Genomic DNA, 115,343 nt, shown 5'->3' on the forward strand with positions numbered 1-115,343 from the left:
AAAGATCTAGACGGTATTTTAGATAGGATTTGCGGGCTGTTCGAAAGTGGTTGCCAGACAAACGAGAGAATCAAGGAATTGACGCTAAGTGTTGGGGTTGCTTTATACCCACAAGACGCCCAAGAATTACATGAGCTGACGAGATGTGCTGATAAAGCGATGTATGTCGCCAAGCATTCAGGAAAAAACCGATACGCTTATTATCACGACAACCCAGTATCAACCTTGATAGAAGAACTACCAACGAGCCTTGTTAGCTCAGCACCGGATTCATCTGAACTTGAAGATTGCTTTGAAGCGAAGATCGAAGGGAACAATGTTACGCTATTAAAAACGCGCCAACGCTAGCCATTCCTATAACGGAGCGGCGCTGCTAACCTGCAAGGTACATAAGCCAAAGACTCACTAACCCGATCATAATAATCCATATGACTTGACGTGTTCGGTTTGGGTTATTCCCTTTAGGTCGCCTCACCACGGTTTTAAAAGCGGCTTGCTTAGCTGACTGAATAAACGGCGCTTCTATCTCACGTTTTTTCACGCGGCGTTTAACTGCGCTGTTTGCAACCTCTGTAAAGCGCTGGCTTTGCTCCGTTGTAAAGTCGTTATCAAAACCTATCCGACCATGCCTTTCGCCATGTTTTTGCTGAACTGCCATAGCGGCCTCCTTGGCGATATACTCTCTATTGAGTATAGACATAATTTCATATTGTTACCTGTTCAAGATTTTCGAATAAGTCACTCAACGCTGTGCCATCTTCTTTTTAAATCAAATTACATAAACTACAGCTATTCAAGTTTATGAGGGTTTCAAAATGACGAATGTAAGAGCAGTAGATCATGTGATTACAGCACATGCCACCTCAGATGGTGATGGCGTCAAAATCCAACGACTCGCAGGTTTTAATAACGCACGTTTCTCTCCATTTTTAATGATTGATGAACTGAAGTCGGATGAAAGCAAAGACTATGTTGGCGGCTTTCCTCCACATCCTCACCGTGGGATAGAAACGCTCACTTACATGCTCCAAGGTCACTTCCAACACAAAGACCATATGGGGAATGTTGGAGAGCTACGCAGCGGTGGCGCTCAATGGATGGCCGCAGGCCGTGGTGTCATTCACAGCGAAATGCCAATGATGGAAGAAGGTGCACTGCATGGTTTTCAGATTTGGATAAACCAACCTGCGGCACACAAAATGCAGCCAGCGCAATATCACGACTTCCAAAATGAAAGCATCGCGGAACATCAAAGTGAACAAAGTGGTTTGTTGAGAGTGATTGCCGGAGGGTTTGAACTGCACAACCAAACAGACGATGGTTCAGAGGCTTTACGATCGCAGGGGCCATTACAGAAAACAGGTGTGCCGTTAAGCGTTGCGGATTGGCGCTCTCATTCTGGGCAAAAAGTTACGTTAGGGACTAATGTTAATCATAATGCCATGACTTACGTGTACCGAGGCAGTATTAAGATCGGCGACAAAGTGATCAACCAAGGTCAACTTGCCCTGCTTACCAAAGCTGACTTGCTGTCTTTGGGTAGCTTGGAAGATTCAGGGGTACTGATTTTTTCCGGTGAACCGATTAATGAACCTGTCGTGCACTATGGTCCGTTTGTCATGAACTCGATGGAAGAGATTGAACAGACAATTCAAGACTACAACAACGGTGTGTTTGAGACTTACTGATGTCTTGGCTATGAGCTTTGAGCTTTGAGCTTTGAAGATTGAAGATTGAAGATTGAAGATTGAAGAGATTTTGCAACGAACAACGATTTGGTCATCCATTTGATGACTACAAAAACAAGTGACACTATCCACTGCCGGTTACTATCACTTATTTAACCACGCTCCTAGAGCGTGGTTTTTTCTATTCAAGCAGAGACAAACGATGCCCTGATTGAACAAATTTAGACCTGATTACAAGTACTCACACAGGTAAGCCGTCGCTTCTTTTACCTGTAGGTCGAATGAAGAGTCACCCGCAACGTCAAAAGACTCACCAGATTGGTATGTCGTCCAATCATCATCGCCAACACGCTTTACAATCAAAGCACCTTTAACAACGGTCATCTTTTCTGGAGCTGCAGTACCAAACGTGTACTCACCAGCCGCCATGACACCAACACTCACATCAGCACCAGACTGGTTAAACGCTAACGACTTAACGCCACCTTCAAAGTATGTATTTTCTTTAATCATTGTACTTCCTTGTTATCTTCAAATTGCACTTATTGAGCTCACCGAGTAAGCCTATGCGTAAATTTAGGTGATAATTGTTTTAACCAATTCGAGACTTTCCTACAAGAAATAAATACGCATAGCTTAAGCATTTCTGGAATTCGCTTTCATTGATAACGTAAATACTGAGGAGCAAGGCTAAAAAACCACTAACGCAATCAAATCTATTAGAACATTCGATCCTGCTTCTAACTCTTATAACAATTTTTGCAAACTAAGATTTTAGTTAATAGAATCTAAGACAATATCAGTCGAAAAATGAAGAGATAATGGCAAAAAATCCGACTAAAAGCAGAGACCTATTTGCCAACTCGTTACTCTACGGCTTCCTATTAGCTGGCTTTATGGTTGCCCTCACCGCCGGCTATTTTGCTTACCAAGCCCACCAGCAATCGGTCAGCCCAAGCAACGTCTATGGCACATGGATAGAGATTGCGGCGCCACCTTACAACACCGACATCCTGACACTTTCAGAAAACGGTGTGATGATGAATCATCGTCTTATCACTACCTCATTCGATTTTGACGGGAAGATCGTCACGATCAACACTGGCTCTGGGACCACCGTTTACACCATCAGTGGTACTTACGATTCGCCTCGCTTAAAGCGATTAGAGCCAAGCGTACCATCTCAGCAATTTATTAAAGAAGGCTACGAAGATACTGCGACTGGTGATACCCATAGTGTCATGCAACAACGACGCGCTTCCTTAGCTGAGCAATTCAAAAGATAACCCTCTTATCCATACTGCCATAAGCATTCGTCTTCAAGTTTACCCGTCGATCGACCCCGCTCGCTCAACATACTTCACTTTGTGATTCAGCTTCAATCCACAGTATTTTCTTATAGTTTGTCGCACCTTTTCATAATTTCATGTCGTGAATTTTCACTTGTGAGATTTTCCTACTGAAGGATGTTTTATTTTATAAAACATGGACTCAGCCTCTCATTCATTAAGCAACAGAATTGTAACAAGATACAATTTTTTAGTTGTCCATCGAAAACGGATTTATTTTCAGTTATGAAATTAAAACTCTCTCGAATACTGACTGGGAAGCTCCTTCAAAACTGATTGGAGCCGTTTATGGGGCCATTGGGTTCTCGTAATCTTCAAGGAATGAGAGAAATAGTATGATTCGTATAAATACCTGTGCTGCAAGCATTGCTCTAGCGCTATCTGGTACAGCATTAGCTGCTCCAACAGCACCTAGCATCGACATGTACGGTTCCAACAACCTGCAATTTTCTAAAATTGAACTCGCGATGGAAACCACCTCTGGCTACAACCAGATGGTGAAATATCACGACCAAGCGAAGGTCGACGTTAAGTTCAACCAATGGAGCGGAACGTCAGGAAACACGTACAACATCTACTTTGATGGCGTTAAAGTGGCCACCGGCCCAATCACTGGCAGCCAAACCACAGCTTCATTCGAATATGGCCAAGGCGGCTTATTTGAGATGGAAATCGAAGCGTGTGATGAAACAGGTTGTAGCAAGAGCGCACCTGCTCAAATCACGATCGCTGATACCGATGGCTCACACTTAGCGCCACTTGCGATGAATGTGGATCCGAACAACAAGTCATACAACACAGATCCAAATACGGTAGTCGGTACTTACTTTGTAGAGTGGGGTATTTACGGCCGTGATTACACCGTTGATAACCTACCCGCTGACAACTTAACCCATATCCTTTATGGCTTCATCCCAATTTGTGGTCCGAACGAATCAGTTAAATCAGTAGGCGGTAACAGCTACAACGCAGTCATGACAGCTTGTCAGGGTGTTAACGATTACGAAGTGGTGATTCATGACCCTTGGGCGGCTTTCCAGAAAAGCTTCCCTCAAGCGGGACACGAATACAGCTCACCGATCAAGGGTAACTACGCAATGATGATGGCGCTCAAACAGCGTAATCCTGATTTGAAGATCATCCCATCGATTGGTGGCTGGACGCTGTCTGACCCGTTCTTTGATTTCACAACTAAAGCCAACCGTGACACCTTTGTAGCGTCTGTTAAGAAATTCCTTAACACATGGAAATTCTACGACGGTGTGGATATCGATTGGGAATTCCCTGGTGGTGGCGGTGCTGCTCCAGACCTTGGTGATCCTGTAAATGACGGCCCAGCTTACATTGCACTGATGGCAGAACTTCGCGTGATGCTAGATGAGCTAGAAGCGGAAAACGGTCGTACTTACGAGCTCACTTCTGCGATCGGTGTTGGTCACGATAAGATTGAAGACGTGAACTACGGCGATGCTATCCAATACATGGATTACATCTTCGCAATGACTTACGACTTCTACGGCGGTTGGAACAACGTGTTAGGTCACCAAACAGCACTAAACTGCGGTAACTTCATGCGTCCTGGTCAATGTGATGGCACAGGCCTTGATGAAAATGGCGAACAATACACAGGCCCAGCTTACACCACAGACAACGGCATCCAACTGTTGCTTGAGCAAGGTGTTCCAGCGAACAAGCTTGTGGTTGGTACAGCGATGTACGGTCGTGGTTGGGAAGGCGTATTACCATCATCACTCACCGATCCGAGCGACCCTATGACAGGCGTTGGTAACGGCAAACTGAAAGGCAGCTCTGCGCAAGGCGTATGGGAAGATGGCGTTATTGATTACAAAGGCATTAAAGCAAACATGCTTGGCGCGAATAACCAAGGCATCAACGGCTTCGAATATGGCTATGACGAAATGGCAGAAGCGCCTTACGTTTGGAACCGCACTTCAGGTCAGCTAATCACATTTGATGATGATCGCTCTGTAAAAGCAAAAGGCGCGTACGTTCGTAGCCTTGGCCTTGCGGGTCTATTCTCTTGGGAAATTGATGCAGATAACGGCGACATCCTGAATGCAATGCATGAAGGCCTAGCGGGCGGTACAACTGATCCTGTCAACCGCAAACCAACGGCAGCTGCAGGTACAGACCAATCGGTTGAAGGCCCAGCTTCTGTTTCTCTAGATGGCAGCGCTTCAAAAGACAGCGACGGTACAATCGCGAGCTACGCTTGGTCTCAAGTCGGCGGTACAGCAGTAACACTGGCGAACGCTAATGCTGCGGTTGCGAGCTTCGATGTTGTTGAAGTCGCTCAGCAAGAAACACTAACCTTCAGCCTAACGGTAACGGACAACGAAGGTGCTACTTCTACTGACACCGTTGTTGTAACAGTAAGCCCTAAAGATACAGGCCCAGTAAACACAGCACCAGTAGCAGTGGTTACGGCTCCGGCTGAAGTTAATGCGGGTGATGTAGTCGTGGTTGATGCTTCGGCTTCAAGCGATGCAGACCAAGACACATTGACCTTCACATGGGATGTACCTGCTGGTATTGATGCAACGGTTCAAGGTTCTTCAGTGAGCTTTGTCGCAGCGGAATACACGAAAGATACAACGCTGAACTTCTCTGTAACAGTCAGCGATGGCACAGAGACATCGGTAGCAGCTACTTCAGTGAAAGTTCTTAAGAAAACCACAGGCGGCGGTACGTGTACTAACGCTTGGGATTCAGGCGCGGTTTACACTGGTGGCGACCAAGTGACTCAAGGCGGTAAGGTTTGGGAAGCGAAATGGTGGACAACTGGTGAAGATCCAACAACGACAGGCCAATGGGGCGTGTGGAAAGAGATCGGCCCAGCAAGCTGTGCTAACTAAGGACAAGATTAGTTAAAGCTAACTAAGCAACTAAAAGCAAAGGCCAACCAGAACATATCTGGTTGGCCTTTTTAGTGTTTTTTCTCTCAACCCACGTTCTAGTTGTTTGAGTAGTTAAAGTTAACCAATTAAGTTATCAAAGCTCTCGAACACTTGTGGGCACTTCATTACTCGCCCGTGACCCTGTCCTTGAGTCGCAATCAAGGTAACGCGACCCATTTCATTAGCAGCACGCTGAGACACATCAAACTTAGTAAACTTGTCTTGCTCGTCATGAACAATGATCGTCTGAGACTCACGAAGCGCTAGCTTTCCATAGGGATCAACAGACTGAATTGGGTAGTTAAACTGCTCTTCCACTTCACCCACGACCGCCTCAAACAACTTCATTGAGTAACCAGAACGCGCAACGCTACCAAATAGGTTTTCTAGATAATCCAACACAGGTGCAATGAGCAACAAAGGTTTGTTTTCTAGTTTAACGTGCTTACACTCCAACGCAGAAGCGGTACCCATACTGTGACCGACCAAACCTGCCACTTCCCCCACCGAATCTAGAACAGCTTCCAAACCATTCACAAACGCTGGGATATGACCATGTACGCCATCACTGCCACCATGAGCAGGATGATCGTAAGCCAAGGCCGTAAAACCTTTCGCGGCGATGTGTTCCATTAAAGGAAAAAACTGACTCGCGGTGCCTGACCAACCGTGGGTAAGCACCCAAACTGGACCAGTACCCAAAGAATACGTTTTGATAACGCCATCACGACCTTTGATTTCACTCTTAATAAGCCCTTGAGGATCGGCATTTTTTTGCTCGGTACGCATCGGAGTGAGCAGCAGTTTACGTGCCGTTTTCTTTGCGTGGCTCGGCGCTAAAATGTAGTGCAGATTGGTTGTAGCGCCAATCAAGCTACGCTTGAAGCTGAATTTGTTCGATGTATTGAAATAGATTTTGTCACTCATGACCGTTCCTTGTATCGCCATCATTATTGGCGGATCGAGCCCGGCCCTAAAAATCGAACGACCGTGCTATTTGTTGATATAAAAAATGGCGCTACTGCGATTTATCATCGCTTACCACCACTTCTCTAAAATTTTGTTGTAAACCTTACTTCAGCAAGACTCACATGATTTGCGGGTTAACCTGCTGTATGTATTAAACCGCTTTCCAACTGGCTACCAAGCGCTCTACACCACTCCAAAAATGAGTGTGGCTCGCTTGTTGGCCCCGTAATGAGTAGAACAAGTTCGCACTTAAGTAGAGACCGTACAACTCGAAGGTTGCCTGTTTCGGGTCTAAATCGGCTCTGAATTGTTTGCTTTCAACCGCTTTTGCTACCTGAATCGTCAAGTAATCAATCCACACTGAAATGGTTTTCTGCAGTGCCTTCTGAATCACAGAGGTTTCGCTGCCTGCATCTTTCCAAGCATCAATAAACATGCAGCTGCCTTGGAACGAGTGGTTCCAGCCCAGCCAGTTATCGAGCAGTTGTTTCAGCTTGGCTTCAATATCACCGTCGCCCAACTCTCTCGCCGGAATGATGACTCTTTCAGTGAATATAGCGTTGGAATATTCGAGTACAGAGAGTTGCAGGTTCTCTTTAGAGTTGAAGTGCGCAAACAATCCACTCTTAGACATACCACACTGCTTGGCTAATTCGCCAATCGTCAAACTTTCAAGACCATTCTCACTCGCAAGTGCAAATGCATGGCTCAAAATATACTCTTTGGTTATCTTTCCTTTGCTCATTATTCACCAATAATAAATCTGATGCTTTATTTTTAGCACGTTCGTACTTTTTTTCAAGTTTTTTACTTAACCCTTGGTATTCATTTTGTATTATCAAAGAATTGTGGAAAAATGCGACAGTATTCAAAGGAAATTGAAATCGACTAACAAAGGAAAAAGAATGAACACACTTTGGGAACAGTTTGCGTTTTCGGCGTCAGTAACAGGCCCTATCTGTTTAATGCTGTTTCTCGGTGTGATGCTCAAGCGAATCGGCTTAATCAATGACAATTTCATTGATGTCGCATCTAAGGTCGTATTTCAAGTCACTCTACCCGCGATGCTATTTCTAAGCATTGTTCAATCGAATCACAACTTTTCAGCCAGTAGCGCGTTAGTGGCGTTTGGCGTCATCGCAAATTTTATCTTTTTCTTGTTCACGATTTTCTCAACCAAGTTGGTATTCAAAGGTTCGAAAGATCAAGGTGTGATTGTCCAAGGTGGATTCCGCGCTAATACCGCGATCATCGGCCTCGCCTATGTGGCTAATATCTATGGCAACCAAGGTGTGGCATTGGCGGCTATCTATGTCGCATCCCTAACCGTGCTGTATAACATTCAAGCTGTGATTGCACTGACACCCAAAGGCAAAGACACCGGCGCTAAAGCCATTAAAGTAATCGTCAAGTCCATCACCAAAAACCCGTTGATCATCGCTATTTTCTCAGCGGTCGTCTTCTATGCGCTTTCAATTCCTATTCCAAAAATGGTGGCTGACGCTGGGCAATACTTTGCCAATATGACATTACCTTTAGCCCTGCTCTGTACTGGCGGGTCGCTGGATATTAGCTCGCTCAAACAAGAAAAGTTGTCGACGTGGTTCGCCTCTAGCTACAAGTTAATTGCCTCACCGTTACTGATTACATTGGCTGCTGGGTACTTAGGGTTTGAAGGGCTCGACCTCGGGCTTATCTTTTTGATGAGCGCGGCACCAACGGCCGCGGCAAGCTATGTTATGGCTCGTGCAATGGGAGGAAATTCAACCTTGGCGGCTAACATCATCGCGCTCACGACCGTTGTTTCTCTTATCACTTGCACGCTAGGTATTTTTGCACTCACCGCAATGGGTTTAATATAGCTGCGACAGGCTTCAAAAAACCGACACAAGCCCTGAAATAAAGGTCATAAGCCTTGATTTAGGACTAACTGGTTGGGCAGAAAGGCTGCTAGATTTCGTAAAAATTTTACTAAGAGATCTGATATGTCTTCCGTTCAACATACGCCTTCACAACACATCGCCAGTATCGAGTTAGGCCGAGTGATTGCTATCTTGGCGATCATTGGTTTACACGGCCAAATGGCACTCACTTATTGGCAAATAGATGAAGTGCCTTGGATCGGTTATGTGCTCAACCAAACCGCTCGTTTTGCGGTACCTCTGTTCTTCCTGATTTCTGGCTATCTTATTCAGCCCAAGTTGGCTGCATCGCCTTGGACAACCTTCATCAACTACTCGAAACCACTGCTTAAAGTTTGGTTGGCATGGAGCATCATTTGCTTAGTGATGCCATTCAATCTCGCGAAGGTAGAAGAGTTTGGCTATCTAGGTGAACGTGAAGGCTATTGGGGCTTCTTAATGAGCACTCCTCTTAACTCATTCTTAGAGGGAGGTCTGGTGCATTTGTGGTTCATTCCAGCCCTTGTTTGCGCAGTGTTGATCATTGCTTTATTGGTTGAGTTGAAGCTCAACAAACTTCTATTACCGATAGCCATAGCGCTCTATGGCTATGGTGTTTTGGCAGGAAGCTACGCAACGCTAACCGGATTAGAAGCACCCTTCTTCACGCGTAATGGCCCGTTCTTTGGCACGTTAATGGTGACCTTAGGTTTCCTTATTCGTCAGAATCAATGGAAGGTGTCATCAACTAAAGCGTTGGGGTTATTAGCGTTAGGCATGTTGATTCACTTTGCTGAGGCGGCATGGCTCACCACGTTCGACGTCGGATTCAATATGAATGATTTCTTGTTTGGCACGGCGTTATGGGGGATGGGTGTGTTCATGTGGCTTTTGGCTAATCCAAACATGGGTAACTACGCTTGGGTTCGTGCCATTTCAAATCGCATGCTGGGTATCTACGTCAGCCATTTGCTGATCATTATCGTGTTGTTCAATGTCTGTGGAGTTTTCGGCATTACGGAATTGGCCAAAGACGTTACGGTATTTTTTGGCACCGTATTGTTGAGCTTCGGGTTGGTTGTTGGAATCGAGAAAACACCACTGCGACGCGTGCTACTTCGTTAGTTCTTTTACCTAAAACTGTTGGTTAGATCAGCTTTAAAGAGCCACCAAAAATAAAGGCAAGATAACGGATTATCTTGCCTTTATTTCATCATGTCAGTAACGAGACTGTGTCACTCGTTGAAGTGTTATCGGAACGCCATTGCGCCCTTACCAACACCTTCATAAGCGACGATTTGTAGTGATTGGTTCTCTGCTAGGCTCGGTTCAACTTGATCCGCAATATAGCCTGCCAGTAATTCCACCGTGGTATCCGTCGGCAAGATTTCTGTTTCACTCTTAGCAATCGCTAGCTCAAATTCGCCTTGAGGTGCGGTGTAGCGAAAGCCATAGTGGCTTTCATCATTAACGCTTTGCGCGTGTTCACTCAGATTAAGTGATGAAATTGAAACTTGGTCTTCTTTAGAGCCTAAATAGATGTCTTCCCAACGCTGAGCAAATGCTTGTTCGCGTTGCTCGTCACGCTGACCATCAACCAAGATTTCGACTGGAGAACGGTGGCCATGTGCGATGCGTTGGCAGTTGCCATCATGCTTTTTTAAACCATGGGTGTAGTGGTAAAACGCGCCATTAATGTTCTCATGACGTAGGGTGATCTCTAACCCTGTGACGTTACTTGGAAGGTTATCACGCAGAATATGATAAACATGAGCGGTCACACTCTCGATGGTGATCGCTTCTGCATCAATCAGGCAATATGCTTCATCAGGGCAATGTAGATGAAGACTCTTGTCACCACGCAACACATCAACCTTAGAGTAGCCCGCTTTGCTCGCTTGAAGAACAACTGCAGCGCTTTGCATTGGCAGCAGCAAACGGTGATCAACGTGCTCATCGACAAGCTGTTTGATCTGCTTTTTGACCTTACTAAAATCCAGCACCATGCTCATTTCATTAAGTTCACCAGACATGGTGACATCTAAAATCCAACTATCTCCTACGACCCCTCTGTGTTCACAGATGTATGAAGAATCGATAACGGTAAGGTCTCTTACAAATAGGTTCAAGTTGAACTCCTTAATACTTTAATGAGATACGGGAGGCTGAATAATGTCCAGCAGGCACTTCGTCTCATTGGTGTCTAGATAAAATAGGACGAGCAGGATGTTACGACAAGCTTAAAAAGTCCACCTTTTTAGACCCTCTTTTGAGAAAAGAACAAACTCTGCACAATTTCCGCTAAAACATAGACCAGCCCGATGCGAATAGCCATATCTTGGGTAAGGTTGCCGAGCGTTTCACGATACATTTTGCTTTAGCCAAAGGCGCGGTGACACCCCAGCAACATGCTGAAAAGCGCGTGAAAATCCCGAATAGCTGCTGTAACCCACTTCATCAGCGACCCAGTTGATGGGCTTATTTTGCAATAACAGGGATTGAGCCACTGAGACTCGCCACTTTTGCACATAGTCTCCGGGCGTCTCACCGACTTCTCGTTTGAACGCTTCAATAAACTGAGTTCGAGACATCGCGGCCAGTGACGCCATTTCGGCAAATAAACAATGCAAGGCTGCGACAAATGCCTGTGTTCCGTGTGAGCGCTAGACAAGCTCAACTCCCCCCCGCTCAATACATGAAGGTGGCCCTCTTTACCTTGTTGCGCGTTAAATGACGATACTCCACACAGGTTTCCAGAATAGAAAACGCCAGTGCGTATCGAGAAGTGTTCCATTAGTTGTGAAAGCAGATCCATGCATCCTCCGAACGATTCGCTTAGTTTTTAGTTCTTTTGTCCCTCTATAGACCGGACGAGTGGGCTAAATTATTTCAAACAAGATAACCAACACTGACAAGGAACTTGATATGTCACACATGAAATCGACCAGTCAAAAAATCACTCTAATGGCCGCGTTACTAGGCACCAGCTTTTCGTTAATGGCAGCAGACCTTGATATGAGTGTCGACAGCAATAACCTCGCAATTAAAGGCTATGATCCTGTCGCTTACTTTGCCAATGAAGGTCCAGTAAAAGGCACATCTGAGTTCACAGCGACCTATAACAATGCGATCTATAACTTTGCGAGCAGTGAAAACAGAGATGAATTTCGAGCCAATCCAGAAGCCTATGCCCCTCAATATGGCGGTTACTGCGCGTTTGGAGTAGCCATGGGTAAGAAGTTTGAAACCGACCCTCTCGCTTGGAAGGTGGAAGATGGAAAGTTGTATCTGAACTTAGACAAATCGGTTCAGAAACGCTGGCTGGAGAATACACAAGAGTTCATCCAAGACGCCAACAGCAACTGGACAACCATCAAAACCGTAGAAGCCTATAAGCTCTAGCCTACAGCGCTTATCCATTGCCCAAGAATAAAACGGAAGCGACCGAACGCTTCCGTTTTCATTGGGATTTTCCCCAAAGAGGCCAACCCAAAGCGATTGGCAACACCTACTAAGTCCATTTCTATTCTATACTCCTAGCAGATAAGCTTTTCTTTTTATGGAAGAATAATGACATTACCTAAGATTTTGGTACTCGGCCTGTGCGCCCTATCGACACTGACTTATGCCAACCCATGGCAGTTCGTCAAAAGTGAAGATGGCATCATGATTGATAAAAGGCCACACAGCGAAGGCTTGGTCGAAATACGAGCACAGATGCAAACGCCCACCACTTACTCCGGTTTTTTACTGTTATTGGAAGACAGTGAGAACGTGCCAAACTGGATAGATAATGTATCGCAAAGCCGTGTGTTGATGCAGATATCTGAAGATGAAAACATCGTCTATACCCAATTCAAAGCACCGTGGCCTGCCAGAGATCGAGACATGGTGACCTACTCAAAATACAGCATCGAGGGTGGGCAGTTTGTTTTGTCGATAAAGGATGCGTCGAACTATTTGGCGAAAGAGTCGGGGTACATTCGAATCTACGATGTGGACGCACTTTGGACACTGCAACCGCTGACTAATGGCAATACCTACATCACCTACACCGCGTATGCGAACGCAGGGGGCATCTTGCCAAATTGGTTGATGAACAAGTTATCGATAGGCAGTGCACTGAGCACGTTTAAGGGGCTAAAAGAACAGTTACCAAAGTACCAAGGCCAACAGCACCCTAACCTGCCAAATGAGTCTCGCTAACGATACAAGTCGATAAGTAAATGGAGGCATTAAGGTTAAAGATTAAGGTCTTCTAGCGAGGTCGCGAGCTAAGATAAGCGCCAAGCCAAATACTTGAAGAAACAGGGCGATGTTCTTATAGAAAGCCATTTTCTCATCAAGCCTTTGGATTAACTCAACCAAGGTCAGGTTATCCAAATAGTAATCATCGATTCGAGTTCGTTGCGCTTCTTGTGCACTGTTTATCAGCATCATCAGTTTCGGTAAGTGAGCCAAAGAGATACTTGGCACTTCGCTACTCACCCAACGCCTAAGTTGCCCACGCAGTGCTTCGTCGAGAACCGTGGTCGGCTGCACCGTTTCTAGTTTATCAAGGTGAATCAAAATCGCTTCACGCTTGCGCTCTAGGGTTTCAATCGTATTCCAAGCAAGCTGTATTGAGTACACATTACCGTATTTGCGATCGTTGTACTCCGCTTTCTCAGCTTCAATTTTATCGAGCACCAAGCTCGACATGACAATCGCCATGATGTTGAGTATCAAGCCTGTGAGGACAATCGCCCAAGCAGGAGGAAGACGCAACGCCATAATGCTCCCTAGAACATTTTATCAAAAGGTAGGTAAGCTAAGTTTAGGACAATCAAAGAGATCATGCAGATAAGCGTTAACACCATACCCACTTTTCGACCTTTGAAGTTCTTCGCTAAGATCCCTTTCGCATGAATCACACGCCCCAGAATAAACGCCACACCAATGACATGAATCAGCCACACACCGGCGCCATTCATCTCTAACAATCCCATCAAAATAACGGTGATTGGGATGTAATCCATAGCATTACTTTGTGCCGAACGTGCTATCTGTAACGACTCGACACCGCCATCAGCATGAGCAACAAGATTGATTCGCCTTTGCTTGATCACCTCTATTGCTAACCAAATCATTACGATCGTCAGCAAGGCTGCGTAAAGTGCTGTAACCATCATATTTCCCTATTATTTTGTGTTTACTCAGTGTTCTTTGTTATCTGTTCGACAACACCCGCCGAGATAAAATGAAAATCGCACCCGAGTACTTGTAAGAGATCTCTCACACCGAACGTAAGAGATCACAATCAAGCTTCGCAGAAAATTCCTAAAATACAAACCCAAGCCCTTGTTTTGTATGAATCCACGCATATTTCTTTCGATCAGTGGGTACATTTATTTCTTAGGGTGGATTGTGAGCAAAGCCTCTGCAGTGTTTAATACACATGTCGACAGGGAGTTGGCAGGAACAGGAAAAAGCCTAACGGATTAGGTATCTTCAGGATGAAGATTTGATGGCTTAGGATGAGTTATCAGCAAGGAAGTTATGCTCTAGGATAGAGTCGCTTATCAGGATGATGAGTTTGCAAGGACACCGCTAGGACGGCGATGAATTGGATAGGTTAAAGGATTTAGCCACGTCAAGGAACGATGCAGGGAGCACCAGTTACCTATTGAAAGATAAGTAACGCGCAGTAGCAGGATGGCTACGAAAAGAATAGACCCCGTTTGGTGAAAGCCAAACGGGGTTTCCTTTTTTGTAACGTCTGAAAGCTGTTCGCAGCTAACCGTTCAAAGTCACGTTACAAAATAATGTTCATCAAGAACATTGCACCTAACGCATTCAATACCGAAATCGCGATCATCACCGGGATGTAGCGACCTTCAGTACCAATTGGTCCCATAATACGGCCCATGTATTGCACCTGAGAGCCCATCAAGTAGATAGCTGGCGCCAAGATAGCTATATGGTTGCCGTTCAGAATACCTTGGTCAAACAGCGTGATAACCACGCCCACCGCGCCACCCATCGACATCCACGCACCGATCAATACCGCTGCCGCTTCGCCAGGTAAACCAAATACCGCCATAATTGGAGCAAATACACTGCCCATCAAATCCAGCGCACCCGTTATCTGCAATGCCTTGATGATCACAAACGCCATCAGAACATTCGGTACCGTAGAGGTAGTCGCAATAACCCAGCCTTTCTTAGCACCTTCAACGAAAATATCAGTAACCATTGGTTTCTTTGCTTTAACTTCGCTCATTATGCTACTTCCTCTTCCAGTTTTTGTTCTTTGTCTGATTTTGGTTTGTCTTCTTTGCCTTCAGTAATGTTGAGGTAAATACGGAACAGATTCGCGCCGACAAACTTAAAGATAAACATCACAGCGACAGCCAAACCAATTGACGATGTCACCGCTAAAGAGCCGTCCATCGCGGTTAGAGTGAACAGCACCGCACCTGAAGAGAAAAAGTTAACGATCGCCGCACCCGCCGTAAACTGGAACATGGTGAACACATCGGTTTCACGCTTAGTCAGATGTCCTTCGTCTTTCAGCTGACGTGTCATCGCTGCGCCAGCATCGGTACTTTGCAAAGAAGCGATCAGTGCCAAGCCTGAGTTACCCGGAATACCCATCAGAGGGCGAAGCAGAGGTGTCAGTAGTTTACGAGCCGCATCCAGTGCACCGTAGTGCTCAAGTACGTTGATCATACCCAGTGCAAACATCACGGTCGGAATAAGTGTCAAAGCAAAAATGAAACCGTCGCGAGCACCACTACCGCCTTTACCACGCAGTGACGTCGTTGCCGCTTGAATACCATCGGCCGTTTCACTCACATCGTAAGCGACCTTACCGAATGAACCGTTGAGCGTTGTAAAATCGAACACTCCATACCATTCATTGGACTGCATTAAGCCTGAAAAGAACACAATCGCGAACGCGAGTGCGATATAGCTGCCGATCGTGACTTTACGATCGGTTTTGGTTGGATTAGTCATAAGGACCTCTATACATCTCGCTTATATGGAACAGAACACGTATAGATAGTGCAAACTAATGTTCGAAAGGTTAATGACCAAAATCAAATAGCGTATCGGTTTAAATAAAAAAAACACCGCAACATATAAAACTGTGATTTAGATTTATAAGCAGAACCATACACTAAGTAAATTAGAATATTTAACATACAAAACTAAACAAATATTGCTTCAACAGCGCAACCAAAAACGCACACAATCACCACACAAGTCTGGCTTCTAGTGAGAAGTTTTTACCTAGTGCGATCTCTGATAATGCTGTAAGAGATCTCTTACATTGTTTTTCTGGTCAATTTTAATTCGATTATAATACAGAGACTTAAAAAGTGATTTTGCTTCCAGAACGCAACCGTTTTCCCTTAGTTGATTGAGTTTTGAGCCAAGCGCAAACAGTGAGCCATTTTATAAAGAATTTGAGCTTAATTCGAAATTTCAGCCCTCAGAGGTGCTATAGACTTCGCGCAGCCAATATAGAAGGAGAACGGTGATGACTATGGAAATGAGAACGCTTAAATATCAAGTAATGGGCAAAGGCATGTGGATCACTGCAACAGTATCTCGCGTAGTAGCGGACAAACTTGCGCTTGAATACCAATCCTATGGCTGGCCTGTTGAAGTATGTGCAGCAGAACAAACACTGACGTTTGATCTCAATGCTGCATAATGTTGGCAATTTCGAATAAGCTCTATCGGCACTGAGTCCGGTAGGGCTTTTTCTTTGGTCTTTGGTCTTTAGTCTTTAGTCTTTAGTCTTTAGTCTTTAGTCTTTAACTTAAGTGTGGAAGACAGTAATTTTGAGTATGTCAGACCGTATTTCGTTCACATCACAGTCTATTCCTTTCACTATAATCTATTGAATTATTAAGATATCTATCACACCCCACATGCTTATTTAGGTCTACGCTTTTACCCGTGTTAATAACTTATTAACTTCGGAGCGTAATCCATGTTAGGTATCCAGCTTTCTGCTGTTCTCTCTTTGTTACTCTTTTCTTCGGTAGCAGGTGCTGCCACTTCTCAGTTGGGAGAACCACTCAAGCTCACCAACTCATTCGCTGGCTACCTATCCCTGACCATTTTCGTTGTCGCCTACATCGTGGTGATGATGGAAGAGTACCTAAAGCTCCGAAAATCTAAGCCAGTGTTACTTGCAGCAGGACTGATCTGGATAATCATTGGTTTTATCTACCAAGAACACAACCTTGTTGAAGTCGCTAAGCAAGCACTCGAACACAACTTACTGGAATACGCTGAGCTGTTACTTTTCCTACTCGTCGCCATGACCTACATCAGCGCCATGGAAGAGAGAAGACTGTTTGATGCGCTGCAAGCGTGGATGGTGGGCAAAGGCTTTAATTTCCGCTCTCTGTTCTGGCTAACCGGTATTCTGGCCTTCTTTATCTCACCGATCGCCGACAACCTCACCACAGCTCTATTGATGTGCGCCGTGGTTCTGAAAGTCGCAGGCTCTAACCCTAAATTCGTTAACCTAGCCTGTGTGAATATCGTGATAGCCGCTAACGCTGGCGGCGCGTTCAGCCCATTCGGTGACATCACAACGTTGATGGTGTGGCAGGCTGGTTATGTGAGCTTCAGTGAATTCATTCCCTTATTTATTCCTTCAGTGATGAATTACCTCGTCCCTGCAATGATCATGTCTTACTTTGTTCCCACAACCCAACCCGACACGGTGCATCAGCACGTTGAGTTAAAACGCGGTGCAAGACGCATCGTGTTGTTGTTCATCATGACCATCGGCACTGCGGTTGCTTTCCATGCCGTACTCCACTTCCCTCCAGTAATGGGCATGATGATGGGGCTGGCGTATCTACAGTTCTTTGGTTATTTCTTGCGTAAGACCTTACCAAATTCACTGGCGAAGAAAAAAGCGGTGGCGATTGCCAACAATGATGAGGGGGCATTGAAGCGACTCGGTTCAGTCGTGCCCTTTGATGTATTCCGAAGAGTGTCCCATGCCGAATGGGACACTCTGCTGTTCTTCTACGGCGTGGTAATGTGTGTCGGTGGCTTGAGTCTACTGGGATACTTGGAGCTTGCCTCTGGCGTGATGTATAGCCAATGGGATCCAATTTGGGCCAACATCATGGTGGGGATCTTATCTGCGATTGTCGATAACATTCCGGTGATGTTTGCCGTGTTATCGATGGAACCTCAAATGTCGATGGGTAACTGGCTACTGATCACCTTAACCGCAGGCGTTGGCGGCAGCTTGTTATCTATTGGTAGTGCGGCAGGTGTGGCGTTAATGGGCGCGGCGCATGGCAAATACACCTTCTTTGGCCACTTGAAATGGATGCCAGTGATCATGATTGGCTATGCCGTCAGTATCGCTGCACACCTATGGCTTAATGGCGATCTTTTCTAATTCGGAGATCTTTTCTAGTTCGAACTGTCTTTCACAGGCTTATCTACAAGTGTCCAGACGTTACTCAATTGTATCGCTGGACATTGGTTGCAAGTTAGCATCTCGCCCTTCTGTTGAATGCGCATCACTAGTCTAGAGTCAGTTCGGCTGCTTCCAGAATTGAATTCAATGGTGATCAAGTCATCATCAACACGATAGGTTCGAGTCACGGAATTATCCGTTGTTTGATAAGTCACTTGCCCGGATTCAAAAAGTAGATAACTGTCATTATCTGCGTTCTCATACATACCTTTGAACAGAGCAAGCTGTGGAACCTCGAAAGGTCGGCTGGTATCAGTTAAACAACCTGTCAGCAATAATGCAGAGCTGCAGCCAGATATTAGTAAGGGGAATCTATTCATTTGGGCATCCTTGCCTAGAGAACATAGTCAAAGAATATGCAACCAAATCGATATTTCCCAGAAAGCGTTGATTTTAATGCAAAGTCATATTTTAAGAACCACTCGCCTTCACCATTAAGTAGTACGAGATATTCAGCCAGCATCTCGACAGGCTCATGGCTAAATCGCTTGCTAGTCTTGCTCTCTTCCCTCTATCACCAATAAGTGCTGTTTACGTTCTACGCCACCTGCATAACCCGTCAGTTTGCCGTTTTTACCAATCACACGGTGACACGGCACAATCACTGAAACCGGATTTTTGCCATTCGCCAAACCCACAGCACGAACGGCTTTCGGATTGCCTATCGCATCGGCCAGTTGTCCATAGCTCCAAGTCTCTCCATAAGGAATGGTCGTCAGCGCCTGCCAAACCGACTGCTGAAATGGCGTGCCCTTGGCTGCAATCGGCACAGAAAACTGAATAGCTTCGCCCGAGAAATAGCGATTAAGCTGCTCGATAGCCAATGCAAAGATCGGAAAGCTATCATCTTGAACACCCAACGGTTCCGGCTTGGTGGTATGTGTCTCGAACCAAAGGCCGAGCAAGCCTTCATCGTTCGCCTGTAACGTCACGGTTCCCAATGGGCTCTCATAGTAAGTAAAACGGTTGTCCATGATATCTCCTAGCTTAGTATTCCGATTAAGACTGATTCCAACAGTGGAACGTGGCGTAACTACCCCAAGGCGAAACACTCTCCGTGTTGATGGCGGGGCGATGCTCAATAAACTTCTTCACCACCAAGTCACCAACCAACAGATGATTAGGTTCGCTTAACCCGCGAAGCAGTGCATATTGAATAGTCCAAGGCCCAATCCCTTTTAGCTCAATCCATTTGGAAGGATGCTCAGCTTCATTGTCGACCATGTATTCGGCAAAACGCTTTAGGGTCTCTTTGCGGCTTCCCGGCATTCTCAAGAAGCTAACATCAGCGTCCGCTATCTGTTTTGGTGTTGGGAAGCTGGCTTTCTCATGTTCATCAGAAAGCTCTTTGACCAATAAGTTAAGCTGACCAATCGCCGCGGTTACCGAAACTTGCTGTCCTAGAATCGCTCTCACGCCTGCCTCCCAAGCACTCCACACGCCAGGAATACGGATACCACTCTTAGCCACCAAGTTAGGATCGATAGTCGTAAAGAACGTCTCAACCTTGGCAATATCGACATCAAGATCAAACATACGGCGGATATTCGCAATCAAGCTTCTTAATTGGCTTATATCATCCAACTCGAATTCAATATCCAAGCGGTTATCTTTGGCTAAAGTCGCCTTGAACCAACCCTTTGACCCGTTCACATTTACCGTGCGCTTATAATAATTTTCGCCAACGCCTTCTAAGCCCTCAATCATTCTTCGTCGATAAAACCTCAACAAGTGGTTCCAATCTAAGGGTCCATGAAAACCAAGCTGAATATGATTACTCTGAGTGTCACTTGGCTTCGCTCGCCTAATTTGGCTTGGCGAAAGCTGCAGCTCTTTTTGAAAGGCATCATTAAAACGGCGCGTACTATTGAAGCCACTAGCAAAGCCGACATCAGTAATGCTCATGCTACTGGTGTGCAGCAACTGCTTGGCAAACATCAATTGACTGTACAGACTATATTGCTTGGGTGACACGCCGATGTAATTGTCGAATAAGGTTCGTAAATAACGATCTGAAATACCTAACCGCGTTGCAAGGTCGACGATAGATCCTGAATTCAGAGCGCCATTATCAATCAACTGCATCGCACGTAAGAAAGTGGTTTCGACGCCCTTCCAAGCCGGCGAAAAAGGTGCGCTGTCTGGTCGACAACGTAAACAAGGACGATATCCCGCTTTCAATGCTTGAGCTTGATGGGAAAAATATTCGACGTTTTCTTCTTTGGGTGGTGTGGCTGGGCAAATCGGGCGACAAAAAATTCCTGTCGTTTTCACCGCTGTAAAAAACATCCCATCAAAGCGAGCATCTCGTGCATATCGAGCCAAATGGCACTGCTCACTGGTTAAGCTGCTGTTGTGATTGATCTTTTTCGACATGCCGTACTCTTCCCACTTACCATAGCGTTTGATCCGATACCTAAAAGTTTACCGTGAACCACCATTGTCGCTAGCCACTTTCGGAAGCGAAGGTCAGATAAATCACAAAAAAGGGTTTTAATTTTATTCAATTCGACTAAATTTAACCTAGAGAGGACATTCTTCTCACAACGTCAACGATCGGTACTTAGCACGCCAAGATGCAGAGACCTATCGAATATAAAAAGGAAAAGGCTATGGTTCTACACACATGTCGTATTGTTTTATCAAATCAACAGGTTCTCACCAGTCAATCAGTCGAGCAGTCTCTAAGCTTTCTTGAAGACAAAGCGGACAACGGGATTTCTATGATCGAGATTGACGCAACGGATGGCAATCAAATCCATTCGTACATGTCACACTCTCTTGAAGAGTCTATTGAGAATCTAATGAACCTATAGGGCTTTTAATAAAGGCTACACATACCAGGCTTAAACGATATTTATGGAATTAGAAACGATCTCTAGTTCCGAAAAGAAGTACATTTCTGGTTTAAAACAAAAATGGCTCCCAACTATACAATTAGTTGGGAGCCATTTTTTATTGAATCTAATCAGCAAAGCCACTGCTTACCGCGAATGCCGTTACTCAGGTGCTTGTTCAGCGGCTTGCTGCAATGTGTAAGCCGTCGATGGGTCAATCTCATTAACCAACTTCTCAACCTGCATGATCGCATCAACCGAGGTACTGCTTTTACGGTAGCTCAGATAAATTGGGAGATACCAGTCTTCAACCCCTTTCACCTTGTGCAGCTGACCCGAATCGATAAAAGGTTCGACTAGAGACACCGGAAGATACGCACTGCCGCCTTTCTCTAAAATGAAGTCGAGGGCGATACGGGCTGTAGAGGTACGTAGGTACGGTGCTGGCACTTTAGGGTGACGTTCTGCGTGTTCAGAACCAAAGCGCGTTCCCCAATCCACATAAACATACTTATGTTGAAATACAGATTCCAGATCATCTTGCTGCGTTGATACCAACACCAAAACCAAGTCAGCGACTTTTTTACAGTTCAGCTCTTCTGCTTTGATCTGATCGAACGCGAAAGCCATATCTAAGGTTCGTTCTAACAAATTACGGTTCAGTTGCTCGCGCCCCATCACCTCTGCCATAAAGCCGTAACCACCAAAAGAGTCGGTTACCACACTTAAACAGTTTTGCAGATACGCATCCCAAATATTCGGCGTGCCGCCCAGCGTTAACTGCAAGGCTTTACCACTCTCTAACGACAGCTCAAATTTGGCTTGTTGTAGGGTGGACACCATCACTTCGGCATAACCAATCAAACGTTCACCGGAAGATGTGAGTTTGATGTTATTGCGGTCACGAATGAAGAGCTGAGTATCAAAATAGCCTTCAAGCTGTTTGATCCGCGCACTCACCGCCGCTTGTGTTAAATACAAGTTTTCAGCTGCACGCCCAAAATGGCGCACCCTTGCAACCTCAAGAAAGGTTCTAAATACTTTCACATCCATCAAATACATCTCTGTAATAAATCTGCTAACTAGCCGATCTAGGATTGTTTATCGTAAAGGCAAAAACATTTTGTTTCCTATTTTAGCCTTTTAACAATATTTTCGCGTGAGCAATAAACACTAATTTCTATCTAACCACATTACTGAGGCTGATATGTCTGAGACCGAATTCCGACACGGAAAAAAACGTTTTTATGACACCATTAAATTCCCGAGAGGGTTCGCTAAGTCGGGTGATTTTACTCTTTCAGAAGAGGAAATCCTAACCTTGTTTGGTGACACTATGCTTGCACTTGAAACTGGTGAACTAGCACCAATCAATGCAGAAGAAAAACACTTCATTAAAGTGTTGTCTCACCCTCATAAGGCAAAGTCCAAGTTAGAGCGTGTTTGGTTGAAGTACATTCAACTGGCTCGTGGACGCCGTCGCTTTCACACCCTAAACGGCTGCAAACGCGGCGACGTATCTAGGGAAGAATACGAAAGTGAGTTAGTGTTAGAAGATTAGTAAAATCGCTCAAAGTGATACCTCATCACTTTGGGCTTTTTTTTGCCTTCAAACACACATCTTCTTTGTAATTGGTAAGTTTAGCCAACCTATCCATTTTTACCAATATTTATATACAATTCATAGCGATAGCGTGACTAAAACACAGCTCTCGTTCAATCTTATGGGTATTCATCCCACTGAGATTCATCGTTCTTCATCCTGCCCCTGTCTTTTATCACGATAGCGCTCCATTGCCATCATTATTTTTCTAGTTTCAACTATACGCTCAACGCTTGTTTATACTCGAAACACGTTAATGCACCAAAATTCGTCAATGGTTCGAGCGATGCCATTATTGCAATAATCGTATCAAGGCATAGAAACACACCAACCCTTTCAGGTGCTGAATTAGATCAACATTGCTGTATATGACAAACGTATTAATCTTGTTTAACGCCACCAAATATCCATACAATAATTGTGCAATTTTGAGAGTTCCAGTCACAGTTACGACGAAAAAAGCAAAAACTTGACCTAAAACAATAGCGGAACTGGATAACTTATTTTATAATGCGAATTAATGTTTCAGAACACTATAAAATTTTATTTCTAGGGGCAAAATCAATGAGACTTATTCCATTAAGCAACAAAGCTAAAGTAGGTAAATGGGCTGCTCGTCATATCGCAGATTCAATCAACAAGTTCGCTCCAACGGCTGAGCGTCCATTTGTACTAGGTCTTCCTACTGGTAGCACACCTCTAACTACTTACGCTGAGCTAATTGAACTTTACAAAGCTGGCGAAGTTAGCTTCAAGCACGTTGTAACATTCAACATGGATGAGTACGTTGGCATCGACCCTAACCACCCAGAGTCTTACCGCACATTCATGCACGAGAACTTCTTCAACCACGTTGATATCCAAGCAGAAAACATCAACCTGCTAGACGGCAAAGCTGAAGATATCGATGCTCACTGTGCAGCATACGAAGAGAAAATCCGTTCATACGGCAAAATCAACCTGTTCATGGGCGGCGTAGGCATCGACGGTCACATCGCATTCAACGAACCAGGTTCTTCTCTATCTTCACGCACTCGTATCAAAACGTTGACTGAAGACACTCGTATCGCGAACTCTCGTTTCTTCGATGGCGACATCAACCAAGTTCCTAAATACGCACTAACTATCGGTGTTGCGACTCTTCTAGATGCAGAAGAAGTGATGATCCTTTCTCTAGGCCACAACAAAGCTCAAGCGCTTCAAATGGCTATCGAAGGTTCTGTAAACCACATGTGGACTGTTACAGCTCTACAGATGCACCGTAAAGCTATCATCGTTGCTGATGAGCCAGCTCAACAAGAGCTAAAAGTTAAGACTCTACGCTACTTCCAAGAGCTAGAAGCTGAGAACATCCAAGACCTATAATCGATTGTCTTGAATAGAAAGCCGTTTTTAATAGAAAAGCGTCTTGAATAGAAAAAGCCACTGAGTGTGGCTTTTTTTGTATCTGCTACTTTTGTATTTGATAAGCGGGGGGAAAGTGTCGAGAGTTTTTGATAGACACAAAAACAACAAAGCGATTTCTCCAACGAGAGAAACCGCCATCATTTTAAGCTTTGGATTGAAACGAACGAACAGCTACAAGATATGTAGGATGTGAAACAAGATAAGCAGGACTGCAAACTAGAACTAAGAACTCAGTGCGTTATCTCGGCATAAGGTCGTGATAATGTCAGTGATAGCCAAAACGATCGTCGACTTCACTTTCTGATTGTGTCGACCCAAGAACATTTGAAGCATTGGGCCCGACATGGTTTCCACCATCTCCGAGTCATATTCGATAGGCATTATGCGTTGAATCGCCTGCACCTTGTTGAGCTCAAATATCACGTCGACTTCTGTGAAGCTGGTGTCTTCACCTTGTATTTTCGCCCACTCTTTCAAGGTAACGAAAATCTCTAAATCATCGTAGAGCTCTTTACTGATCACACCAAGCCCTAATAGCAGCTTAGCGCGGATCATAATCTCGCCTAACGGCCCGCCACTGTTGAGAAGTGGTTCAACAACAAATTTAATTGCCGTGTCGTCTTTCTTGAAAATGTTTTTTAATACGGCATCTACCGTGTCGTCCAATGCATCGTAAGCCGCCATTAGACAGGCGCTAGCGCTCTCAGCTTCAGATAGGGCTTCGAGTAATTCAGTTTCGTGGCTAGTTTGTATTGGCATAACGGCTCGACAATAAGAAAGTGCCACTGGTGTGGCACTTTGATGGTTTATCATTTCAATGCTAGATAAGCTTCTTCCGCTAGTTTAACAACTTCTGAGTCACTATTCAGCTCAGAATAATGCGCTAATGTCTCAGCAAACCCTTTTTCTGCGAACATTGCTTGAAGTTCAACCGCTTGTGGGTCGTCTTCATTCTTGTAATGGAACGCAGCTGCGATTGCTTTTACTAAGTGAACATTCGGTAGGCCGTACTCTAATGTGCCATTCAGAGGCTTAACTAGGCGGTCTTGTGGGCTCAGTTTACGAATTGGCTGACGACCAACACGGTCTACTTCATCACGTAGGAACGGGTTAGCAAAACGACCAAGAATCTTTTGGATGTAGGCAGCGTGAGCTTCTGGATCAAAGCCGTAACGCTTAATTAGAACCGCACCACTCTCTTCCATCGTTGCTGTTACTTCAGCTCGGATTACGTCATCTTCGATAGAGTCTTTGATTGTCTCATGACCCGCAAGTACACCAAGGTATGCCGTTACCAAGTGACCCGTATTTAGCGTGAACAGTTTACGCTCAACGAAAGCCATTAGGTTGTCAGTGCATTCCATACCTGGGATGTTTGGAATCTCACCCTTAAATTGTGTTTGATCTACGATCCACTCGCTGAACGTTTCAACGGTTACGGCTAGAGGATCTGTTTCGCCCGCTTCTGCCGGTGGAACAATACGGTCGACCGCTGAATCTACAAAGCCAATGTGCTCTTCAGTAAAGGCTTTCATTTCATCAGAAAGGTGCTCTAACACTGCTGCTTTTAATTGGCTAGTACCGCGAACCATATTCTCTGCCGCAATAATGTTCATTGGTGCCGTGTTGTTTGCTGCTGCACGCTTTTCAATGCCTTGAGCGATAGATTTAGAGATGATTTTAAGAACAGTAGGGCCAACGGCTGTCGTCACAAGATCAGACTCAGCGATGCAATCTACTACAGCGCTTGTCGCTGAGTTTACTGCTGTCACGTTCTTAACCACTTCTACAACACACTCTTCGCCAACAATCTTAACTGGGTATTCTTGGCGTTCAATTAACGCATTTACAACCGTTTCATTTACGTCAGCAAACGTAACCTTCATACCTGCATCAGAAAGAAGCTTACCAATGAAACCACGACCGATATTACCTGCACCAAAATGTAACGCTTTCATAATTTTGACCTTATAAATATTTGAATCTAGATAGCTAACGGCTCAACAACATGCCTTGACGACGTGCCCTAGGCATTAAGCAGTAAGCTATTCAGACTGAATCTTGTAAGAAAGATTAAGACCGAAATGAGGCCAGTAGGGGGATACTGGCCTCCTTCACTCAGGAGCTTGACTAGAGCTTTTTAGTTTCCGTTGAGAATACGTAGAACATCAGCAGGGTTTGTTGTGTTCTGTAAGCATTCCACAGCTTCTTCATCATCGAGTGAATTGGTAATAGCCATCAGCACCATGTTGTGCTCATCGCCTTGTGCGGCAATACCGATAACCATCTTCGCGATATCATCTTCATCTTCGCCCCACTGAATACCTTCAGGGTACTGACAGAAAACAATGCCGGTTTTTTGTACATATTGTTTCGCTTCGATTGTGCCGTGTGGTACAGCGATAGACTCACCTAGGTAAGTAGACACAAGCTCTTCACGAGCAAACATGCCATCTACATATTCTGGTGATACGTTGCCAAGTTTTACTAATTGTTCGCCAGCAAACTTGATTGCGTCTTCTTTTTGAGTCGCTTTAAGGCCAAGGAAGATGCTGTCGTCAGTGAGTGCAAGCTTGTTGCCTTCTTGTGCTGGAGCTGCTGCAGGCGCCGGAGCTTCTACTTTCGCTTCACCACTTTGAGCGTCGACAAGTTCAGCAACTAGTTGGTCGTATACGCCGCCGTCTAGGAAGTTGCTTAGAGACATATGCATCGCACCTGGCACAGTGCTACGAGCACGGTCTGTTAGGTCTTTATGCGTAATAACGATTTGCGAATCAGCCGGTAGGTTGTTGATTGCGTAGTTGGTCACTTCAATGTCTAGGCCAGCTGTTGCTACTTTCTTACGTAGTAGACCTGCACCCATTGCACTTGAACCCATACCCGCATCACACGCTACATAAACTGCTTTTACATCCGCTAGGTTTACGTTTGCTTCTGATGCTGCACCTTTAGAAGACGCTTTCATGTCTTTCATTTGTGCAGAAGCTTTCTCTAGTGAATCTTCCTCATCATCTTGCGCTGATGTTTTAAGAAGGATTGACGCTACAACAAACGATACTGCCGTTGCTGCGATAACCGATAGAATCACGCCGATGTAAGAGCCTTTTGGCGTCATCAGTAAGACTGCGAAGATAGAACCTGGAGATGCTGGAGAGATAAGGCCAGAATCGAACACTACGTTAGTGAATACACCCGCCATACCACCTGCGATTACCGCAAGAATTAGACGTGGGTTCATTAGAACGTAAGGGAAGTAAATTTCGTGGATACCACCTAGGAAGTGGATGATAGATGCACCAGCAGCAGATTGCTTCGCGCTACCTTTACCAAACACCATGTAAGCAAGTAGAAGACCAAAACCAGGACCTGGGTTTGCTTCGATTAAGAAGAAGATTGAACGACCAATCTCTTCAGATTGCTGGATACCTAGTGGAGAGAAGATACCGTGGTTGATTGCGTTATTTAGGAATAGAATTTTCGCAGGTTCAACAAAAATAGATGCTAGAGGTAATGCACCTGCTTCTACCATTGCGTTTACGCCAGCAGCAAGTCCGCCAGATAGAATCTTAACCGCAGGACCAATCACGATGAACGCGATGATCGCACAGATCATGCCGATGATACCCGCAGAGAAGTTATTCACTAGCATTTCGAAACCACTCTTCACTTTACCGTGAACAGCTTCATCGAATTTCTTAATTGCGATACCACCTAGTGGACCCACAATCATTGCACCCATGAACATTGGGATATCAGTACCAACGATAACACCCATTGTCGTGATGGCACCTACTACCGCACCGCGGTCACCACCAACCATTTTACCACCGGTGTAACCAATCAATAGTGGCAATAGGTATGTAATCATAGGGCCAACCATTGATGCTAACGTTTCGTTAGGCCACCAACCGGTTGGGATGAATAGTGCAGTAATGAAACCCCACGCAATAAATGCGCCGATGTTTGGCATTACCATATTGGATAAGAAACGACCAAAGTTTTGAACCTTAATCTTTGCTTCTGGTGATAACATAGGTAGAACCCCGTAATGTATTGGTTGGTCAAATGACCGAAAGTGTGTACTCAAAAGTCGATTAAAATGTATCACAACATTTCCAAAATGCACCTTAGCCCAACTTTCGTGACAACCATCACACACGAAAAACACTTTAGGGTTAACAAGAGCACTTTAGATCACAAAAACACCATGAATTTAAATTACAAAGCCAAATTAATGAGAATAAATATCATCAACTCAAGATCTAGATCACACTTTATTTTGTAATACTTAAAAATAAATAGTGATCAAAATCACACTTAATAAAATATAGCATCTAAGATCTATATAAACCGTATAAAAGAACATCGTGTCACGTATAGAAAATATGCATCCAGATGAGCAGAATCGCTAATCATGTAATTTAATTACAGAAAGAGCTACATTTCCCACAAAATCAAAATCAGACATGACTTTCTACTAAAAACATAGACCAGTGAGCAGCAGTTGGCATTAGTAGATGTGATATGGTACTCGCCTGTGCTATCACATCATGTATCTCACTAAAACCCATCAGCGGATCACTCTGCTATTTGAGAAAAGACTATGTCAGACAAAATTTCCACATCCGCACTCGCTAAACAAAAAGGCATAGAAGCTAAAACTTTATTTAGCGATCTAAAAACAGCGGGTTATATCGTGCGCTCACAAGAGCGCTGGGTTCTTACAGAACGAGGAGAAAGCTTTGGTGGGGAATATGTCGAACATAAGAAGTTCGGTGTCTTTATTGTCTGGCCAGAGAAACTTCTTATCGATTTGGATTCATTCTCAGGAAAAACACTCACCGCCACCCAGCTTGGCAGTGCCTTTCAACTCAGCGCAAAGAAAATCAACTTACTGCTCAACGAGCTTGGTTGGATAACAAAAGAAGAAGACGGTTGGCATGTCACCTCTACAGGCTTAAAAGCCGGAGGTGAACAAAGAGAAGACAAAGCGACTCAAAACTTATTCGTGGTATGGCACGACTCATTGGTTCGCAATAAACGTTTAAAGCAGTCTGTTGTTGAATTCCTAGGGCATGATGCTGAAAGCCACTCGACCGATGTGTCATTCTCCAGTTTTCGTCAGAAATTTGAGGCGAAGCACCGAAGCTTAGACGGGCATTATGTTCGATCAAAGGGAGAGCTGATCATTGATAACTGGCTTTATATGGCAGGAGTGGTCCATGCGTACGAGCGTCCGCTTCCGATATCAAAAGAAGTGATCAGCGATTTTTATCTACCAAGTGGCAAAGTATACATCCAGTTCTGGGGAACTGATTCTGCGCCAATCGCCGAAAATAAACGTGAAGCGACGAGAAAAATCTATGAAGAGCATGGTTTTGGTTTAATCGAAATCACGCCAGAAGATATCCCCAACCTAGACAGCGTACTTCCGCCATTATTGCGCCAATATGGTATCAAAGCGTACTAAGCTACTGAATCTAGAGATTCCACCTCCATTAAGATCACACTTATTGAATTATTATGGACATTATTAACCATAGTGATTTGATATGTTCGCTATTTTTCCCGAGTCATTCTTCTATTATCTTACACCCATCGACTTGAGCTACCGCAGATACTCGATTTATTGGGGCATGTTCGATAACTATTTAGACGTTCAATCTATTGAGATTCGTTTAAATTGGTTATCCGTTTATTGTTGACGTAACTGAACATAAAACCCTACAACATTTATTATTGATAGATATTAGGATTCAACATGACTCATCCAATCATTACTGATCTAAACACTCGTTACACAGCTAAAAAATACGATGCAGAAAAACGCATCTCTGCGGAAGACATGGAAGTAATCAAAGAAGCACTTCGCTTGTCAGCTTCTTCTATCAACTCTCAGCCTTGGAAATTCATCATCATTGAGAGTGACGCAGCAAAACAACGCTTCCACAATACTTTCGAAAACATGTTCCAGTTTAACCAACCACATGCGAAAGAAGCGTCACACACGATCCTGTTTGCTCACGATCCTAAGTACACTAAAGAGAAATTCGCGAAGCGTGCTGATACAGAAGTAAGCTCTGGTCACTTACCAGCTGAAATGTACGAGCAATTCTTAGGTGCTTACGCATTCGCAGAAATGAACACAGACGAAACAGGTTTCAACGGTAACTGGACTAAGTCTCAAGTTTACATCGCACTAGGTAACACACTGCACACACTAGCTCGTCTAGGTATCGCTTCAACACCTATGGAAGGTGTAGATGCAGCTATGATCAGCGAAGAGTTTGCTGACGAACTAGAAGGTCACGTTGTTGATGTAGCGCTAGCTATCGGCTACCACAAAGACGGCGAAGACTACAACTACGGCAAACCAAAAGCGCGCCTAGCTCTTGATGAAGTCGTTACAACACTTTAGGGCGTGTTGACCTTTCGTGGTTAAATTTTGTTCGGATGGGGACGCCTAGTCAAAAGCGTTTTAATCGCGGCGAGGGAGAAGTAGCCTAGTCATTCTAAGCAAACCTCCCTCAACAAAGAGTAAAACGCTTTTTGCGGTGGCGCCCAGCCCGAACCCTTCGGGCAGCGTTTGCTGGTCATTTCTACTGCGTTATCGGCTTCTCATGTAGGCTAGCTACACATCGATGCCTCTGCCTTGTATAAATACCCAGCAACTCACTGCAAAAATCAGCTCGAAAGATCAACACGCCCTAGTTATTGATGTGACAGAGCCCTAACCGCAGGGGTATCAGGCAAGAAAACCTCGATAAACAAGAACAAAAAAAGCCAGTCAACAGACTGGCTTTCTTGTATTCATCTTAGTGCGATAAGCACATTGCGTTTAAGTAAAGGCGAACATTAACCGATAAACGAGATGTAACCCTGAAGGATAATCAGGTTAACGATATCGATAAAGAAGGCACCAACAATTGGCACCACCATGAACGCCTGTGGTGAAGGACCAAAACGGTTCACCAAAGAGCCCATGTTCATTACCGCTGTTGGTGTTGCACCTAGGCCGAAACCACAGTGACCACCTGCCATAACCGCTGCGTCGTAGTTAGAACCCATTACTTTGAACGTCACAAAGTAAGAGAAGATACCTAACACAACCGCCTGAACCGCCAGGATAACCAAGAACGGAATCGCAAGGTCAAATATGTTCCAAAGCTTAAGGCTCATTAGCGCCATTGCTAGGAACAGTGACAATGACACCGTACCAAGAATATCGACCGTTTCGCTGTCAGTCTTATGCAGCTTAGTCACTTCAAACACGTTAGTGATGAACACACCGATAAACAACGCGTAAACGAAGTCAGGAATCATCAACCAAGAAATTTCAAAAGTCGCCACCCACTGCTCTAGGTACTTCGCACCCGTGATACAGATAAGAAGGATGAACAACACTTCAATCACCTTCTTCGCCGTCACTTTGTCTTCTTCATACTCGTTGTAAGTAACAAGTTCAGGGAAGCGTTCATGTGTTTGCGTGCCAGTGCCGTACTCAGATTCAAGCTGGTTTTTATCAATCAGCTTTTGCGCCACTGGGCTACCGATAATACCACCGATGATCAAACCAAAGGTCGCTGAAGCCATCGCGATTTCTAGCGTATTTGCAATGCCAAACGTGTCTGCAAAAGTTTGAGACCAAGCCGCGCCTGTGCCGTGACCGCCCGAAAGGGTGATAGAGCCAGCAATCAAACCCATCAAGGGTTCAAGGCCTAGTGCCGTAGCTAAGGTTACGCCTACACCGTTTTGGATAATGATGTAAACCGACGCTACCCCTAAGAATAGGAATACCTTAGCACCACCTTTTATCAGCTGCGTGTAGTTCGCCGCAAGACCGACCGTTGCAAAGAACATCAACATAAACGTGTTCTGCAGGGGCAAGGAAAACTCAAGATCAAGGCCGTTAAAGTGCAGGGCTGTAATAGCAAAAGCGACAATCAAGCCGCCGACAATGGGCTCTGGAATGTTGTACTTTTTGAGAATCGGAAGCTTTGCATTGACGAAATGACCTAGAAACAAAACACTAATCGCGATTAGGAAGGATTCTAGTGGTCCAATTGAAATTAATTGATTCATATAACCTCTATTTTTTTACGTTCTCATCTTCCCTAATGAGTCTAGTTTTATCTGTAATTATTTGTGCTGCTCTACCTATATTTATACAAACTGGAGAGAAAGTGTGGATTCGAAAAGCGAACACATTACTGCGATCGCTTAGTACCATGTTAGTAGCACGTTAACTTTTATAGGAGATAAAAGGATTTGTGACAACAATCACCTCCTAAAAGTTGAAAACGGCGTGAGTATCTATGCCGCTGACTCTGCTTTCTTAATACCTAAAAAAGCAAAAGGAGCTATTTCTAGCTCCTCTTTCATCACCATCGCTGGTAATTAGAATTTTTTCGGTGCGTAACCAGTCATAACCTCAATGCGAAGTTCTTTACCGATCTTCGTCATTGGGTGAACAATTACGAGTCCTTTAACAGACTTTTTAAGTTTACCCATATCCGCTTGCTCAGCCTTAGTGATCTCACGGCTAAATGGCATATCAACCAGAGACTTACGCTCTTGGTTCACATCATAGCTTTCTTTGTGTTTAAGCTGGGCAATTTTCTTAGTTAGCTTCTTAATCTCTTCCTCGAACTGACGAACAACAGGACGATCATTACGAGTTTTAGCAGCATCTAACTTGTGGCGACACTTGTCTAGACGGTTGTTAATTTGTTGAAGTTCGTTTTTAACACTCATAATAATTTCCTAAGATTAAACAAGCCAATTCGGATTGGGGCGCGGAGTATAGCACAAGGGTTGTGTTGAACCGAAATTTATCTGTTAATTACCAATAGAAACGAATCACATCGACACCGCTCATTCAGCTTACTTATTCTTTGTGGCGAATCTCTAAGCGGATTATTCATTGATAGGATAGCGCCTACTTCAAAAATTGCAGTCCTCGATGCATCAAAATTCCGTCTAAACTTATACTCTAACGCAATAACTAAATCAGGGTACACAGCTTGGAGTTGTTACCCCCAGCACGACTCTGAATCGCAACGTAATCACAAGGATAGCCGATGACATTATTGAAACGAACATTGACCTGCAGCCTAGCCCTGAGTGCAATGTTTGCCACAACTTATGCATCTAGTGAACAAGCCACCCAAAGTAACCTAATCGTCGAGTACTCTACACCGCAAAATACCGAAGAAGAGCAGCTCAAACGAGAGATTCAAAGCAGTGGCGTTAATGACACCGTGGTCGACCTATCAAACCAACTCTTCATGTTTGAGAAGCCATTAACCATTCAATATGGCGGGGAAGAAGGACCACTCTACGATCCACAAACCCATCAAGTACTGATCCCTTACAGTTTTTACGCTGAGTCACTCAATTACTTTGAGAAGAACCAATACGAAAAAGAGTATGGGAAATCTGCGCAAACCGGCGCTATTGATACCTTGCTGCACACCCTGCTACACGAGACTGGGCATGCGTATATCGAAGATCAGAACATTGCCATATTGGGTAAAGAAGAAGATGCGGTTGATAACCTAGCAACCGTGCTACTGCTTAACTACGTAGAGCATGGGGCCGACGCTGCTATCAGCGCTGCAGACATGTTCGCTTTCGAGTCAGAAGACCGCCCAGAGTATTACGACTTGGGGGAATACATCGACGAGCACAGTTTCGACCTGCAGCGTTACTTCTCCACGTTATGCTTGGTGTATGGCAGCGATCCCGATGCCTATAAGAACTTGCTCGATGAAGTGGAAAACGACTATTTGAAAGACAGAAAAGAGTTCTGCGTTGAGCACTTTGACGTGATCAATGAAAATTGGCATCAGTATTTAAAAAAGAGTGACGATGCTTAGATGCTTAAAGGTTAGTGTCGAGAACTAGGAAAACGGCTTTGGCATCAAATTCCAAAGCCGTCACTCGATAGATTGGCTTAAGTCTTACGTGTTAAGAGTTAAGAGTTAAGAGTTAAGAGCTTAAACCCTAGACGTTCACTTTGTACTTCAGATCTTGAGCTTCATCGCCGGTCATCCCTCGAAATCCCCAGCAATGCGATGGCTGTTCCTTAATGGAAATTTCAATATCAATTGGAGAGATAGCTAACTGCTTCTCTATCTCAGAAAATATCTTCTTAATTAAGCGCTTTTTGGTGTTTACCGCTCGACCTTCCATCATATTTATCTCAATGACGGTATAGGCTTCTGTTCTTCCTTCCGGGTAAAAGAAGTCATCTCGTTCCAATGGCACAAACCGATGTGCTCGCTTGTCATCGGGTAAACCCATTTCACTGTTCAAGCACTGCTGCAACACATTAGAGAGCTGCAACTTAATTGGATTTAAGCACTCTTTGATACCATAAATAACAATCATGACCATTCCTTTGATGCGATGTTAGGTATAGAAGAACGTCAGATAGAAGCATCGTCTGGCAACTACCCATTCGCTTACTATTTGTACATATATTACATAATGACGCGTATGAAAAAAGGTAAAAACAGTGAATTTATGAACAGGTGCAACAAAATACCTATCCCTTTACGAACATAAGCCGAAGCGAATTGATCGAACACCACCCTCCCCGCGTATATCTTCTCAAATCACATCTGAACTAAGGAGTACTATGTGCCGAATTCACCTAGGAAGACCACGCGGACAGACGCCGAACCAGAAACACCCGTAGAGTCTTCTCTGGAGCTCGCTGTGTTTCCCCTCCCCATCTTCCTTTTACCGGGAGGCAGACAAAGACTGCGCATTTTTGAGCCAAAGTATCTCGCGATGGTCGCTCACGCAGCGCAGGGCGATGGTTTCATTATCGCCACTCAAGACAAATCTAACTCTGATCATCTCAGCTCTTGGGGAACAAAGGTGACCATCGTCGACTTCAATATGTCGGACGACCAGATATTAGAAATTGATGTCGAAGGCGAAAAGTTGGTGCAATTGCATGGGTCGTTTCGAGACGATGATGACCTGATTAAAAGTAAGTTCAGCTTGTTGCCTCACTGGCCTACCGATGAATATAAAGTGCCTAACGTGTTTACCGCTTTTTTGGTTCAGTTGTTTCGCGACCACGATTCGATAAGAACACTCTATCCCACTCCTGATTTTGAGAGCCCACAATGGATCTGTGCGCGATTGCTCGAAATGATGCCTATCCCACTGGAAAAGAAAACAGAATTTACTGAGCCAGCCAGTTTTCCGTCTCTAGTTCCTTTTTTGAATCAAATCATTACGGGGCAATAAGCACTTTTCTTCACTATAATTTTGTATAGTAGAAATTAATTTAAATTAAAGTGATCCCGACTTTCTCCTTTCACGTAGTGCCCATCAAATTCGCATGATGGTTAGTTACTATGCAAGTGGAAAGCAGAAGTTCAGGGAACGGCAAGGAGCATGTCATTATTCCCGATAACAAAGTACCTACAGACAACAAAGTACCGACAGAGCTCTCGAGCTGGCTGGTGTTGGTTGGTACAGACCGAGACAAGCAGGCGTTCACCTGTTTGTTCAAGTTCTTCGCTCCTAAGATCAAGCGTTTTGGTATCAGTAAGTTGGGTGGCGAAGCTGCTGCAAACGAGCTAGTTCAAGACACGATGACTAATGTTTGGAAGAAAGCACATCTCTACAATGTAGATAAAGGCGCTGCGACCACTTGGGTCTACACGGTAATGCGTAATGCAGCATTCGACATGTTGCGCAAAGTGAAAGCGAAAGCCGAACAAACGATAGCCGACGATATCTGGCCAATCGATGCGATGGTAGCCGAGTCTCAAAGCGAAGATTTGCCATTCGGAGACCATTTGATGAGCCGACACGTAATGACTCAAATAGAAAAGTTGCCTCTCGCTCAGAAAACCATCGTCAAAGGCGTTTACTTTCAAGAGCTCTCTCAAGAGCAACTCGCTCAGCAACTTGGCGTCCCACTTGGAACAGTGAAATCACGTCTGAGACTCGCTTTAGCCAAATTAAAAGTTCACATGGGGGAACAAGACCATGATTAAACATCACCCAAACGCGGCAATCTTGAAAGACTTCGTCGATGGCACGTTGGCTGATTCAGTTTCTTTGATTGTTTCTAGCCATGTAGAGCTGTGTGAACACTGCCAACAACAAGTCAAGCAGCTTACAGCGGTAGCAGCGAATAATGCTTTTGACGCAGAGCCAGTATTCTCAAATGAAGATCTAGACAGCTTCTCAATGGACGACATGGACTTTGATTTTGACGCGATAGAGCAAATCACAGCTGATACTTCTCAGTCTGTTGAAGTGACTCCAGAGGTTCAGAAAGTAACTGTCGCTGACACGACATTCACAATCCCTCGCGCTCTAAACTCAGTAGCGAGAAAGGACTGGATGAACCTAGGCAAAATTTCACGAGCAAGACTCGATTTTGCTGACGAAGCACACCACACCAGCTTGTTGCACATCGACAAAGATGGACAAGTGCCTTGCCACACCCACAAAGGCTTCGAGATCACGCTTCTTCTAGAGGGCAGTTTCGAAGACGAAATGGGCGTTTACAACAAAGGTGACTTCATCTGGTTGGATGGCAATCACACTCATCAACCGGCAACAAAAGAAGGTTGTGTCTGTTTAACCGTTTCAAGTGATGCGCTTTACTTCACAAAAGGTGTGAGCCAACTATTCAATCCACTTGGAAAATATATCTATTAACCCAGTTGCAGGCTATAAATATACAGGATGGCATAAAGCTATCCTGTATATCGTCAATACATCTGAATAAAAACAACTACGGTGTCAAAGTAAAAACACACCCAGCTCTGTAAATACGATTAGCAATGTTGAACTATAAGAAAAAGCTCAGAGCAAGAGCAAAGGAGTTGGCCAATGGAAAAGAAAATCAAAATCGGTATCAGTGCATGTGTTGCTGGACACAAAGTACGTTTCGACACAGGTCATAAACGCTCTCGTTTTTGTACAGACGACCTAGCAGACTACGTGGAATTGGAACCTGTTTGCCCAGAGATGGCTGTTGGTCTTCCAACCCCTCGTCCAACCATTCGTCAAACAAGAATGCTAGATGACATCATCCATGTTTCTCGCCCTGATGGCTCAGGTGATGTGACCAACGAACTGATCGAGTTCGGTCAAAACTACTCAAAGAAAAACCAACACATTGCTGGCTTTATTGTGTGTCAAAAAAGCCCAACCTGCGGCATGGAGCGCGTGAAGGTGTACCACCACCATGGTCGCGGCTCTGAATCGACAGGCATAGGCATGTTCACCCAACAAATTATGGACGGCAACCCGTTACTTCCCGTTGAAGAAAACGGCCGCCTTAACGATCCCATTTTGCGTGAAAACTTCATGACTCGAGTGTTCACTTACCAAAAATGGCTCGATCTTGTGGATGAAGGTGTGACCAAGCACAAACTGATTCAGTTCCACAGCGCCCACAAATATCTAGTCATGTGTCACCACGTTGAGGGTTACAAAAGCTTAGGCAAACTGCTAGCGGGTAATGATTTAGATATCGACGAACTAGCGGCTCAATACATCGAAGGCTTGATGACGGCGTTGTCTCATCACGCGAATCGAGGCAGTCACGCCAATACGCTGCATCATTTGCAGGGTTACTTTAAAAAACAACTGAGTAGCGCTCACAAGCAAGAGCTGACCAACCAGATCGCATCATTCAGAGAGGGCGTTGTTCCACTGCTAGTGCCACTGACACTGATCAATCACTACCTGATGGAATACCCGAACGAATACCTAGAATCACAGGTTTACCTAAACCCGCACCCTCAAGAACTTAAACTGAGATACGGATATTGAGCGACATACTATGGATACGACGAGACCTGCGGATTCACGATAACCCAGCGCTCGTCGCGGCAGTTGAAAACGGCGTAACGACCGCCGTTTTCATTTCAACGCCTCAAACGTGGCGGCAACACCACATTGCGCCGATCAAAGCTGATTTCATCTATCGTCATCTAAAACAACTCGATTCCCAGCTCGCTGAATTCGGGATAACGTTGCTTCACCTGAAAGCTAGCGACTTTGACGACCAATCCAAACAGCTCATCGATTTGTGCCAGCAGCTTGATGCCAAGTGCGTCTACGCTAACTCTGAACCAGAGGTCGATGAACAAGCTCGCGATAAAAAGCTGATTTCAAGCGGCCTAAACCTGAAGATCAGCGATTGTGACGTTATGCTGCCACTCGGTAGCGTTCTCAACAAACAAGGCGAGATGTTCAAAGTCTTTACGCCCTTTAAGAACGCTTGGTTAAAAGAAGTTCAGGTGAAAGGCATCATCTGCAGTCCAGCTCCTGTCGAGTCAGCTGAACGTTCACAAACACAGCTTCCTGACGACTTACAAGCCTTAACCATCTCTGCTGACTATGATTTCGATTTTCCGCGTGTTGATTCGAGTCGCTGGCCATTAAGCCAAGATGTATTGGGCAATGTGATCCCCAATTTCTTAGGCAATAAAGTCAACGACTACGCACGTCTGAGAGATATTCCCTCAGTTAAAGGAACATCGGGGCTATCACCTTATTTAGCGATTGGCGCCGTGAGCCCACGTTGGTTAGCGATTCAATTGATTCAGCAGCAACCCGATCTGTTATTTGATACGCAATTACCGGCCTTTTGTTGGCTCAATGAATTGATTTGGCGAGATTTTTATAAGCATTTGATGTTCCACCACCCTAAACTGGTCAAAGGTGCTAACTTTCAGCAAAAATACAATGGTTTAGATTGGTATCACGATCATCCTAGCTTCAAAGCTTGGTGCGAAGGAAAAACAGGATATCCATTGGTTGATGCCGCAATGCGTCAACTGGTTGAAACGGGCTGGATGCACAACAGACTAAGAATGGTGGTGGCAAGCTTCCTAACCAAGCACCTGCTTATTGACTGGCGTTGGGGCGAGCGTTTCTTTATGTCGCACCTTATCGACGGAGACTTTAGTGCCAACAATGGTGGCTGGCAGTGGGCTTCAAGTACTGGCTGTGATGCTCAACCTTACTTCCGAATTTTCAATCCAATCACTCAGAGTGAAAAGTTTGATCCAAAAGGAATTTTTATTCGTAAGTACATACCAGAGCTGCAAAATATCCCAGATAAGCATGTACATTTCCCACATGACTTTATCGCTAAAAACGGAATAGACAGCGAATACTGGCAACCCATCGTTGAGCATAAAGAAGCACGATTGAGAGCCTTAGCCTTCTTCAAATAATTAGAGTGAATATTATGGATAACTCTCTATGGCTTGATAACTTTCTCAACATGTATCGAGAACTCGGAACCGACAATTTCGACGTGCTTAAGACGGTTTATCACCCTGATATTGAATTCCAAGATCCGCTGCATCATGTCAGCGGTATTTCGGCGCTTACGCACTACTTCGAGAACCTCTACACCCAAGTAACCAGCTGTTACTTTCATATCGAACACACTTTCGAAGCGAACGACGAAGCTTCCGTTTACTGGACGATGCAGTTTGCTCACAAGCAATTAAATGGGCAAAAGCCAATCGAAGTACAAGGGCACAGCCACCTTAAGATGCTCGACGGTCAAGTGGTCTACCACAGAGACTACCTCGACGTCGGCTCTATGTTGTACGAACACATTCCAGTACTGGGCTGCGCGATCAAATCCATCAAAAAGAGGGCGAGCCGATAATGCGTATTATGATTACAGGCGCGACCTCTGGTATCGGCCAATCCCTAGCTAAAGATTACGCTCAGCAAGGGCATCAGGTGATTGCTTGTGGCCGCAACTCAGACAAGCTGCAAGCCTTAGTTGACTCGCACGAGACAGACGTCGCGCATTCATCAATTTCACCGCTCTGTTTCGACTTGACTGATTACCACAACTTCCCAGAACTCGACCAAGACAAGCCGCTCGACCTGCTGATTTTAAATGCAGGTGATTGTGAGTACATCGACGACCCAGTGAACTTTGATGCCGAGCTATTCGAGCGCGTCATCAACATAAACCTAATTTCAATTGGCTACGCCCTTAAAGCTTGGTTAAAAAACATCAAGCCCGGCGGCCGTTTGGTTTTAGTCAGCTCCAGCGCCAGCTTTTTACCTTTGCCAAGAGCCGAGGCTTATGGCGCTTCAAAGGCAGCTCTCACCTACTTAGGCAGAACACTTTCGGTTGATCTGGCAACGCACAACATTCATGTCTCAATTGTGCACCCTGGCTTTGTTGAAACGCCATTAACCGAGCGAAATACGTTCTCTATGCCTATGATTATTAGTAGTGAGGCCGCAACTCAGCGAATCGTAAATGGTATCGCTCAAGGAAAGAGTGAAATTGATTTCCCAAGACGATTCATCATGTTGATGAAGCTACTAAGAATGCTTCCAACTCCAGTTTGGCAAAAACTCGCTTCAAGGATGGTATAACAATGAAGAAAATCGCCATTATTGGTTCAGGTATCTCTGGACTCACTTGCGCGCATATATTAGATAAGCACCACGACGTAACAGTATTCGAAAAGAATGATTACGTTGGGGGGCACACCGCGACCGTTGATATTGAACATCAAGGCTCGGCGTTTTCGATAGATACAGGTTTCATCGTATTCAACGATCGAACCTACCCGAATTTCAATCAGCTTCTAGAACAACTCGATGTCGAAAGGCAACCGACTGAGATGAGCTTCAGCGTCCACAACACGACGACCAAGTTTGAATACAACGGCCACAGCATTAATTCGTTATTCGCGCAGAGGAGCAACATCTTCAAACCTCAGTTCTGGTCTTTAGTGTCTGACATTCTCAAGTTCAACAAGCTGTGTAAGGCTCAGTTTGAAAGCAATGAATTCACACCAGACGTTACCCTTGGCAGTTTCCTACGAGATAATCAATTTTCCGACTTTTTCAGCCAGCACTACATCTTACCGATGGGCGCGGCGATTTGGTCGACAAGCTTGGAAGAAATGGAAGAGTTTGAGCTCAAGTTCTTCATTCAGTTTTTCTACAACCATGGATTGCTCGATATCGCGAACCGTCCTCAGTGGTATGTGATACCAAAGGGATCGCGTTCTTATGTTGAAATCATCCTTTCACGCCTAAGTAAGACTGTTGCACTGAATACATCGATTAAACAAGTGACTCGCCAAGAAACAGGCGTCACGATTGAATTTGAAGATGGCAGCGCACAAGGTTTCGACGAAGTAATATTTGCCTGCCACTCAGACCAAGCCTTACGCTTGCTTGGTGATGCAACAGAACAAGAGCAACAGGTACTGAGCGAGATCCCATACAGCCGCAATGAAGTGGTTCTGCACACCGATACTCGCTTACTCCCAGATAGAAAACTGGCTTGGGCAAGTTGGAACTACATGTTGGATGGCGACAGTAAACGACCTGCTTGTGTCACGTACAACATGAACATTCTGCAAGGCATCGAAAGCCAAGACACCTTCTGTGTCACCTTGAATCAAAGCGAAGCCATCGACCCAGAAAAAATTATTCGCAGCTTTGTTTATCATCACCCGGTACTTAATTCGAACACGGTCGAAGCTCAGCACAAGCGTGAGCAAATCTGTGGCAAAAACCAGACGCACTTTGCTGGCGCTTATTGGTATAACGGCTTCCATGAAGACGGTGTCCACAGTGCACTCGATGTGACCAAACGCTTCGGTTTAGATTTGAGTACGAGTTCCGCGCTATGAACAGTCAAACCCTGACACCCGAGATGGGGATCGCATCCGAAAAGAGTGAAGAGCTCAGCGGTATCTATTGGGGTAACGTCAGACATCGCCGCTTTGGCGACATCACTCATGAGTTCAGCTATCAGCTGTATATGATGGGGTTAGATCTTGATGAGCTGCCCCAAACCACAGCGCGCAGTGCGCTGTTCGGAACTCGTTGGTACAACCCGATTCGCTTTGTCGAATCGGATTATCTCGCTGAAAAAAAAGAAAATGTCACCACGGATGAACCAAAATCACTTAAGCAACGTATAGCTTCCAAAGTGCAACAACTTGGTGGGGTTTGGTCTGATTCAAACCGTGTGACGATGCTGGCTCAGTGCCGCTGTTTAGGCATCTACTTCAGCCCAATCAACTGTTTCTTCTGTTATGACGAGACTGGAGATTGTAAGTACATGTTGGCTGAGGTGAGTAACACGCCTTGGCGAGAAAGACACTACTATCTCATCGACATGCACCAAGAATTGAAGGTAAAAAAAGAGTTTCACGTTTCGCCGTTCATGGATTTGAACATGACTTATTTTTGGAAGATTAAGCCACCAGCGAAACGCACGTTAGTTCACATCGAAAGCCGCCGAGACGACAAGCTTTTCGATGCGACACTGGCTCTGACGAAGCAGTCAGTAACCAAGACAAACATTAGACGAACGGTATTCAAGATTCCGGCGATGACGATAAAAGTCGTGATGGGAATTTATTATCAGGCTCTCAAATTATTCCTGAAAAAAGTACCGTTTGTGGCGCATCCAGACTCAACGTCTTAAGCGCACATGAAAGAACTCAATTGAAGCTTGGGTTCGCTCCAATCAAGGAGCAGAACTCAGCTTAGTTGGCACAAAATATTAGAATGAGTTATCAGCGAGGTTTACATGGAACAGCTTGCCAAACAAAACAACAATATTGAACAACAAGCTAAAGCCGTTGCTGTTTCAAGCAACTGTAAATATCGAGCTTTAATCTTCAAGGTGTTAGAAAGCCTGCAATTCGCGACGCTCGAGATCATTGAGCGCGACCAGCATTCGGTGTTCGGTGATCGAGAAGCAGACTTGAAAGGTCGAATCGTGATTCATGATGCGACCTTTTTTAGAGATGTGGTCATCAACGGCAGTATCGGCGCATCTGAAGCATACATCGATGGTAAATGGACCAGCCCAAATCTAACGCGTGTGATTCAAATCATGGCTCGTAACCAAGCCCAATTGGATGAACTTGATGACAAGACACAATGGATTTCTCGCATCAAAAACCTATTGCTGCGTCGTAAGAATGCCAACACCGAGCAAGGCTCTAAGCGAAATATTCTCGCCCACTACGATATTGGCAACGAGCTGTATGAGCGCTTCTTAGATAGCTCGATGCAGTACTCTTCCGCAATCTACAGCGAAGACGCAGAAACCTTGTCGAAGGCTCAACAAAACAAAATGAAAACCATCTGTGAGCGACTAGAACTGTCTGAGAAAGATAGCGTGGTCGAGATAGGCACAGGGTGGGGCGGCTTAGCCATCTTCATGGCGCAACACTACGGTTGCCACGTCACCACTACCACGATCTCAGATGCCCAACATGCACTTGCTGAACAGAGAGTAAAAGCGCTTGGTTTAACCGACAAAATCACCCTGCTCAAAGAGGATTATCGCAATCTCACTGGTGAGTATGACAAGTTGGTTTCGATCGAGATGATAGAGGCGGTCGGACATGAGTATCTACAAACCTTCTTTGAAAAATGTTCCTCGCTACTTAAGCCCTCAGGCAAGATGCTGATTCAAGCAATTACTATTGCTGACAGCCGTTACGACAAATACCGCAAAGGTGTCGACTTTATTCAGAAGTACATCTTCCCCGGCGGTTGCCTACCTTCTGTTTCAGTGATGACCCAACACCTTGCGACCAGCACCGACCTTGTGGTTCAAGAAATTGATGACATTGGCCTACACTACGCTCGAACGCTGAATGATTGGAACATCGCCTTTGAAAATAGTTGGGAAGAGCTAGAGTCTCTCGGCTATTCAGAAGAGTTTAAACGCTTATGGACCTTCTACTTCTGCTACTGTGAAGGCGCATTCAAAGAGCGCGTGATCAGCACTCACCATGTAGTCGCAAGAAAACCTCGTTACTTTGGAGAAAAAGATGAAGCGGTTTTGGATTATTAATCTCGTACTGTTTCAAGCGACCTGGGTTTGCAGTGCTTTCTTTACCGCGCAAGCCCCGTTCGTCACACCACTGATTGTAGTGGTTCACTTCCTTCTATCACCGACTCGCAGTAGCGATTTGAAGATACTCATTTTATTACCATTGGGGCTATTGCTTGATAGCCTCTTACTCCACTTCGGCGTGTTTGCCGTCGACTCTGAAATTGCGAATCAATCGTGGTTCCCGGTGTGGCTTATCTGCCTGTGGATCATGTTCTTAATCAGTTTTAACCACAGCCTAAATTGGCTTTTAAAATGCTCGAAAGTGATCTTGTTTGTCATAGGGTTCGTAGCAGGTACTAGTAGTTATTGGGGAGGCATCAAAGCAGGTGCTCTTCTTACTACTTGGCCAGATGCATCGGTAGTTGCTGCCCTTGCAATAAGTTGGGGGATTTTGTTGCCCTTACTGGTGGCCGCCTACTCCAACTTAATACAACCTAAAATGGCAATAACGAGGTGACTTATGGCTTATCCACGCAACCCGACACAAACGTTCAAACCTGAGCGAGGTATTGTTCGCGCTCATCAGCAAGCAAAAAACACACTTCTAAGCTTTATTACTCTCCCGTTAATCTTTGCTGCGCTGTTATTTGCCGGACACGCTAGAGCCTCTGCTGTCGATGATCTGAACAAACGTGGTGAGGGTGAAATGAGTTACCTGTTTTGGACTCTCTACTCGGCAGAATTCTACGCGACTCCAACCAACTCCGAACGAGCTTTGAAGCTTGAGTATTACCGCTCTATCGATAGCAAAGACCTCGTAGACGCTACCGAAGATCAGTGGAACAAGCTTGGCTACTCTGACAGCAACATTCAACGTTGGTTGAAACCCTTGTACGCGATGTGGCCGAACGTGGAAGAAGGAAGCACACTCACGATTCGTATCGCTGAAGATAACGTAAGTCGTTTTTATTTCGATGAACAACCGATCGGCACCATCCAAGACAAGCAATTTGGTGAAGCCTTTCTAGCGATTTGGTTGTCTGAAAACACCTCTGAACCCGGTCTTCGTAAACAACTTTTAGGTTTGAACAAATGAATCCAAAAACAACAATAATAAAATTTGCTCTGGCATTTTTTTCACTCACTTGGCTAGTGGGCTGTGGCTCTGCAAGTTTAGAAGACCATGTCGACACAACGCCAGAGCTCAAGCTTGAAACCTTTTTTAATGGCGAGCTAATGGCCTACGGCATGGTGCTAGACCGCTCTGGTAACTTACTGCGCCGCTTTGATGCCAAACTGATCGCGACTTGGGACGGTGACAACGGAGAAATAAAAGAGTGGTTCTCTTTTGCTGATGGCGAGCGCTCAACTCGCGTTTGGAATCTGATCAAAACGGGCGAAAACACCTATTCTGGGACTGCCAACGATGTCGTTGGAACCGCTTATGGTGAAACCCAAGGTTCTGCGCTGTATTGGAAATATGATCTAGAAATTGAAGTAGACGGCAGCACCTATGAAGTGGTGCTCGATGATTGGATGTTCTTAATGGACGATAAACGCTTGTTCAACAAGACTGAGATGTCTAAGTTTGGCTTTAAAGTCGGAGAGGTCATCTTATACATCGAGAAGATTTGATGTAACTGCCGTTTCTGATTCTTAGTTTTAAAACGATGACTACATCTACAGTACGTAACAAAACAGCCCACAACGAAAATTGTGGGCTGTTTTGTTTGATCCCTCGAATAGCATACCTGCATGCTCAAGCCATTGTGCTAAGATGCGCCACCAGCATACAAATGGACTAGACTGACACTAAGCAGTCCCCATTTGTTTCGCTAAGCGTAGATTCCCTACCATGAATAATTGAAAAGGCTTTAAAGCATGAGCAAGTTGACCTCAGCGGAGCGTAAAGCTCGCGACAATGAACGTTTCTCACAACGCGTAAACGACCGCAGAGAAAAAGGTGAAGACGTAGTTGCTTACGCACTGACCAACAAAAAAGCTGTAAAATTCCTGACTAAGTCAGAGAAAAAACGTTTCAACGAAACGAGAGCGACTCTGCAAGAAGAGAAGCGAGTGAAAGAACAAGAAGAGCTTAACCGAATCGAAGACGCGTTCACGATCAAACAGTTCGACGACGAATAATCACTTATGATTACTCAAAAGCGCTGGCTCTATGCCGGCGCTTTTACTTGTTAGTTCTGCTACTTTTTGGCTGTGTTATTTCTGACCAAACCAGTCGATTCTTAACGACTTTCCCCACACTCTTATTCCCCTACGGCTCAACCGATCACCCAAGCTATCAACCAGGCTATCGATCAACTTTAGCCATAGATCTCAGAAAATCTTAGCCTAGCCCCTTACTATCTCGAATCAACTCTACAAACTTAAGACAGTATGATTTTAATTACCGGATCAAGCAGCGGTTTAGGCGCAGCTCTCGCGAAACAATATGCTAACGCCGACGCTCAGCGCGTAGCCATTACAGGTCGCAATGCACAACGTTTAGCAGAAGTGGCGCAAGGCCTACCTGCGAATACCATTAGCCAAGCGTGTGATCTCTGTGACCCGCACTCAGTGAGTGAGTTATTGGATGCGTTACCTGAAATGCCTAAACTGGTGATCCACAGTGCTGGCAGTGGCTACTTCGGTAAAATAGAACAGCAAGATCCAACCACCATCAGCGACATGCTGAAGAACAATATCGAGTCTTCGATCTTTTTGATTCGCGAGCTTGTGCAGCGCTACAAAGATCAATCGGTCACCATTGCAGTGGTGATGTCGACGGCGGCCCAAGGTGCTAAAGCGGAAGAGTCCACCTACTGCGCGGCAAAATGGGCCGTGAAAGGCTTTATCGAATCGGTGAGGTTGGAGCTAAAAGGTCACCCGATGAAAATCGTGGCGGTTTACCCTGGAGGAATGGCGACCGAGTTTTGGAATACAAGCGGTAAAGGCATGGATACCTCGAGCTTTATGACCGCGCAAGAAGCCGCTCAGATGCTACAACAGGCGTTGACCAGCACAGAGCATGGATTCGTGTCAGATATCACGATAAACCGCGGCTAGCAGGTAAACAGCTCGCTTAATCGGTAAATAGAGCGACACATTACCAAAGAAATGATTAGAGTAATTATTTGTGAGGGTGAGCATGAAAGTGTGCGACAATGCTCGGCGTAAATTCATATTCAAGGTTTATTATGAAACTTCTAGTTCGTAACCTATCGCGCTCTACCTCTGAGCAAGACATCCGTGTGCTATTTTCTGAGTTTGGCTCAGTAAAAGAGTGCAGCCTAGTTTTAGACCAAGAAACTGGCGACTCAAAAGGCTTCGCTTTTGTTGAAATGCCAGAGCAAGAAGAAGCTAAAGCGGCACTAAACAAGCTGAACTTGTCAAAGCTTGGCAAAAACACGATTCGTGTAAAAGTAGCGAACTCTTAATCGATTCAATGCTTCATAAGCCGCATGGCTTAGCTTAACAGCAGCACAGATGATAAAGCCCGTAACGATATGACGTTTTCCAGCGCAATATCGTTACGGGCTTTTTGCTGCTCGCAATTCTCTTTTCACACGATTTGAATACGCCTACAGACCTTCATGTTCATCAATAGCACGTCTTGCTTCGGCCATTGAACATCCAGATTCCATCACCAGCTGAGCCACAGTCATTGAAGGTGTAGCGGCCAACAGAGATGCCAAACACACCACGGGTTTAGGCAGCACTTTGTCGATTGCAATTGCTATCCAACCGTCTTTTTCATGGGTTAACATCGTTTTAAATTCAACGAGTTGATACTCTTGAGCGACCAACAGCCAATTACGCGAACGACGAACTCGTTTCAACTGACATCCACATTCCGCAGCATTCACCATCACTTGGCTTTTATCACTCACACGATGTACAAAACTATTCAATGGGACGCTAAACATAACTCTCTGCTAATCAATCTATTCCTACCATTCAAGAGCTCTCTACCTATCTCTCAAAACTTTCTAACTGTCACTCAATTAAAACCGTACGTAGGATTACACAGACACAAAAAAACCGCCAGTGATGCACTAAGCAACCTCGCGGTTTTTGGATGTTAACGTGTGTGGTTTACGCTTTAGTTTCTACCACAATGTCCGTTTTTACCGAGTTCGCGATAAAGCAGTTTTTGTGCGCCAAGTGGTGCAGTTTGTCGAGCTGCTTGGCGGTGGGCTTTTTGGTACCTAAAAACACAATTTTAGGGCGCAGAGTCACCTTAGTGACCGATGAGCGGCCAGATTCATCTTCTTCCAGCACACCAATCGCATCATCGACATAGGAGTCGATCACGTACTTCTGCTTTGCGGCAATGCCCAAAAACGTCAGCATATGGCAGCTAGAAAGTGCCGCGATAAACGCTTCTTCTGGATCAACATTCGCTTCCACCGAAAACGGCAGTGGCACAACATGTGGAGAGGACGAAGCAGGCACAGTGACACCACCATCGAACTCCCACGTATGACCTCGACTGTATTGATTGTCGCTAAAGACTTCATCTTCTGCTTTTTTCCAGCGAATGACCGCTCCATATTCAGACATAATTTCTTCCCTTTTTAAAGCTCAATAAATTAACGATCAGCTGGATGATTGACACCATCGTTGGTCACCACATCACCAATATCAAAAGGATTCACCCCTTCCAAACAGCCGATGTTAAAACCGTATTCGTTTGGGCTAGAACGGCGCTGATGATGGGTATAGATACCGCAGTTTGAGCAGAAGTAATGCTTCGCGGTATTGGTATTGAATTGGTAAAGCTTGAGATGCTCTGCACCTTTAAGGATCTTGATGCCATCCAGCGCAACAGAGCCCACAATCGCTCCCCTGCGACGACAGATCGAGCAATCACAGCGGCGTGGTTTTTCTATCCCGTTAGGTAAACTGAGCTCTAGTTCAACCGCACCGCAATGGCAGGTTGCCTTGTGAAAAGGTTGGATAACCGTATCTCCGACGACTTTCATTTTTCTCTCCAATCACATCCTTATGTTGGTCGTATCATAACCAGTTCAATGTTCTCTGTCCGTACCCGGGTGTTGAGTTCGAGAGATCTGTCATGCGCTGCTTCTCGGCTAATCTAACTAGACTTTTCAACCAAATCGCCAAACCGCTCAAACAAGAAATCAAGAAACAACCGGATACGCTTGGGCTGATATTTCTTGCTGATGTACACCACATTCAAATCGGCACTCGACACCGACATCGCGGTGTTGAAGTTCTTCATGTAGCCATTAAGCAGCGTCACAAGGCGCTGGTTATTGATGTCGCCTTGCACATCCAGTACCGATTTAAGAGCAATGCCCTCGCCTTTTAATGCCCAGTAGCGAATAACTTCGCCATCGTCTGAAAATCGCTTTGGAACAACCGTAATCGACTTCTTCATATCATGATCTTGGAAGTGCCATATCTTGAGCTCTTCATTGCTGCGCAGCATGGCTAAACAATCGTGATCAATCAAATCTTGTGGTGTTAACGGTGTTCCATGCTTGGCAAGATATTCAGGAGAAGCACACAGCACACGTCGGCTTGGTGACAAGCGTCTGGATATCAAACTGCTGTCGACCAGTTCACCATAACGGACCACGATATCCATGCCAGATTCAGCAATGTTCGAGAGGTTATCGTTCAAGTAGAGGTAAGGGATCACGTCGGGATATTGCTGACAGAACTCAGAGAGAATCGGAAGAATGTACTGCTTTCCGATGTCTTTAGGCGCGGCGATTTTTAGCGAGCCTTTGACTTCTTTTACGCCATTTTGAATCAGGTTTTCGGCCTCACTGACGTTGTCTAAAATCTCCAAACATGCCTTGTGATACAGCTCCCCTGAGTCGGTCAAAGACACATGACGCGTGCTTCGATTCAACAACTTCACACCATATCGTTCTTCAAGCGCCTGCAGCCTTGCTGTCATGGTCGCAGGAGAAAGCCCTAACTCTCGCCCCGCCGCCGCTAACCCGTGATGCTTAACAATACTGACGAACATCGCCATATCTGAAAACTTATCCATACGATTCTCGCTTCCACCTCTTTGTCTTACTTCTCGATCTTAATGCTCGATTTGAATACTCAGTCACACTATTCAGGTTAACCGAATAATGAATTTATATTTTAACCAATTATCAAATTTAGTCGAATAAATATAATGGCAAACATCAACAGAACAACGCAGGAATTCAGAGCATGACTAACGAATCGACTAAACAAGAGAAACACACTTTCGTCATCATTGGTGGCACATCAGGTATCGGCAAGGCACTCGCGATGAAATTGAGAAACGAAAACAACACAGTGCACATCGCTAGCCGACATACAGGACTTGATATCAGCAATGAAAAATCAATTTGTGAATACTTTGAATCGATTGGCGTGTTTGACCACTTAATCGTAACGGCTGGCTCATCCGCTCCCGCAGGAAAAGTAACAGACGTAGCAACCGCAGACGCCAAGACAGCTTTTGACACTAAGTTTTGGGGCAGCTTAAACGTAGCCAAACATGCCGCTCGTTACATGACACCAAACGGGTCTATCACGTTCACAACTGGCATGTTGTCACGCAAAGTTGTTGCTGGTACTTACGTAAAAACCGCCATCAACGCCGCACTAGAAAGCGTAACCAAAATACTGGCGAAAGAGCTATCACCTATTCGAGTCAATGCCGTTAGCCCGGGTTTAACCATGACGGAAGCCTACAAAAACATGGACGATTCCGCTCGTACAAGCATGTACGACAACGCCAAAAACAACCTACCCGCAGGCAAGGTTGGCGAGCCTTCAGAGATAGCCATGGGTTACCTGTTCGTAATTAATAACCCATACGTCACAGGGTCAATCATCGATATCGATGGCGGCGCTCTACTCGGCTAACACTCCGCAAAGAAGCAAAGAAGCAAAGACATAAAGAACAATCGTTAGGGCGTGTATCTCACGTCCTAACAAACAAGAATTAACACAGGTACTTCACTATGAAATCAGAAGCGATCCATAAAGAAAAGATCCCATTCCAAGTTTGGATACTGACACTCGCAGCTTTTGCCATCGGCACCGCTGAGTTTGTTATTGCAGGCATCCTTCCACAAATTGCCACATCCCTTTCGATCACCGAAGGTCAAGCCGGATACCTAATCAGTGCTTACGCATTGGCTATCGTTATTGGTGGCCCGATCTTAACCATCTACCTCGCACGTTTTAACAAGAAGATGGTACTGATTGGCTTAATGGCACTGTTCATCATCGGTAATGTCTTATCAGCCCTTGCTCCTAGCTACCCACTTCTACTTGCCAGCCGTGTTATCGCAGGCTTAGTGCAAGGCCCTTTTTATGGTATCGGTGCGGTTGTTGCAACCAACTTAGTGTCTGAAAAAATGGCAGGTCGTGCCGTTGGCCAAATGTTCGCAGGCTTAACACTCGCTAACGTTCTTGGCGTTCCAGCTGGTACATGGGTCAGCTTGCAATTCGGCTGGCACACTACTTTCTTTACCGTGGCAGCACTTGGCACTATCGCGATGCTTGCCATTTTGATATCGATTAAATCGACAGGTCACAGTGAAGCGAAAGACATCAAAACTCAGCTTCTAGCGTTCAAAAATCCAATGTTACTGATCAGCTTAGCAATCACCGCTTTTGCTTGGTCTGGCTTCATGACGCTTTACGGTTACCTTGCGCCAATCGCCATGCACATCACGGGTTACAGTCAAGAATCAGTGACTTGGATCTTAGTGATTGTAGGTGTTGGCTTAATCATCGGTAACACCTTGGGCGGACGCTCTTCAGATAAAAACCTAGGCAAAGCTTCAATGTTTTGGGCTGTCGCAATGATCGTGTCATTGGTGGTGGTTGGCCTTGTGGTAGACAACAAAATCCTATTCGTTGCAGCTGCATTTATCTTTGGTATTGCATCATTTGCGAACGTCCCTGCCATGCAACTTCGAGTAATGAACCACGGTGGCGAAGGGCAAGAGCTAGCAGCAACTGCGAATATCTCAGCGTTTAACTTAGCCAATGCCTTTGGTGGATTCCTTGGCGGCATGGTACTCGACAGCCAACTAGGCGCAGGAATGATTCCGTTCGCAGCCGTTGTTGTCCCAGTGATTGGTTTGTTGCTTATTGCAAAAGCCAACCGATCTGAAAAGCCACAGAGCAACTCTATTTTCAGCCCAGCAGAAAGCAAATAACGCGACTTATCGCCCCAATAAAAAACGAAAGATCACAGCATTAAAACAAGGTAAATACCATGAGCAAATTATTCGAAACAGCAGAACTGAAAGGCCTAGAACTACAAAACCGTGTGGTTATGGCCCCCATGACACGCGCTCGTACAAGCCAACCTGGAAACGTGCCAAATGAAATGATGGCAACTTACTACCAACAACGTGCCAGTGCTGGGCTAATCATCACTGAAGCGACACAAATCTCAGACGACTCTCAAGGGTACTCATTCACACCCGGCGTTTACACAAGTGAACAAGTAACAGGCTGGCAAGGTGTCACCTCTGCTGCTAAAGAACAAGGTGCTGCGATATTCTGCCAACTATGGCATGTGGGTCGCGTGTCTCATCCAACCTTCCAAAAAGGTGAACTACCAATCGCACCTTCGGCACTGGCTCCGGTAGAAACTCAGGTTTGGATTTCTGATGAGAATGGTAATGGCAACATGGTGGATTGCATTCAACCAAGAGAAATGACCCAAGCCGATATTGATCGTGTGGTTCAAGATTTTGCTAAGTCAGCGAAGAAAGCGGTCGAGGCAGGGTTCAATGGCGTGGAAATCCACGGTGGCAATGGTTACCTGATTGACCAGTTCCTAAGAACCAACTCAAACAAGCGCACCGACAACTATGGCGGCAGCCGCGAGAACCGACTTCGTTTTCTAATCGAAGTAGTGGATGCAGTCATTGATGCGATTGGTGCCGATAAAGTGGGTGTACGTTTAGCCCCGTTCATCACCTTCAAAGACATGAACTGCCCAGACATCGTGCCAACGATTTTAGAAGCGTCAAAGGAACTGCAAGCTCGTAATATCGCTTATCTGCACCTATCAGAAGCCGATTGGGATGACGCGCCTGTGATACCTGAAAGCTTCCGTATAGAGCTAAGAGCCTTGTTCTCTAACACCATCATCGTCGCTGGCAGTTACACACCACAACGCGCCGAAGAAGTACTAAGCAAAGGCTACGCCGATCTCGTCGCATTTGGTCGCCCATTCGTTGCTAACCCAGATCTCGTATCACGCCTACAAAACGGCAGCGAACTATCAGAACTTGATGGCGCCACTCTGTTCGGCGGCAACGAAAAAGGCTACATCGATTATCCAGTGTTGTAGTGAATCTTAAATTGATAGAACTGCCTTAGATTTTCCGACAGGCAAAAGAAAGGCTCGCATGACTAGTGCGAGCCTTATGCAGTTTAGGGGGTAAACCACAATCTGATATTAATTAGGGGTAATTATTTAACTTATGAGCCAGTATGCACCTGTGCGCATTGATGTACTATTTTTAAATGATTCACTGCAATTAATCAATCGATAAAAGTTAGCGTTTGGTCAATTTAAACCACATAAATAACAGTGATTTAGTGAACGACGTCTAGAAAATCATCATAAAATCCATAGAAATCAGATTTATAGAATTCTCATTTGCCAATACCCTTCACCATTTGTTGCGAGTTGGCTGTGTAAATAATCAAGCGTATCCGCGACCGTTCCCGCAATGCCTTGGGGAGGATTGAACAACAGTAAACCACTACCGATCAGGCGATCATCCCCCTTAGGATCACGAAGGCGAAGCTCCGACTTGATCGGACTTGGTAGCAAGCCATCTTTTACCGCTGTCACGCAGTGATTCAGAATCAGTGAGCTCTTATCATCCGTGTAAAGCGGATACCAAATTAATGCTGATACCTCCTCAGACTGCTGATACGCCTTAACCAAGGCATCGATCACCGCGAGATATTCAGAATCGGTTTCATAGGGCGGGTCGATAACAATCAGGTGATGGTTGTCGTGTTTTGCTATGTCGTCAGGCAGTGCTTTCAAGCCATCGCCAGCGGTAATGGTGAGCTTACTTGAAACATCAAGATCGCGTTGCAGCTTCTCAATGTTGGTTTGTAATAAGTCGGCTTCATCTTGCTGAATGTCTGAAAAATAGAAGCTATCTTGGCTGCGGCCTTGTTGGTAGGTGATGGCTGCAGAACCCGGATAGAGAGAGATAAGTTGGTTCGGATTGTAGTATTCCAGCACCGACATAAAAGAAGCGAATGCCGGAGGAAGATAAGCCTTGTTTCGCCACAAGTACCCAACCCCTTCAGCAAACTCACCAGCATGATTACTTGGTGCAGTGTTGAGGTCATAACACCCTGTACCAGAGTGGGTGTCGATAACATTGAGGCGTGAATGTTGCTGCATTAATGACTGAACAAGTGCACTCAATACTGGATGCTTTAGCGCATCACCATGGTCGCCTACATGACATTGATGTCGATATTCCATTCCCTTGCCTCATTTCTACGAACGTCATCTAAACATACTTCATATCATGAGGGCTTGCCTGCTCAATCCATCGTTTTTTGAAATAGGCTCTCTTTTCTGTAACTGTCTGACTCTTATAAAAAATAAAGCCCCTCGTTTTGTTATAAACGAAGGGCTTTGTTGACGTTACTGACTAAGTCGTACTGTTAACCAATAGAGAGCCTAAGGGTACTCACCCTCAACTTCTACCGGCGCTTTCACTTGGTAGTGACAAGGCTGTAGACCAAGTAACTTAGGCAGTGTGATACCTACTGAAACTGAAGACCACGTACCGCTGACAATACCTACAACCAGTGCAATCGCGAAACCTTGCAGCGCAGCGCCACCAAGTAGCCAAAGTGCAGATACGGTGATTAGCGTTGTACCTGAGGTCACCATGGTGCGTGAGAAGGTCGCTTTAACCGATTCGTTAAGCAGGTTGTCAGTGTCACCATTTGGATTACCACGCAGCATCTCACGGACACGGTCGGCAATGATGATCGAGTCATTCAATGAATAACCCAAAATCGCCAACACAGCCGCTAACACAGTCAGGTTGAACTCGAACTGAGTAAAAGCGAACAGACCCAAGATAAGCGTCACGTCATAGATGATCGCGGCAAGGGCGCCGAGTGCTAAACGCCATTCAAAACGTACACTCAGGTACAGCATGATCATTAGGAAACACACCAATACCGCTAAGCCACCTTGGTCAACCATGTCTTGACCAACTTGAGGGCCAACCACGCTGCTGTTAAGCACTTTTACTTGGTCGCTGACAGAAGACAAAGCATCCACTAAGTTTGGCTGTGGAGCGTCTGTCAGTTGGCTATAACGGATTGTCCAGCGATCCTGTTCTGCCATACCAACCACTTGCACGTCTTGTTGGAAAGCTGTATCAAGTTTTGTTTTTAACGCATCTTTGGTGACTTGATCAGAGAGCTGAACCTCGGCAACCACACCACCTGTGAAGTCCAAGCCCCAGTTAAAACCTTTCACCGCCACCAGCATCACAGAGCTCATGAACAGCACAATAGATATCGCAGACATCACCTTACGAAGGCGAGTCATATTCTTATCCGAAATATAGCTATTTGAAAAATAGCGGTCTGAAATAGTCATTTTTGAAGTACTCATGCTTAAATCCTTACATCGTGGCGTTGGTCACGCCCCCAAACCAAATTGATGATCGCTCGTGAAGCAAAAATGCCCGTGAACATACTGGTTAGAAGACCTAAGCCTAGAGTCAGAGCGAAGCCCTGAATCGGTCCATTACCAATGGTGTATAGAGCCACAGCAACGATCATGGTGGTGACGTTAGCATCGAAAATTGACGAGAATGCGCTATCGAAACCACGATCGATAGAGCTAGCAAAGCTGCGCCCTTCTTTCATCTTGTCTCGAATACGCTCGAAGATAAGCACGTTAGTGTCTACCGCCATACCGACGGTCAGTACCAAGCCCGCAATACCCGGCAGAGTTAACACCGCACCCGGTAGCAAGGCAATCAAACCAAACAACGTGGTCATGTTAACCACCAATGCACAGTTCGCGACCCAGCCAAGACGGCGGTACCATAGCGCCATAAACGTTAGAGTAAGACCAAGGCCAAGAGCCAAAGCAGCAAAGCCATTCGTTACGTTTTCAGCACCCAGAGATGGGCCAATGGTACGCTCTTCAATGATGGTAACAGGCGCAGTTAATGAACCTGCACGTAGCAGTAGAGCAAGCTCTTGTGCTTCTGCCATGCTGCCTGCACCTGTGATTCTGAAACGGCTACCCAGTTGAGATTGGATGTTCGCCACACTGATCACTTCACTGGTTTTTTCGCTGTTACCGGCTCTGTCACGGCTGTATTCGCTGTAAACGGTCGCCATTGGCTTGCCGATGTTATGGCGAGAAAACTCAGACATTTTCTTACCACCAGAAGAATCAAGCGTGATGTTTACTTCTGCACTGCCCATTTCACCAATGCCACTGCGTGCATCGATAATGTGTTCACCGCTCAGCACTGCTTTGCGAGCAACCACTACGCGATTACCATCTGAATCTTTCAGAGTTTGAGTATTGCGCGTTGCGTTGTCGTACACAGAGTAGAACGCTAATGAAGCCGTAGCACCAATCACGTCTTTCGCAGCTGCAGGGTCTTGTACACCCGGTAATTCGATACGGATACGGCTTTCACCTTGGCGTTGAATCGATGCCTCAGTGATGCCTAGCTCTTCAATACGGCTGCGCATGATCTGCAGGTTTTGTTGAACCGTTAGATTACGTAGCGTTCTTTGCTCTTCTTCAGACTGAGTTAACGTTAGCGATTTATCTGAACGGTCACGTTGCCATTGTGGGAACTCTTCGCGAATCAGTTTCTGTGCTTTCTCGAAATCGGCATCAGTACGGAAGTTAAACTCAACTTGGTTGTTCACCACTTTACCGCGTGCATAACGCACTTGGCTGGTGATTTCATCGACTACAGATTGCGCTTGTGCGTGGTAAACCGGTTCCATGTCCACTTCTAACAGGAACTGCACACCACCACGTAAATCAAGGCCTAGCTGAATCGGTGCGAAGCCCATGTCAGTCAACCATTTCGGTGCTGCTGGCTCCATCGCTAGCGCAACCGTCGCGTTATCCAATAGGCGCTCATTCAGCACCTCTTTAGCCTTCGCTTGTTGTTCTGCGTCTTCCAAGATCACGACTAAACGTTGGTCTTTTTGAAATGCCGATTTAGCTTGGATGCCTTCGCTCGCAAGGTATTGGGTAATTTGGCTAGCATCGATGGTCTGTTCAGAACGGTTGTTAATTTGAACCGACGCATTCTCGCCATACCAAGAAGGTAAAGCACTCAGAACCATGATGATGATAGTGGCGATAAGCACCACGTATTTCCACTTTGAGTAGTGGTTTATTTGTTTTCTTTGAATGCGTTTTTTCACAGTCAAGATCTCTTCTTTGAACTAATATTTTGCGAACACGAGCAATGGCTAATCGCAACCAGAACAAGCTGATTGAAAGATAGTGATGCTAAAGCTGATGACGCTATGTTTGTTTTGGTTAATTGGCGAGTTCAACGGGCACAATTGACCATCGATACGACCAATTTAGGGTCAAACGATTAGCTAAGAAGTTCTCGGAAATGCGAGTATTGGATGTTGCCCTCTTTCCACCCAGAAAGCCGGGAGGACGGAGAACTCACAATACTGGTCCAGTGCAGCTTGGAATCCAACAACGGCGTGTTGAAGAGCAGGGAAGCCAGTATTGAGGGGGGAGAGAAGTCAATCAGTAGATGATAAGCAGGCTCAAGATCGGCCACGCTTTCTTGCTCGTTACTGAGCATACGTCTGAAGTTTGCTGCTTGAAGGCTTGATTCGGTGTCGTGATAGTTAGAACTGTCACCAGAAGGCACGGTGCCAAACTGAGCCTTATCACACTCTAAATAGCTCGACGGATTATCCGTAGTGGCTTGTTTACAAAGATCGTTCTGTGAAGATTGCTCTTGAGCCGAGTATATTTGAAATGGCTTAGAAGGAAACGAATAGCCGTTAGAATTCACTAAGCCAAAGCTCAGTAAAAACAACATTAAGACTAATCGGGTACCCAGTTTAAGCAATCTAATATCCAAACAACATTCTCGTAGATCGTCAATCTACAATACAAATGAAACGCTGTCTTGATTTAAAACATTTTTTTAGAAAATGATACGATGCAACCGATTAAGCGATCTCAAAATTTAGATTTACATAGATCTAAAACGGCTTAACAACAGGTGAGGCATAGACGTTATGAATGGTGGGAAAACAAGAAAGCCAAGCGGTGCTCGCTTGGCTTTGAGTTGTCTCTTTCTGTTGGTTTCAAGCTTTAGGCTTTAGGCTTTAGGCTTTAGGACGCATGATGTTCTTAACCTTACGGCTATCTTCACCAAAGATGCGTTGGACAAGTTGATTCATGTCTTCCGCAGTAATCGACCTCGCCACTCGCTCAACTTGAGACAAAGCTTCGATATCGTAACCATGAAGTAAATAACGAGACAGATACCATGCTTGGTCAATAGAGCTCGTCTCGAGAGGCGTGAAGTCCGCTTCAAACTGTTTCACGACTGCGTGCATTTCCTTTTCAGAGACGCCTTGTAAAAGGTCTGCAATCACTTTATCGATCGCCACTTCGACTTGGTCAACGTTCTCCGGCGCTACCATCGCCCCGATAACCCACTCACCACTCAGCTCACTATCTGCGGATGATGAATACGTATATGGCGAGTAATCTAAGCTCAACTCTTCACGAATATAGGTATCTAAACGAGTCGCCAGCAAGCGCTGCAGCAAGTCTTCCATGAAAACATCTTTTGCCGACATTTTAACTTCAACGCTAGGCTCAGAGATAACTCGTAGGATGTACTCTGCACTATTCACATTGTTGATCGCTAAATCAATGCGTGATTCAGATGGCTGCTTGTAAGCCACCTTAAATTCAGGAACCTCAGCTTTTTCTAATGGAATCGAAGCCAAGTATTGCTCAACCAAAGGCTTTAATTCACTTGGGTCGATGTCACCCACGATCACCAATTGGTTATGCCTCATTTGACCAAACAATTGCTGATGAAGATTAGCGACGTCTTCCACAGAAACCGCTTCAACACGTTCTTTATCAACAAAGAGGTGGCCACTGTCTTGACGATAGATATTCTGGTTTCTTGCGCGCTCAAACTGACCGACAGGGCTGCTCAAGAAAGATTCTTGACCTTGTACAAACTCCTGTTTCACTGCCTCTAACTGCTCGGGAACAATTTTAGGCGCAGTTATGAAGGTATAAAGCGCAGCAAACGTATCTTTAAGTCCGTCTTTATTGATATTAAATTCAATACCATGACGAGTATTACCAATGAAAGAATCGGCGCTAATATTTTCACGATCAAAGTACGCTAAAAGCTCAGAGCCCGTAAACTCACCGACACCACTTCGAGCGAAGGTAGGTAACGCAACCTCAACAGCTGGGTACAAGCTCGGATCCAAAGCGGCTTTTCCGCCGAGGCTCATGTACATCACCCCAACATCATCACCTGCCTCATAATCACGCAGGTACCACATGTCGATGCCATTGCTTAACGTCCACTTTTGGATGTATGGGTCAATAGACATTTGTTCAGCAAGTACAACCTCGCCTTGCGAGCTAGGTACAGCAAAAGCGCTGGCTGTTCCAATCGCAAGCGGCGCAACTCCCGCCTCGCTATACGTGGCTTTTAAACTATCGAGAGAGTTGATGATCGCGGTTCTGTCTTCGGAGTCATCCATCCCAATAACAATAAAGTAATCATCAGAAAGTAGATTCTTGATGTTGTCGTTAATCACTTCAAGGCTCAAGTTAGCGATGAAAGCTTCCAAGCTTGCTTGATAATCTTTCTGTGATTGGACTATTCGATCATTGACTAACGCACTCACTTTGTAATTCGCGTGTTCAACACTGTCCATTTTATCCCAGTTATGCTCGATGTTATCCAGCAAGTCTTGGTAGTAGTACAGTTCGCCAGCAATATCCGTTTCCGAAACACCAAAATCACGCAATGATGCCAATGTAGAAAGCAGATCTTGTTGGATAACTTCACGGTCTCCAGCCGGAAACCCAACACTTATTGACGAATAGTAAAAAGCGCCCATTCGATAACTATCAGATGCAATCCATTGAGTCGGGAACGCGGCATCATTGAACACCGCTTCTAATCGTCGTTGAATCAATTGCTGAGCGGTTTCATCTAACCTGCGTTGATTCTGCTGAGCATGATTTTCAACTATATTTGAACCGCGGTTAAACGTCAGAGTGATGCTTGGCGCTTCTCTTCCTGCGTACTCAACATAATCATCTTCATTGAATGAGGTCGTTTTCTGTTTCTCTGGTCTCGGCGTATCGCCACGCTCCCAGCTAGAAAACTTTTCTTCAATAAGTGGAATCACAGTTTTGATGTCCACATCACCAGAAACGACCAGCTCAACTATTTGAGGTTGATACCAAGTCTGATAAAAGTTGGTGATGCCTTGAGGAGTAGCATTCACGATCGACGATTTAGTCCCTAATGCATCTTGCGATTCGTACGGGCCGCCTTCAACGAAGTAATCATAATATATATCTCCGAATGACTTATCATCGAGGCGAGCCATACGGAACTCACCAAGAACCACGCCTTTTTCTTTTTCGACTTCTGAACTTGATAGATCCAGGCCATCACCAATGTCACGCATCCACGTCAAAGCAGACTGCAATTGGATGTTATCTGGCAAATCTAACTGGTAGACCGTCTCTTCATAAGAAGTGTAGGCATTAATATCAGCACCAAAGCTAGCGCCTGCGTCTTCGAATAGACGAATCACATCGTTCTGAGAGAAGTTTTTACTGCCATTGAATGCCATGTGTTCCAAGAAGTGCGCGTAGCCTTCTTGTTGAGAAGTCTCTTGAATCGAACCGGCGTGCACGACTAAACGAACAGATACGGATTCTTCATGATCTGGATAAACATGATAAGTAAGGCCATTTTCTAGTTGGCCTGAAGTCCATGCCGGATCCGGCTGGATTGGCGTTTCGGTAGTTTTTGATGTTGAGCTACAGCCAACTAAGGTGAGGCATAGAGCCGTCGCTAAATAATATGTTTTCATAACAACCTCTTAATGTCATTCATCGACAATATACAGATTGAGCTAACGATTATTATTTAATATTGAACCTGATGAGTATCTTTGTGATCTGGATCTTTATTTTATAAATCACCAATCGTTATGTAAGATCGCTGTGCTCATTTAAATAGGCATTTAGATAAGAGCCTATTAAATCGATTTTAGACTCGCTAACTACATCTATTTAAAATCAATAAGCTACATAAATTTCAGCCAGTTCTCTACATACCCTTAAACAACGCTTGCGAGGCACGGCTGATCGGTAGCTTTTCCCCTGACACATACGCCGACATCTGACCTGAGAGCCCTTTCTTCACCTTATCAATGGCTGACACTTTCACCACCACTGAACGGTGGATTTGCCAAAACTCATCAGGATTGAGTTGCGCTATCAACTCTTTTAGTGACACGCGAAGAATATACTCCTCTAGCGATCCCCCTTGACCCTTCTTAAATATAGACACGTACTTGTCTTCTGCTTTGAAGTAAGCGACATCATCGACGGCGATTAGGTGAATGTCTTCCCCTACACTGGCTTTGAGCCATGTGAGATACTTTTTCTCCGATAGATAAGGAGGCTGCGTTTGCTGTGACGTCGACTGGGATAGTTGTTGAAGCTGAGCCATTAACGCCGTGATATCGGGCTGTTCTGGCGTGGTACCTGTTTGTGTTTGATTGCTCGACAGACGCGCTTGCACTTTCTGACATGTGGCCAGTAAACGCTCTTCATTGATTGGCTTAAGCAGGTAGTCCATCGCATTGTGATCAAAAGCTTTGACCGCGTATTCGTCATAAGCCGTGATAAACACAATCAATGGCGGTGAATCTAACTTGTTGAGTTGTTTCGCCAGAGAGATACCATCCAGTTCCGGCATACGAATATCGAGAAAAGCTACGTCGGGCTTAAGCTGCTGAATACTCTGCATCGCCTCCAAACCGTTTTGTGCTTTACTGACGATTTCTAACTCCGGCCAAACCTCAGCAAGGCTCTTGTCTAAGTGGTGCCTTAACAGTGCTTCATCGTCTGCGATTATCGCCGTTACGCTCGGCTGTACTGTTGGGTTGTTCATGGTTAGTCCTTTAAATTCACACTGTAAATCGTCTATTTTGCGTCACTGTTCGGTGTTTTCTGATCTGTAATTCTAGGCGGCTGCCTCAGTCAACGGTAACAAGATCGTCGAGACTACCCCGCCTTCAGCGTGTTCAGTAATCGTTAGGCTCGCCTTATCACCATACAGGGTTTCGATTCTTTGACGAATATTGCTTAACCCAACACCGTGACCCGTATTCGCAGAAGGCGTTTTCAACCCAGCGCCATTATCAGCCACTTCAATTTTTAGCTGCTGTGCTTGTTGAGTAATACGAATATTCACTTGGCCACCAGCGGCTTTGGGCTCGATGCCGTGCGTGAGTGCATTCTCGACCAAAGGTTGAATCAAGAACGGTGGAATCACCTGCAAATCGCTAATCTCGTATGTTTCAATCGAGAACGTTAAGCGCTCACCCAAGCGTATCTTTTGGATATTAAGATAAGCGTCTAACAAGTCGACCTCTTGTGCGATGGTCGATTGTTCAGTGCGGCTGTTTTTCAGAGTTACACGCAATAAGTCAGTCAGTTTTTCGAGCATCAACTTGGCTTTCGCGCTGTCACTCTCAATCAATACATTGATGGTCGCAAGCGTGTTGAACAGGAAGTGCGGCTCAATTTGGCTTTGCAGTTGTTTAAGCTGACTGAGCACCACCACCTTTTCTTGGTCGGCCTGACGACGCTTGGCCACTTCCAATTCATTATCGGCACGTAACTGCTGCTCCCGAGTATAGAAATAGTAATAGCAAACCGAACAGAAGATCACACCGAGCAAGACTACAGATTTAAGGTCCGAGATATTAGCCCCGAAATACCCGTTCAACCAATAGTGTGCGTTCAAGGTACCAAAGGTCATCGCGATCACCATTGAGATACCCACCTCAAGCGTTCGAGATGTCCTCTTAAACAACTTCACCAAGATGAAAGAAGAACCCACGGCGCTGTAGCCAAAGCCAAAACTGATTGCCAGGTTAACCGTTAATCCGCCGCCCCAAATCGTATGGGTTGTAATCGCAATAAGAACACAAAATAGCGTGGTGAACGCGAAACTCTTAATCCATGAAAATCGACTGTTTGAAGAAGTGTCCATTAAAATCGTCCTTTGATATTTAAGAGAATCATATGACTATCGGGTAAACTGGCGTAAGCAGAATCACTTTTACCACCTAGAAAGCGTGCAGCAAGTTCCAAATCCAACGATGAATTGCCATTATCTAAAGCCTGATAATTGAGCCACTGAGTCGCAATAAAACCGCCATCTTGAGGAGACAACATGACATCGAATGTTGGCGTGATATCTTCAAGCCAGCCATGTGTCGAATCCAGAGACCAATGAAACATGATGTTGTGTTGAACCAAATTGGCGTGCTGATAACCTTGAGCATAAGAACCTACCAACGAAGATGTCATCGGATTAACCGACAAAGACTCTGCACTTTCTATCGCGCTTTGCCACTCAGAATGACTCCAAGCACGGCTATCAAACCAGTATTCCAGCATCACATTATGGCCCGTGTCATTGGCCCATGTTAATCCTGCTAACGCTTGATAAGCCTCGCCCTGCTCTTCAAGATAAACCGGTTTAAGCATTGAATCCGGCTGACTGTAGCCAAGGCTTTGTCGCTGATAAACCACCGAGCCATGAAACTCCCAAGCGAGATTCAACACCGACACTAAACTCGCCCCAAGTAAGCCATGGCGTACATCGTCGTAATAAGCGACCCACTGATATTCGTGGTCGCCAACCAGATTGTAACGACGTATCCCAAAGCCTTGTTGCTGATTCTGCTTTTCGAATTCATTTACGTCTTGGGAAGTCCATGACGAATCGCTGTAAAGCAGTGTCCATTCGCCCGTCATATCGAACAGTGACGCTGAAGCCACACCGGCGCCCTCTTCTGCGACAATGCCAACAGGGTTTTGTCGGTAAGGCTTGATAATGTCTAACGGTCGGTAGCCATAACCAACACCCCAATCTAGGCGAACCTTACCGAGTGTCACATCAAGGTAGTGATCACCGAACGCTGAATTAGACAGTTCAACACCACCTTGCCAAAACAGCTCGCGCGCAATGAATTCCGATTCAAAGCTCGCGTCTTGGTCTTGAGGAGTATTAGTCAAAATATCATTGGCTTTCACGGCAAACAGGCCAAGCCAATTGCCATATCCAACTTCAAGATCCAACAAACCATTGAGTGACTGACGATTATCAGATGCAAAAGGGCTAAATGGCGACTCTCGCGATTCAACGGCTTCAGCACTCAGTTGCCAGTCCCACGCTAGGCTCAGATCGTCCGCTTGAGTCGTGTTACTCACACAAGACAATGCAAGAAAGCTAGCGATTAAAGGCTTAATGTGGAATCGACGACTAGAAGCTTTCATGGCACCCACCTAAAGCCCAGACACGCTATTACGTGATAAGTAAGCAGGGTTGTAGTATTTGTCCGCTAAAGCTTGTTCGCTTACCTCGCGGTACTCAATCACGGTTTTCTTACTTGGTTGAATCTTATCGAGCAAAGTCATCGAAACTACACTTGGCAAGCCATCTCGCACGCCTTCAGTAAACCAAGCTTGCTTGGCTAACTTACCTGAACGCAGATACAGATCCGCTTTAACAGGAAACGCTCGGTCTGCCGTTAACCACAGATCAATCGATTGATAGCTGGCACCCTTGGTTTTCGCCGTTAGCTTTAGATGATAAGTATCGAGTGTCTCGCCAGTCGACCTCTCAACCTGTTGCTCGGCAACCCACTTACCTTGGTAATCTTCGCTCCAAGTGAGCGTCGAAATGTCCCCTACCGAAGCTTCACCCAAGAGTTTCTGCATTGGTGTGATTCGGATAGGTCGGCGCGATTTCGGCATCAGTAACCAATAGTTGTCCTCTATCATCAGCATCTTTTGACCCGCCTCGACCGCCGACTTGAACACGACCAGCGACTCTCGGTTTGGTCTTGTGTAGACGTTGTATTCGCGGGTTTTGTCTAGTTGCTCGTCTTGATATAGCGCGACCAGAGAAACCACTTTAGACGCCTGTTCGCTGTTCAAGCGATAGCTATCCGACTTGGCGATCATCTCTGTGACTTGTTGTGAATCGACTGCCCAGCTTGGTGTCGATGCTAGAACCAAAACCAATACAGAACCTAAAACAGTGAGTGAACGAGTAAATTTATACATAAACCAGCGCCTCCGTGATTGGCTTATTCACGCCTTTGCGAGCAGAAAAATAAGCAGCTAGCAAACATATCGTCAACACACCTAAAGTGGCGTAACCAACTAATTCCAATGAGAAGTAAATGTTGAGTGGGTAACCCTCGGTTCTGCCGGGAGGTGGTGGCATTTGGATATCCACCACCAGCAATAACACCGACACGAAGCCACTCACTAACGCGCCGATCGCGCTGCCAATCACAGCCAACAATCCCGCCTCTTTTAAGAAACCTGCGACGATTTCAGACGGGTAACTGCCTAGTGCCGACAAGGTGCCAATTTCACGAGTACGCTCGGTCACCGACATGGTCATGGTGTTAAACAACGACACAAACACTACCAATGCCATCACCGCGCCCATGATGCCGAAGATACGGTCGTAAAGATCTTTCACCTTGGTGTAGAAGAACGCGCGATCTTGCCACGGGGTGATCTCGATCTCTGTGCCTTGATCGCTTTGGCTCGCACTATTTCGATCTAAAGCTGTTTGGATACGCTGTTGAACGGTCGAGGTCTTGCTTGTCTCAAATAAGAACACCGACAAGGTACTGACTTTGTCTGAAGCCAAAAGCTCTTGAGCGGTGGTGATATGAACGTAAAGCTGACGCTTATCCAGCTCAGGCACTCCTGTCGAGTAAATACCCTGCACCTTAAAATCAAAAGCGTTCAATGCGCCGTCACTGGTAGTCGCGAGCAGTGTCACCCAATCACCAACCGCAACTTTGAGGTTGCGAGCAAGGTCAGTTCCCAGCATCACTTGTGGCTCTTGGCTGTCGTATCTGGGAGATTTCACATCTGAGAGAGTTTGACCACTGCGCACATCAAGGAATGGACCTTTCATGTCGAACTCACGCTCATTAACACCCGTTCCCATAAAGATGGTCGACTTGCTGCCGTTAGAAACCAAGCCGCTAAAATAGACCCTAGGCTGCACACCACGCACGTCGCTGTCGCCAATAATGCTCTTGGTTAGGGCTTGAACATTGTCTAGACCATTGCTCAGCGGCATGTCTTCATCTTGCTCAAAATATCCCGGCGTACTCAAAGTAAGATGACCAGTATCGCGCGCGGTCGATTCACGCAGAGATTCATAGGTATAAAGCCCATAACCTCCAGCCGAGGTCAGCGCAAATACGGCAATTGCGATGATCAATACCGAAAGCAGACTACGGCGACCGTTTCTCAATAAATTAAGCCACGCCAAACGCACCGAGGTAGGAAGCAAAAAAGTGCTCATTCTTTGTGTTAACTTGCCCATGAGATTGCCTCCATTGCTGTGGCTTGTAGTGCCAGTTGACCATCGATAAGTTCAATGACTCGGTCACAACGCTGCGCCATTCTTGGGTCATGCGTTGCGACAATAAAGGTGGTGCCCATTTCATGGCCGAGCTCTTTCATAATGTCGATCACAAGGTTGGCGGTGTGACTGTCTAAGCTAGCGGTCGGCTCATCGGCAATGACTAAGCTTGGGTTGTGGATTAGCGCTCTGGCTATCGCGACACGTTGCTGCTGGCCGCCTGAAAGATTGTCTGGGCGATGATGTACATATTCGCCTAGCCCAACACGCTCCAACATCTCTTGTGCTCTGGTCTGCTGTTCTTGTTTCGAACATTGGTTCAACATCAATGGGTAGGCCACGTTCTCAAGTGCCGTCATCACTGGAACCAGATTGAAGCGCTGAAATACAAAACCCAGTGACCCGCGACGAAAACGCGCAGCGGCAATTTGCTCAGTCGGATACGCTTTACCATCAATGTTTATCTCGCCTTGATAGTCCATATCCAACAAACCAAGAATGTTCAACAGCGTGCTTTTCCCTGACCCAGAAGGGCCACACAACGCCACCATTTCACCGCGTTGGATGTGTCCATCGACCCCGCTTAATGCATCAACACGTTGACCGCCAGTCACATACGCTTTGCCGATACCTTTAAATTCAATCATTTCATTGTCCTCTGATTACCCATCATTCTTTAGCGTTCGCTGCTGTTACTTTGCTTTCGCTATTAGGGCCTTCGCAGTCATAGTTTCGATATTGCCAGCATCGGCGGTTTCCATTTGTTCTAGCCACACCTGTGCTTGCTCGAAGTCTTCAGCACGAATCGAAGCGGTAATTGCGTAGCGATAAATCCATGAAGTTGCAGAGAAGTGCTGTTGCTGAAAGTCCTCTTCAGTGAGTAACGAAAGGAACAGGTCATAACCGCGATCAAAGTGATTAAACATGTCTGGTAGAGAGGTGTAAGTCACCGCAGCCATAGCGCGAGTTAGGTACGAATCTGGTAGCCCTTGAACACGAGGTTGCTCATGAATCGGTTGGTCTTCGTCTTTAAGCAGAACCAGTGATTTATCGATGGTCGATAAACCCTTTTCCACATACTTCATCTTATTCCAAGGTAAGAACGCATCACGCCCCATTAAGGTTTCTGTGCTTCCTAAGTAGACCAAGGTCAGTGGCGTCGCACCGTCTTGTTGCAGCGTGTCATTCAGGCGCTCGTAAGCCACCTCAACCAAATCTTCATTGCCTTGCGCCGCTTGGTTGTAAATATCAAGCACGTCTGAACTCGGGTTCGCTAAAGCTAACGACGGAGCAAACGAAACAAGCGCAATCAGTAATGAACGCTTAAACAAAGAAGTGGTAGAGCCTGAATTTAATGAGTGTGAAGTAGTCATGATTTCTAATCCCTTTCAAATGTTGACGTTGAAAGGTTAACTAGAATTTGTCGTGCAGTTTTACCAATGCGACGAATGGTAATTATAAGGAGTGAATGGTTGAGAGGCGGTGTGAGTGGGGTCTCAACCTTATAGGAACTAGATGAACACTATTCGCATAATTAGCCATAGTTACCTCCCCCTCAATCTGGGTTCATCAATATCTCTAGATCTTTAGCAGAGGGGGAGAACTTTCTTTAGCACTGAACATATATCGACACTTTTAACGATCGATGTTCTATTCCTCCCCTCTCCACGATCAGCAAGGGATCTACATATGAATCAAGGGGAGGCTAGGAGGGGATTTATTTTGGATTAACGCACTCGGCAGAGCTCAAACCAAAAAAATAGCCGCTAATCCGCGGCTATTTTTAGTTATCTAAACGAAGTTCCTATTACTTCGATCTTTCTACTTCTTTGTCTCTTCAACCACGGCTTTCATCAATACTGATGTATCCATGCGGCCTTGTCCTTCGGCAGACAGTGCCTTGTAGGCGTTGTTGGTCTTTTCAGTCAGTGGAAGCTGGATGCCTTGGCGCTCAGCTTCATCTAGACAGAAACCTAAGTCTTTGATCATCCAATCAATTGCAAAGCCAAAATCGAACTTGTCTTGTGCCATTGTGGTAGCACGGTTTTCCATCTGCCATGAGCCAGCAGCGCCGTTTTTAAGGCAATCAACCAGAGTTGGGATATCCAAACCTGATTTTTCAGCAAGCACTAAGCCTTCAGATAAGCCATTCAACACTCCTGCAATGCAGATCTGGTTAACCATTTTCGCGCGTTGGCCTTGGCCGACTTTACCCATAAGAACTGACGACTTACCGTAAGCTTCGAACACAGGTTGAAGGTCGTTGAAAAGCGCTTGTTCGCCACCACACATGATGGTTAGCACGCCATTTTCTGCGCCCGCTTGGCCACCAGATACAGGTGCATCCATAAAGCGAATACCGGCTTGCTTCGCTGCCACTTCAAGCTCTTCAGACAGAACTGCAGACGTTGTAGTGTGATCGACAAGAATCGCGTTTGGCTTCATCGCTGCCAATGCGCCTGTTTCGCTGGTTGTCATGCTGCGTACGTCGTCATCGTTACCCACACAAACCAATACCACGTCAGCTTCCGCTACACACTCAGCCACAGATTCAGCCGCTTTACCTTGGTGTTTATCAGCCCAGCCTAGCGCTTTGCTGTGAGTGCGGTTAAATACCGTTACTTCAAAACCGGCTTTGACTAGATGGCCTGCCATTGGGAAACCCATAACGCCTAGCCCGATAAAACTTACTTTCATTTCTTTCTCCTTTTATTTGACCAAACCATCGCTATGAAAAGATCGAACACTCTCAATCAATGCATCAATAAGCAGGGTCAAAGCCTTTGGCTGATATTTTCTTTCTTTGTACACTAAATACGCTTGGCGATCACCCCGATGATACTCAGGGAGTACTTAAATCAGATTCATGTCGGGATAAGACGAACAATATAATGAAGTTCAGCGATAAATCGCGACCAGAGAACGCTTTGTCAGCCGTACATTATGGAACGATGATCAAGGAAAATCAGGTATAACGTTCATAAAAAAACCGAGCACTAGGCTCGGTTTTTTAATAACTGTTGTTACTGTAAAGATTACAGCTCAGCGTTGTGGTAAACCTGCTGAACGTCATCACAGTCGTCAAGCATGTCTAAGAACTTCTGGAATTTCTCAGAATCTTCTTCAGCTACTGGCGTAGTTGTTTGAGGAACGAAAGTGATTTCCTCAACGTCTAGCGTTAGCTCTGGGAACGCAGTGTTTAGTGCAGTCTTCGTTTTGAAGAACTCAGTCGTTGGAGCGAATACAGTGATAACACCGTCTTCTAGCTCAACGTCAGTCACGTCTACGTCTTCCATCATAAGCGTTTCTAGGATGATCTCGTCATCTTCGCCTTTGAACTGGAATACAGCTTGGTGAGCGAACATGTGAGACACAGTACCTTCAACACCGATTTTCGCGCCAGTCTTAACGAAACATTGGCGAACGTCTTGGAAAGTACGGTTGCCGTTGTCAGTTAGACAGTCAACGATTACGCTTGTGCCACCTGGGCCAAAACCTTCGTAGCGAGCTGGTTGGAAGTCTTCACCGCCGCCGCCGTTCGCTTTATCGATCGCTTTTTCGATAACGTGTGCTGGTACTTGGTCTTTCTTCGCTTTAGCAATCAGGTGCTTAAGAGGTAGGTTCATGTCTGGGTCAGAGCTGCCGTTCTTAGCCAGTACGTAAATCTCTTTACCGTATTTAGAATAAACTTTAATTTTTGCGCCTGCAGTTTTCGCCATTGAGGCCTTGCGCACTTCAAAACTTCTTCCCATCGGGATCTTCTCTCTGATTCAATTAACGGTGCAAATTCTAGCAAATTACTGTGTCATTTCAATTCTACAGCACTGCTGGGCAAGGTTTGTCTGCGTTTATGCGACACCCATTACCCGTTTGTATTTTTCTACAGACTGATCAAACCAAGCCTTTTCTTCTGGGTCACCTAGCTTCATTGCTTCTTCAACAATGGCTTCAGGGCCACATTTCGCTTGCTTCAGTTTCCATACAAGAAACGATGCTTGCTTATCCAGTTCGATTTTATTTTTCTCGCTGGGTGGAAGGAGTGAAAGGTTGATAGACATTATTAGCCTTCGTCTGTAATACACTTGGCCGAGAAATATATCATAGAGCAGCCTCATAAAACCAATACTATGAGCAATAGTGGGGGTTGTAGGACGAGAAAGCAGCAAGTCGCTGATGCAGGTCAAGCTAGTTTGGGAAAGTGCGTTTGGCTAAAGAGCCGTTACAAGATAAAAAGTAGAGGGGTAAATGTTATCTTTGTATGGCCAATGCTGCTGCATTTCGAGAAAAGCAGCAGCATAACTAACACGCTTACTCTATATTAGTAAAAGCTTGGCAAGGGAGGTCTAAAGGAACTTCAAAAGTGACTCTATGAGCAATGTTTGATTCATCTAAGTTTTTAATACCGCCTCCGATAGAGAAAACTGATAATTTGGCTTTTGCGCTAGCATCAACATCAGTGCTTTCTTTTACTTGGATTGCTATATCAAATTTAATAGTTTGCTTTGGTGGCTTTTCAGGGTGTACATCAAAACCAACATCAATAAACGTTGCATGAGGATTAACAGTGCCACCTAACGAAGAAACCTCTTGAGCAGCATCATTCACGCCTTTTACTATCTGTACTAACGTCTCTTTAATATACTCATCTAACTGCATCATTTAACTCGATTCATCACGCTTATCAAAGTATCATAATACCAATATAGAACTGCAGTTGCATAACATTATTCTTTTGAGATTTATGAGTTTTTGATACTCTAAATTGAAAGCAGAGCAGGGGGATGTGGTCGCTAATAGCTAGGTCAAACTTACCCTGAGATACATCAAAGGCATAGACCCTACTTCGGCAACAGATAGCGGGTGCTTCGTCCGCCAGAACCAGATTTAACTAAGCAGCCATGCTCAATCAAAGCGTTCAAATGACGTGTTGCTGTGGCACTACTCACCTTTGCTACTTTCTGATATTGGCTGGCATTGATACCTTCTGAAAAATCACCATCGAGCATCCTATTCAGCACTTTTACTTGCTCTGCTGTAAGCTTGGTTTGGTCGATGCTGCGCCAATAGTTGGTCTTATATACAGTTTGGTCGACCTCAGCGAAAACCCCTGTAAACGTCTCGTCTAACGTATCTAAGAACCACATCAACCATTCGCTAATATCGAGTCCCCCTTTCTGGGTTCGCTCCAATATCTCGTAGTAATGCTTGCGGTTAGCGAGAATTCCCACCGACATCGCATAGAAGCGTACCGACTGCTGCTCGGCCTGTGCTAATGCCAAGTCGGTCAACAATCGAGTAATACGACCATTACCATCATCTAACGGGTGTAAGGTGATAAACCAAAGGTGAGTGATTGCGGCTCGCAATAGAGGATCGAGTGTGGCGTCGGTAAGTGAATCATTAAACCATTTGATAAATGTATCTAGCTCAGCATCAAGAATGTCTCGGCTAGGCGCTTCAAAGTGCACGGTTGGGCGGTCAATTCTTCCTGATACCACTTGCATCGGAGCGTCACCTCGTAGCTGACCTCCAACTACAGGGTTAAACATGGTGTAGCCTTGAGGAAACAGTCTATCGTGCCAATGTAAGATCCTATCAAGCGCTAGTGGCTCTGTTAGGTTCTGCACCGCATCCAACATAATTTCAGCTAAACCATCGGTTTGTTCTGTCGTAGGAAAAGGTCGCTCTTCACTCACGCCAAGTTTGTTGGCTAAAGAAGAACGAACAGAGAAGGCATTCAGCTTTTCTCCCTCAATCGCACTGGAATGGACTATGTTCGCTAATAAGGTGTCGAGCATGGTTTGGGATTGATCTGCCGACTGTGAGGTAATCTTGCCCAATAGAATGCCCTGATTAAGCCGTACTTCTCTTAACCTCACGCCTATTTTCTGATTATCCCAAACAAAGTTTGGCCAATTATCTTGCTGCCAAATCCACATATTACACCCCATGATGCGAAAGTATCACTTATTCAACTCATACTATGAGCTGTTTAAGGCAATTATTCAACTCACATTATGAGCCGAATAATGAGTTAATCGCATCACAGAGGTTGCAAGAGTAACTCCTAACCTACAAAACTATTCACTCACCGCGAACACATCGCAGCGTGAGGCGCAGATGAAGTCATTTTTGTGCAGGCCTTTGATTGAGTGGCTCCACCAAGTGACGGTGACTTTGCCCCACTCCAATAAGATCGAAGGATGGTGGAACTCTTCTTCTGCCAGTTCTGACACTATGTTGCTGAATGCCCATGCTTGCTTGTAGTTCTTAAACTTGAACACCTTCTCAAGCTGCGGGATGCCGTCTCTTTCGATGATCTGCCAGTCTGACAACTCCAACAGTAAAGATTGTTGTTCATCTTCACTTAGGGCAATCGCGTCGATACTGCAGGCTTCGCATTTTTGTTCATTCAACATGTGTTGGTTCCTTGGGTTCAAAAAGTGGTGGTAGTAACCCCGCATCGATGGCGAGATCAGCTTGCTGTAATAGGTTTTCCTGACTGATTTTAAAGAGCTCAGATAGCTCGTCGATCACGTAATATTTCGGCTGCATGATGTCGATACGATAAGGCGTTCTTAAAACCGTTTGCAGATCGAACCGCTCGCGAACGGCCAAATCCCCTCCCAACGCATACATAGTTTCCGCTGGAGACGAAAGAATGCCACCGCCATAGATTTTCAGTTGTTGGCCTTCTTTTACTAAACCGAACTCAACCGTAAACCAATACAAACGGGCAAGATAAGCGCGCTGTTTAGATGTGGCGGCTTGGCCTAGTTTTCCATAATGCTCAGTGAAAGCCGCGAAATCGGCATTAGTGAGCATGGCACAATGGCCGAAAATTTCATGAAAGAAATCAGGTTCTTGTAAGTAATCGAACTCGCCTCGCGTTCTCAGAAATGTCGCAACTGGGAATTTCTTATTGGCGAGCAAATCAAAGAATCGGTCGAAATCGATCAATGCAGGCACAGGCTGAACTTGCCAACCGGTTGTTTCCATTAGCACTTTATTTATCTCTGGCAGCTGGGGAACTCTGTCTAATGGTAGATCCAGCAAGGTCAAACCGTGCAAATAAGCATCGCATGCGCGGTCACTAATGACGTCCAGTTGCCTTTTCACCAAGTCGTGCCAAATGGCATCTTCTTCGAGGCTCCACTCAACCCATCCCTCTTGGCTCACGGGCTTAGAATGATATTGAGTCATTACACACCTCCTTTCGAATGTCTCACTTTAAGCCTATCTCCACTCCTTATAAGCGCCAATTTGCGCGATTTTTCGAAACAAGCGATCGTGTAACATTTTATTTACACAATTCCACCAAGCGCTTATTTTGCTGAACTTTTGACTTTGTAAAACCTAAATACCAGACTGAAAACGTTAACTTTTTGTTAAAGGTAAAGGAATGCACGAAAGCAATAAGCCCATTTGGCAGCCAAGCGAGCAGCGTATCGCCAATGCCAACTTAACCCGATTCATCGATAGCCTTGAACAGTCTTGGTTAAACCTAGATAGGGACGTAAAAAACTATGCCGAACTCCACCAATGGTCTGTAGTTCAGCCGGAATCGTTTTGGCAAAACGTGTGGCAGTTTTGTGGAGTAGTCGGCTCACAAGACTCTATTAACAAGGCAGAAAGCGAGACCATCAAAGCTCAAGGTGGGAGCCGCTGGCAGCAGCCTAAATCGAACCGTGATGCGGTTTGGTTTCCCAATGCACAAGTAAACTACGCCGAGAACTTGCTGCGTTTGGCACACACCATGCCTGATGAGCTTGCGATTTGGTTTGAGAATGAACGTGGCGAACAACAGAGTTATACATGGGAAACCCTGTGTGAAGCTGTCTCTAGTGTTCAGCAATGGCTTGTCGATAGCGGAGTGAAACAAGGTGATATAGTTGCTGCGTATACTCCCTATCTGCCACAAACCGTGATAGCCATGCTAGCCGCCACCAGCTTAGGCGCGATTTGGACATCGACCTCGCCTGATTTTGGAGTAGAGAGTGTGATTGAGCGATTCGGACAGGTGAAACCTAAGGTGCTGTTCACCTGTGACGGTTACACCTTCAATGGCAAAACGTTCGATATGGCGGGCAAGAACCGTGAAATCATCGAACACTTAAACGAATTAAAACAGGTGTGTGAGATCGGTTATTTGAAACCGAGTAATGACTTAGAGAAGAGCGATTTAGAGAAGAACGAATTAAAGAAAAACAAAGTTAAACATGATGTGTCACCCCAAAGTTGGCACAGCATCATTCATCACTATCAGCCACAACCTGTGCGATTTGTGCGTGTCGGCTTCAATGAACCACTGTTTGTGCTCTACTCTTCCGGTACGACAGGCAAGCCCAAGTGCATTGTTCACTCAGTTGGTGGCACCACCATCAACCACCTTAAAGAGCATCAGCTTCATTGCGATATTAAGCCAAACGATCGCGTGTTCTATTACACCACTTGTGGTTGGATGATGTGGAACTGGCACGTCTCTGCGCTCGCTAGCGGCACTTGTTTGGTTATCTTTGATGGTAGCCCGGTTTACCCGCAACCCAATGTGCTGTGGGACTTGGCACAACGCGCCGACGTGTCGTTGTTTGGTACCTCTGCCAAGTATCTAGAAGCGATCGAGAAGGCAGAGCTCTCACCTATCGACAGCCATTCTCTGCCTCAATTAAGAACACTGTGCTCAACGGGTTCTGTGCTTTACCCTGAGCAATTCGATTATGTCTACAAGCACATCAAACAAGATCTGCATTTAGCGTCGATTTCTGGCGGCACGGATATTTGTGGCTGCTTTGTTTTGGGTAACCCAATCTCGCCTGTGTATCGCGGTGAGTGCCAACAGGCCGGGCTCGGCGTCGACATCAAGGTGTTCAATTCGTCTGGTCAAAAGGTCGATCACGAACGTGGCGAATTAGTATGCACCAACTCCCTACCCAACTTCCCCGCTGGCTTTTGGAATGACACCGGAGAGCGCTATCACAGCACCTATTGGGATAGGTTCGACAATGTGTGGCATCACGGTGATGAAGTCGCACAGAGCGAACATGGCGGCTACCTGTTCTACGGGCGAGGCGACACCACACTCAACCCCGGTGGCGTGCGAATTGGTACGGCCGAAATCTATCAGCAAGTGAACACCATTGACGGCATCATCGATTCGATAGCAGTCGGTAAAAACATCGACCGCAATGAACAGGTATGGCTGTTTGTTCAGCTGCAGCAAGGTGTGAGTTTAGATGAAAAGTTACTGACAGCCATCAAAAGCAAACTCAAATCCTCTTGTTCGCCAAGACACGTGCCAAGCCAGATATTTGCGATCAGCGATGTGCCAAAAACACGATCTGGCAAACTGGTGGAGTTGGCTGTGAAACAGGTGATCAATGGCAAAAATGTAGAAAACCTCGGGGCTATCGCTAACGCAGAGGTCTTGGAAGAGATAAAACGCGCTGTTTCGCTTTAACGTAGAGCCTTAGAAAGTGGCTAACTATCTCCAATTTTCACTTGGCTGTCAGATAACATCTGGAGTAAAGGCAGCCGATTGAAAACCGAATCTAAACTACTATTTAAGCTCGTGAATCCTCGCTTCAGTATGGCCCCGTACCTTATCTAAAACTCTTAATGCGATCTGCTCATCATATTTGAAACAAAAATAGACAATTAATCATTTTATAGCTTGAGATAATATTCACTAAAGGCGAATCATTTATACAAAAAAAGAGTCCACCGCTGGATTGTATCCAAGCTTATGGATATTTAATCGAATTGTAATAATTCCCACTTCCACAGCTCCATCTCTAGTAAAATGATAATTTGATAGCTATCACATTTAGAACTGTTATTTTCACATACTATCTCGGCATGTTAATTACTTAAGAGTAATTAAAAAATCTAATCATTGTTATTAATAAGCTTGAATTTAATTAGAAACAAGCAGTTAATCTCTACTTAAAATAAATAAAATCATTATTAAATGATCGGAGACATTATCATGCGAATAGTATTAGCTTTAGGCGGTAACGCTCTTTTAGCAAGAGGCCAAGCATTAACGGCTGAGAATCAACGTGAAAATATAATCAAATCAGCAGCGAGTATTGCCGCGATCGCACGCGAGCATGAGATTGTTATCGTTCATGGTAATGGCCCACAAGTAGGTTTATTGATGGAACAAAACGCGGCTTATAACGAATATTCGCCAGAGACGACCCCGTACCCAATGGATGTACTAGGCTCTCAAACCTGTGGCATGGTGGGCTACATGTTACAACAAGAGCTAAGAAACATTGACCCTGAATTAGACGTAGCTACTCTAGTCACGCAAACTGAAGTATGCAAAAAAGACCCTGCGTTTGCTAACCCGACTAAATTTGTTGGCCCTGTATATACGGAGCAACGAGCTAAAGAGTTGATGGCTCAAAGCACAATGCAGTTTAAAGCTGATGGCGAGTACTACCGTCGCGTTGTGCCTTCTCCTATGCCAAAAAACATTGTTGAAATTCAGCAGATTGAAACTCTTCTAGATACAGAAAACCTTGTTATCGCTTGTGGCGGCGGCGGTGTTCCCGTGAGTATTGAACAGGGTAAGAGTACTGGTGTAGAGTGCGTAATTGACAAAGATCTTACAGCTGAATTACTGGCTGAAAAAATCCATGCCGACTTATTTATTATCTTAACCGATGGCTCGATTTTCCGTAACTATGGTAAAGAAGACCAAGCAGAAATGAAGCAAGCAACGCCTGCTGGTTTAGCTGAATTTTCATTCCCTGCAGGTTCTATGGGGCCAAAAATTGATGCCGTTTGTAAATTCGTTGAAGCTGGATTGGGTAATGCGGCGATTGGTTCATTATTTGATTTAGATAAAATAATTACCAATGAAGCTGGTACTCTGATTACGAAAGGTGAAGGTATTGTTTATTACTAATATTCTCGAATGATAATCACCACCAATATAAAAACCTTTGATTAAAGCCTCTTATTTAATAACGAGGCTTTTTCTTATAAACATATTAGTGCTAAACGGGATAAATATTCATACACTTACTGAATTTCATATATTTAATTAACATTATAAAAACGAGTTTTGTGCTCCACATTTGGCAGTTTTGAGTACTAAAAGAATAACTTTCCATACCTGTATTTATTCAATAATAGCTAATATTTAATTTTGGAAACCGCTTCTTTCAAGAAACGGTTTTGGTAGTGTAAGGGACGAGTATTTTCGTTTACATCAGTTATTCTACATGGGCTCATTTGCATCTCCTTGGTTCTCTGGTATCGCCTCAATAAAAGCGGGTAACTGGTTACACGCTTCGACAATCGAGTTAATCAGCGGATAAGGCGACATATCAACGCCAAAGCGCAGCGCATTATACACCTGTGGCACCAAGCAAATATCGACAATGCATGGTGAATCGGTGAGGCTATAAACTGAATCAGCGTATGTTTGACGATGCTTAGAAAGCTTCTCTTCTAATGCCGAAAAACCTTGGCTCATCCAATAGTGAAGCCAGTCTATTTTCGCCTCTTGCTCACACGACAACTCTCGCTCCAAATACTGCAACACACGAAGGTTATTGAGAGGGTGAATTTCTATCGCAATATCCTGCGCCATTGCCAACGCTTGATAGCGCAATGGTGTTTGCTCGGGAATCAACAAGGAGTCTGGGCTGCTCTCACATAAATATCTTTCATCCAAGTATTGCAAAATAGTCAGCGACTGATTGAGTTTAACTTCACCATCCACCAGCACAGGCACTAACTCACTGGCGTTGAGCTCACGATATTGTGGATCATGCTGCTCGCCGCCATTACGCACCAAATGCACCGATTTAGACTCATAGTCGAGTTGCTTTAGGTTCAATCCAATACGCACCCGATAGGCGGCCGAAGAGCGCCAATAACCGTAAAGTGTCATGTTCTGATTCATACAATGATCTCGCTCGAGCTGAATCTTTATAATATGGGTTATAACGCTCGATATTGGCTAACTTTTTGGTCAATCGCACCAAAAATGGAATCACCCGCCGTATCAAACATCTCTAGGCGAATCGAGTCGCCAAACGACATGAATTGAGTCGATGGTTTACCATCTCGAATCGTCTCGATCATGCGTACTTCAGCAATGCAGGAATAGCCTACGCCGCCCTCGGCAATTGAGGTGCCGTGGTCAGTGCCTTGCTTATTCGATACCGTGCCTGAACCTATGATCGCGCCTGCCGATAATGGTCGAGTTTTCGCTGCATGCACAACTAGTTCGGCAAAATTGAAAGTCATATCGACGCCCGCATTCGGACAACCAAAAGGTTGGTCGTTGTAGGTCGATATCAACGGTAAATGCACCTTGCTGCCTTTCCATTGTTCACCAAGCTCATCGGGCGTAACAGCAACCGGAGAGAACGCTGAAGAGGGCTTGGATTGGAAGAAACCAAAGCCCTTAGCGAGCTCAGCCGGAATCAAACCACGCAGCGACACATCATTCACTAACATTAGCAGACGAATCGAATCATGCGCTTGCTTGGCGCTGGCTCCCATTGGCACATCTCCGGTGACAACCGCAACTTCACCCTCGAAATCGATACCCCATTCGTCACTGGCAAATTCAATGTTGTCACGTGGCCCAATAAAGGCATCTGAGCCGCCTTGATACATAAGCGGGTCAACCCAGAAGCTTTCTGGCATTTCACCACCACGAGCCTTACGCACCAGCTCAACGTGGTTTACATACGCACTGCCATCTGCCCATTGATAAGCGCGTGGCAGAGGCGATTCACAATATTGAGGCGCAAACACTTCACTGCCCGTCACATGCCCGTTGTTTAACGAGGTGTATAACTCTTCTAACTGAGGCGCAACGCTTTCCCAATTATCCAAAGCGACTTGCATGGTTGGCGCCAGATGCATCGCGTGGAAGATTTCGGTGGCAGGTACACACTGTTTAAGGTCTCTACTCACGACCATCAATAGGCCATCGCGAGTACCATTTTTCTTGGTTGCTAATTTCATCCTTGTTGCCCCTTACTTCTCTTGCCAACTGTAGACATATTCTTTGTTTTCAACGCTATCGAGTTCCTCAGAGAACTGCAGCGCATGGCGAGTATCGATCATCACCGCCACTTCATCGGTAAACTTCTTCTTGTGCGCTTGCCCAGCCTTGAAGGCCTTTGGATGAGGCCCATGCGTAAACCCCGCCGGGTGAAAGGTCACCATGCCCGCTTCAATGTTGTCGCGGCTAAAAAAGTCACCAGCGTGATAGAACAGCACTTCATCGTAATCATCATTGTTGTGATAGAAAGGCACTTTCAATGCACCGGGGTCGCTCTCAATCGGGCGTGGTACAAAGGTGCACACCACAAAGCCTGCGCCAACAAAAGTGGTGTGTGCTGACGGTGGCAAGTGGTAACGATGTGACATCAGCGGTCTGATATCGCGCCAATTCACTTTCACCACCGCTAAGTCGCCATGCCAACCAATTGCATCCAATGGATTGAACGGATAGGTGATCACACTGACTTTGTCGTGGCGTTTCACCTGAACATGAGTCTGGTTTTCAGAATACTGAGCGCGGAATTGCTCATTGATAGAAGGTATGTCGAGCACCGCCGGATCAAACACCGCGTGATTACCGACCATGCCTTTCTCTGGCAGGGAGTAAGCCGCGTCTGTGTTCTCAATCATCAAGATGAACATCGGCTCACTTGGCTCTAAACGCCAGTTGGTTGAGCGCGGGATCATCACGTAATCCCCTTCACTCACGGCTAGATGACCATAGTCACAATAGAGATCGGCGCTACCTTGGTGAATGAACAGCAGCTCATCACCATCAGAATTACGCACCAAGAAATCCATCTTCTCGTCCATGCGCCACACTCGGATTTTGCAGTCAGCGTTGTGCAAAAGATGAGGCACCGCCCAAGGGGTTATCTGGCTGGCTTTTTCCACCAGCGTAAAATCAAAAGCGCGAGGGCGTAAATCACCTTCCCACTCCGACCAACCTGTTGGGGCATGTTGGTGATGAAAATGAGCGGCAGGGCCGAAGAATCCACTTCGGCCCGCCTCTCGCTCATAAATTGCCTCTTCGGGGAAGTCGGCATGCGCTTGTTTAGAGCACACCCCCTCCCGATGAGGAAACGAGATCCATTTATGCATCGTCTAATACTCCTCGACGAATCTGGTCCTCTTCAATCGATTCAAACAGCGCCTTGAAGTTACCTTCACCAAAGCCTTCATTGCCTTTACGCTGAATGATTTCAAAGAACACAGGCCCGATCACCGTCTGCGTGAAAATTTGCAGCAAGATGCCGTCTTTGGTCGGCGCGCCATCAATCAGAACACGTAGGTCTCGCAGCAGTTCGGTGTCTTCACCGTGGCCTTTCACACGATCGTCAACTTTCTCATAGTAGGTATCTGGGGTTGGCATAAAGTCCATGCCGCGATCACGCAGGGTTTTCACCGTTTTGTAGATGTCATCCGTAGCAAGCGCGATGTGTTGGATACCTTCGCCGTTGTATTCACGAATGAACTCTTCAATTTGTGATTTGTCATCTGAAGACTCATTGATTGGAATACGGATCTTGCCACATGGTGAGGTCATGGCACGGCTCACAAGGCCTGTCAGCTTACCTTCAATGTCGAAGTAGCGAATCTCACGAAAGTTACCGATACGCTCATAAAAACCAGACCACAGATCCATATTGCCTTGTTTCACGTTGTGCGTGAGGTGATCGATCTCATAAAGACCAACATCGGCTTTCGCCATGCGCTCTTCCGCGTCATCATAGAATCGGAAGTCAACGTCGTAGATGCTCTGCTTGCCGTAGCGATCCACAAAATAGAGCAGGCTTTCACCGATGCCGTAAATGGCAGGAATGCTCAGCTCCATTGGCCCGATTTCTGTCTTGTACTCTTCACCACCACCGCTAGACGCCTGCGTCATTGCCGCAGTTGCATCGTTAACACGAAAAGCCATGCCACACACCGATGGGCCGTGAACTTTAGCGAACGCTTCCGCTTGGCTGTGTGGCTGCTCATTGACGATAAAGTTGATGTCACCTTGTCGATACAGCCAAGCCTCTTTTGAACGGTGCTTAGCGATCTCGGCAAAACCAAGTGACACAAACAGCGCTTTAAGTTGCTCGATTCCCTTGTGGTCAACGGCCGTGTATTCAACAAACTCGAATCCATCCGTACCAAGCGGGTTGTATGTATCCACCATGAACTTTCTCCTTGTACCTATTGGTTTTGTATTACGTGTTTTTTGTCCTTAATTAAATTTGGCCCACAAGCGGAAAGATTGGAATGCATCGAAGGAAATGGGCAATAACGCTAAAAACCCGTCAAATTGTAAAATAATTGTTACACACAAACCCTCACAACAGGAAAGTGAGTGCTATCAAGGGATTGAAGAGTGGTGGTTTGATTTACAGCAAAGCAAGAGATGTTACTTAATTGTTACAATTGATTTTTTTGGCTAAAGCAGAAAGAGATAAGTGTATGTTGAACGTAAAAAGAGCATCACAAAACAGGTGATGCTCTTTTAAAAAGCTTCATATCCTAGCGGTATTCTTATGGGACGAAGTATCAAACCTAACCCATTACTTTAATGGTTGACGGTCAAATAGAGGTTGTTTCTCTCGTGAGCACATCATCAATTTAGGCAATCACAGAACGAGACTTTTTCAAGCGAACTGAAAGCACGGACATTAAACTGATAAGCACCAATAGCCCGGTACCGGCACCACTACGTTCAACATCTTCAGCGCTATCATCACTTCTTTCAGCAATGTCTTCACTTGTTGCTCCAGATATCGGGATAAGTTTTACAGCCACTACCCTCTCGTCACCTACTCCATCATTACAATAAGCAAAGTGTGCGGTTGAATCATAAGCCATAGAAGAGGAGCTACTTTCACTCGCAAAACATTGTATTGCCGTCCCTGAGATAACACCCGCGTCATTAATGTCGGTTGCGTCCAATATTCTAAAGTGGTTGTTGGCATCACTGTCGTCACCACCGTTAGTTAGGTCGTCTAACCACCAAGCTTGATCATTATATCTTGCACGTCTATCAGCATCGGTACCAATGTCGTTGTAAGGGAAAATGAAGCCGCGATGCCTCCTTTCATGGCCGTCTACTTCAGAGTGAGTTTCTGCGTCAACATAGCCAACAATTTCATTGTAATTATTGATCTCACTTGCTTTTCCTTCTGCACTATCAAAGAAAATGTCTTCACCTAAACTTGCGAAGAATGTAGCTGTTGGCGTTGTGTCATTCGCATCAGCGACAAACATACGATTGTCAGACACACGATCCGACGGATAATCACCATCTCGTTTTGCATAACCAATAACCATCATGTTTTCATTAATATCTGTTGCGACAGAATTACTGTGAATGTATGAATCACTCACTTCTACCGTCGCATTAGCGATAAATGTCGTCGTCCAAGCATTTTCCGAAACGCTGAAATTTGACGTACTGCTTGGCCTAAACACAGCAGCCTGCATAAGAAAGTTATCAGAATCATCTAGCTCCGTATTGTAACCGACTAAAACAGGATAAGAGCTATATGTCCCTCTAGATGAAATCGTTGCAGCCCTCACACTCGCCTGTGCTGAAGCTTCATCATCGTTGTAAGAGTAATAGGTCGAACTGGTTTCCCAATCAGATACTGAGAAACGGTTTCCATCATCATTGGGGCCATTCGCATCGGTTATATTCCAGACAAAAGCTCGATTAGCAAAAGCAAAGTTCTGACACTCTGGATATAAAGCAGGCTCAATATCTTCATCGATACAATTATCTAGATCCTCTGCATCACTGTCGGATGTGTACGGAGAGTCATAATCTTTGTATCCATCACTGTAATAAAAAGTCGCAACGGACGCGCTTCCGACCACATAGCTTTCCCCTCCATAACTGAAAGAGTCAAAAGCCATCGTTCTTCCCATTTGGGAGATTATATTCGCTTCGCCGTCAGCATCGCTGATCGTAATGCTGGTATCGGCTTCAGGTTGGAGAACCGTAAATTCAGTGCCTGTATCGTAGTAACCACGCTGCCTATACAACTGAATATATTGGTTGTTATAACTGTAGTAACCACTGCTGGTGTTACCAAGAACAAAACCATTCTCGTCAACTTTAGTGATGACCTTCTCCTCTGTTCCATCAACAAAGGAATAACTATAACTGCTCACATCAGGTGGGTTGCTGCCAACATCTGGGATCTCGCTTAGCGAAGAAGAATCATAAAAAGCCGTGGAATTGGTCTGATAGCTCAGCCCGTAATACGCATCACGCTCATTTTTCAAGCCTCCAATGCCCGCATCATCATCGCCATACCACAATAAAGAACTCCAAGCTTCACAAGTCGCGTAGCCAAGTTCGCTCGTGCAGTAGCTATAGATATCGTCATAATCCAAATAGTAGAACGTGTTATCGATACCAAAGGGGACCTCCTCTTTAAAGGAAAAACCTGGTTCTGCATTTTGAGCTTCCCCTGCGAATGCGTAATCGGTGTCACCACAACTGGTACTAAAGCAATCCGTTGTACCAAGCTCTGGTTCAACTGCAACCCCATACACCGATTCCGTTTCTACTGGTGATTCCTCCAAAACCACCCTATAAAGAGCAGCGTTACTATAAGAAGCAACCAACAACGTAGAAGAGACAACGACTGATTTTTTTACCATTGCCTTCATTCTACGGCTCCTAAAAAATAATCCATTTCAATACCAACGATAGCTTTCTGCCTTTATTGCTAAAGGCATTAAATTCATGAGTTCAATAATGGACTAGGATAAAAATAGAAAATGTGGAAACTATGTAGAAACAATGGAGGTTTAAACAACCTGACTTGATGGGCTGATGAACTGATGCCCTATTAAAGTTAAACGCTAACTTTCATCTCCTAGATTTATCCATTTTCTCTGCTAATTTGATCGCTAACCTATTTGCGTCAAAGAATTACACTTATATTTGGTTACGAATAGGAATTAAATTATGAAAAAAATCACGACAGCATTACTTTTACTGACATCGACATTCGCGCTTCAAGCGTGTGCTGAAAGCCGTGAAGGTCCAAGAGAAATGCCAAGTTTTGAAGAAATGGATGCAAACGGTGATGGCGAGTTACAATTAGAAGAGCTCAGAGGTCCACTCGCCGATGACTTTGACAAACTAGACGCAGATGGAAGCGGTGGTCTATCGGAAGAGGAAGTTCCGCCGCCACCACCAAGACGTCAATAATTGTTAGAGGGTTATCCAAAAATAGTGATAATTCAATGCGAGCTGATGGGGTATAGCACCCTGTCAGCTCGCTATTCGTTTCTAACAAAAAGATGCTTATACATGGCCTAAGATGAATAAAGAAATCAATGTCCATATTTCCCACACGATCGAGGGCTAATATTGGTTTATCTCATTTTATTGTCTTAACTCACTCTATCGTCTTAATTCACTTTAATTTCTGGAGAGAACGTGCGCATATCAATTTTCACCAAACTGTTTGTTTCAATACTAATGGTGTGCGTGACCATGCTCTTTGTACTGACCTATTTTATTAACTCCAGTTTTCAAAGAGGGCTCCAAGATTTCACAAATAATAATGAGATTGCCCTAGCTCAAGAACTCGCCAATAACTTAAAGCAATATTACTCACCTTCCGAAAAGTGGAGGCGGCTAGAACGTGAACCACATTTAATCGCCAGCAGCATTGGTGGCCCCTCACGACCACATGCTCGTGACAGACACCCATCGCCACCACCATTAAGAGAACCGGAAGCGCCAGATCTTCAACCTATTTGGCAACGACTCAACATTTTAGATCAAAACGGGCGAGCTATAATTGGACCTCCTGAAAACCTACATCACCTTGAAGATGGTCAGCATCAAGCACTAGTCGAAATAACACGGGATGATCAAGTGATTGGGTATATCTCCATCGTCCAGATGGATGAAATATCAGGGCCTTTGGCAGAAAGCTTTTTCAAACAACAAACGACGCATGTAAGCACTATCGCTTCGATTACCGTGTTGCTTTCATTCCTTATCGCTTTATTTCTTGTTAGGCGATTTTTGAAACCATTGCGTGCTTTGTCGAAAGGTGCCAAATCTATCGAAAATGGCGATCTCGATTTCTACATTGAAAAAAGCGGCAATGATGAATTGTCCGATCTCATCGGAATATTCAACGGTGTAGTCGAAACACTAAGAAAACAGAAAACACTTAGAGAACAGTGGTTATCGGATATTTCACATGAACTTAGAACGCCTATCACCGTGCTAAGAAGTGAACTAGAAGCGCTACAAGACGGTATCCGATCTCCTGAGCCAAAATACATCGACTCGTTACATCAACAAATCATCACGTTGGGTCAACTCGTTGAGGATCTTCACCAACTCTCCCTGTATGACATCGGATTTAACCTCAATGTTAAAAACAACGTTGATATACATAAACTGATTGATTCTGTGATCGTTCAAAACTCGATCCGTTTAGAACAAAAAAACATCACATTAACAAAGCACTATGACCATTCAGCCCCACTGTTTACCTCGTGTGATGAGAGATTACTGACACAACTGTTTGTGAATCTGTTGGAAAATAGCGCACGATACACTAGCGATAATGGGCATGTATCGATAGATGTTACCGACATTAGTGATAGTATTATTATCAACGTTGAAGACAGTGATCCAGGTGTACCTGATGCATCACTTCCGCGTTTGTTTGAGAGGCTTTACCGCGTTGATAAATCGCGCAGTCGCTCAAGTGGCGGTTCTGGGCTTGGCTTATCTATCTGTAAAAATATCGTTGAAGCGCACCAAGGACACATTACTGCCGACCACTCAGAATTGGGTGGACTACGAATCATCATAGCGTTACCAAAGGAAATAAAATCGTGATTTTAGTCGTCGAAGATGAGCCTGCATTAGCAAGTGTACTGTGTGAGTACTTAGAGCACTCTGGCCTTGAAAGTCATCATATTATCGATGGTAACCTTGTCATTGACTGGGTAAAGCAAGCATCGCCTAAACTCATTATTCTCGACCTCATGCTACCCAATCGAGACGGGTTGGATATTTATCGAGAGCTGAGAACGTTCAGTGACATCCCAGTGGTTATGGCGACAGCCAAGGTCGAAGAGATTGATCGACTCGTTGGGCTTGAACTGGGTGCAGATGATTATATATGTAAGCCGTACAGCCCGAGAGAAGTGGTTGTGAGGGTGAAAAATATTTTGCGCCGTTCCAACAAGCCCCAAGCCACGTCAACAACGAACGCCATTGATATTGATGAATTGAGTATGACCGCCGTCCTATGTGGTATTAAGCTAAGTTTAACGCCAGCTGAGTTTCGGCTTTTGCACCTTCTCTATCAAAATGTTGGCCGCATTTATAGTCGCGATCAATTGATTGATAAAATCTACGACGATAGAAGAGTGGTCAGTGATCGCACTATCGATAGCCATATTAAAAACTTACGCAAAAAAATGGTCTCGATAAATGAAAAATGTGACTACATTAAATCCATTTACGGGATAGGTTACAAACTAGAAATAGAATAATACGAATCAAAAAGCCGCTGTAGTCAGCGGCTTGATAAGTTCTAAAACGAAGCTAATTCGAATATAGGATTCACGTTAATCCCAGTTTAAAATCGACCAATTCGGTTGATCGGCCAGTGCTTTCAAACGCGGGCATGGATTCACTAGGTACGCAAAATCAGCGTGTTCACACAAAGGTAAGTCGTTGATTGAATCGGTATAAAAGTGGATGTCTGAGTAATTGGTTTCTTGCTTATCTAACCACTCTTTTAAGCGAGTCACTTTACCTTCTCGGTAACTTGGCACACCTAAGATTTCAGACGTAAAACGACCTTGGTTTTCAATCAAATCGATACCAAGTGCATTCTCGATGCCAATCTTACGCCCCACAGCTTCCACTAAGAAGGTCACGCTGGCAGAGATGATCAGCATATCGATGTCGTCATTTTCTAGCTGTTCAATCAAAGGTTTCGACTGCTTGAACTGTTTAGGCAAAATATGCTGCTCGACACACTCTTCCACCAAAGCGCTGACTTGCTCTGTTGGCATATCGGCTAAAGGCTGCATGGAAAACGTGAGGTAATCTTCCATGTTCAATTTGCCTTCCGAATACAAGCCCATTAAGCGCTTATCTTCTTCAATAAAGTTGGGCGCTGTGGCAATGCCCTTTTCAACCAAGAACTCATTCCAGAGCATCGCTGCATCGGCATTGATCAGCGTTTCGTCCATATCAAATACATACAAAGGTTTGAACATCTTAGGCTCTCACAGGTTGAATTTCGTTAAGGTTAAACAGGAGTTCAAGTTGGCTGCCGTTTGCCAACAGTCGTTCAGAGGAGCGGTTGAGTAGGTCGACCGTTAATTCACACTCATCAACGTCCACTTGGTAGCGAATCACGTTACCCAAGAGCTGGTGGTTACGAATGGTGCCCGTTTTCGGCGCGGAGATATGCTCGCCATATTGTCGACCTTGCTCTTTCACGTAGATAGATTCCGGTCGAATCGCCACTTTCCATTCCGTTTCAATGTTGAAAAGTTGCTTAGCTTGGTTTGCTTGCACCAAATTATAGTGCCCCATGAACCCAGCAACAAACTCATTAGCAGGTTGAGTGTAGATCTCTTCGGGTGTGCCGGCTTGTACGATCTCACCTTTATTCATCAAGAAGATGCGGTCAGACATGATCATCGCTTCTTCTTGATCGTGAGTCACGAAGATCGTGGTCAGGTTCATCTCTTTTTGAATATCTCGAATCTGTTGGCGAAGGTGTTTACGGATCTTCGCATCCAACGCCGAAAGTGGCTCATCGAGCAATAGAATACGCGGCTTGACCACCAAGGCTCTTGCCAAGGCAACACGCTGACGCTGACCTCCCGAAAGCTGATGCGGGTAGAATTTCTCTTTACCCGTTAAGTCCACCAGTCCAATCACTTTCGCCACTTCACGTTTAATCTCGTCAGCAGCAAGCTTTTTCATCTTGAGGCCAAACGCAATATTGCCTTCAACCGTCATGTTCGGGAACAGCGCATAAGATTGAAACACCATGCCGATGCCACGTTGTTGCGGCACTTGGTGAGTAATCTCTTCACCGTTGACCCAGATCTCGCCACCATCAACAGGATTCAGGCCAGCCAAGCTGCGCAGTAGAGTCGATTTACCACAGCCACTTGGGCCAAGCAGAGTAATGAATTCGCCCTTCTCGATGGAAAATTCAATATCTTCAAACACCGTGTTGTCACCAAAGCTCTTGGTGAGGTTTTTTGCATTTACATAGCTCATTATTTTGTTCCCTGGCTGAAACGACTTGCCAACCAAGTCAGTAAGAAAATAAACAGGAAGTACGTCATCACAAGGGCTGACGTGAAGTGGCCGCTGGTTTGACGCATGTTGTATAGGTAGATTTGCAGTGTCTCGTAACGTGTACCCACCAAGATATTGGCAAACACGAACTCGCCCAATAGGAACGAGAACGACAAGAACAGTGACGCCATTAAGCCTTTCTTAAGGTTTGGCAGAATAATCAACAAGAATGCTTTAGTAGTACTCGCGCCGAGCAGGTGTGCCGCGTCCATCAAGTCTTGCAGGTTGATCGCTTCAAAGCTGTTGGCAATCGCGCGGTACATGAATGGCAGCGCGATGGTGAAATAAGTACCAATCAAGATCCACGGTGTGCCAATCAGTGATATTTCGCTATCGGCATACAACTGAAGCAAGCCAACCGACGACACCACAGGTGGCACAGCAAATGGCAATAAGATCAGGATATTCATCACCTTGTCGAGCTTCGGAAAATAGTAAAACACCACGAAAATCGCAGGCAGAACCAACACCACACTCAATGACAGCGCCGCCACACAGATAAATAGCGAACGACCAAAGGCTTGTAAGAAGCGAGGATCGGTCAGCAGGTTGATATACCAATCTAACGTGAAGCCATCCGGCAGGATCGTCGCGCCCCATCGAGAAGAGATCGAGTAGATAAAGGTCGCTAAGATCGGGATCACCATGATGCCGACAATCGAATAGACAACCGTTTTATGAAAGCGAGTATTTACGGTATTCATTACTTTCTCTTCCCTGCGTAGCTTTTGCTGATCAGCCATTGGTTAATCACGGTGATGAAGGCCAGCATCGCCATCAGAATCACGGAAATTGCAGCGGCTAGGTTTGGTTCTAAGAACAAGTCGCCCGATACCAAGCTCGCGATACGAATCGTAATCACGTTGTAGTTGCCCGAGGTCAACGCATACACACTCGCATAGGCGCCAATCGCATTAGCAATCAAGATGATGAAGGTGCCGAACAAGGCAGGCGACAACACAGGCAGTGCTATTTTGGTCCAGTATTGCCAAGTTTTCGCGCCAAGCAGTGCCGAAGCGGCTTGCCAGTCGTCACTCAGAGCATCAAACGCTGGATACAGCAACAACACCGCCAATGGGATCTGGAAGTAGATGTAAATCGCCAGCAAGCCCCACTTGCCGTAAAGGTCGAAATCACCCAGCAATCCATACTGCTTGAGCAACAAGGTAATCGCACCGTTGGTCCCAAGGATGATGATGAAAGCGAAAGACAACGGAACGCCAGAAAAATTACTGCTCATGTTGGTGAAAGCAATCACCGCATCGCGGATTTTAGAATCAACGCGGCGCAGTGAAGAAACGAGCAGAGTCGCAATCGCTAAGCCAACAATGCTCGACCAAATCGACAACCATAAACTGTTGCCAAAAGCCTGCATCATAAAGGCAGAATCGAACACTTCAGCGTAGTTTTCGAGAGAGAGTTCGTCGTCATAGAAGAAGCTGTTGATCAGCACCCAAACCATAGGTGCCAGTTGGAAAAGATAGAAAAACAGCGCGAAAGGCGCAAGCCACAAAGCGGGCTTGAAGCGTTGAAACAAAGATTTGGTTTTGGGTTGAAGCGCAGAGCCATCGGTCTGCGTGATTACAGAACTGCTCATAAGGCCAACAATTCCTGAGTGTAAGATTTATCGTGTTCAAGGTTGAGTAACTGACAGACGCTGCCGCAGATATCGGTCTGTTTCACTGAACAGGCTTGGTGTGTGAACTTATCGCCAATCACAAAGAATGGCACTTCACGCTCTTCAGGCAGAATGCCACCGTGAGACAAGTCATTGTTCATGCCGTGGTCACTGGTGATGATCACTTGATAACCATCATCTACCCATTTCTCAAGGTAGTTCGATAGGTAGATATCCGCGCCACGTGCACTGTTGCGGTACTGGCGAGAATCTAGCCCATGCTTGTGTCCCATATCGTCAATGTTCATTGGGTGAATCAATAAGAAATCAGGTTGATGAGTGACGCGCAGATGCTCTGCATCCAAGAACAAGGCTTCGTCTGGGTAGTGGTCCCAGTGGTAGAAACAACCGTGTTGGATGTTCATGGTTTCATCGTTGGTGAAACGGTCACGTACTGCATCAAATGGCGCTCGGTTATATAACTCGCTCACCCAATGATATGCCGCTGCAGCCGTCACTTTGTTCTGCGACTTCGCCAAGCTAAATACCGACTCGTGATTCGATAAACGCACGATTTGATTGTTGACGATGCCACTCTCGACAGGGCGAACCCCAGTTAAAATGCACTCATACAGTGGACGGGACATAGATGGCAGCTCACACTGCACAGGGTAAAGCGTGGCGCGCAGCTTATTTTTTTGCGTGCTCTGCGAAGTGCTCTGTTTATTACGCAAATCGCCTTGGTTATTGTACGAATCGCCCTGTTTTGTCTGCAAATCGCCCTGTTTCTCATACATATCACTTTGCTCTAGAAGACCGTTCAGGTAGCCCATGCAATCACGGGCTACCTGATAGTTCAGTCCATCTAGAACAACAAGGATAACCTTATTGATCATGGTCTATTCTCTATTGCTTGTTTCTATAAGCCACCTATTGAAGGTGGCGTGTTAAGCGGGGTTATTGCTGGTGAATCAATACGCTTTCTTGCCATTGACGTGGCAGGCGGCGTGCTGATTTTTCCCATGCTGAGAAGTCAGTCACTGGGTGAACATTGCTGTATTCATCGTTTGAGATCAGCTTGTCTTGTACTGATTGAGGTAGCGTAATGTTGCTGCGGATTGGGCGTGCGTAACCTTCTGCTAGGTTGATTTGGCCTTGGTCGCTGAAGATGTATTCACGAGCCAACTTCGCCGCGTTCGGGTTTTGTGCGTATTTGTTAATGATGGTGGTGTAACCAGAGATCACTGAGCCATCTTGTGGAATGCTTACCGTAAAGCGCTCATGGTCGATCTTGTCGCGGTAGTTCAATGCGTTGAAGTCCCACATGATCGCGACTTCCACTTCGCCTTTTTCAAGGTTCGCAATGCTTGGATCTGTGTAAGATAGACGGCCTTGCTTCGCTAGTTCACCAAAGAATTTAATCGCTGGTTTTAGGTTCGACTCATCACCACCGTTAGCAAATGCAGCCGCTAGAATCGCGTTGTTTGCTTGTGCTGCTACGCCTACGTCACCAACAGTGACTTTGTAGTCGCCTTCTAGTAGGTCACTCCAAGATTTTGGGGCATCTTCAACAAGATTATTGTTTGAAATGAACGAGATAGTACCTGTGTAAGCCAGAGCCCAGTGACCATCTTTGTCTTTCGCCCAATCTGGAATGTCATCCCAAGTCGTTGGCTTGTATGGCTGCGTTACGTCTTTCTGCACAGCGACACGTGCAAAGGCGAAACCAACATCACCGATATCTGCAGTTGCGTTTCTTTTCTCTGCTTCAAATTTCGAGATCTCTTGAGCCGAGCTCATGTCTGTATCCTGATGCTTCAAACCGTAGTTTGCTTTCAGATCAGTCCATGTGCCTTTCCAGTTTGCCCAACTGTCTGGCATACCTACACTGTAAACCGCACCCTCTTTTTGAGCGGCTTCAATCAGTGACTCAAGATCAGCATCCTTCGCCATCGCTGGCATTGAAAGTGTTGCCGTTATTAGCGTTGCACCTATTAGCTTTGTAGATGAACCCATAAGTTTGGCTGGCGATACAGTTGAACGGCTAAGCAAAGTTTTCATTGTCTCTATCCCTCTGGACTAGGTCAGTAAGTTCGTTTTGTATGCTATCGCCAGAGTGTGACGCTTTCGCGCAACTTATTTGACAGTTAGGGTGCATTTTCGTGGCAGTTATATTTCACTCATATGACAGTAAGCCTTTGTTTACTGTCACATTCCTGTTAACTCCATGGTTTACCTTATTGAGCATACGAACTTATGGACTAGATCAGTAATGAGAACATTGGCTACAGCGCAATCAGGGACACAGCTAGGCAGAATTAAGGCGAGCATTAGAGAGCAGCTTCAATCAGGCATCTTCACCGAAGGGCAAAAACTGCCATCCGAAAGAGAGCTCAGCGAGCTGTTTTCAACCACACGAATTACGCTCAAAGATGCGTTGGTCTCATTAGAAACCGAAGGTTTGATATACCGAGAAGAGCGCCGAGGCTGGTATGTGTCACCCGAACGTGTTCGCTATAACCCATTATCACGTTCTCACTTTCATCAAATGATTCGTGAACAACACCGCATAGCAGAAACCAGACTGCTCAGCACCCGTACAGAGATGGCGACAGGCGATTACGCCAAAGCATTAGAGATAGAGCAGATAACGCCAATACACGTGATTGAGCGCTTGCGTTTTATTGATGGTAGAGCAGTGCTGTTTGTTGAAAATGTACTGAAAGCGCCCTTATTTGATGGTGTCTTGTCGGAAAACCTCACCATGTCACTAACAGGCATCTACCGAGAAAAATACGGCTACGAGACCCAACGCTCGCGTTTTGATGTAATTCCCACTTCAGCCCCAGCCTATGTCGCTAAGGCGCTAAATTTGGCTGAGGGTCAACCGGTGCTGAAGATCTGCCGTGTGAACTACAAGCAAGACGGTGAGCTAATGGACTGCGAGTTGGAGTACTGGCGACCGGACTCTGTGGTGATTCATATTGATAGTATTGGTTAGCGCCACATGGCCATTTGTATAGTTTTAGGCTTAAGTTTAGGTTTGGGAAGAAAAAACGAGCACAGACAAAAACTCCGACTGATTAGGTCGGAGTTTTTTAACGATCGAACCTTGAAGCTGTGCAAGCTATCTAACTCATGAATCAAGCTTGAGGAACTGTCTTACCCTTGATGAATCTGGGTTAGTGAAAAACTTCTCTGGGTTGGATTTTTCAATCAATATGCCTTTTTCAAGAAATACCACCTGATCCGATACCTGACGCGCAAACTCCATCTCATGTGTCACAACCACCATGGTGTAGCCCTCTTGCGACAGTTTCTTCATCACCAACAACACCTCTTCGACCAATTCAGGATCGAGTGCTGACGTTGGTTCATCAAACAGCAACACATCCGGCTCCATCGCGAGAGCTCTGGCAATAGCGACACGTTGCTTTTGCCCACCCGATAACATGCTTGGGTAGTTCTCTAGTTTGTGCGACATACCAACCTTATCGAGTTGCTTACGTGCCATCTCTTCGGCGTCTGATTTCGCTATCTTCTTAACGTGAACGAGCGCTTCCATAACGTTTTGCAACACGGTGAGATGCGGCCACAAGTTGAAGCTTTGGAAAACCATACCAAGGCGCTCTCGAAGTTTCGCCAACTCTTTGTATTTGAGTGGCTTACCCGTTTCAGAGTTGATACCAATACGCTCATCACCCATAAAAATCGTGCCGCGCTCTGGCTGCTCTAACCAGTTCATGCAACGTAATAGCGTCGATTTCCCCGAACCTGACGAGCCGAGAATACTCACCACATCGCCTTTGTTGATGTTGAGGTTGATGTCTCGCAGTACTTCGATGCCATCAAACTGTTTCGACAGGTTTTCAACCTTGATGATCGTCTCTCGTTCTTCCAATAGTGGCTCGCACTCAATCACTTCCAAATTCACGCCCAAAGAAGGGTTAATCGGTGCTTCCGTTTCAATAATCTCTGATTGTTTAAGCATGGCTAAGTCCTCTAAGTTCAACTTTGGTTTGGATTCGTTTGGTGATGGTTTCAAGTGCAATACTCACGGCCCAGTAGAGCGCGATAGCAATGATGAACGCATTCAATGGGATGAAGTACGTTGATTGAATGCTGTTGGCGGCCGCGGTAATTTCTGCGACGGTGATGATGCTAAGAAACGCAGTGTCTTTTAAGCAGATGATGAGTTGGTTCGTGATCAGTGGAACCGACTTAAACAACACATTTGGGGTAATAACTCGGGTAAATGTTTTGAATTTAGAGAAGCCATAAGCGTGCGCCGCTTCGATGTAACCTGGCTCTAATCCTTTACGAACACCTCGGAAAATCTCACAAAAATAGGTACCGTGATAGAGACTTAGCGCGATGATTCCCGCTGTAATCGCATCGAGTCGAATACCAACCTGCGGCAACCCGTAATAGAGCAGGTACGCTAAGATAAGAAACGGCAAGGTGCGCATCATGCCTATCAAACTATTGATGGTGTACTTCACACCAAGTTTTGAGTTTTCGAGGCAATACAACAAACCGATGCCAATGATGAAACTCAAGATTGAAGACGAAACAAAAAGATAAAATGTGGTCACAAACCCTGAAGCAAACAGCTCTTTTTGTTGCCAGATAATATTCCATTCTTCCATATTTACTCCTTAAACTTACCCGCTCAATAACGCATCACAAGCAGGTAAATGGTGTTTCTGACCAAGTAGCCATGACGGCTAAACTGTGGTTGTTGTTGATAGCTGTGACTGAGGTAGATTACTGATAGCCACACTTACTACTGCAGATAAGTAGCTCGGTTTTCAGCCACCGCTTGCAACTTCACCAACACGCCAATAATCAACATGTAAATGGCACCGGCACATAGAATCGGCCCAAGTGGTTCATAGGTAACCGCAGAGATTCGATTGGTGACACGAGTTAGGTCGACGATGCCGATCACCGCAATCGCTGGGCTGCCTTTGATTAAGAACGACATCTCATTGACTAGCGCTGGTAGGCTCATGATCACCATTTGCGGGAACATGATGCGGCGAAAATAAGTGATACGTCTCATACCAATGGCTTCTGCCGCTTCCATTTGTCCTTTTGAAAAGTTAAGAAAGGCATTGCGCCAAATCTCTGCATTGAATGCCGATGTATTGAGTGTGAGAGCTAAAATGGCAGAAACGTGTTTATCTAAATTGATGCCAAATGACGGAAAAGAAAGGAAAATAAACAGAGCCAACGTAACCAAAGGCGTTGCTCGTGCCCAACTAACATAAATGCCCAACATTTGATCCACAAACGGGATTTTCATCATTCTAACCAAGGCAATCATTAAGCCGATGACGACACCTAATACAATCGATACTGCCGATATCCATGCCGTTGCCCACGCGCCCTGTAGTAACTGTTCCCAAGCGTAATAATCCATAAACGACCTCTTTGATCAGCGACTTCTTTCGATAGATTGTGCGCCAAAGACTCATGGGTTAAACCGCTTTGAACCCATTGGCATGGACACAAACAGCCGCTAACTGTTTGTGTCGGCGCATGCTTATTCATCTATTGAACGGCTGTTAGCTTGTGATACTGCTCAACCGAAGTGATGGCTTCTGAAGGGAGTTGGTCGAACGACTCACCGAACCACTTCTTCTGCAACTCCGCCATTTTTCCTGTTTGCTCTAGGTGCAGGAAAAACTCCGTTAGGTATGCCAAAAGCTCAGGGTTCTCTTTAGGAACAGGCCAGCTCACGAAACCAGGACCAGACACCGCCTCGCCTTTTTTGAATACCTTTGACTTGGATTTCACTACCTCGTTAACTGAAACCACACTGTTGATCACATAGTCTATTCGGCCGATTGCCAAGTCGGAATACGCTTCTGGGTAGGATTGATACTGCACCACTTTACCCAAAGATTTGCCTTGTGCTTCGAGCATCACTTCGAGCTCTGGAAGCCTTTCTAGCAAAGCACTGCCCGCTTGTAAGCCCACTGTTTTTCCATCTAAATCGGCTACCGTATTAATATCTTCCGCGTCAGCTCTGGTTAAGAAGTAATGCTGCGCTGAAGCGATAGGTGGAGTGAAATCAAAGGCCTTCAAGCGAGCATCGGTAATGATCGCGCCAGTTAACGCCACATCATATTGACCCGCAGATACCGAAGCGAGTAGTCCTGTCCAAGGTAAGATCTCTTGTTCGATATCGAACTTCGAATATTCACGTAACTCATCAAGCAAATCTTTGTTAATCCCCGCAGGCTTACCGCGGTCGATATAGTTGAATGGAGAGTAGTTGTCTTCTGTCGCCACTTTCATGAAGCCTTGCTTTTCGATGGCTGCAAGCTCCGATGCTTGTGCGACTCCAAAACAACCCAGTACAACTGTCGCTGCCGCTGTTGAAACCCATGCCTTCATCGTCATTCCCTGTTTCATACGCTTTCCTTATCGAGATTATTTGCCTGCCTTTACTTTATGAACGGAATGCATCGGAGACGTAGAGCCAATTTAATTTTCAGGTTGGGACAGAACGATTTTCTAGTTTGGGACAACGTAATTTTCGGGGTTGAGAGAGAGCAAAACACACTCTTAAAACATCAATATGAACTCTGGCGCATTTCTTGCTCTTTTATACAAATTGGACTGAGGTTCACTGAGAATAAGGACTGTATCTCATGGCGATAAATCACAATTGTTTCATCGAGTTTGATTCCAAAAGAAGCCTGCAAGAACAAGTACGTAGCTATTTGGTGACGGCGATATTGAATGGTATTTTTCCGGCTGAACAAGCGCTTCCGTCTTGTCGTAAGCTGTCTAGCCAATTGGGTGTTTCACGCAATACTGTCTCCTTGGTGTACGACAGTTTGCTCGACGATGGCTACCTCATCAGTAAGCCTCGCAGTGGTTATTACCTTTCAGAAAAGTATGAAAACCCGAGTGATACTATCGACGCGAGTTTGGATCATTTTGAATCAGCCGACAGCGACAATGCACCGGATTGGAGCAAACGCGTTAAGCTGCAATTGGGCCAATACCCACGCATCGTCAAACCCTCGCATTGGAGTTGTTACCAATACCCATTTATTTTTGGCCAACCCTCTATCAATGACTTCCCATTAGCTCAATGGCGAGAAGCGACAAGAAAGGTCACCTCAGACCCACATGATCACCGCTGGCTTTGCGACAAGGTCGATAAAGACGTCGACATGCTGGTCGAACAGATACGCACAAGGGTGCTCCCACAGCGCGGTATTCATGCCCAAAGTGATGAGATCCTCATAACCTTAGGTTCGCAGAATGCGCTGTATTTGATTTCGACTTTGCTCATGAACCATCAGAGTCGAGTCGGAGTCGAGAACCCCGGCTACAAAGAAGCGAATCACATCTTCAATCTCTCTGGCGCGCAGTTACACCCGCATCAAGTGGATGAACAAGGATTGAGATTCAATGAGCACTCTTCACTGTGTGATCACTTCTATGTCACGCCTAGCCATCAAGCTCCAACCGGCGTCACCATGAGTGATGAGCGTCGAACTCAGTTACTTGAAATGGCCAAAGCCAATGACGCGGTAATTATCGAAGATGACTATGACGCCGAGTGCAACGTGGAGTGGAATCCTAAACCCGCGCTAAAAGCCAATGACAAGGAAGGGAGAGTCATCTACGTCAGCAGCTTCTCTAAGCTACTGGCACCCGGCTTGAGGTTAGGCTACATCGTGGCACCTGAAGAGTTAATCTACGACCTTAGAATACTGCGTCGCTTGATGTACCGACATGCGCCAAGCCGTGTTCAGATGGAAGTAGCGCACTTTATTGAACAAGGCTACTACGACAGCTTTGTGAGGCGCTTTAGAGAAAACACTCGCCAGCGCTGGAAGCTGATCAACGATGCTGTCTTGAAGTACTTACCTGACTGCAAGCGACTGGCTCAAAGCGAGCAGGCCAACTCTCTGTGGCTACAAACGCCCAGCCACATCAATAGCCAGCGTTTAGCTTCACGAGCCGCCCAAAAGGGCATATTGATTGAGACAGGCTATTCACACTTTATGACGAATACCGAAACGGAATCGGGTTGTGAAGCATTGTCAGAATATGACCCCAATTCCTATTTTCGATTGGGCTTTCACGCCATCGACAAAGATCTGATCGCACCCGGTATCAAAGAGCTGTCTGAGGCGATGAAGATCTAGCATCACTTATGAGCGGTTTGAGCAAAGTGATTTAGTGAATAAACGTAAAAAGAGCATCAATCGATGCTCTTTTGTCGTTTCTGAAGGTTAGGTTTGGCACGTTGAAAAGAACGGGGAATTCTTTGTCAAAGTGCCTTGGTTGCTGTGCTGGCTATCTTATTGGAGACTTAAGAAGCGAGTTCAAACAACACTTCATCAATGATCTTAACGCCTTTCTTTATATCGCTTGGCTGAATAACCAAAGGTGGCGCAACGTGAATGCGGTTATTCACAATGAAGGTCAACAGGCCTCGCTTGGTCAATTGCGCTTTCAATTGCCCCATTTTTTCATTGCTTAAAGGTGTTTTACTTTCACGATCTTCCACCAGCTCAACCGCCCAGAACATCCCTTTACCGCGCACATCACCAATCATAGGGTGCAACTCTTGAAGGCTCAGTAGGAGCGGCCCTAGAACGCTGTTACCGACGTTATCAGCATGTGTGACAATGCCCTCTTGCTCCATCACATCGAGCGTTGCAACGATAGAAGCCATCGCCAAAGGGTGACCAGAGTACGTTAAGCCGCCCATAAAGAAGTTTGACTTAAAGTGCTCAACGATCGGTTCGCTGACCACCACGCCACCAGCCGGCACATAACCCGAGTTCACCCCTTTCGCGAAAGTAATCAGATCTGGCACGACATTAAAGTGCTCAAACGCAAACCACTTACCCGTGCGACCAAAGCCGACCATGACTTCATCGAATATCAACTGAATGCCATGTTTGGTTGCCAGCTCACGCACGCCGATAAGGTAATCTTTGGGCGGAATGAGAAAACCAGCCGTTCCCGGAATCGTCTCTAGGATAATCGCCGCAATCGCCGTTGGTCCTTCGCATTCAATCACTCGCTCTAAATGCTGCAGGGCACGCTCACTCTCTTCTGCCTCAGTCGCCGCGTTGAATTCGCTTCGATAGAGAAATGGATTGAAGAAGTGAACGTGCCCACGGCTATACTCGTTTGGAATTCGACGAAAATCCCCCGTCGCAGCAATAGCAGTACCTGTATTGCCATGGTAAGAACGGTAAGCAGATAGCACCTTGTCGCGCCCTGTGAATTGTCGCGCCATGCGAATCGCATTTTCGTTGGCATCTGCCCCTGCATTGGTAAAGAACACCTTCTTAAACGAGCTTGGCGCTTTCGACAAGATACGCTTAGCCGCCAAACCACGAGTGAGGTTGGCGGTCGCAGGGGCAACGGTCACTAATGAATCAGCCTGATCTTTAATCGCTTTGATAACTTGTGGATGCTGATGACCAATGTTGGTGTTAACCAGTTGGCTACTAAAATCAAGGTATTCTTTACCTTCGTAGTCCCACATTTTGCATCCTTGCCCACCCGCAATGGCGATAGGCTCCGCTGCTTCTTGAATCGACCAAGAATGAAATACGCTCTTGTCGAGGTCGATAATATCTTGGTTCACAAGCTGTTCTGTTGATACTTCCATTTCATCGTCTCCATTAACAACACTAGATTCACAGCCGCTCGTGCTTGGCTCGTCTTCGAGAATGAAAGACACAAAACACGACATTGAAAAGGCTGCGCTATCGGATGGAATAATCTTCATCCCAAACAGGGCGGAGGTCATAGTGTCAGTTTCAACAAAACATTGGGCCAGTACATCAGCCCAAGTCTCATCCCCGATCCAACAAACAGCCTGACCCAATCCAATCGTCGATCTGGCTCTATTCAAAACTCTTAGGTGTGAATAGATTGAAAGGCAGACGAGACAGGTCTCATCGAACGCTAATTAACGCAGCAGCAATATCAAAAGCAAAGAGGTGAGCAAGAGTGGAATTAGGATTAGCGATGACATTGATTCTGTTTGCAGGAGTAGTTCGAGGCTATTCAGGATTTGGGTTTGCGATTATCGTAGCGCTTTCCCTCAGCTTTATTGTTCCACCATTGCAAGCGGTAACCATCGCTATCTTGTTGGACTTTTTAAGTGCCTTTCCTCTGCTCAAGCGAAGTAAAACCACCATCAATATCCGGCTTATTGCGCCGCTGTGTATTGGCATGTTGGTTGCGGTGCCTTTCTCGCTGTATTTCATTAGCACGATATCGGAATCAGGCTTGAAGGCCTTTATCGCGATGATGTCTTTGGTCGCTAGCACGCTGATTATTTTGGACTTACGCCTCACTTGGTTGCACCAACGACACGCGTTTTGGGCGGGAGCCATTTCGGGGTTTAGCATGACCACCGCTTCTTCAGGAGGTCCGCCATTAGTGACGTATTTGATGAACCTGACCATTAAAACCAGTGAACAGAGAGCCACCGCGATTGTGTTTTTTCTGCTGAGTTCAGCGATTTCACTGATCGGCTTCATATGGATTGGCGCATTTAACCAAGAATCGTTCATCACAGGTTTATGGCTATTACCGGCAGCTTTGATTGGCAATGTACTGGGGCAAAAACTGTATCTATCAGCACCGAACTTGTCTGCAAAAACAACGACCGCGCCGATTTTGATCGGCATGGCACTACTTATGTTAATTTCAAATTAGAAGGATGTATTTATGGATAAGATAGCGTTCATTACAGGGGCAACCTCTGGTTTCGGCAAAGCGGCAGCAAAACGTTTCGCAGAAGATAACTGGTCGTTAGTGCTGTCTGGTCGTCGAATCGAAAGGCTACTCGACCTAAAGGAAGAATTAACGGTGCCTGTGCATGTAATTCAACTCGACGTTCGAGACGCAGACGCCGTAAAACAAGCCATTGATTCATTACCCGCTGAATTTTCATCGATTACCGCATTGGTCAATAATGCTGGGTTAGCTTTGGCACCAGAAGGCGCGCCTGATGTGGACTTGAAAGACTGGCACACTATGATCGATACCAATGTCACAGGCTTGGTTAATGTTACTCATGCGCTGTTGCCTACGTTAATTAAAAAAGGCGCAGGAAGCTCAATCATCAATGTTGGGTCAATCGCCGGACAGTGGCCTTACCCAGGAAGCCATGTGTATGGTGCCAGCAAAGCGTTCGTAAAGCAGTTCAGTTACAACCTACGTTGTGACTTACAAGGCACAGGGGTACGAGTGACTGACCTCTCCCCTGGTATTGCAGAAACGGAATTTACTCTTGTAAGAACTAAAGGTAACCAGACGGCTTCAGACAACCTTTACCAAGGCACTACACCGTTGTCAGCAGAGGATATTGCCGAGCAGATGTTTTATATCGCAACCTTGCCAGATCACATCAACATTAACCGAGTCGAAGTGATGCCGACACGTCAAGCATGGTCTGCGTTCGCAATCGATAGAGATTAAGTTCAAACCGACACATACAAAAAAGGTGGTCTTTTCAGGCCACCTTTATCATTTCTTTCACACGATACTTCAAATATAACCAACGGCATAAAAGACTATGTCTAATTCGCCTCATTACTCTTTTAATGAAAGTAAGATTAGAGATACTCAACTAAACAATTTGCTGCTCATGTTCTTTGTTTGATTCCGTCTCTTTCGACAAGAAACTCGCTACGATCTCTCTCAGTTTGCCTTGGTTAACCGGTTTAGGTAAAAACTCATCCATGCCTACATCGAAGCACAAATGCTTGTCTCGCTGCACGACGTTGGCCGTCAGCGCAATGATTGGAATATGCTTTGCAGCCCCTTCTTCGAGCGCTCGGATCTGCTTGGTCGCTTCGAAGCCATCGAGAACCGGCATCTGACAATCCATAAAAATCATCTCGTATTCGTTGGCTTTGAATTTCTCGACACCAATTTCACCGTTGTCGGCAATATCAACCTCAAAGCCAAGCTTCTTGAGCATCATCTTGGCGACTTGTTGGTTTACTCGCGAGTCTTCAACAACTAAAACTGTACCACTAAATTCTCCGGCAACTGCGACAGGTTTTGACTCTGCTTGAATTGGAGCTTGTTTATCGGCTGGTGTGGCGTTTACAGAGACAATGGGAGCATCTTTAACAACCGCTGCAGGTTTACTTAACGGCACAGGTTCATTGTCTTTAAACGCAACCTCTCCTCTGTTCGGATAGGTAAAGACTGAAGTATCAGCCGCTCTCGCGAGTACCTCACTGATGGTCCATTTAAGCTGATTATCTTGGTAAGGACGCGCAATGTAGGCAACAAAACCGACTTGTTTAGCACGAGCTTCATCTTGCTTTCTAGGGTCAGCAGAGATCATCACTAACTTGGGACACTCGCTACCAAAGCGTTCAACTAAGCTTCTCGCCAGTTGAAAGCCATCAACGGACGGCATTACTTTGTCTATCAGAACGAGATCATAAGGTGATGACTTAGCCACAGACTCTGAAACCAACTCTAACGCTTGGTTTGCCGTTTCACAGCACTCAGACTTAACGCCAAAGGATTGAAGCTGTGTAGACGTTATACGCATGTTCAGCTGGCTATCATCCACAAGCAGAACCGAAACCTTATTGAAATCGATATTGCTTTCATCGGCTTCTAAACACGGGTCAAAGTCAGCCGTAAAATAGAAGGTACTGCCTTTACCTTCAACACTGGTGAGTTCAAGCTTGCTGCCCATCAATGTCACTATCTTCTCGCATATTGTTAGACCAAGCCCTGTGCCTCCATAAATACGTGTGGTACTGCCGTCGGCTTGTTGAAACTTATCGAACACCGATTTCTGTTTGTCTTCTGCAATACCGATACCGCTGTCGACAACCTCGAACCTCACTCTGAGTTTTTGCTCAGGCTCAACCACCTCTTCCAAACGAAGCGAGAGCGTGACGTGGCCATGCTCGGTAAATTTAATCGCGTTGCCTACTAAGTTATTTAGGACTTGTCTTAGTTGAGTACCGTCGCCAATCACCATGGTTGGGATCTTAGGGTCGATCGCTAATTGGAATCGAAGCCCTTTCTGTTCGGCTTTCACTCGAAAGGTTGATTCAACGTCGGCCGCAATGCCCATCATTTTCATCGGCTCTTGCTGAAGCTCTAGTCGCCCCGCTTCGATCTTCGAGTAATCGAGAATGTCGTTGATTAAGTCGAGCAACGTAAGCGAAGAGGTGTTGAGCATGTTGATGTACTCTTTTTGCTCTTTCGGCATATCCATTTCAGAGAGCAAAGACGACAACCCGATAATCCCATTCATTGGTGTACGGATTTCGTGACTCATATTGGCAAGGAATTCACTTTTATTACGGTTGGCCACCTCAGCAACATCTTTAGCTTTTTCCAGCTCTTGATATTGTTGACGAATACGTTCTACCGATCGGTTATAGCTACTCTCTAGAGTCGATATCTCATCTTTGTAAGTAGAGTGAGTTGGCGTTATAAAGCGCGGTTTGTTGTCTTCGACCTGTTGTTGGTTGATTTGGGAAGACATAGTCATCAAACGTTTTACGACAAGACGATAGACGATGGTTAAACATACGAGAGACAACAAGAAGATTTTAACGGCTTCGAAGGCGAGCAACAATAACACTCGTTCTTCAAAGTCATCTAGGATCATGCTCAAGTCTGATTGCACCGTGAGCGTCGCCAACGGGAAGTCTGTGCCGCCCATCTGGTGCACCATTTCCCAAGACTGAGAATAAGATTGGCCTTCGGTCTTTTGACCTAACTCTAGAATTTTTTCATCGGGACTTTCGATAAGAAGGTAACTGACCGAAGGGAGGCGAGAGATGCCTTCGGCTTGCACAAACAATTGCTCTCGATCTTCAACCCACAAACTTGCCGTTAAACCAGAAAGGTAGCCAGCCTTGACCTGCTCGATCTGAGAGCTGATAAAAGAAACTCGACTTTGGTACTCTACATACAACCCGAGACCTGTCACTATAACTGTGAATAAGGTACTGATCGCTATTATCATCCCGATCAACTGTCGGGAGAGTCCAACGTAGCGTTTTCCTTTTGTCACCATACACAAATTACCATTATTGTTATCCTAGCAAACTACAATTACTCAACTAGTATAATAGTAGTCATTCATCAAATAACTAGGGAAGGTTATGAAAAAACATCTTATCGTTGCATCCATAGTCAGTTTGTTTTCAAGCAGTTATGCTTCTGCAAGCGAACCTCTTCACTACTACATTATTGCGAGCCAAGCGCAACCTTTTCAAATCGAAACTGACGGGTCATCTCACAGAGGAATTGTTTCAGATATTGTGGAAGCCGTGTTTGATGACAGCCAATATGAGATCAACTACCACACCTACCCTTTTAATCGAATGATCGACAAGCTCGATGCGAGAGAGAATCCAAACTGGGTTACCTATGGCAGCCCTAGTTGGGGGAATATTCAATCTGCGAACCTATCTGAAGACCCGATTTACAATGTAAAACACGTATTACTCAGCAGCGGTAAAAAGCCATTTGAGTTCAATACAATCGATGATCTCGATGGGAAAGCCGTGGTATTGCTGAAAGGATTTGAGTATCCGAACTTGGAACCTTATATCCAACAGGGCAAGCTCAACGAGATTCGAGTAAAAGATTACACTGCTGCGTTTCGTGTCCTGAACCGAGCACCTGGCGACACCGTGTTTGTGGAAATGGAATCACGAATCAAATACAACCTAAACGAGCAAAAACTGAGTATTGATGATTACCAGATGCATGAGTTTGGTTCTGTCATCAATAACTACCCTATCCATTTGGCGTTTGACCCTGAGATGGATCCTAAGCTGCAAAGCTTCATCAACCAACGCCTAGACCAAATGAAAGACGATGGACAGCTTGACGACATCGTACAGAGTTACTTATAGCACCAGCGTAACGTAGAACTTATCAACGCATAGCTTAGTCACGTACGTTAACTCTCGTTGATGCCTGACTCTCTAAAACCGAAAAGGCCGCCCTGCTTCATACTAGATAGCAGGGCGGCCTTTTAAATGCGTCTAAGGAGTAATGATAAGCATGCCGCTATCTGAATCGACGAATCAGTGCGAAGCAATTAAATGCAGTTGCTGAGTGCGAAGCTGGTGACGCACTGCCATCAGAATCTTACCCAAATGGTTCTCGCCGGTTCCATCGCCGCCATCGCCCCAGAAGTGGTCTTTGTGCGAATGTTCTTTGATCACCGAATCTCCGGTATTGGTAAGAAACAGCGCAAACTGTGGATTCTGTCTGAACTTCTCGGTGACGATGAACTGCATCACTTCAACACGAATGTCATACCAATCTTCGCGAACTTGGTCTTCGTAGTCACGACTTAAAGAGAACGCTTCAGCAGGTGTACTGGCTTCCAAAATGGTATTACGTAGCGCTTCGGAGGCAAACTTCATCGCTTGATAATAATGTTCGCTGGTTGCCCAAACTTGATCACCTACCTTGATAGGACAAGCGGCAAAATTTGACAGGTATCCGTTCGGATCTTCGGGTTCGTAAAACAGCACTTCTTTAGCTTGAGCCACAGAATTAGACATACCCTTCTCCTTACCAACGACATCGCATATTTTTGCTTTAACTTTAAAATTAGTGGCGTTGAATATGACTGTCAAACAACTTAGTTCAAGAGTATGCCATGTGCGTGTTTTTCATCTGAAAAGCGTAATATCACAAGGGATAGGATAAACGGAACAGTGAGCCAAAGAATCAAGGAGTTGATTAAATCTGGATAGGAAACATGAAAAAACACTTATAAATCAAAGGGTGGCGTTGTGCCACCCTTCTAAATGCAATGGGGATTATTAGTGAATAAGACCTAGCTCCCTCGCTTCTTCCAGACTCAAACCGCTTTCTCTAATTTCTCTTAGAGTCTCGATACGACGACGAGCTTCAGCAGACTTCATTTTCTTTTCTGGTTTGAAAGATACTTCTTCTTCAGCATCCCACTTGTTTGCAATATTTGTCATTTCATCATGGTTGATAGAATTAATGGACATGTTTTCCTCCGAAAAGCACCATGTAATGGACAGGTAATCTGTAGCAAATGCTTTTTCGCTTGTTAAGAAATTCTGTACTGAAGTGTGATGATTCCGACGCTTCACAAAGCTAATTAATAAATGCCTCATTTAAACTTTGCCAAAGCCATTTTCTGCAATTATATTTAAAAGATTCCCCATAAGAAATGTGGTTTGATCCAACTCTCATTTTCCCCTCTTTCAATGCAATCAAATCCGTTAGCTTTCACATAGGCTAAGGCGAGATTTTCGGCTTAGCCGGAGAATCTGGCTGCGGGAAAAGCACCTGCGCACGATTGATGACCAAGGTTTACCCTGCGACAGAGGGAGAGATACTGTTCAAAGGCAGAGACATCTCTACTCTGAAAAGCCGTAAAGATATCTTGGATTATCGCAGCCGTGTGCAAATGGTTTTTCAAGACCCCTTTGGTTCACTCAATCCCACTCACACTATTGATCACCATTTAACGCGCCCACTTAAGATCCATAAACAGGTAGCCACTAAACAGGCTCTCACAGAGCGCCTCAAAGAGTTATTAGCGCTGGTGGAGTTACCCATCGAAACGCTAGCCAAATACCCGCACGAGCTCAGTGGGGGCCAAAGACAGAGGGTTAACCTAGCCAGAGCACTGGCCGTTGGCGCTGAGGTTATTCTTGCTGACGAACCCACCTCGATGTTGGACGTTTCGATTCGACTTGGCGTGTTGAACTTGATGCAAAAAATGAAGAAAGAGTTAGGCATAGGCTTTTTGTACATAACCCACGACCTTGCCACGGCACATTACATCGCTGAAGAGACGGCGGTGATGTACAAAGGGCAGATCGTCGAGTGGGGATCAACCCAGTCGATCTTGACCAATCCACAACACCCGTACACTAAGTTGTTGATCTCTGCGGTACCAGATCCCGATCTGCCATTTGGCGAACTCGTCAAAAATGAGCCAAACTATTCAATAGACGCTGATCGTATTCGAGAGCAGAGCAGTGAAATACAGCATGAAATCAAACAAGTTTCTGATAATCACTTTGTAAAACAGTGGGATAACGTTGCATGAATGAACTAGACACTTGGTTAGAGCGGATCGGAGATTGGTACAAAGACCGAAAGCATGATCAAGTGGACCGGTTAGAACCTTTGATCTTAACGCCTCCAGATGCGCTCTGGGGGCCATTGATCACGGATGAGCAGAGCAAAGGCATCGCATGTTGGCTAGACGGATGCCTGAGAATCTTTACTTTCTATCGCCACCTCGCGGATTCATCGAATCCGGACTTGGCTTCGCAGGAGGCCAACAGCTCAAGCCATCAAGATAAAGCCTACCAATACCTAATGTTTGCCTACAGTAAGATGCAAGCGGTGTCATGTGATCCAAAATCAGAAGCAGGATTGCAAGAGTGGTGTACACAGCGGCTACAACACTTGTGTGTATTGGCTTTGGAGTTTACGAACCAACAGCAAGAACCACGTTGGAAAGCAGAGTCTGAAAAATTGATCGAGTCGCATGTACGCTTTATGGCAACCCATCCCCGAAACGATGATCAAGGAATTATTCAACGCCATCTCCACTGATCAAGCCCTTCTCGATCAAGCATCAAATCAGAATCTCACCAGAGCTAGATCCGTAGAAAGCATGATCGAGCCTTGATCATGCTTCGGCGTTTAACTCTGTAAGCTATTGAATTTTAATGATTGACTGAATTTTAGGCAAAAAAAAGCGAGTCCCTTGGGAACTCGCAAAAATCTATTCAGTATGATGTAACAAAATATGAGCCAATCTATTAATCATAAGAAAGGACAAAGGTTGTCTATTCGGGATAAATAATAATCAACTAGATGCGCTACTTTGTCATCACTTTGTCAGCGTTAGGTGCGATTTTAATCAGCACCTAATGTGTTCAAAACTATCCATTCAGCGGCGGTAAAACAGGCTTATCGCGATAGGATAATGACTAGTGGCCAATCGCCATTTCATCGAGCGCAAGGAACACATTTTCGTCTAAATGACCTTCATGAACTTGTTTACACACTTTACGACGCACCGCTAAACCAGAGATCAAACGTTCAATGGACAGATGTCGATTGCTGGTGCTATCTCGGTCGTTATATAGCTCAATCAAGCGACTCAGTGTTTCGTATGGGATAACGTCCTCCCCTACTCTCAACCAATCAAGCTTCTCAATGAGCTCTGAGCACTCTTCTTTGATTGAGGCATGTGAGTGCCCTGTCATAGCAGATAAAGCCGTTATGCTGCGTTCTAGAGCCTCTGCAGAGGTATATTTAGAGAGAGTAATCATGATCTCGTCAGCGTTGATCTCAACAGAGTGTTTACGCTGCTTAACTCGACGTCCCAATTTGCCTCTTGGCGACGGTGCTTTACGCTGAATGGGTTCAAACTCACCATCGATAATCTCAGACAGCTCTTCCAGTTTCTGCTTAGACACCATTTCGTTACGAAGTGGGTTCGGCAGCGTTGGTGCCATATTACGCTTACCTGCGTTAGTGGTACGCGCTCTTGAGTAACGTAATACTTCTTCCACATTACATTTGATATCTACCTGATAATCGGTCGTTTTCCCTTTTTCGATCAACGCGGTGATCGTCAAGTGATAACCCCATAGATTAACCAGGAAGGTATCTTCTTGATCCCCGACTTCACCCAATTTTCTGAGCTCGCGGATCAGATCCATCGAGAAACGACGCCAATCGATGTTACGCGCCAATTTCTGGTTGAGCTCACTGAGCAACATGCTATCTGAATGGCGACGTGCCATGCGGCTTCTAAAGTACGAATACATTTGGAAGACCAAGGTATGTTGCTTCAGGATTTCTGGCGGAAATAGGAAGAAATAGTCACGCGTCAGCAGCTCTTCGTAGAACGAAGGCTCCCAAACCAGGATGTATAGGTTCGGTTTAATGCGAATTTCGCCGTCAGAGCCTTCTGTAGGCGCTTCTTCCGATGCGGTAATGGTTCTAGCTAAGAATCGGAAACGATCACTCTTAAAGCCTTCTGGCATGTTCTCACTAAGCCAACGGCCTGTAAGCTCGTGCAGTTGGAAATCCGTGAATTCGATACGATCAATACTGTCGCGGATAGAATCACGTGCAGGGCCGCTGTCTTTCTTGCCACGTAAAGACAAAATATCAGTGATGTAGAGTGGTGTTTTGTTTGGCGTGTGTTTCGCGTCTAGATGGTAATCATCTTGGTGATGATCATGATATTGAACGGTGAGAGTGAATAACGCGAATAACGTCATCAGATCGTCAACGGTCATGATATTTTTAGAAGATCGTGTCTCGATCACAGCTCGAGTGCCAGAGATCGAAACCATGGATTTCTGGTAGCTCTTACGAGTTCTAGGTGGCGCTAACGCTTGATCAATAATCCCCGCCCAATTGGTTGGCGAAACAATGAATTGATCCGCTTCATCTTTCATCGTTGGTGGGGTATTCAACCCATGTTCATTCAGTAAGCGCTTGTTTACTTTGGTTTGAGCTAGGGCTTTAGAGCGCTTTTGCTTTTCATTTTGCTTCACGCTTTCTGTCACTAAGCTGGTGGCACCCAGCACCGATATCAATTGGTTTGGGTTCACAAAGCGATGCAACATGGTTTTACCAGCAAGGCCTTCTTCAAAGCGAACGGGGATTTGTTTGAACAATCCGATATTAACTGCAGCTCTCAGCCTTTGCTGTAAGGCTGCGCGAGTGACTTGACCATCGGTTGATTCAATAATCTCAGTGGTGGAAACGTACCCGTCTTTACTGCTAAACCCACGAAGTGAAATTAGGTTAAGAAGCTCAACTATGCTTTTGGTGACACCTTTGAAGTGTTGATATTGTTCTATCCATTCAACGGCTGTTTCAGATACCTCAAATAAATGACCATCTTTGTGGCTTCGTGCCTTAATTAACAATTTCTCTTCTGGTTTCATTTTTGATCCGTATCACACTAACCGTAATTTCACTATAGTTCCTGAATGATAAAGAAAGAATGATCATAAATAAAGAGAATTTATTGGCTTTTAAATAACTGATCTTTTTGATTAATATGATCTTAAATGATTAAGTGATCTAATGATCTGGACGTAACTTTGCTTATAAGTGGCTGAATTTAAAGCATTAAAATAAATCGCCTTGGAAAGCATGATCATAAAGGTTCCGAAACTATGATCATTAAACTTAAGAAAGCATGATCACAGAACATCAGAACGATGATCATTAAGTCATTGTAAGCATGATCATTATCGGTTCGAAAGCATGATCATTATACTTATACAGCTTATCCACAGATCGGAATTCAACATCGGTTTCTAAGTCGCTTTTGACTTGTCTAAGTGGACACTTGTGGTGGCCAATCTATCGGAACAATGATCAAGAGAGCATACTTTTTTATCGTTCCTACCCTATTGAGTGCAAAATTTAGTCTGTATCCGGCGGAAATGGATTGCTTTGATGTATTTAGAGCGGGTGGGTCTTAACTAGGAAGCATGATCATGAAATTGTCATGTTTGTGTATTCTTGGTCTGTGTCGATTGAATTTTCAATCATTGAGCCCTTATAGGCGTTGAATCCCCATTCCAAAAGCATTTGTCCGTAACTTAGTTCATAAATTACATGCTTCCGGAACTATGTTTACTTGATCATTTTTCCGGAGGTTGATCATTTTCAATGTGCAGTTGTTCGGATCAATATTGCTCAGTTTACGCCTTGATCATGCTTCATAATTTGGCGTTATCAATTATCTTACACTGGATGTGCTCCATGATCATTCTTCCGGTTAGGTTCCAATCCTCTGTTGTTTTTTGACACCCCATCTTCTCTTCTGTTTTGAATTTTTTGGTCATTGAGTGTTTTTTAATTTTTATTGGATTGAAAATCTATAAATTCGAATGCAAATCACACCAACCGTAATCTACGGTTGTATTTCAATCGTTCCGAAGGTTTTTCGTTGAAATTCCATTTACATTGTAAATAAGTGATGCTGTAACATTTAAAATGTAGACTAGAAATAGCATGGTTATACATGATAGAAACAGTCATTTTTGTGTTTGTCTAAGGCGATGTTTCATCAAATTGTAAAAACGCGGTCTATTTTATGTGATTTTACTCATAAATGTATGTTCATGTTTTTGTTGTGTTTGTTGTTAATCGCTGTACAATTTTGTACTTAGTTAATCATTACGGAAACTGGCAATGAAAAGAGAACAAACGATTGATAAGCTCTATCAGCTAGCCGAACAAACTCAACAAGTTCAGGCTGACCGAATTGAGATTATTTTGGAAGAGCGAAGTGATGAACATTTCCCTCCAATGTCTAAAGCTATGATGGAGACTCGTTCTGGTTTAACGCGTCGTAAGCTCGATGAAGCGATCACTAAACTTGAAGCTGATGGCCATCAGTTCACAAAGAACAACGCTAATCATTACTCGATTTCATTGACAGAAGCTCACATGTTGATGGACGCGGCAGAAGTGCCGAAGTTCCATGAACGTAAGCAGCACGCTGACAATAAGCCATGGATTATCAACGTACAAAACCAGAAGGGTGGTACGGGTAAATCAATGACAGCAGTTCACTTAGCCGCTTGTTTGTCTCTGAATTTGGATAAGCGCTACCGTATCTGTCTGATTGACTTGGACCCACAGGGCTCTTTGCGTCTGTTCCTAAATCCACAAATTAGTGGGGCAGAGCACGACAGCATCTATTCTGCCGTCGATATCATGTTGGACAACGTGCCTGAAGGCCAAGATGTCGATCTAGAGTTTCTTCGTAAGAACGTACTATTGCCAACTCAGTATCCAAACCTGAAGACAATTTCTGCTTTCCCAGAAGATGCGATGTTTAACGCTGAAGCGTGGCAAAGCCTTTCACAAGATCAGTCACTTGATATTGTTCGTCTGTTAAAAGAGAAGCTTATCGACAAAATCGCCGATGACTTCGATGTGATTATGATTGATACCGGCCCGCACGTTGACCCTCTAGTATGGAATGCAATGTACGCGTCGAACGCACTTCTGATTCCATGTGCAGCTAAGCGTTTGGATTGGGCTTCAACGGTTAACTTCTTCCAGCACTTACCAACGGTTTACGAAATGTTCCCGGATGACTGGAAAGGGCTCGAATTTGTTCGTCTAATGCCAACCATGTTTGAAGACGACAACAAGAAACAGGTGTCAGTTCTGACTGAAATGAACTACCTGTTGAATGACCAAGTAATGATGGCAACCATTCCAAGAAGCCGTGCTTTTGAAACCTGTGCCGACACTTACAGCACGGTTTTCGATCTAACGGTGAGCGACTTTGAGGGCGGTAAGAAAACTCTAGCTGTTGCTCAAGACGCAGTACAAAAAAGTGCTCTAGAATTAGAGCGCGTATTACATAGCAACTGGCCTTCACTTAATCAGGGATAACAACAATGGCAATTAAAACATCTGACTTAAATGCAAAGCTATTTGGTAAAGCAAACAAACGTCGCGTAGCAACACCACAAGAAGCGCAAACAGCGGCAAAAGAGCAGGCTCAAGTGATTGAGCTTTCTGTTGCTGGCGAAGATTTGGTTTCATTTGAATTGGTTCGAATTCCTGCGGCTGAAGTGGCTACTCGAACGGTTGTTTTTGAAGAGAACGCTCGTGAGCAATCTTTCTTAAACGAGCATGCGCTTTCTGATGTTCTTACAACATTGAAAGAACGTGGTCAGCAATACCCAGCAGTTGGTCGTAAGAACAAAGACGGTAAGATTGAAGTTCTTGATGGTAGCCGTCGTCGTATGTCATGTATTTTGGCTGACAAAGAGTTCCTAATCTATGTTGCTGAAAACATTAACGGCGAACACGCTAAATTCCTATCAGACGTAGCTAACGCTCATAAACCGCTTTCTCTTTATGAGAAGGGCAAAGAGATGCAAGCGAAGCTAGATAAAGGCGAAGCTGAAGACCAGAAAGCACTGGCGAAAATGTTCCAGTGCAGTGAAGCTTTGGTGAGTGGTGCATTGAAAGCAGCCGCTTTACCACTTGAATTGCTACAAGCTTACCCAAATGTGAGCGACCTTGGTCGTCCAACCATTGTTAAACTACACAAGCAGTTTGGTGGATTGACGAGTGAACAGCAGCAAACACTGCTGACTAAGTGTGATGCTTCTGAAGGTTTTGTATGGCAGCGTAGCGAAGCTCAAGGCGTAACTCGTCTAACCAAAGACGTGACAGAAACTTTGGAAGGTTGGATTCTTGAATTGGCGCCAGCGCCAGCGAAGAAAGCTTCTCCAAAAGTTGAGCTTATTAAGGGCCGCGCATCATACAGCCGCAAGGGTTCAAACTTGGCGTTGAACCTTAAGAAAGTTGATGATGCAACAATGGAAGAAATCCTCGCCTTCGTTCAATCGAAGCTCGACTAAGTCGACGACTTTTCATTACTCCTCTAAAGCCGCTTAATGCGGCTTTTTATTTGGCTGTGATAAACTGTGTTTAGATGAATCTGGACGCTAACTATGACAAACCCAACCAACACTTTTCTGCATACACTTTCTAATATTGCTCAACATAACGATCACCGTTACGGCGTGGTCTTTGATGGCGAATTTGATTGGCAAAACTCAGCTGTTTTTACTTTCCTTCAAGACTCACACAGTCCGAGCATCTTCCAGATTGGCGGTACGCCATTTGAAGGTGTGATTCATGCTCCAGTAAAAAAAGGCCAACAACTGCTTGGTCGTGAGTGCCAAGTTCTTGTTTGTGATTTTAGAGAGCAGTTCGATGCGAATGGTTTTAGTGCCGCGTTGGGTTCGTTAGTTGGTGGTGGGTTGTTGTTGGTGTTGCCGCCAAAAGTTAATGCCTCTGAAGATAGTGAAAGCTTTGGCCAACGTTGGTTAAAACGTCATTTCGATAAACTGATTTCTGTTTCACAACACAATGAAGCCGGCGATGTAGTTCAAGCAACTCACGCTCTTCCTCAGATGCAAAGCGCCCAAAACGGATTGGATAAATTTGAACAGCAAAACACGGCTGTTGAATTAGTCAAAAAAGTGGTGTCTGGACATCGTAAACGTCCTTTGATTCTCACTGCGGATAGAGGGCGTGGTAAAAGCTCGACATTGGGTATTGCCGCAGCGCAGCTGTTAGTTGAGCGTCACGGTTTTAATATTATTGTTACTGCACCTTCAGTGAAAGCGGTAGAGCCGGTATTTTCTCATGCTGGCCAAGGGTTAGAATCTTGCGAAGTGGTCAACGCTACTCACATTCGCCATCAAGGGGGAAGTTTGAGATTCGTCGCGCCAGATGAATTACTTAAATCCAAGCCCGATTGTGACCTTCTATTTGTTGACGAAGCGGCTACAATTCCAATTCCGATGCTTAAATCCATGGTCGACATCTATCACCGTATGGTTTTTTCGACCACGGTACACGGTTACGAAGGCAGTGGACGAGGGTTCGGTATTAAGTTTGAGTCTTGGCTTTCTGAGCATCGTCCGGGGTGGAAAGGCTTTA

Annotated in this window: 112 protein-coding genes and 3 pseudogenes (2 of these 115 cut by a window edge); 50 read left to right on the forward strand and 65 right to left on the reverse strand. The window is 45.2% G+C overall.

Annotated elements, in window-relative coordinates:
- Positions 1–348, forward strand: partial view of a GGDEF domain-containing protein gene (locus AB4493_RS04595; protein WP_029235516.1) — the end only. 843 nt of this gene lie to the left of the window's left edge; the window shows 348 of its 1,191 coding nt (coding positions 844–1,191); its start codon lies off the left edge, out of view; the stop codon is at positions 346–348.
- A gap of 25 nt (positions 349–373) precedes the next feature.
- Here the strand turns inward: AB4493_RS04595 and AB4493_RS04600 are convergent, their stop codons facing one another.
- On the reverse strand, positions 374–658 hold the full coding sequence (locus AB4493_RS04600; RefSeq protein WP_017061541.1) for a hypothetical protein: 285 nt from the start codon (positions 656–658) through the stop codon (positions 374–376).
- Between the two features lie 157 nt (positions 659–815).
- On the opposite strand from AB4493_RS04600, the gene AB4493_RS04605 reads away from it, so the two are divergent.
- Positions 816–1,688 carry a pirin family protein gene (locus tag AB4493_RS04605; protein WP_372154579.1) on the forward strand — a complete coding sequence of 291 codons (873 nt, stop codon included), beginning with the start codon at positions 816–818 and terminating at the stop codon, positions 1,686–1,688.
- A 231-nt stretch (positions 1,689–1,919) separates the two neighbouring features.
- Here the strand turns inward: AB4493_RS04605 and AB4493_RS04610 are convergent, their stop codons facing one another.
- Entirely contained in the window at positions 1,920–2,201 is a 282-nt protein-coding gene (locus tag AB4493_RS04610; RefSeq protein WP_017057600.1) for a pyrimidine/purine nucleoside phosphorylase, read from the reverse strand.
- A gap of 308 nt (positions 2,202–2,509) precedes the next feature.
- Here AB4493_RS04610 and AB4493_RS04615 point away from each other — a divergent pair, with 308 nt between their 5' ends.
- Together AB4493_RS04615 and AB4493_RS04620 are read left to right on the forward strand one after the other, a co-directional pair.
- Entirely contained in the window at positions 2,510–2,974 is a 465-nt protein-coding gene (locus AB4493_RS04615) for a DUF2850 domain-containing protein (protein WP_372154580.1), read from the forward strand.
- 398 nt (positions 2,975–3,372) lie between these two features.
- A complete protein-coding gene (locus AB4493_RS04620) occupies positions 3,373–5,913 on the forward strand; it encodes a glycosyl hydrolase family 18 protein (RefSeq protein ID WP_372154581.1) in 2,541 nt (846 codons plus the stop codon).
- Positions 5,914–6,033: 120 nt separating this feature from the next.
- Here the strand turns inward: AB4493_RS04620 and AB4493_RS04625 are convergent, their stop codons facing one another.
- Positions 6,034–6,882 (reverse strand): alpha/beta hydrolase, encoded by an 849-nt coding sequence (locus AB4493_RS04625; RefSeq protein ID WP_102398468.1) that lies wholly within the window; start codon positions 6,880–6,882, stop codon positions 6,034–6,036.
- 193 nt (positions 6,883–7,075) lie between these two features.
- On the reverse strand, positions 7,076–7,669 hold the full coding sequence (locus AB4493_RS04630; protein WP_004732750.1) for a TetR/AcrR family transcriptional regulator: 594 nt from the start codon (positions 7,667–7,669) through the stop codon (positions 7,076–7,078).
- Positions 7,670–7,829: 160 nt separating this feature from the next.
- Here AB4493_RS04630 and AB4493_RS04635 point away from each other — a divergent pair, with 160 nt between their 5' ends.
- Both AB4493_RS04635 and AB4493_RS04640 read left to right on the forward strand, forming a co-directional pair.
- Positions 7,830–8,786 (forward strand): AEC family transporter, encoded by a 957-nt coding sequence (locus tag AB4493_RS04635; protein ID WP_065607875.1) that lies wholly within the window; start codon positions 7,830–7,832, stop codon positions 8,784–8,786.
- 123 nt (positions 8,787–8,909) lie between these two features.
- The gene (locus tag AB4493_RS04640; RefSeq protein ID WP_108099475.1) at positions 8,910–9,950 is read left to right on the forward strand and encodes an acyltransferase; all 1,041 of its coding nucleotides are present in this window, start codon (positions 8,910–8,912) and stop codon (positions 9,948–9,950) included.
- 125 nt (positions 9,951–10,075) lie between these two features.
- Here the strand turns inward: AB4493_RS04640 and AB4493_RS04645 are convergent, their stop codons facing one another.
- A complete protein-coding gene (locus tag AB4493_RS04645; protein ID WP_151408085.1) occupies positions 10,076–10,954 on the reverse strand; it encodes a 6-carboxytetrahydropterin synthase in 879 nt (292 codons plus the stop codon).
- Positions 10,955–11,185: 231 nt separating this feature from the next.
- Positions 11,186–11,640, reverse strand: a pseudogene (locus AB4493_RS04650) (helix-turn-helix domain-containing protein).
- Between the two features lie 110 nt (positions 11,641–11,750).
- On the opposite strand from AB4493_RS04650, the gene AB4493_RS04655 reads away from it, so the two are divergent.
- Entirely contained in the window at positions 11,751–12,227 is a 477-nt protein-coding gene (locus tag AB4493_RS04655; protein ID WP_372102596.1) for a YHS domain-containing (seleno)protein, read from the forward strand.
- On the opposite strand, the gene AB4493_RS04660 is transcribed toward AB4493_RS04655, so the two are convergent.
- Positions 12,224–12,346, reverse strand: coding sequence for a hypothetical protein (locus tag AB4493_RS04660; RefSeq protein ID WP_017061529.1), 123 nt, complete (start codon positions 12,344–12,346; stop codon positions 12,224–12,226). The genes AB4493_RS04655 and AB4493_RS04660 overlap by 4 nt on opposite strands.
- Before the next feature lie 49 nt (positions 12,347–12,395).
- Here AB4493_RS04660 and AB4493_RS04665 point away from each other — a divergent pair, with 49 nt between their 5' ends.
- Entirely contained in the window at positions 12,396–13,031 is a 636-nt protein-coding gene (locus AB4493_RS04665) for an START domain-containing protein (RefSeq protein WP_017061528.1), read from the forward strand.
- A gap of 42 nt (positions 13,032–13,073) precedes the next feature.
- On the opposite strand, the gene AB4493_RS04670 is transcribed toward AB4493_RS04665, so the two are convergent.
- From AB4493_RS04670 to AB4493_RS04685, 4 genes are all read right to left on the reverse strand, one after another.
- Positions 13,074–13,598: a DNA mismatch repair protein gene (locus AB4493_RS04670; RefSeq protein ID WP_372154582.1), complete on the reverse strand. Its 525-nt coding sequence runs from the start codon at positions 13,596–13,598 to the stop codon at positions 13,074–13,076.
- An 8-nt stretch (positions 13,599–13,606) separates the two neighbouring features.
- Complete coding sequence (locus tag AB4493_RS04675; RefSeq protein ID WP_017061526.1) at positions 13,607–13,993, reverse strand: MAPEG family protein; 387 nt, start codon at positions 13,991–13,993, stop codon at positions 13,607–13,609.
- 626 nt (positions 13,994–14,619) lie between these two features.
- The gene (locus tag AB4493_RS04680) at positions 14,620–15,087 is read right to left on the reverse strand and encodes a YjiG family protein (protein WP_102393339.1); all 468 of its coding nucleotides are present in this window, start codon (positions 15,085–15,087) and stop codon (positions 14,620–14,622) included.
- Positions 15,087–15,824, reverse strand: coding sequence for a nucleoside recognition domain-containing protein (locus AB4493_RS04685; RefSeq protein WP_048610036.1), 738 nt, complete (start codon positions 15,822–15,824; stop codon positions 15,087–15,089). The genes AB4493_RS04680 and AB4493_RS04685 overlap by 1 nt, the downstream gene beginning before the upstream one ends.
- Positions 15,825–16,350: 526 nt before the next feature.
- Between AB4493_RS04685 and AB4493_RS04690 the strand changes: the two genes are divergently transcribed.
- Together AB4493_RS04690 and nhaD are read left to right on the forward strand one after the other, a co-directional pair.
- Positions 16,351–16,527, forward strand: coding sequence for a hypothetical protein (locus AB4493_RS04690; protein ID WP_017061524.1), 177 nt, complete (start codon positions 16,351–16,353; stop codon positions 16,525–16,527).
- Positions 16,528–16,809: 282 nt separating this feature from the next.
- Positions 16,810–18,249, forward strand: a complete 1,440-nt coding sequence (gene nhaD / locus AB4493_RS04695) for a sodium:proton antiporter NhaD (RefSeq protein ID WP_372154583.1) — start codon at positions 16,810–16,812, stop codon at positions 18,247–18,249.
- 14 nt (positions 18,250–18,263) lie between these two features.
- Here the strand turns inward: nhaD and AB4493_RS04700 are convergent, their stop codons facing one another.
- The 3 genes from AB4493_RS04700 to AB4493_RS04710 all read right to left on the reverse strand — a co-directional run bounded on the left by AB4493_RS04700 (position 18,264) and on the right by AB4493_RS04710 (position 20,706).
- Positions 18,264–18,650, reverse strand: coding sequence for a hypothetical protein (locus tag AB4493_RS04700; protein ID WP_017061522.1), 387 nt, complete (start codon positions 18,648–18,650; stop codon positions 18,264–18,266).
- 171 nt (positions 18,651–18,821) lie between these two features.
- Positions 18,822–19,304: a methylated-DNA--[protein]-cysteine S-methyltransferase gene (locus tag AB4493_RS04705; RefSeq protein ID WP_372154584.1), complete on the reverse strand. Its 483-nt coding sequence runs from the start codon at positions 19,302–19,304 to the stop codon at positions 18,822–18,824.
- A 25-nt stretch (positions 19,305–19,329) separates the two neighbouring features.
- On the reverse strand, positions 19,330–20,706 hold the full coding sequence (locus AB4493_RS04710; protein ID WP_372154585.1) for an AlkA N-terminal domain-containing protein: 1,377 nt from the start codon (positions 20,704–20,706) through the stop codon (positions 19,330–19,332).
- A 236-nt stretch (positions 20,707–20,942) separates the two neighbouring features.
- On the opposite strand from AB4493_RS04710, the gene AB4493_RS04715 reads away from it, so the two are divergent.
- Positions 20,943–21,146: a hypothetical protein gene (locus tag AB4493_RS04715; RefSeq protein WP_017061519.1), complete on the forward strand. Its 204-nt coding sequence runs from the start codon at positions 20,943–20,945 to the stop codon at positions 21,144–21,146.
- Positions 21,147–21,329: 183 nt separating this feature from the next.
- On the opposite strand, the gene AB4493_RS04720 is transcribed toward AB4493_RS04715, so the two are convergent.
- Positions 21,330–22,220, reverse strand: coding sequence for a LysR family transcriptional regulator (locus AB4493_RS04720; RefSeq protein ID WP_017061518.1), 891 nt, complete (start codon positions 22,218–22,220; stop codon positions 21,330–21,332).
- 154 nt (positions 22,221–22,374) lie between these two features.
- Here AB4493_RS04720 and AB4493_RS04725 point away from each other — a divergent pair, with 154 nt between their 5' ends.
- Positions 22,375–22,728: a DUF413 domain-containing protein gene (locus AB4493_RS04725; RefSeq protein WP_017061517.1), complete on the forward strand. Its 354-nt coding sequence runs from the start codon at positions 22,375–22,377 to the stop codon at positions 22,726–22,728.
- Between the two features lie 606 nt (positions 22,729–23,334).
- Positions 23,335–24,135, forward strand: a complete 801-nt coding sequence (gene nagB, locus AB4493_RS04730; protein WP_017057618.1) for a glucosamine-6-phosphate deaminase — start codon at positions 23,335–23,337, stop codon at positions 24,133–24,135.
- A 264-nt stretch (positions 24,136–24,399) separates the two neighbouring features.
- Here nagB and AB4493_RS04735 read toward each other — a convergent pair whose 3' ends face one another.
- The 3 genes from AB4493_RS04735 to AB4493_RS04745 all read right to left on the reverse strand — a co-directional run bounded on the left by AB4493_RS04735 (position 24,400) and on the right by AB4493_RS04745 (position 28,210).
- Positions 24,400–24,936 (reverse strand): MltR family transcriptional regulator, encoded by a 537-nt coding sequence (locus AB4493_RS04735; protein WP_193835446.1) that lies wholly within the window; start codon positions 24,934–24,936, stop codon positions 24,400–24,402.
- Positions 24,937–24,986: 50 nt separating this feature from the next.
- Positions 24,987–26,135 carry a mannitol-1-phosphate 5-dehydrogenase gene (locus AB4493_RS04740; protein WP_017077054.1) on the reverse strand — a complete coding sequence of 383 codons (1,149 nt, stop codon included), beginning with the start codon at positions 26,133–26,135 and terminating at the stop codon, positions 24,987–24,989.
- Between the two features lie 182 nt (positions 26,136–26,317).
- Positions 26,318–28,210, reverse strand: coding sequence for a PTS mannitol transporter subunit IICBA (locus AB4493_RS04745; protein ID WP_017061513.1), 1,893 nt, complete (start codon positions 28,208–28,210; stop codon positions 26,318–26,320).
- Positions 28,211–28,780: 570 nt separating this feature from the next.
- Here AB4493_RS04745 and AB4493_RS04750 point away from each other — a divergent pair.
- Together AB4493_RS04750 and AB4493_RS04755 are read left to right on the forward strand one after the other, a co-directional pair.
- The gene (locus AB4493_RS04750; RefSeq protein ID WP_372154586.1) at positions 28,781–29,647 is read left to right on the forward strand and encodes a glycerol kinase; all 867 of its coding nucleotides are present in this window, start codon (positions 28,781–28,783) and stop codon (positions 29,645–29,647) included.
- A gap of 291 nt (positions 29,648–29,938) precedes the next feature.
- Positions 29,939–30,595: an NAD(P)H-dependent oxidoreductase gene (locus tag AB4493_RS04755; RefSeq protein ID WP_017061511.1), complete on the forward strand. Its 657-nt coding sequence runs from the start codon at positions 29,939–29,941 to the stop codon at positions 30,593–30,595.
- 437 nt (positions 30,596–31,032) lie between these two features.
- Here the strand turns inward: AB4493_RS04755 and gltS are convergent, their stop codons facing one another.
- Entirely contained in the window at positions 31,033–32,259 is a 1,227-nt protein-coding gene (gltS, locus tag AB4493_RS04760; protein ID WP_017060972.1) for a sodium/glutamate symporter, read from the reverse strand.
- Between the two features lie 315 nt (positions 32,260–32,574).
- A complete protein-coding gene (locus tag AB4493_RS04765; protein WP_017060971.1) occupies positions 32,575–32,931 on the reverse strand; it encodes a YibL family ribosome-associated protein in 357 nt (118 codons plus the stop codon).
- Positions 32,932–33,257: 326 nt separating this feature from the next.
- Between AB4493_RS04765 and AB4493_RS04770 the strand changes: the two genes are divergently transcribed.
- On the forward strand, positions 33,258–34,055 hold the full coding sequence (locus AB4493_RS04770) for a DUF4344 domain-containing metallopeptidase (protein ID WP_017060970.1): 798 nt from the start codon (positions 33,258–33,260) through the stop codon (positions 34,053–34,055).
- Between the two features lie 127 nt (positions 34,056–34,182).
- On the opposite strand, the gene AB4493_RS04775 is transcribed toward AB4493_RS04770, so the two are convergent.
- The gene (locus AB4493_RS04775) at positions 34,183–34,569 is read right to left on the reverse strand and encodes a tautomerase family protein (protein WP_017072356.1); all 387 of its coding nucleotides are present in this window, start codon (positions 34,567–34,569) and stop codon (positions 34,183–34,185) included.
- A 252-nt stretch (positions 34,570–34,821) separates the two neighbouring features.
- Here AB4493_RS04775 and AB4493_RS04780 point away from each other — a divergent pair, with 252 nt between their 5' ends.
- From AB4493_RS04780 to AB4493_RS04855, 16 genes are all read left to right on the forward strand, one after another.
- Entirely contained in the window at positions 34,822–35,442 is a 621-nt protein-coding gene (locus AB4493_RS04780; RefSeq protein ID WP_017065084.1) for an LON peptidase substrate-binding domain-containing protein, read from the forward strand.
- Positions 35,443–35,552: 110 nt separating this feature from the next.
- Complete coding sequence (locus tag AB4493_RS04785; protein WP_017060967.1) at positions 35,553–36,200, forward strand: sigma-70 family RNA polymerase sigma factor; 648 nt, start codon at positions 35,553–35,555, stop codon at positions 36,198–36,200.
- Positions 36,193–36,873, forward strand: coding sequence for a ChrR family anti-sigma-E factor (locus tag AB4493_RS04790; RefSeq protein WP_017060966.1), 681 nt, complete (start codon positions 36,193–36,195; stop codon positions 36,871–36,873). Before AB4493_RS04785 ends, AB4493_RS04790 begins: the two co-directional genes overlap by 8 nt.
- 174 nt (positions 36,874–37,047) lie before the next feature.
- Positions 37,048–37,995, forward strand: coding sequence for a DUF523 and DUF1722 domain-containing protein (locus tag AB4493_RS04795; RefSeq protein ID WP_017060965.1), 948 nt, complete (start codon positions 37,048–37,050; stop codon positions 37,993–37,995).
- Positions 37,992–39,407 (forward strand): deoxyribodipyrimidine photo-lyase, encoded by a 1,416-nt coding sequence (gene phrB, locus AB4493_RS04800; protein ID WP_372154587.1) that lies wholly within the window; start codon positions 37,992–37,994, stop codon positions 39,405–39,407. Before AB4493_RS04795 ends, phrB begins: the two co-directional genes overlap by 4 nt.
- A gap of 14 nt (positions 39,408–39,421) precedes the next feature.
- The gene (locus tag AB4493_RS04805; protein WP_017061283.1) at positions 39,422–39,853 is read left to right on the forward strand and encodes a nuclear transport factor 2 family protein; all 432 of its coding nucleotides are present in this window, start codon (positions 39,422–39,424) and stop codon (positions 39,851–39,853) included.
- A complete protein-coding gene (locus AB4493_RS04810) occupies positions 39,853–40,584 on the forward strand; it encodes an SDR family NAD(P)-dependent oxidoreductase (protein WP_017061282.1) in 732 nt (243 codons plus the stop codon). The genes AB4493_RS04805 and AB4493_RS04810 overlap by 1 nt, the downstream gene beginning before the upstream one ends.
- Positions 40,585–40,586: 2 nt before the next feature.
- On the forward strand, positions 40,587–41,858 hold the full coding sequence (locus AB4493_RS04815) for an NAD(P)/FAD-dependent oxidoreductase (RefSeq protein ID WP_136977929.1): 1,272 nt from the start codon (positions 40,587–40,589) through the stop codon (positions 41,856–41,858).
- Positions 41,855–42,661, forward strand: coding sequence for a DUF1365 domain-containing protein (locus AB4493_RS04820; RefSeq protein ID WP_017061280.1), 807 nt, complete (start codon positions 41,855–41,857; stop codon positions 42,659–42,661). Before AB4493_RS04815 ends, AB4493_RS04820 begins: the two co-directional genes overlap by 4 nt.
- A 105-nt stretch (positions 42,662–42,766) precedes the next feature.
- Complete coding sequence (locus tag AB4493_RS04825; RefSeq protein ID WP_017061279.1) at positions 42,767–44,047, forward strand: cyclopropane-fatty-acyl-phospholipid synthase family protein; 1,281 nt, start codon at positions 42,767–42,769, stop codon at positions 44,045–44,047.
- The gene (locus tag AB4493_RS04830) at positions 44,025–44,546 is read left to right on the forward strand and encodes a DUF2878 domain-containing protein (protein ID WP_372154588.1); all 522 of its coding nucleotides are present in this window, start codon (positions 44,025–44,027) and stop codon (positions 44,544–44,546) included. The genes AB4493_RS04825 and AB4493_RS04830 overlap by 23 nt, the downstream gene beginning before the upstream one ends.
- Positions 44,547–44,549: 3 nt before the next feature.
- A complete protein-coding gene (locus tag AB4493_RS04835) occupies positions 44,550–45,125 on the forward strand; it encodes a chalcone isomerase family protein (RefSeq protein WP_372154589.1) in 576 nt (191 codons plus the stop codon).
- Positions 45,122–45,664 (forward strand): DUF3833 domain-containing protein, encoded by a 543-nt coding sequence (locus AB4493_RS04840; RefSeq protein WP_017061276.1) that lies wholly within the window; start codon positions 45,122–45,124, stop codon positions 45,662–45,664. The genes AB4493_RS04835 and AB4493_RS04840 overlap by 4 nt, the downstream gene beginning before the upstream one ends.
- Before the next feature lie 246 nt (positions 45,665–45,910).
- Positions 45,911–46,174 (forward strand): hypothetical protein, encoded by a 264-nt coding sequence (locus tag AB4493_RS04845; RefSeq protein WP_017061275.1) that lies wholly within the window; start codon positions 45,911–45,913, stop codon positions 46,172–46,174.
- Between the two features lie 252 nt (positions 46,175–46,426).
- Positions 46,427–47,095 carry an SDR family NAD(P)-dependent oxidoreductase gene (locus tag AB4493_RS04850; RefSeq protein ID WP_372154590.1) on the forward strand — a complete coding sequence of 223 codons (669 nt, stop codon included), beginning with the start codon at positions 46,427–46,429 and terminating at the stop codon, positions 47,093–47,095.
- 131 nt (positions 47,096–47,226) lie between these two features.
- Complete coding sequence (locus AB4493_RS04855) at positions 47,227–47,466, forward strand: RNA-binding protein (RefSeq protein ID WP_017061273.1); 240 nt, start codon at positions 47,227–47,229, stop codon at positions 47,464–47,466.
- A gap of 144 nt (positions 47,467–47,610) precedes the next feature.
- On the opposite strand, the gene AB4493_RS04860 is transcribed toward AB4493_RS04855, so the two are convergent.
- The 4 genes from AB4493_RS04860 to AB4493_RS04875 form a co-directional block, all read right to left on the reverse strand.
- On the reverse strand, positions 47,611–47,955 hold the full coding sequence (locus AB4493_RS04860; RefSeq protein ID WP_017061272.1) for a ribosome recycling factor family protein: 345 nt from the start codon (positions 47,953–47,955) through the stop codon (positions 47,611–47,613).
- A 169-nt stretch (positions 47,956–48,124) separates the two neighbouring features.
- The gene (locus tag AB4493_RS04865) at positions 48,125–48,592 is read right to left on the reverse strand and encodes an OsmC family protein (RefSeq protein WP_065583947.1); all 468 of its coding nucleotides are present in this window, start codon (positions 48,590–48,592) and stop codon (positions 48,125–48,127) included.
- 29 nt (positions 48,593–48,621) lie between these two features.
- The gene (locus tag AB4493_RS04870; protein ID WP_017057647.1) at positions 48,622–49,014 is read right to left on the reverse strand and encodes a GFA family protein; all 393 of its coding nucleotides are present in this window, start codon (positions 49,012–49,014) and stop codon (positions 48,622–48,624) included.
- Between the two features lie 113 nt (positions 49,015–49,127).
- Positions 49,128–50,057 (reverse strand): LysR family transcriptional regulator, encoded by a 930-nt coding sequence (locus AB4493_RS04875; protein WP_372154591.1) that lies wholly within the window; start codon positions 50,055–50,057, stop codon positions 49,128–49,130.
- A 173-nt stretch (positions 50,058–50,230) separates the two neighbouring features.
- On the opposite strand from AB4493_RS04875, the gene AB4493_RS04880 reads away from it, so the two are divergent.
- The 3 genes from AB4493_RS04880 to AB4493_RS04890 all read left to right on the forward strand — a co-directional run bounded on the left by AB4493_RS04880 (position 50,231) and on the right by AB4493_RS04890 (position 53,369).
- Positions 50,231–50,914, forward strand: coding sequence for an SDR family oxidoreductase (locus AB4493_RS04880; protein ID WP_102332307.1), 684 nt, complete (start codon positions 50,231–50,233; stop codon positions 50,912–50,914).
- A gap of 98 nt (positions 50,915–51,012) precedes the next feature.
- Positions 51,013–52,221: an MFS transporter gene (locus AB4493_RS04885; protein WP_102428123.1), complete on the forward strand. Its 1,209-nt coding sequence runs from the start codon at positions 51,013–51,015 to the stop codon at positions 52,219–52,221.
- A 59-nt stretch (positions 52,222–52,280) separates the two neighbouring features.
- Entirely contained in the window at positions 52,281–53,369 is a 1,089-nt protein-coding gene (locus AB4493_RS04890; RefSeq protein ID WP_372154592.1) for an alkene reductase, read from the forward strand.
- Between the two features lie 297 nt (positions 53,370–53,666).
- On the opposite strand, the gene rlmJ is transcribed toward AB4493_RS04890, so the two are convergent.
- The 20 genes and pseudogenes from rlmJ to phhA form a co-directional block, all read right to left on the reverse strand.
- Positions 53,667–54,533: a 23S rRNA (adenine(2030)-N(6))-methyltransferase RlmJ gene (rlmJ, locus tag AB4493_RS04895; RefSeq protein ID WP_372154593.1), complete on the reverse strand. Its 867-nt coding sequence runs from the start codon at positions 54,531–54,533 to the stop codon at positions 53,667–53,669.
- Positions 54,534–54,734: 201 nt separating this feature from the next.
- Positions 54,735–55,688, reverse strand: a complete 954-nt coding sequence (gene secF / locus AB4493_RS04900) for a protein translocase subunit SecF (RefSeq protein ID WP_017061264.1) — start codon at positions 55,686–55,688, stop codon at positions 54,735–54,737.
- Between the two features lie 2 nt (positions 55,689–55,690).
- A complete protein-coding gene (gene secD / locus AB4493_RS04905; protein ID WP_017065097.1) occupies positions 55,691–57,490 on the reverse strand; it encodes a protein translocase subunit SecD in 1,800 nt (599 codons plus the stop codon).
- A 173-nt stretch (positions 57,491–57,663) separates the two neighbouring features.
- Entirely contained in the window at positions 57,664–58,128 is a 465-nt protein-coding gene (locus AB4493_RS04910) for a hypothetical protein (protein WP_104216091.1), read from the reverse strand.
- A gap of 292 nt (positions 58,129–58,420) precedes the next feature.
- Positions 58,421–61,189, reverse strand: a complete 2,769-nt coding sequence (locus AB4493_RS04915; protein ID WP_136974005.1) for a pitrilysin family protein — start codon at positions 61,187–61,189, stop codon at positions 58,421–58,423.
- 239 nt (positions 61,190–61,428) lie between these two features.
- Positions 61,429–62,277, reverse strand: coding sequence for a LytTR family DNA-binding domain-containing protein (locus AB4493_RS04920; protein ID WP_102397969.1), 849 nt, complete (start codon positions 62,275–62,277; stop codon positions 61,429–61,431).
- 72 nt (positions 62,278–62,349) lie between these two features.
- Entirely contained in the window at positions 62,350–63,384 is a 1,035-nt protein-coding gene (locus AB4493_RS04925) for a sensor histidine kinase (protein WP_372154594.1), read from the reverse strand.
- The gene (locus AB4493_RS04930) at positions 63,384–64,676 is read right to left on the reverse strand and encodes a hypothetical protein (protein ID WP_372154595.1); all 1,293 of its coding nucleotides are present in this window, start codon (positions 64,674–64,676) and stop codon (positions 63,384–63,386) included. The genes AB4493_RS04925 and AB4493_RS04930 overlap by 1 nt, the downstream gene beginning before the upstream one ends.
- A 9-nt stretch (positions 64,677–64,685) precedes the next feature.
- A complete protein-coding gene (locus tag AB4493_RS04935; protein WP_372154596.1) occupies positions 64,686–65,468 on the reverse strand; it encodes an outer membrane lipoprotein-sorting protein in 783 nt (260 codons plus the stop codon).
- Entirely contained in the window at positions 65,461–66,759 is a 1,299-nt protein-coding gene (locus tag AB4493_RS04940; protein ID WP_017061256.1) for an ABC transporter permease, read from the reverse strand. The genes AB4493_RS04935 and AB4493_RS04940 overlap by 8 nt, the downstream gene beginning before the upstream one ends.
- A complete protein-coding gene (locus tag AB4493_RS04945) occupies positions 66,747–67,445 on the reverse strand; it encodes an ABC transporter ATP-binding protein (protein WP_017061255.1) in 699 nt (232 codons plus the stop codon). The genes AB4493_RS04940 and AB4493_RS04945 overlap by 13 nt, the downstream gene beginning before the upstream one ends.
- Before the next feature lie 45 nt (positions 67,446–67,490).
- A complete protein-coding gene (locus tag AB4493_RS04950) occupies positions 67,491–68,171 on the reverse strand; it encodes a hypothetical protein (protein WP_017061254.1) in 681 nt (226 codons plus the stop codon).
- A gap of 448 nt (positions 68,172–68,619) precedes the next feature.
- Positions 68,620–69,495, reverse strand: a complete 876-nt coding sequence (locus tag AB4493_RS04955) for an NAD(P)-dependent oxidoreductase (RefSeq protein WP_102428112.1) — start codon at positions 69,493–69,495, stop codon at positions 68,620–68,622.
- A 12-nt stretch (positions 69,496–69,507) separates the two neighbouring features.
- Positions 69,508–69,672 (reverse strand): annotated as a pseudogene (locus AB4493_RS04960) (LysR family transcriptional regulator); the annotation flags it as partial.
- Positions 69,673–69,833: 161 nt separating this feature from the next.
- On the reverse strand, positions 69,834–70,550 hold the full coding sequence (locus AB4493_RS04965) for a YebC/PmpR family DNA-binding transcriptional regulator (protein ID WP_010432326.1): 717 nt from the start codon (positions 70,548–70,550) through the stop codon (positions 69,834–69,836).
- 96 nt (positions 70,551–70,646) lie between these two features.
- Positions 70,647–70,856, reverse strand: coding sequence for a DUF3283 family protein (locus AB4493_RS04970; RefSeq protein ID WP_004732615.1), 210 nt, complete (start codon positions 70,854–70,856; stop codon positions 70,647–70,649).
- A 250-nt stretch (positions 70,857–71,106) separates the two neighbouring features.
- Complete coding sequence (locus AB4493_RS04975) at positions 71,107–71,457, reverse strand: hypothetical protein (protein ID WP_229647570.1); 351 nt, start codon at positions 71,455–71,457, stop codon at positions 71,107–71,109.
- 179 nt (positions 71,458–71,636) lie between these two features.
- On the reverse strand, positions 71,637–72,737 hold the full coding sequence (locus tag AB4493_RS04980; RefSeq protein ID WP_017061249.1) for a Fic family protein: 1,101 nt from the start codon (positions 72,735–72,737) through the stop codon (positions 71,637–71,639).
- Between the two features lie 141 nt (positions 72,738–72,878).
- Positions 72,879–73,217: a 4a-hydroxytetrahydrobiopterin dehydratase gene (locus tag AB4493_RS04985; RefSeq protein WP_017065112.1), complete on the reverse strand. Its 339-nt coding sequence runs from the start codon at positions 73,215–73,217 to the stop codon at positions 72,879–72,881.
- Positions 73,207–74,001: a phenylalanine 4-monooxygenase gene (phhA, locus tag AB4493_RS04990; RefSeq protein WP_372154597.1), complete on the reverse strand. Its 795-nt coding sequence runs from the start codon at positions 73,999–74,001 to the stop codon at positions 73,207–73,209. Before phhA ends, AB4493_RS04985 begins: the two co-directional genes overlap by 11 nt.
- Before the next feature lie 199 nt (positions 74,002–74,200).
- On the opposite strand from phhA, the gene AB4493_RS04995 reads away from it, so the two are divergent.
- Positions 74,201–76,255, forward strand: coding sequence for an acetoacetate--CoA ligase (locus tag AB4493_RS04995; protein WP_372154598.1), 2,055 nt, complete (start codon positions 74,201–74,203; stop codon positions 76,253–76,255).
- Between the two features lie 528 nt (positions 76,256–76,783).
- Entirely contained in the window at positions 76,784–77,713 is a 930-nt protein-coding gene (locus AB4493_RS05000; RefSeq protein WP_050620231.1) for a carbamate kinase, read from the forward strand.
- Positions 77,714–78,028: 315 nt separating this feature from the next.
- On the opposite strand, the gene maiA is transcribed toward AB4493_RS05000, so the two are convergent.
- The 5 genes from maiA to AB4493_RS05025 all read right to left on the reverse strand — a co-directional run bounded on the left by maiA (position 78,029) and on the right by AB4493_RS05025 (position 84,489).
- The gene (gene maiA / locus AB4493_RS05005; protein ID WP_372154599.1) at positions 78,029–78,718 is read right to left on the reverse strand and encodes a maleylacetoacetate isomerase; all 690 of its coding nucleotides are present in this window, start codon (positions 78,716–78,718) and stop codon (positions 78,029–78,031) included.
- Between the two features lie 38 nt (positions 78,719–78,756).
- Positions 78,757–79,794: a fumarylacetoacetate hydrolase family protein gene (locus AB4493_RS05010; protein ID WP_372154600.1), complete on the reverse strand. Its 1,038-nt coding sequence runs from the start codon at positions 79,792–79,794 to the stop codon at positions 78,757–78,759.
- A gap of 12 nt (positions 79,795–79,806) precedes the next feature.
- Complete coding sequence (locus AB4493_RS05015) at positions 79,807–80,937, reverse strand: homogentisate 1,2-dioxygenase (protein WP_372154601.1); 1,131 nt, start codon at positions 80,935–80,937, stop codon at positions 79,807–79,809.
- Positions 80,930–82,003, reverse strand: a complete 1,074-nt coding sequence (hppD, locus tag AB4493_RS05020) for a 4-hydroxyphenylpyruvate dioxygenase (protein ID WP_372154602.1) — start codon at positions 82,001–82,003, stop codon at positions 80,930–80,932. Before hppD ends, AB4493_RS05015 begins: the two co-directional genes overlap by 8 nt.
- A gap of 437 nt (positions 82,004–82,440) precedes the next feature.
- Positions 82,441–84,489: a DUF3466 family protein gene (locus AB4493_RS05025; protein WP_372154603.1), complete on the reverse strand. Its 2,049-nt coding sequence runs from the start codon at positions 84,487–84,489 to the stop codon at positions 82,441–82,443.
- 301 nt (positions 84,490–84,790) lie between these two features.
- On the opposite strand from AB4493_RS05025, the gene AB4493_RS05030 reads away from it, so the two are divergent.
- From AB4493_RS05030 to AB4493_RS05040, 3 genes are all read left to right on the forward strand, one after another.
- Positions 84,791–85,036 carry a hypothetical protein gene (locus AB4493_RS05030; protein WP_010432281.1) on the forward strand — a complete coding sequence of 82 codons (246 nt, stop codon included), beginning with the start codon at positions 84,791–84,793 and terminating at the stop codon, positions 85,034–85,036.
- Between the two features lie 288 nt (positions 85,037–85,324).
- The gene (locus AB4493_RS05035; RefSeq protein ID WP_372133762.1) at positions 85,325–86,695 is read left to right on the forward strand and encodes an ATP-binding protein; all 1,371 of its coding nucleotides are present in this window, start codon (positions 85,325–85,327) and stop codon (positions 86,693–86,695) included.
- Positions 86,692–87,357: a response regulator gene (locus AB4493_RS05040; RefSeq protein ID WP_017094156.1), complete on the forward strand. Its 666-nt coding sequence runs from the start codon at positions 86,692–86,694 to the stop codon at positions 87,355–87,357. Before AB4493_RS05035 ends, AB4493_RS05040 begins: the two co-directional genes overlap by 4 nt.
- A gap of 75 nt (positions 87,358–87,432) precedes the next feature.
- Here AB4493_RS05040 and AB4493_RS05045 read toward each other — a convergent pair whose 3' ends face one another.
- From AB4493_RS05045 to AB4493_RS05070, 6 genes are all read right to left on the reverse strand, one after another.
- Entirely contained in the window at positions 87,433–88,092 is a 660-nt protein-coding gene (locus tag AB4493_RS05045) for an HAD family hydrolase (RefSeq protein ID WP_372154604.1), read from the reverse strand.
- Position 88,093: 1 nt separating this feature from the next.
- Positions 88,094–89,113 (reverse strand): ABC transporter ATP-binding protein, encoded by a 1,020-nt coding sequence (locus tag AB4493_RS05050; protein ID WP_372154605.1) that lies wholly within the window; start codon positions 89,111–89,113, stop codon positions 88,094–88,096.
- Positions 89,113–89,898: an ABC transporter permease gene (locus AB4493_RS05055; protein ID WP_017070181.1), complete on the reverse strand. Its 786-nt coding sequence runs from the start codon at positions 89,896–89,898 to the stop codon at positions 89,113–89,115. The genes AB4493_RS05050 and AB4493_RS05055 overlap by 1 nt, the downstream gene beginning before the upstream one ends.
- Entirely contained in the window at positions 89,898–90,791 is an 894-nt protein-coding gene (locus AB4493_RS05060; protein ID WP_108099859.1) for an ABC transporter permease subunit, read from the reverse strand. Before AB4493_RS05060 ends, AB4493_RS05055 begins: the two co-directional genes overlap by 1 nt.
- The gene (locus tag AB4493_RS05065; RefSeq protein ID WP_372154606.1) at positions 90,788–91,708 is read right to left on the reverse strand and encodes an alkaline phosphatase family protein; all 921 of its coding nucleotides are present in this window, start codon (positions 91,706–91,708) and stop codon (positions 90,788–90,790) included. Before AB4493_RS05065 ends, AB4493_RS05060 begins: the two co-directional genes overlap by 4 nt.
- 61 nt (positions 91,709–91,769) lie before the next feature.
- Complete coding sequence (locus AB4493_RS05070) at positions 91,770–92,873, reverse strand: ABC transporter substrate-binding protein (protein ID WP_372154607.1); 1,104 nt, start codon at positions 92,871–92,873, stop codon at positions 91,770–91,772.
- A gap of 211 nt (positions 92,874–93,084) precedes the next feature.
- Between AB4493_RS05070 and AB4493_RS05075 the strand changes: the two genes are divergently transcribed.
- Positions 93,085–93,813 carry a UTRA domain-containing protein gene (locus tag AB4493_RS05075; RefSeq protein ID WP_017061230.1) on the forward strand — a complete coding sequence of 243 codons (729 nt, stop codon included), beginning with the start codon at positions 93,085–93,087 and terminating at the stop codon, positions 93,811–93,813.
- 135 nt (positions 93,814–93,948) lie between these two features.
- Here the strand turns inward: AB4493_RS05075 and AB4493_RS05080 are convergent, their stop codons facing one another.
- The 4 genes from AB4493_RS05080 to AB4493_RS05095 all read right to left on the reverse strand — a co-directional run bounded on the left by AB4493_RS05080 (position 93,949) and on the right by AB4493_RS05095 (position 97,235).
- Positions 93,949–94,803 (reverse strand): amino acid ABC transporter ATP-binding protein, encoded by an 855-nt coding sequence (locus AB4493_RS05080; RefSeq protein ID WP_102428101.1) that lies wholly within the window; start codon positions 94,801–94,803, stop codon positions 93,949–93,951.
- Entirely contained in the window at positions 94,796–95,461 is a 666-nt protein-coding gene (locus AB4493_RS05085) for an amino acid ABC transporter permease (RefSeq protein ID WP_017061228.1), read from the reverse strand. The genes AB4493_RS05080 and AB4493_RS05085 overlap by 8 nt, the downstream gene beginning before the upstream one ends.
- Positions 95,462–95,598: 137 nt before the next feature.
- A complete protein-coding gene (locus AB4493_RS05090; RefSeq protein WP_017061227.1) occupies positions 95,599–96,237 on the reverse strand; it encodes an amino acid ABC transporter permease in 639 nt (212 codons plus the stop codon).
- Between the two features lie 131 nt (positions 96,238–96,368).
- Positions 96,369–97,235, reverse strand: a complete 867-nt coding sequence (locus AB4493_RS05095) for a transporter substrate-binding domain-containing protein (RefSeq protein ID WP_017061226.1) — start codon at positions 97,233–97,235, stop codon at positions 96,369–96,371.
- 239 nt (positions 97,236–97,474) lie between these two features.
- Here AB4493_RS05095 and AB4493_RS05100 point away from each other — a divergent pair, with 239 nt between their 5' ends.
- Entirely contained in the window at positions 97,475–98,989 is a 1,515-nt protein-coding gene (locus AB4493_RS05100; protein WP_372083241.1) for a PLP-dependent aminotransferase family protein, read from the forward strand.
- 167 nt (positions 98,990–99,156) lie between these two features.
- On the opposite strand, the gene AB4493_RS05105 is transcribed toward AB4493_RS05100, so the two are convergent.
- Positions 99,157–100,473: an aspartate aminotransferase family protein gene (locus tag AB4493_RS05105; RefSeq protein WP_017066353.1), complete on the reverse strand. Its 1,317-nt coding sequence runs from the start codon at positions 100,471–100,473 to the stop codon at positions 99,157–99,159.
- Between the two features lie 362 nt (positions 100,474–100,835).
- Here AB4493_RS05105 and AB4493_RS05110 point away from each other — a divergent pair, with 362 nt between their 5' ends.
- Entirely contained in the window at positions 100,836–101,531 is a 696-nt protein-coding gene (locus AB4493_RS05110; RefSeq protein ID WP_372154623.1) for a sulfite exporter TauE/SafE family protein, read from the forward strand.
- Between the two features lie 12 nt (positions 101,532–101,543).
- The gene (locus AB4493_RS05115) at positions 101,544–102,296 is read left to right on the forward strand and encodes an SDR family NAD(P)-dependent oxidoreductase (RefSeq protein WP_017061222.1); all 753 of its coding nucleotides are present in this window, start codon (positions 101,544–101,546) and stop codon (positions 102,294–102,296) included.
- 151 nt (positions 102,297–102,447) lie between these two features.
- On the opposite strand, the gene AB4493_RS05120 is transcribed toward AB4493_RS05115, so the two are convergent.
- Positions 102,448–104,880, reverse strand: coding sequence for a response regulator (locus AB4493_RS05120; RefSeq protein ID WP_372055648.1), 2,433 nt, complete (start codon positions 104,878–104,880; stop codon positions 102,448–102,450).
- 88 nt (positions 104,881–104,968) lie between these two features.
- Here AB4493_RS05120 and AB4493_RS05125 point away from each other — a divergent pair, with 88 nt between their 5' ends.
- Positions 104,969–105,727, forward strand: coding sequence for an ABC transporter substrate-binding protein (locus AB4493_RS05125; RefSeq protein WP_136974558.1), 759 nt, complete (start codon positions 104,969–104,971; stop codon positions 105,725–105,727).
- Between the two features lie 174 nt (positions 105,728–105,901).
- Here AB4493_RS05125 and AB4493_RS05130 read toward each other — a convergent pair whose 3' ends face one another.
- Both AB4493_RS05130 and AB4493_RS05135 read right to left on the reverse strand, forming a co-directional pair.
- Positions 105,902–106,462 (reverse strand): NADAR family protein, encoded by a 561-nt coding sequence (locus AB4493_RS05130; protein ID WP_372154608.1) that lies wholly within the window; start codon positions 106,460–106,462, stop codon positions 105,902–105,904.
- Positions 106,463–106,651: 189 nt separating this feature from the next.
- Positions 106,652–106,846, reverse strand: coding sequence for a hypothetical protein (locus AB4493_RS05135; RefSeq protein WP_017061218.1), 195 nt, complete (start codon positions 106,844–106,846; stop codon positions 106,652–106,654).
- Between the two features lie 218 nt (positions 106,847–107,064).
- On the opposite strand from AB4493_RS05135, the pseudogene AB4493_RS05140 reads away from it, so the two are divergent.
- Together AB4493_RS05140 and AB4493_RS05145 are read left to right on the forward strand one after the other, a co-directional pair.
- Positions 107,065–107,919, forward strand: a pseudogene (locus tag AB4493_RS05140) (ABC transporter ATP-binding protein); the annotation flags it as partial.
- Positions 107,916–108,434, forward strand: a complete 519-nt coding sequence (locus AB4493_RS05145; RefSeq protein WP_372154609.1) for a transcriptional regulator — start codon at positions 107,916–107,918, stop codon at positions 108,432–108,434. The pseudogene AB4493_RS05140 and the gene AB4493_RS05145, both read left to right, overlap by 4 nt.
- Before the next feature lie 380 nt (positions 108,435–108,814).
- Here the strand turns inward: AB4493_RS05145 and AB4493_RS05150 are convergent, their stop codons facing one another.
- On the reverse strand, positions 108,815–110,794 hold the full coding sequence (locus AB4493_RS05150) for a replication initiator protein RctB domain-containing protein (RefSeq protein ID WP_017071247.1): 1,980 nt from the start codon (positions 110,792–110,794) through the stop codon (positions 108,815–108,817).
- Positions 110,795–112,055: 1,261 nt separating this feature from the next.
- Here AB4493_RS05150 and AB4493_RS05155 point away from each other — a divergent pair.
- The 3 genes from AB4493_RS05155 to AB4493_RS05165 form a co-directional block, all read left to right on the forward strand.
- The gene (locus AB4493_RS05155; protein ID WP_017061213.1) at positions 112,056–113,273 is read left to right on the forward strand and encodes a ParA family protein; all 1,218 of its coding nucleotides are present in this window, start codon (positions 112,056–112,058) and stop codon (positions 113,271–113,273) included.
- Between the two features lie 5 nt (positions 113,274–113,278).
- The gene (locus AB4493_RS05160) at positions 113,279–114,253 is read left to right on the forward strand and encodes a ParB/RepB/Spo0J family partition protein (RefSeq protein WP_017065141.1); all 975 of its coding nucleotides are present in this window, start codon (positions 113,279–113,281) and stop codon (positions 114,251–114,253) included.
- Between the two features lie 93 nt (positions 114,254–114,346).
- Positions 114,347–115,343: the 5' end (the start) of a GNAT family N-acetyltransferase gene (locus AB4493_RS05165; protein WP_372154610.1), read on the forward strand. It continues 1,097 nt past the right edge of the window; only the first 997 of its 2,094 coding nucleotides appear in the window; the start codon lies at positions 114,347–114,349; its stop codon lies off the right edge, out of view.

Source organism: Vibrio sp. 10N.222.55.A1, from assembly GCF_041473835.1.
GTDB lineage: Bacteria > Pseudomonadota > Gammaproteobacteria > Enterobacterales > Vibrionaceae > Vibrio > Vibrio crassostreae_C.

What these genes read in the sequence shown, in the direction of transcription:
- AB4493_RS04600 (WP_017061541.1), bottom strand. Translation starts at nt 658, where the DNA reads ATGGCAGTTCAGCAAAAACATGGCGAAAGGCATGGTCGGATAGGTTTT.
- AB4493_RS04605 (WP_372154579.1), top strand. Translation starts at nt 816, where the DNA reads ATGACGAATGTAAGAGCAGTAGATCATGTGATTACAGCACATGCCACC.
- AB4493_RS04610 (WP_017057600.1), bottom strand. Translation starts at nt 2,201, where the DNA reads ATGATTAAAGAAAATACATACTTTGAAGGTGGCGTTAAGTCGTTAGCG.
- AB4493_RS04615 (WP_372154580.1), top strand. Translation starts at nt 2,510, where the DNA reads ATGGCAAAAAATCCGACTAAAAGCAGAGACCTATTTGCCAACTCGTTA.
- AB4493_RS04620 (WP_372154581.1), top strand. Translation starts at nt 3,373, where the DNA reads ATGATTCGTATAAATACCTGTGCTGCAAGCATTGCTCTAGCGCTATCT.
- AB4493_RS04625 (WP_102398468.1), bottom strand. Translation starts at nt 6,882, where the DNA reads ATGAGTGACAAAATCTATTTCAATACATCGAACAAATTCAGCTTCAAG.
- AB4493_RS04630 (WP_004732750.1), bottom strand. Translation starts at nt 7,669, where the DNA reads ATGAGCAAAGGAAAGATAACCAAAGAGTATATTTTGAGCCATGCATTT.
- AB4493_RS04635 (WP_065607875.1), top strand. Translation starts at nt 7,830, where the DNA reads ATGAACACACTTTGGGAACAGTTTGCGTTTTCGGCGTCAGTAACAGGC.
- AB4493_RS04640 (WP_108099475.1), top strand. Translation starts at nt 8,910, where the DNA reads ATGTCTTCCGTTCAACATACGCCTTCACAACACATCGCCAGTATCGAG.
- AB4493_RS04655 (WP_372102596.1), top strand. Translation starts at nt 11,751, where the DNA reads ATGTCACACATGAAATCGACCAGTCAAAAAATCACTCTAATGGCCGCG.
- AB4493_RS04660 (WP_017061529.1), bottom strand. Translation starts at nt 12,346, where the DNA reads ATGGACTTAGTAGGTGTTGCCAATCGCTTTGGGTTGGCCTCTTTGGGG.
- AB4493_RS04665 (WP_017061528.1), top strand. Translation starts at nt 12,396, where the DNA reads ATGACATTACCTAAGATTTTGGTACTCGGCCTGTGCGCCCTATCGACA.
- AB4493_RS04670 (WP_372154582.1), bottom strand. Translation starts at nt 13,598, where the DNA reads ATGGCGTTGCGTCTTCCTCCTGCTTGGGCGATTGTCCTCACAGGCTTG.
- AB4493_RS04675 (WP_017061526.1), bottom strand. Translation starts at nt 13,993, where the DNA reads ATGGTTACAGCACTTTACGCAGCCTTGCTGACGATCGTAATGATTTGG.
- AB4493_RS04680 (WP_102393339.1), bottom strand. Translation starts at nt 15,087, where the DNA reads ATGAGCGAAGTTAAAGCAAAGAAACCAATGGTTACTGATATTTTCGTT.
- AB4493_RS04685 (WP_048610036.1), bottom strand. Translation starts at nt 15,824, where the DNA reads ATGACTAATCCAACCAAAACCGATCGTAAAGTCACGATCGGCAGCTAT.
- AB4493_RS04690 (WP_017061524.1), top strand. Translation starts at nt 16,351, where the DNA reads ATGACTATGGAAATGAGAACGCTTAAATATCAAGTAATGGGCAAAGGC.
- nhaD (WP_372154583.1), top strand. Translation starts at nt 16,810, where the DNA reads ATGTTAGGTATCCAGCTTTCTGCTGTTCTCTCTTTGTTACTCTTTTCT.
- AB4493_RS04700 (WP_017061522.1), bottom strand. Translation starts at nt 18,650, where the DNA reads ATGAATAGATTCCCCTTACTAATATCTGGCTGCAGCTCTGCATTATTG.
- AB4493_RS04705 (WP_372154584.1), bottom strand. Translation starts at nt 19,304, where the DNA reads ATGGACAACCGTTTTACTTACTATGAGAGCCCATTGGGAACCGTGACG.
- AB4493_RS04710 (WP_372154585.1), bottom strand. Translation starts at nt 20,706, where the DNA reads ATGTCGAAAAAGATCAATCACAACAGCAGCTTAACCAGTGAGCAGTGC.
- AB4493_RS04715 (WP_017061519.1), top strand. Translation starts at nt 20,943, where the DNA reads ATGGTTCTACACACATGTCGTATTGTTTTATCAAATCAACAGGTTCTC.
- AB4493_RS04720 (WP_017061518.1), bottom strand. Translation starts at nt 22,220, where the DNA reads ATGGATGTGAAAGTATTTAGAACCTTTCTTGAGGTTGCAAGGGTGCGC.
- AB4493_RS04725 (WP_017061517.1), top strand. Translation starts at nt 22,375, where the DNA reads ATGTCTGAGACCGAATTCCGACACGGAAAAAAACGTTTTTATGACACC.
- nagB (WP_017057618.1), top strand. Translation starts at nt 23,335, where the DNA reads ATGAGACTTATTCCATTAAGCAACAAAGCTAAAGTAGGTAAATGGGCT.
- AB4493_RS04735 (WP_193835446.1), bottom strand. Translation starts at nt 24,936, where the DNA reads ATGCCAATACAAACTAGCCACGAAACTGAATTACTCGAAGCCCTATCT.
- AB4493_RS04740 (WP_017077054.1), bottom strand. Translation starts at nt 26,135, where the DNA reads ATGAAAGCGTTACATTTTGGTGCAGGTAATATCGGTCGTGGTTTCATT.
- AB4493_RS04745 (WP_017061513.1), bottom strand. Translation starts at nt 28,210, where the DNA reads ATGTTATCACCAGAAGCAAAGATTAAGGTTCAAAACTTTGGTCGTTTC.
- AB4493_RS04750 (WP_372154586.1), top strand. Translation starts at nt 28,781, where the DNA reads ATGTCAGACAAAATTTCCACATCCGCACTCGCTAAACAAAAAGGCATA.
- AB4493_RS04755 (WP_017061511.1), top strand. Translation starts at nt 29,939, where the DNA reads ATGACTCATCCAATCATTACTGATCTAAACACTCGTTACACAGCTAAA.
- gltS (WP_017060972.1), bottom strand. Translation starts at nt 32,259, where the DNA reads ATGAATCAATTAATTTCAATTGGACCACTAGAATCCTTCCTAATCGCG.
- AB4493_RS04765 (WP_017060971.1), bottom strand. Translation starts at nt 32,931, where the DNA reads ATGAGTGTTAAAAACGAACTTCAACAAATTAACAACCGTCTAGACAAG.
- AB4493_RS04770 (WP_017060970.1), top strand. Translation starts at nt 33,258, where the DNA reads ATGACATTATTGAAACGAACATTGACCTGCAGCCTAGCCCTGAGTGCA.
- AB4493_RS04775 (WP_017072356.1), bottom strand. Translation starts at nt 34,569, where the DNA reads ATGATTGTTATTTATGGTATCAAAGAGTGCTTAAATCCAATTAAGTTG.
- AB4493_RS04785 (WP_017060967.1), top strand. Translation starts at nt 35,553, where the DNA reads ATGCAAGTGGAAAGCAGAAGTTCAGGGAACGGCAAGGAGCATGTCATT.
- AB4493_RS04790 (WP_017060966.1), top strand. Translation starts at nt 36,193, where the DNA reads ATGATTAAACATCACCCAAACGCGGCAATCTTGAAAGACTTCGTCGAT.
- AB4493_RS04795 (WP_017060965.1), top strand. Translation starts at nt 37,048, where the DNA reads ATGGAAAAGAAAATCAAAATCGGTATCAGTGCATGTGTTGCTGGACAC.
- AB4493_RS04805 (WP_017061283.1), top strand. Translation starts at nt 39,422, where the DNA reads ATGGATAACTCTCTATGGCTTGATAACTTTCTCAACATGTATCGAGAA.
- AB4493_RS04810 (WP_017061282.1), top strand. Translation starts at nt 39,853, where the DNA reads ATGCGTATTATGATTACAGGCGCGACCTCTGGTATCGGCCAATCCCTA.
- AB4493_RS04815 (WP_136977929.1), top strand. Translation starts at nt 40,587, where the DNA reads ATGAAGAAAATCGCCATTATTGGTTCAGGTATCTCTGGACTCACTTGC.
- AB4493_RS04820 (WP_017061280.1), top strand. Translation starts at nt 41,855, where the DNA reads ATGAACAGTCAAACCCTGACACCCGAGATGGGGATCGCATCCGAAAAG.
- AB4493_RS04825 (WP_017061279.1), top strand. Translation starts at nt 42,767, where the DNA reads ATGGAACAGCTTGCCAAACAAAACAACAATATTGAACAACAAGCTAAA.
- AB4493_RS04830 (WP_372154588.1), top strand. Translation starts at nt 44,025, where the DNA reads ATGAAGCGGTTTTGGATTATTAATCTCGTACTGTTTCAAGCGACCTGG.
- AB4493_RS04835 (WP_372154589.1), top strand. Translation starts at nt 44,550, where the DNA reads ATGGCTTATCCACGCAACCCGACACAAACGTTCAAACCTGAGCGAGGT.
- AB4493_RS04840 (WP_017061276.1), top strand. Translation starts at nt 45,122, where the DNA reads ATGAATCCAAAAACAACAATAATAAAATTTGCTCTGGCATTTTTTTCA.
- AB4493_RS04845 (WP_017061275.1), top strand. Translation starts at nt 45,911, where the DNA reads ATGAGCAAGTTGACCTCAGCGGAGCGTAAAGCTCGCGACAATGAACGT.
- AB4493_RS04850 (WP_372154590.1), top strand. Translation starts at nt 46,427, where the DNA reads ATGATTTTAATTACCGGATCAAGCAGCGGTTTAGGCGCAGCTCTCGCG.
- AB4493_RS04855 (WP_017061273.1), top strand. Translation starts at nt 47,227, where the DNA reads ATGAAACTTCTAGTTCGTAACCTATCGCGCTCTACCTCTGAGCAAGAC.
- AB4493_RS04860 (WP_017061272.1), bottom strand. Translation starts at nt 47,955, where the DNA reads ATGTTTAGCGTCCCATTGAATAGTTTTGTACATCGTGTGAGTGATAAA.
- AB4493_RS04865 (WP_065583947.1), bottom strand. Translation starts at nt 48,592, where the DNA reads ATGTCTGAATATGGAGCGGTCATTCGCTGGAAAAAAGCAGAAGATGAA.
- AB4493_RS04870 (WP_017057647.1), bottom strand. Translation starts at nt 49,014, where the DNA reads ATGAAAGTCGTCGGAGATACGGTTATCCAACCTTTTCACAAGGCAACC.
- AB4493_RS04875 (WP_372154591.1), bottom strand. Translation starts at nt 50,057, where the DNA reads ATGGATAAGTTTTCAGATATGGCGATGTTCGTCAGTATTGTTAAGCAT.
- AB4493_RS04880 (WP_102332307.1), top strand. Translation starts at nt 50,231, where the DNA reads ATGACTAACGAATCGACTAAACAAGAGAAACACACTTTCGTCATCATT.
- AB4493_RS04885 (WP_102428123.1), top strand. Translation starts at nt 51,013, where the DNA reads ATGAAATCAGAAGCGATCCATAAAGAAAAGATCCCATTCCAAGTTTGG.
- AB4493_RS04890 (WP_372154592.1), top strand. Translation starts at nt 52,281, where the DNA reads ATGAGCAAATTATTCGAAACAGCAGAACTGAAAGGCCTAGAACTACAA.
- rlmJ (WP_372154593.1), bottom strand. Translation starts at nt 54,533, where the DNA reads ATGGAATATCGACATCAATGTCATGTAGGCGACCATGGTGATGCGCTA.
- secF (WP_017061264.1), bottom strand. Translation starts at nt 55,688, where the DNA reads ATGAGTACTTCAAAAATGACTATTTCAGACCGCTATTTTTCAAATAGC.
- AB4493_RS04910 (WP_104216091.1), bottom strand. Translation starts at nt 58,128, where the DNA reads ATGTTGTTTTTACTGAGCTTTGGCTTAGTGAATTCTAACGGCTATTCG.
- AB4493_RS04915 (WP_136974005.1), bottom strand. Translation starts at nt 61,189, where the DNA reads ATGAAAACATATTATTTAGCGACGGCTCTATGCCTCACCTTAGTTGGC.
- AB4493_RS04920 (WP_102397969.1), bottom strand. Translation starts at nt 62,277, where the DNA reads ATGAACAACCCAACAGTACAGCCGAGCGTAACGGCGATAATCGCAGAC.
- AB4493_RS04925 (WP_372154594.1), bottom strand. Translation starts at nt 63,384, where the DNA reads ATGGACACTTCTTCAAACAGTCGATTTTCATGGATTAAGAGTTTCGCG.
- AB4493_RS04930 (WP_372154595.1), bottom strand. Translation starts at nt 64,676, where the DNA reads ATGAAAGCTTCTAGTCGTCGATTCCACATTAAGCCTTTAATCGCTAGC.
- AB4493_RS04935 (WP_372154596.1), bottom strand. Translation starts at nt 65,468, where the DNA reads ATGTATAAATTTACTCGTTCACTCACTGTTTTAGGTTCTGTATTGGTT.
- AB4493_RS04940 (WP_017061256.1), bottom strand. Translation starts at nt 66,759, where the DNA reads ATGGGCAAGTTAACACAAAGAATGAGCACTTTTTTGCTTCCTACCTCG.
- AB4493_RS04945 (WP_017061255.1), bottom strand. Translation starts at nt 67,445, where the DNA reads ATGATTGAATTTAAAGGTATCGGCAAAGCGTATGTGACTGGCGGTCAA.
- AB4493_RS04950 (WP_017061254.1), bottom strand. Translation starts at nt 68,171, where the DNA reads ATGACTACTTCACACTCATTAAATTCAGGCTCTACCACTTCTTTGTTT.
- AB4493_RS04955 (WP_102428112.1), bottom strand. Translation starts at nt 69,495, where the DNA reads ATGAAAGTAAGTTTTATCGGGCTAGGCGTTATGGGTTTCCCAATGGCA.
- AB4493_RS04965 (WP_010432326.1), bottom strand. Translation starts at nt 70,550, where the DNA reads ATGGGAAGAAGTTTTGAAGTGCGCAAGGCCTCAATGGCGAAAACTGCA.
- AB4493_RS04970 (WP_004732615.1), bottom strand. Translation starts at nt 70,856, where the DNA reads ATGTCTATCAACCTTTCACTCCTTCCACCCAGCGAGAAAAATAAAATC.
- AB4493_RS04975 (WP_229647570.1), bottom strand. Translation starts at nt 71,457, where the DNA reads ATGATGCAGTTAGATGAGTATATTAAAGAGACGTTAGTACAGATAGTA.
- AB4493_RS04980 (WP_017061249.1), bottom strand. Translation starts at nt 72,737, where the DNA reads ATGTGGATTTGGCAGCAAGATAATTGGCCAAACTTTGTTTGGGATAAT.
- AB4493_RS04985 (WP_017065112.1), bottom strand. Translation starts at nt 73,217, where the DNA reads ATGTTGAATGAACAAAAATGCGAAGCCTGCAGTATCGACGCGATTGCC.
- phhA (WP_372154597.1), bottom strand. Translation starts at nt 74,001, where the DNA reads ATGACTCAATATCATTCTAAGCCCGTGAGCCAAGAGGGATGGGTTGAG.
- AB4493_RS04995 (WP_372154598.1), top strand. Translation starts at nt 74,201, where the DNA reads ATGCACGAAAGCAATAAGCCCATTTGGCAGCCAAGCGAGCAGCGTATC.
- AB4493_RS05000 (WP_050620231.1), top strand. Translation starts at nt 76,784, where the DNA reads ATGCGAATAGTATTAGCTTTAGGCGGTAACGCTCTTTTAGCAAGAGGC.
- maiA (WP_372154599.1), bottom strand. Translation starts at nt 78,718, where the DNA reads ATGAATCAGAACATGACACTTTACGGTTATTGGCGCTCTTCGGCCGCC.
- AB4493_RS05010 (WP_372154600.1), bottom strand. Translation starts at nt 79,794, where the DNA reads ATGAAATTAGCAACCAAGAAAAATGGTACTCGCGATGGCCTATTGATG.
- AB4493_RS05015 (WP_372154601.1), bottom strand. Translation starts at nt 80,937, where the DNA reads ATGCATAAATGGATCTCGTTTCCTCATCGGGAGGGGGTGTGCTCTAAA.
- hppD (WP_372154602.1), bottom strand. Translation starts at nt 82,003, where the DNA reads ATGGTGGATACATACAACCCGCTTGGTACGGATGGATTCGAGTTTGTT.
- AB4493_RS05025 (WP_372154603.1), bottom strand. Translation starts at nt 84,489, where the DNA reads ATGAAGGCAATGGTAAAAAAATCAGTCGTTGTCTCTTCTACGTTGTTG.
- AB4493_RS05030 (WP_010432281.1), top strand. Translation starts at nt 84,791, where the DNA reads ATGAAAAAAATCACGACAGCATTACTTTTACTGACATCGACATTCGCG.
- AB4493_RS05035 (WP_372133762.1), top strand. Translation starts at nt 85,325, where the DNA reads ATGCTCTTTGTACTGACCTATTTTATTAACTCCAGTTTTCAAAGAGGG.
- AB4493_RS05045 (WP_372154604.1), bottom strand. Translation starts at nt 88,092, where the DNA reads ATGTTCAAACCTTTGTATGTATTTGATATGGACGAAACGCTGATCAAT.
- AB4493_RS05050 (WP_372154605.1), bottom strand. Translation starts at nt 89,113, where the DNA reads ATGAGCTATGTAAATGCAAAAAACCTCACCAAGAGCTTTGGTGACAAC.
- AB4493_RS05055 (WP_017070181.1), bottom strand. Translation starts at nt 89,898, where the DNA reads ATGAATACCGTAAATACTCGCTTTCATAAAACGGTTGTCTATTCGATT.
- AB4493_RS05060 (WP_108099859.1), bottom strand. Translation starts at nt 90,791, where the DNA reads ATGAGCAGTTCTGTAATCACGCAGACCGATGGCTCTGCGCTTCAACCC.
- AB4493_RS05065 (WP_372154606.1), bottom strand. Translation starts at nt 91,708, where the DNA reads ATGATCAATAAGGTTATCCTTGTTGTTCTAGATGGACTGAACTATCAG.
- AB4493_RS05070 (WP_372154607.1), bottom strand. Translation starts at nt 92,873, where the DNA reads ATGAAAACTTTGCTTAGCCGTTCAACTGTATCGCCAGCCAAACTTATG.
- AB4493_RS05075 (WP_017061230.1), top strand. Translation starts at nt 93,085, where the DNA reads ATGAGAACATTGGCTACAGCGCAATCAGGGACACAGCTAGGCAGAATT.
- AB4493_RS05080 (WP_102428101.1), bottom strand. Translation starts at nt 94,803, where the DNA reads ATGCTTAAACAATCAGAGATTATTGAAACGGAAGCACCGATTAACCCT.
- AB4493_RS05085 (WP_017061228.1), bottom strand. Translation starts at nt 95,461, where the DNA reads ATGGAAGAATGGAATATTATCTGGCAACAAAAAGAGCTGTTTGCTTCA.
- AB4493_RS05090 (WP_017061227.1), bottom strand. Translation starts at nt 96,237, where the DNA reads ATGGATTATTACGCTTGGGAACAGTTACTACAGGGCGCGTGGGCAACG.
- AB4493_RS05095 (WP_017061226.1), bottom strand. Translation starts at nt 97,235, where the DNA reads ATGAAACAGGGAATGACGATGAAGGCATGGGTTTCAACAGCGGCAGCG.
- AB4493_RS05100 (WP_372083241.1), top strand. Translation starts at nt 97,475, where the DNA reads ATGGCGATAAATCACAATTGTTTCATCGAGTTTGATTCCAAAAGAAGC.
- AB4493_RS05105 (WP_017066353.1), bottom strand. Translation starts at nt 100,473, where the DNA reads ATGGAAGTATCAACAGAACAGCTTGTGAACCAAGATATTATCGACCTC.
- AB4493_RS05110 (WP_372154623.1), top strand. Translation starts at nt 100,836, where the DNA reads ATGACATTGATTCTGTTTGCAGGAGTAGTTCGAGGCTATTCAGGATTT.
- AB4493_RS05115 (WP_017061222.1), top strand. Translation starts at nt 101,544, where the DNA reads ATGGATAAGATAGCGTTCATTACAGGGGCAACCTCTGGTTTCGGCAAA.
- AB4493_RS05120 (WP_372055648.1), bottom strand. Translation starts at nt 104,880, where the DNA reads ATGGTGACAAAAGGAAAACGCTACGTTGGACTCTCCCGACAGTTGATC.
- AB4493_RS05125 (WP_136974558.1), top strand. Translation starts at nt 104,969, where the DNA reads ATGAAAAAACATCTTATCGTTGCATCCATAGTCAGTTTGTTTTCAAGC.
- AB4493_RS05135 (WP_017061218.1), bottom strand. Translation starts at nt 106,846, where the DNA reads ATGTCCATTAATTCTATCAACCATGATGAAATGACAAATATTGCAAAC.
- AB4493_RS05145 (WP_372154609.1), top strand. Translation starts at nt 107,916, where the DNA reads ATGAATGAACTAGACACTTGGTTAGAGCGGATCGGAGATTGGTACAAA.
- AB4493_RS05150 (WP_017071247.1), bottom strand. Translation starts at nt 110,794, where the DNA reads ATGAAACCAGAAGAGAAATTGTTAATTAAGGCACGAAGCCACAAAGAT.
- AB4493_RS05155 (WP_017061213.1), top strand. Translation starts at nt 112,056, where the DNA reads ATGAAAAGAGAACAAACGATTGATAAGCTCTATCAGCTAGCCGAACAA.
- AB4493_RS05160 (WP_017065141.1), top strand. Translation starts at nt 113,279, where the DNA reads ATGGCAATTAAAACATCTGACTTAAATGCAAAGCTATTTGGTAAAGCA.